The 111,860-nt window shown below is 72.5% G+C and carries 104 protein-coding genes and 1 tRNA gene; 34 read left to right on the forward strand and 71 right to left on the reverse strand.

Annotated elements, in window-relative coordinates:
* The first annotated feature begins 72 nt into the window (after positions 1–72).
* Positions 73–1,770 (forward strand): FG-GAP-like repeat-containing protein, encoded by a 1,698-nt coding sequence (locus tag ACZ4VK_RS24585; protein WP_468355735.1) that lies wholly within the window; start codon positions 73–75, stop codon positions 1,768–1,770.
* Between the two features lie 64 nt (positions 1,771–1,834).
* On the opposite strand, the gene ACZ4VK_RS24590 is transcribed toward ACZ4VK_RS24585, so the two are convergent.
* Entirely contained in the window at positions 1,835–2,668 is an 834-nt protein-coding gene (locus tag ACZ4VK_RS24590) for a trans-aconitate 2-methyltransferase (protein ID WP_468355738.1), read from the reverse strand.
* Positions 2,669–2,831: 163 nt separating this feature from the next.
* On the opposite strand from ACZ4VK_RS24590, the gene ACZ4VK_RS24595 reads away from it, so the two are divergent.
* A complete protein-coding gene (locus ACZ4VK_RS24595) occupies positions 2,832–3,329 on the forward strand; it encodes a MarR family winged helix-turn-helix transcriptional regulator (protein ID WP_389682236.1) in 498 nt (165 codons plus the stop codon).
* On the opposite strand, the gene ACZ4VK_RS24600 is transcribed toward ACZ4VK_RS24595, so the two are convergent.
* The 8 genes from ACZ4VK_RS24600 to ACZ4VK_RS24635 form a co-directional block, all read right to left on the reverse strand.
* A complete protein-coding gene (locus ACZ4VK_RS24600; RefSeq protein ID WP_468355741.1) occupies positions 3,288–4,067 on the reverse strand; it encodes a LuxR C-terminal-related transcriptional regulator in 780 nt (259 codons plus the stop codon). The genes ACZ4VK_RS24595 and ACZ4VK_RS24600 overlap by 42 nt on opposite strands.
* 244 nt (positions 4,068–4,311) lie before the next feature.
* A complete protein-coding gene (gene galK / locus ACZ4VK_RS24605; protein ID WP_468355744.1) occupies positions 4,312–5,451 on the reverse strand; it encodes a galactokinase in 1,140 nt (379 codons plus the stop codon).
* Entirely contained in the window at positions 5,448–6,488 is a 1,041-nt protein-coding gene (gene galE / locus ACZ4VK_RS24610; RefSeq protein ID WP_468355747.1) for a UDP-glucose 4-epimerase GalE, read from the reverse strand. The genes galK and galE overlap by 4 nt, the downstream gene beginning before the upstream one ends.
* Positions 6,485–7,528: a galactose-1-phosphate uridylyltransferase gene (gene galT / locus ACZ4VK_RS24615; protein ID WP_468355750.1), complete on the reverse strand. Its 1,044-nt coding sequence runs from the start codon at positions 7,526–7,528 to the stop codon at positions 6,485–6,487. Before galT ends, galE begins: the two co-directional genes overlap by 4 nt.
* Before the next feature lie 122 nt (positions 7,529–7,650).
* A complete protein-coding gene (locus ACZ4VK_RS24620; RefSeq protein WP_468356357.1) occupies positions 7,651–8,334 on the reverse strand; it encodes a response regulator transcription factor in 684 nt (227 codons plus the stop codon).
* Positions 8,335–8,561: 227 nt separating this feature from the next.
* Positions 8,562–10,436, reverse strand: a complete 1,875-nt coding sequence (locus ACZ4VK_RS24625) for an outer membrane protein assembly factor BamB family protein (RefSeq protein WP_468355754.1) — start codon at positions 10,434–10,436, stop codon at positions 8,562–8,564.
* Positions 10,437–10,449: 13 nt separating this feature from the next.
* Complete coding sequence (locus ACZ4VK_RS24630; protein WP_468355757.1) at positions 10,450–12,297, reverse strand: outer membrane protein assembly factor BamB family protein; 1,848 nt, start codon at positions 12,295–12,297, stop codon at positions 10,450–10,452.
* Positions 12,298–12,409: 112 nt separating this feature from the next.
* Entirely contained in the window at positions 12,410–14,215 is a 1,806-nt protein-coding gene (locus ACZ4VK_RS24635; protein ID WP_468355760.1) for an ABC-F family ATP-binding cassette domain-containing protein, read from the reverse strand.
* Between the two features lie 138 nt (positions 14,216–14,353).
* Here ACZ4VK_RS24635 and ACZ4VK_RS24640 point away from each other — a divergent pair, with 138 nt between their 5' ends.
* Positions 14,354–14,965 (forward strand): Uma2 family endonuclease, encoded by a 612-nt coding sequence (locus ACZ4VK_RS24640; protein ID WP_468356360.1) that lies wholly within the window; start codon positions 14,354–14,356, stop codon positions 14,963–14,965.
* On the opposite strand, the gene ACZ4VK_RS24645 is transcribed toward ACZ4VK_RS24640, so the two are convergent.
* From ACZ4VK_RS24645 to rsmI, 7 genes are all read right to left on the reverse strand, one after another.
* Positions 14,943–16,238: an acyltransferase family protein gene (locus ACZ4VK_RS24645; RefSeq protein WP_468355763.1), complete on the reverse strand. Its 1,296-nt coding sequence runs from the start codon at positions 16,236–16,238 to the stop codon at positions 14,943–14,945. The two genes, ACZ4VK_RS24640 and ACZ4VK_RS24645, sit on opposite strands and share 23 nt — an antisense overlap.
* Before the next feature lie 367 nt (positions 16,239–16,605).
* Positions 16,606–17,514 carry a 4-(cytidine 5'-diphospho)-2-C-methyl-D-erythritol kinase gene (locus tag ACZ4VK_RS24650; protein WP_468355766.1) on the reverse strand — a complete coding sequence of 303 codons (909 nt, stop codon included), beginning with the start codon at positions 17,512–17,514 and terminating at the stop codon, positions 16,606–16,608.
* On the reverse strand, positions 17,511–18,383 hold the full coding sequence (rsmA, locus tag ACZ4VK_RS24655) for a 16S rRNA (adenine(1518)-N(6)/adenine(1519)-N(6))-dimethyltransferase RsmA (RefSeq protein WP_468355769.1): 873 nt from the start codon (positions 18,381–18,383) through the stop codon (positions 17,511–17,513). The genes ACZ4VK_RS24650 and rsmA overlap by 4 nt, the downstream gene beginning before the upstream one ends.
* 16 nt (positions 18,384–18,399) lie before the next feature.
* Complete coding sequence (locus ACZ4VK_RS24660) at positions 18,400–19,710, reverse strand: ubiquitin-like domain-containing protein (protein ID WP_468355771.1); 1,311 nt, start codon at positions 19,708–19,710, stop codon at positions 18,400–18,402.
* Between the two features lie 72 nt (positions 19,711–19,782).
* Positions 19,783–20,652, reverse strand: coding sequence for a TatD family hydrolase (locus ACZ4VK_RS24665; protein WP_468355774.1), 870 nt, complete (start codon positions 20,650–20,652; stop codon positions 19,783–19,785).
* Positions 20,653–20,763: 111 nt separating this feature from the next.
* Complete coding sequence (locus ACZ4VK_RS24670) at positions 20,764–21,255, reverse strand: hypothetical protein (RefSeq protein ID WP_468355777.1); 492 nt, start codon at positions 21,253–21,255, stop codon at positions 20,764–20,766.
* Positions 21,256–21,495: 240 nt separating this feature from the next.
* Complete coding sequence (gene rsmI, locus ACZ4VK_RS24675; RefSeq protein ID WP_468355780.1) at positions 21,496–22,386, reverse strand: 16S rRNA (cytidine(1402)-2'-O)-methyltransferase; 891 nt, start codon at positions 22,384–22,386, stop codon at positions 21,496–21,498.
* 52 nt (positions 22,387–22,438) lie between these two features.
* Between rsmI and ACZ4VK_RS24680 the strand changes: the two genes are divergently transcribed.
* Positions 22,439–24,181, forward strand: coding sequence for a dolichyl-phosphate-mannose--protein mannosyltransferase (locus ACZ4VK_RS24680; protein ID WP_468355783.1), 1,743 nt, complete (start codon positions 22,439–22,441; stop codon positions 24,179–24,181).
* Positions 24,182–24,259: 78 nt separating this feature from the next.
* Here ACZ4VK_RS24680 and ACZ4VK_RS24685 read toward each other — a convergent pair whose 3' ends face one another.
* Positions 24,260–25,156, reverse strand: a complete 897-nt coding sequence (locus ACZ4VK_RS24685; protein WP_468355785.1) for an NAD(P)-dependent oxidoreductase — start codon at positions 25,154–25,156, stop codon at positions 24,260–24,262.
* Between the two features lie 49 nt (positions 25,157–25,205).
* Between ACZ4VK_RS24685 and ACZ4VK_RS24690 the strand changes: the two genes are divergently transcribed.
* From ACZ4VK_RS24690 to ACZ4VK_RS24700, 3 genes are all read left to right on the forward strand, one after another.
* Complete coding sequence (locus tag ACZ4VK_RS24690) at positions 25,206–25,613, forward strand: MerR family transcriptional regulator (protein ID WP_468355788.1); 408 nt, start codon at positions 25,206–25,208, stop codon at positions 25,611–25,613.
* A gap of 111 nt (positions 25,614–25,724) precedes the next feature.
* Positions 25,725–27,368, forward strand: a complete 1,644-nt coding sequence (locus ACZ4VK_RS24695; protein WP_468355791.1) for a penicillin-binding transpeptidase domain-containing protein — start codon at positions 25,725–25,727, stop codon at positions 27,366–27,368.
* Between the two features lie 42 nt (positions 27,369–27,410).
* Entirely contained in the window at positions 27,411–27,932 is a 522-nt protein-coding gene (locus tag ACZ4VK_RS24700) for a YbaK/EbsC family protein (protein WP_468355794.1), read from the forward strand.
* A 9-nt stretch (positions 27,933–27,941) separates the two neighbouring features.
* Here ACZ4VK_RS24700 and ACZ4VK_RS24705 read toward each other — a convergent pair whose 3' ends face one another.
* On the reverse strand, positions 27,942–28,415 hold the full coding sequence (locus ACZ4VK_RS24705; RefSeq protein ID WP_468355797.1) for a DUF6194 family protein: 474 nt from the start codon (positions 28,413–28,415) through the stop codon (positions 27,942–27,944).
* Between the two features lie 63 nt (positions 28,416–28,478).
* Between ACZ4VK_RS24705 and ACZ4VK_RS24710 the strand changes: the two genes are divergently transcribed.
* Positions 28,479–29,204, forward strand: a complete 726-nt coding sequence (locus tag ACZ4VK_RS24710; protein ID WP_468355800.1) for a MerR family transcriptional regulator — start codon at positions 28,479–28,481, stop codon at positions 29,202–29,204.
* Between the two features lie 70 nt (positions 29,205–29,274).
* Here ACZ4VK_RS24710 and ACZ4VK_RS24715 read toward each other — a convergent pair whose 3' ends face one another.
* Entirely contained in the window at positions 29,275–29,874 is a 600-nt protein-coding gene (locus ACZ4VK_RS24715) for a dihydrofolate reductase family protein (protein ID WP_468355803.1), read from the reverse strand.
* A gap of 136 nt (positions 29,875–30,010) precedes the next feature.
* A complete protein-coding gene (locus ACZ4VK_RS24720; RefSeq protein ID WP_468356363.1) occupies positions 30,011–30,763 on the reverse strand; it encodes an SDR family NAD(P)-dependent oxidoreductase in 753 nt (250 codons plus the stop codon).
* A gap of 131 nt (positions 30,764–30,894) precedes the next feature.
* Between ACZ4VK_RS24720 and ACZ4VK_RS24725 the strand changes: the two genes are divergently transcribed.
* Positions 30,895–31,644: a 2OG-Fe dioxygenase family protein gene (locus ACZ4VK_RS24725; protein WP_468355806.1), complete on the forward strand. Its 750-nt coding sequence runs from the start codon at positions 30,895–30,897 to the stop codon at positions 31,642–31,644.
* A 95-nt stretch (positions 31,645–31,739) separates the two neighbouring features.
* Entirely contained in the window at positions 31,740–32,357 is a 618-nt protein-coding gene (locus tag ACZ4VK_RS24730; RefSeq protein WP_468355809.1) for a LysE family translocator, read from the forward strand.
* A 16-nt stretch (positions 32,358–32,373) separates the two neighbouring features.
* On the opposite strand, the gene ACZ4VK_RS24735 is transcribed toward ACZ4VK_RS24730, so the two are convergent.
* The 6 genes from ACZ4VK_RS24735 to ACZ4VK_RS24760 all read right to left on the reverse strand — a co-directional run bounded on the left by ACZ4VK_RS24735 (position 32,374) and on the right by ACZ4VK_RS24760 (position 37,889).
* On the reverse strand, positions 32,374–32,868 hold the full coding sequence (locus ACZ4VK_RS24735; RefSeq protein ID WP_468355812.1) for a YbaK/EbsC family protein: 495 nt from the start codon (positions 32,866–32,868) through the stop codon (positions 32,374–32,376).
* 26 nt (positions 32,869–32,894) lie between these two features.
* Complete coding sequence (locus ACZ4VK_RS24740; RefSeq protein ID WP_468355815.1) at positions 32,895–33,962, reverse strand: ArsR family transcriptional regulator; 1,068 nt, start codon at positions 33,960–33,962, stop codon at positions 32,895–32,897.
* A 130-nt stretch (positions 33,963–34,092) separates the two neighbouring features.
* The gene (locus ACZ4VK_RS24745) at positions 34,093–35,301 is read right to left on the reverse strand and encodes a serine hydrolase domain-containing protein (RefSeq protein ID WP_468355818.1); all 1,209 of its coding nucleotides are present in this window, start codon (positions 35,299–35,301) and stop codon (positions 34,093–34,095) included.
* A gap of 35 nt (positions 35,302–35,336) precedes the next feature.
* Complete coding sequence (locus tag ACZ4VK_RS24750; RefSeq protein WP_468355821.1) at positions 35,337–36,083, reverse strand: energy-coupling factor ABC transporter ATP-binding protein; 747 nt, start codon at positions 36,081–36,083, stop codon at positions 35,337–35,339.
* Positions 36,080–36,844 carry a cobalt ECF transporter T component CbiQ gene (gene cbiQ, locus ACZ4VK_RS24755; RefSeq protein ID WP_468355824.1) on the reverse strand — a complete coding sequence of 255 codons (765 nt, stop codon included), beginning with the start codon at positions 36,842–36,844 and terminating at the stop codon, positions 36,080–36,082. The genes ACZ4VK_RS24750 and cbiQ overlap by 4 nt, the downstream gene beginning before the upstream one ends.
* Before the next feature lies 1 nt (position 36,845).
* Positions 36,846–37,889, reverse strand: coding sequence for an energy-coupling factor ABC transporter permease (locus tag ACZ4VK_RS24760; protein ID WP_468355827.1), 1,044 nt, complete (start codon positions 37,887–37,889; stop codon positions 36,846–36,848).
* A 190-nt stretch (positions 37,890–38,079) separates the two neighbouring features.
* Between ACZ4VK_RS24760 and ACZ4VK_RS24765 the strand changes: the two genes are divergently transcribed.
* Positions 38,080–38,439: an SsgA family sporulation/cell division regulator gene (locus ACZ4VK_RS24765; protein ID WP_468355829.1), complete on the forward strand. Its 360-nt coding sequence runs from the start codon at positions 38,080–38,082 to the stop codon at positions 38,437–38,439.
* A gap of 38 nt (positions 38,440–38,477) precedes the next feature.
* On the opposite strand, the gene ACZ4VK_RS24770 is transcribed toward ACZ4VK_RS24765, so the two are convergent.
* Positions 38,478–40,670 carry an MMPL family transporter gene (locus tag ACZ4VK_RS24770; RefSeq protein WP_468355832.1) on the reverse strand — a complete coding sequence of 731 codons (2,193 nt, stop codon included), beginning with the start codon at positions 40,668–40,670 and terminating at the stop codon, positions 38,478–38,480.
* Positions 40,671–40,777: 107 nt separating this feature from the next.
* Complete coding sequence (locus ACZ4VK_RS24775) at positions 40,778–41,350, reverse strand: TetR/AcrR family transcriptional regulator (protein ID WP_468355835.1); 573 nt, start codon at positions 41,348–41,350, stop codon at positions 40,778–40,780.
* 183 nt (positions 41,351–41,533) lie between these two features.
* On the opposite strand from ACZ4VK_RS24775, the gene ACZ4VK_RS24780 reads away from it, so the two are divergent.
* Positions 41,534–44,824: a S41 family peptidase gene (locus ACZ4VK_RS24780; protein ID WP_468355837.1), complete on the forward strand. Its 3,291-nt coding sequence runs from the start codon at positions 41,534–41,536 to the stop codon at positions 44,822–44,824.
* Here the strand turns inward: ACZ4VK_RS24780 and ACZ4VK_RS24785 are convergent.
* The 5 genes from ACZ4VK_RS24785 to ACZ4VK_RS24805 form a co-directional block, all read right to left on the reverse strand.
* Positions 44,821–45,312: a GNAT family N-acetyltransferase gene (locus ACZ4VK_RS24785; RefSeq protein WP_468355840.1), complete on the reverse strand. Its 492-nt coding sequence runs from the start codon at positions 45,310–45,312 to the stop codon at positions 44,821–44,823. The genes ACZ4VK_RS24780 and ACZ4VK_RS24785 overlap by 4 nt on opposite strands.
* A 107-nt stretch (positions 45,313–45,419) precedes the next feature.
* A complete protein-coding gene (locus ACZ4VK_RS24790; protein ID WP_468355843.1) occupies positions 45,420–45,650 on the reverse strand; it encodes a hypothetical protein in 231 nt (76 codons plus the stop codon).
* Between the two features lie 161 nt (positions 45,651–45,811).
* On the reverse strand, positions 45,812–46,693 hold the full coding sequence (locus tag ACZ4VK_RS24795; protein WP_468355846.1) for an SDR family oxidoreductase: 882 nt from the start codon (positions 46,691–46,693) through the stop codon (positions 45,812–45,814).
* Positions 46,690–47,640 (reverse strand): alpha/beta fold hydrolase, encoded by a 951-nt coding sequence (locus ACZ4VK_RS24800; protein ID WP_468355849.1) that lies wholly within the window; start codon positions 47,638–47,640, stop codon positions 46,690–46,692. The genes ACZ4VK_RS24795 and ACZ4VK_RS24800 overlap by 4 nt, the downstream gene beginning before the upstream one ends.
* Complete coding sequence (locus ACZ4VK_RS24805) at positions 47,637–49,175, reverse strand: flavin-containing monooxygenase (RefSeq protein WP_468355852.1); 1,539 nt, start codon at positions 49,173–49,175, stop codon at positions 47,637–47,639. Before ACZ4VK_RS24805 ends, ACZ4VK_RS24800 begins: the two co-directional genes overlap by 4 nt.
* Positions 49,176–49,375: 200 nt before the next feature.
* Between ACZ4VK_RS24805 and ACZ4VK_RS24810 the strand changes: the two genes are divergently transcribed.
* The 5 genes from ACZ4VK_RS24810 (at position 49,376) to ACZ4VK_RS24830 (ending at position 53,976) form a co-directional block, all read left to right on the forward strand.
* A complete protein-coding gene (locus ACZ4VK_RS24810) occupies positions 49,376–50,014 on the forward strand; it encodes a MerR family transcriptional regulator (RefSeq protein ID WP_468356366.1) in 639 nt (212 codons plus the stop codon).
* Between the two features lie 79 nt (positions 50,015–50,093).
* Positions 50,094–50,705, forward strand: a complete 612-nt coding sequence (locus tag ACZ4VK_RS24815) for a hypothetical protein (RefSeq protein ID WP_468355855.1) — start codon at positions 50,094–50,096, stop codon at positions 50,703–50,705.
* Positions 50,706–50,708: 3 nt separating this feature from the next.
* Positions 50,709–52,037: a peptidoglycan-binding protein gene (locus ACZ4VK_RS24820; protein WP_468355858.1), complete on the forward strand. Its 1,329-nt coding sequence runs from the start codon at positions 50,709–50,711 to the stop codon at positions 52,035–52,037.
* A complete protein-coding gene (locus ACZ4VK_RS24825; protein ID WP_468355861.1) occupies positions 52,034–52,750 on the forward strand; it encodes an ABC transporter ATP-binding protein in 717 nt (238 codons plus the stop codon). The genes ACZ4VK_RS24820 and ACZ4VK_RS24825 overlap by 4 nt, the downstream gene beginning before the upstream one ends.
* Positions 52,747–53,976 (forward strand): ABC transporter permease, encoded by a 1,230-nt coding sequence (locus ACZ4VK_RS24830; RefSeq protein WP_468355864.1) that lies wholly within the window; start codon positions 52,747–52,749, stop codon positions 53,974–53,976. Before ACZ4VK_RS24825 ends, ACZ4VK_RS24830 begins: the two co-directional genes overlap by 4 nt.
* 486 nt (positions 53,977–54,462) lie before the next feature.
* Here the strand turns inward: ACZ4VK_RS24830 and ACZ4VK_RS24835 are convergent, their stop codons facing one another.
* The 3 genes from ACZ4VK_RS24835 to ACZ4VK_RS24845 are packed head-to-tail and all read right to left on the reverse strand — an operon-like array spanning position 54,463 to position 57,729.
* Positions 54,463–56,154, reverse strand: coding sequence for a sensor histidine kinase (locus ACZ4VK_RS24835; protein ID WP_468355867.1), 1,692 nt, complete (start codon positions 56,152–56,154; stop codon positions 54,463–54,465).
* Positions 56,151–56,867, reverse strand: a complete 717-nt coding sequence (locus ACZ4VK_RS24840; protein ID WP_468355870.1) for a response regulator transcription factor — start codon at positions 56,865–56,867, stop codon at positions 56,151–56,153. Before ACZ4VK_RS24840 ends, ACZ4VK_RS24835 begins: the two co-directional genes overlap by 4 nt.
* A 58-nt stretch (positions 56,868–56,925) precedes the next feature.
* Entirely contained in the window at positions 56,926–57,729 is an 804-nt protein-coding gene (locus ACZ4VK_RS24845; protein WP_468355873.1) for an exodeoxyribonuclease III, read from the reverse strand.
* A gap of 50 nt (positions 57,730–57,779) precedes the next feature.
* On the opposite strand from ACZ4VK_RS24845, the gene ACZ4VK_RS24850 reads away from it, so the two are divergent.
* Entirely contained in the window at positions 57,780–58,259 is a 480-nt protein-coding gene (locus tag ACZ4VK_RS24850) for a GNAT family N-acetyltransferase (protein WP_468355876.1), read from the forward strand.
* Positions 58,260–58,583: 324 nt separating this feature from the next.
* Here the strand turns inward: ACZ4VK_RS24850 and ACZ4VK_RS24855 are convergent.
* The 7 genes from ACZ4VK_RS24855 to galU all read right to left on the reverse strand — a co-directional run bounded on the left by ACZ4VK_RS24855 (position 58,584) and on the right by galU (position 63,950).
* Positions 58,584–58,657 (reverse strand) — tRNA-Ala (locus tag ACZ4VK_RS24855).
* Between the two features lie 95 nt (positions 58,658–58,752).
* Entirely contained in the window at positions 58,753–59,799 is a 1,047-nt protein-coding gene (sepX, locus tag ACZ4VK_RS24860; protein WP_468355879.1) for a divisome protein SepX/GlpR, read from the reverse strand.
* Between the two features lie 137 nt (positions 59,800–59,936).
* A complete protein-coding gene (locus ACZ4VK_RS24865; protein WP_468355882.1) occupies positions 59,937–60,548 on the reverse strand; it encodes a GNAT family N-acetyltransferase in 612 nt (203 codons plus the stop codon).
* Complete coding sequence (locus ACZ4VK_RS24870; protein ID WP_468356369.1) at positions 60,545–61,105, reverse strand: MogA/MoaB family molybdenum cofactor biosynthesis protein; 561 nt, start codon at positions 61,103–61,105, stop codon at positions 60,545–60,547. Before ACZ4VK_RS24870 ends, ACZ4VK_RS24865 begins: the two co-directional genes overlap by 4 nt.
* 23 nt (positions 61,106–61,128) lie before the next feature.
* On the reverse strand, positions 61,129–61,614 hold the full coding sequence (gene moaC / locus ACZ4VK_RS24875) for a cyclic pyranopterin monophosphate synthase MoaC (protein ID WP_468355885.1): 486 nt from the start codon (positions 61,612–61,614) through the stop codon (positions 61,129–61,131).
* Between the two features lie 58 nt (positions 61,615–61,672).
* Positions 61,673–63,034, reverse strand: coding sequence for a molybdotransferase-like divisome protein Glp (glp, locus tag ACZ4VK_RS24880; RefSeq protein ID WP_468355888.1), 1,362 nt, complete (start codon positions 63,032–63,034; stop codon positions 61,673–61,675).
* Between the two features lie 4 nt (positions 63,035–63,038).
* The gene (galU, locus tag ACZ4VK_RS24885) at positions 63,039–63,950 is read right to left on the reverse strand and encodes a UTP--glucose-1-phosphate uridylyltransferase GalU (protein ID WP_468355891.1); all 912 of its coding nucleotides are present in this window, start codon (positions 63,948–63,950) and stop codon (positions 63,039–63,041) included.
* A gap of 103 nt (positions 63,951–64,053) precedes the next feature.
* Here galU and ACZ4VK_RS24890 point away from each other — a divergent pair, with 103 nt between their 5' ends.
* Positions 64,054–64,659, forward strand: coding sequence for a 5-formyltetrahydrofolate cyclo-ligase (locus tag ACZ4VK_RS24890; RefSeq protein WP_468355894.1), 606 nt, complete (start codon positions 64,054–64,056; stop codon positions 64,657–64,659).
* Positions 64,660–64,689: 30 nt separating this feature from the next.
* Here ACZ4VK_RS24890 and ACZ4VK_RS24895 read toward each other — a convergent pair whose 3' ends face one another.
* Entirely contained in the window at positions 64,690–67,497 is a 2,808-nt protein-coding gene (locus ACZ4VK_RS24895) for a penicillin acylase family protein (protein ID WP_468355897.1), read from the reverse strand.
* Between the two features lie 259 nt (positions 67,498–67,756).
* Between ACZ4VK_RS24895 and ACZ4VK_RS24900 the strand changes: the two genes are divergently transcribed.
* From ACZ4VK_RS24900 to mscL, 6 genes are all read left to right on the forward strand, one after another.
* On the forward strand, positions 67,757–69,286 hold the full coding sequence (locus ACZ4VK_RS24900; RefSeq protein WP_468355900.1) for a potassium/proton antiporter: 1,530 nt from the start codon (positions 67,757–67,759) through the stop codon (positions 69,284–69,286).
* A gap of 266 nt (positions 69,287–69,552) precedes the next feature.
* Positions 69,553–70,833 carry an MFS transporter gene (locus ACZ4VK_RS24905; protein ID WP_468355903.1) on the forward strand — a complete coding sequence of 427 codons (1,281 nt, stop codon included), beginning with the start codon at positions 69,553–69,555 and terminating at the stop codon, positions 70,831–70,833.
* Positions 70,834–70,901: 68 nt separating this feature from the next.
* A complete protein-coding gene (locus tag ACZ4VK_RS24910) occupies positions 70,902–71,240 on the forward strand; it encodes an FmdB family zinc ribbon protein (RefSeq protein WP_468355906.1) in 339 nt (112 codons plus the stop codon).
* A gap of 81 nt (positions 71,241–71,321) precedes the next feature.
* A complete protein-coding gene (locus ACZ4VK_RS24915; protein ID WP_468355909.1) occupies positions 71,322–72,167 on the forward strand; it encodes an S-methyl-5'-thioadenosine phosphorylase in 846 nt (281 codons plus the stop codon).
* Between the two features lie 299 nt (positions 72,168–72,466).
* Complete coding sequence (locus tag ACZ4VK_RS24920; RefSeq protein ID WP_468355912.1) at positions 72,467–72,871, forward strand: hypothetical protein; 405 nt, start codon at positions 72,467–72,469, stop codon at positions 72,869–72,871.
* A gap of 114 nt (positions 72,872–72,985) precedes the next feature.
* Complete coding sequence (gene mscL, locus ACZ4VK_RS24925) at positions 72,986–73,522, forward strand: large conductance mechanosensitive channel protein MscL (RefSeq protein ID WP_468355915.1); 537 nt, start codon at positions 72,986–72,988, stop codon at positions 73,520–73,522.
* Between the two features lie 19 nt (positions 73,523–73,541).
* Here mscL and ACZ4VK_RS24930 read toward each other — a convergent pair whose 3' ends face one another.
* The 6 genes from ACZ4VK_RS24930 to ACZ4VK_RS24955 form a co-directional block, all read right to left on the reverse strand.
* Complete coding sequence (locus ACZ4VK_RS24930) at positions 73,542–73,757, reverse strand: hypothetical protein (protein ID WP_468355918.1); 216 nt, start codon at positions 73,755–73,757, stop codon at positions 73,542–73,544.
* Positions 73,758–73,835: 78 nt separating this feature from the next.
* Entirely contained in the window at positions 73,836–74,222 is a 387-nt protein-coding gene (locus tag ACZ4VK_RS24935) for a hypothetical protein (protein ID WP_468355921.1), read from the reverse strand.
* On the reverse strand, positions 74,219–74,866 hold the full coding sequence (locus tag ACZ4VK_RS24940; RefSeq protein WP_468355924.1) for a QcrA and Rieske domain-containing protein: 648 nt from the start codon (positions 74,864–74,866) through the stop codon (positions 74,219–74,221). Before ACZ4VK_RS24940 ends, ACZ4VK_RS24935 begins: the two co-directional genes overlap by 4 nt.
* A complete protein-coding gene (locus ACZ4VK_RS24945; RefSeq protein WP_030315529.1) occupies positions 74,863–75,462 on the reverse strand; it encodes a 4Fe-4S dicluster domain-containing protein in 600 nt (199 codons plus the stop codon). Before ACZ4VK_RS24945 ends, ACZ4VK_RS24940 begins: the two co-directional genes overlap by 4 nt.
* Before the next feature lie 7 nt (positions 75,463–75,469).
* Positions 75,470–77,794 (reverse strand): molybdopterin oxidoreductase family protein, encoded by a 2,325-nt coding sequence (locus ACZ4VK_RS24950; protein WP_468355928.1) that lies wholly within the window; start codon positions 77,792–77,794, stop codon positions 75,470–75,472.
* The gene (locus tag ACZ4VK_RS24955; RefSeq protein WP_468355931.1) at positions 77,791–78,915 is read right to left on the reverse strand and encodes an MFS transporter; all 1,125 of its coding nucleotides are present in this window, start codon (positions 78,913–78,915) and stop codon (positions 77,791–77,793) included. The genes ACZ4VK_RS24950 and ACZ4VK_RS24955 overlap by 4 nt, the downstream gene beginning before the upstream one ends.
* 79 nt (positions 78,916–78,994) lie before the next feature.
* Between ACZ4VK_RS24955 and ACZ4VK_RS24960 the strand changes: the two genes are divergently transcribed.
* The 3 genes from ACZ4VK_RS24960 to ACZ4VK_RS24970 all read left to right on the forward strand — a co-directional run bounded on the left by ACZ4VK_RS24960 (position 78,995) and on the right by ACZ4VK_RS24970 (position 82,193).
* The gene (locus tag ACZ4VK_RS24960) at positions 78,995–80,182 is read left to right on the forward strand and encodes a low temperature requirement protein A (RefSeq protein ID WP_468355934.1); all 1,188 of its coding nucleotides are present in this window, start codon (positions 78,995–78,997) and stop codon (positions 80,180–80,182) included.
* Entirely contained in the window at positions 80,179–81,258 is a 1,080-nt protein-coding gene (locus tag ACZ4VK_RS24965) for a P1 family peptidase (protein ID WP_468355937.1), read from the forward strand. The genes ACZ4VK_RS24960 and ACZ4VK_RS24965 overlap by 4 nt, the downstream gene beginning before the upstream one ends.
* Before the next feature lie 83 nt (positions 81,259–81,341).
* Positions 81,342–82,193 (forward strand): DUF6227 family protein, encoded by an 852-nt coding sequence (locus tag ACZ4VK_RS24970; protein ID WP_468355940.1) that lies wholly within the window; start codon positions 81,342–81,344, stop codon positions 82,191–82,193.
* Between the two features lie 52 nt (positions 82,194–82,245).
* Here the strand turns inward: ACZ4VK_RS24970 and ACZ4VK_RS24975 are convergent, their stop codons facing one another.
* On the reverse strand, positions 82,246–83,334 hold the full coding sequence (locus tag ACZ4VK_RS24975; protein WP_468355943.1) for a glycosyltransferase: 1,089 nt from the start codon (positions 83,332–83,334) through the stop codon (positions 82,246–82,248).
* A gap of 291 nt (positions 83,335–83,625) precedes the next feature.
* Here ACZ4VK_RS24975 and ACZ4VK_RS24980 point away from each other — a divergent pair, with 291 nt between their 5' ends.
* Positions 83,626–84,660: a hypothetical protein gene (locus tag ACZ4VK_RS24980; RefSeq protein ID WP_468355946.1), complete on the forward strand. Its 1,035-nt coding sequence runs from the start codon at positions 83,626–83,628 to the stop codon at positions 84,658–84,660.
* A gap of 95 nt (positions 84,661–84,755) precedes the next feature.
* Here ACZ4VK_RS24980 and ACZ4VK_RS24985 read toward each other — a convergent pair whose 3' ends face one another.
* The 4 genes from ACZ4VK_RS24985 to ACZ4VK_RS25000 form a co-directional block, all read right to left on the reverse strand.
* Positions 84,756–86,777 carry a PTS fructose transporter subunit IIABC gene (locus ACZ4VK_RS24985; RefSeq protein ID WP_468355949.1) on the reverse strand — a complete coding sequence of 674 codons (2,022 nt, stop codon included), beginning with the start codon at positions 86,775–86,777 and terminating at the stop codon, positions 84,756–84,758.
* Entirely contained in the window at positions 86,774–87,727 is a 954-nt protein-coding gene (gene pfkB / locus ACZ4VK_RS24990; RefSeq protein ID WP_468355952.1) for a 1-phosphofructokinase, read from the reverse strand. Before pfkB ends, ACZ4VK_RS24985 begins: the two co-directional genes overlap by 4 nt.
* Positions 87,724–88,485, reverse strand: coding sequence for a DeoR/GlpR family DNA-binding transcription regulator (locus ACZ4VK_RS24995; protein WP_468355955.1), 762 nt, complete (start codon positions 88,483–88,485; stop codon positions 87,724–87,726). The genes pfkB and ACZ4VK_RS24995 overlap by 4 nt, the downstream gene beginning before the upstream one ends.
* 198 nt (positions 88,486–88,683) lie before the next feature.
* The gene (locus ACZ4VK_RS25000) at positions 88,684–90,228 is read right to left on the reverse strand and encodes an MFS transporter (protein ID WP_468355958.1); all 1,545 of its coding nucleotides are present in this window, start codon (positions 90,226–90,228) and stop codon (positions 88,684–88,686) included.
* Between the two features lie 62 nt (positions 90,229–90,290).
* Between ACZ4VK_RS25000 and ACZ4VK_RS25005 the strand changes: the two genes are divergently transcribed.
* On the forward strand, positions 90,291–91,250 hold the full coding sequence (locus ACZ4VK_RS25005; protein WP_468355960.1) for a helix-turn-helix transcriptional regulator: 960 nt from the start codon (positions 90,291–90,293) through the stop codon (positions 91,248–91,250).
* Between the two features lie 49 nt (positions 91,251–91,299).
* On the opposite strand, the gene ACZ4VK_RS25010 is transcribed toward ACZ4VK_RS25005, so the two are convergent.
* Positions 91,300–92,301, reverse strand: a complete 1,002-nt coding sequence (locus ACZ4VK_RS25010) for a sigma-70 family RNA polymerase sigma factor (RefSeq protein WP_468355963.1) — start codon at positions 92,299–92,301, stop codon at positions 91,300–91,302.
* Between the two features lie 422 nt (positions 92,302–92,723).
* Between ACZ4VK_RS25010 and ACZ4VK_RS25015 the strand changes: the two genes are divergently transcribed.
* A complete protein-coding gene (locus ACZ4VK_RS25015) occupies positions 92,724–93,782 on the forward strand; it encodes a questin oxidase family protein (RefSeq protein ID WP_468355966.1) in 1,059 nt (352 codons plus the stop codon).
* Between the two features lie 37 nt (positions 93,783–93,819).
* Here ACZ4VK_RS25015 and ACZ4VK_RS25020 read toward each other — a convergent pair whose 3' ends face one another.
* The gene (locus ACZ4VK_RS25020; protein ID WP_468356372.1) at positions 93,820–94,608 is read right to left on the reverse strand and encodes a dioxygenase family protein; all 789 of its coding nucleotides are present in this window, start codon (positions 94,606–94,608) and stop codon (positions 93,820–93,822) included.
* A 108-nt stretch (positions 94,609–94,716) separates the two neighbouring features.
* On the opposite strand from ACZ4VK_RS25020, the gene ACZ4VK_RS25025 reads away from it, so the two are divergent.
* Complete coding sequence (locus tag ACZ4VK_RS25025; RefSeq protein ID WP_468355969.1) at positions 94,717–95,223, forward strand: MarR family winged helix-turn-helix transcriptional regulator; 507 nt, start codon at positions 94,717–94,719, stop codon at positions 95,221–95,223.
* A gap of 103 nt (positions 95,224–95,326) precedes the next feature.
* On the opposite strand, the gene ACZ4VK_RS25030 is transcribed toward ACZ4VK_RS25025, so the two are convergent.
* Together ACZ4VK_RS25030 and ACZ4VK_RS25035 are read right to left on the reverse strand one after the other, a co-directional pair.
* Complete coding sequence (locus tag ACZ4VK_RS25030; RefSeq protein WP_468355972.1) at positions 95,327–96,856, reverse strand: MFS transporter; 1,530 nt, start codon at positions 96,854–96,856, stop codon at positions 95,327–95,329.
* 78 nt (positions 96,857–96,934) lie between these two features.
* Positions 96,935–97,606: a TetR/AcrR family transcriptional regulator gene (locus tag ACZ4VK_RS25035; protein WP_468355975.1), complete on the reverse strand. Its 672-nt coding sequence runs from the start codon at positions 97,604–97,606 to the stop codon at positions 96,935–96,937.
* A gap of 272 nt (positions 97,607–97,878) precedes the next feature.
* On the opposite strand from ACZ4VK_RS25035, the gene ACZ4VK_RS25040 reads away from it, so the two are divergent.
* Complete coding sequence (locus ACZ4VK_RS25040; RefSeq protein WP_468355978.1) at positions 97,879–99,150, forward strand: M6 family metalloprotease domain-containing protein; 1,272 nt, start codon at positions 97,879–97,881, stop codon at positions 99,148–99,150.
* A gap of 111 nt (positions 99,151–99,261) precedes the next feature.
* Here the strand turns inward: ACZ4VK_RS25040 and ACZ4VK_RS25045 are convergent, their stop codons facing one another.
* Positions 99,262–100,956 (reverse strand): class I adenylate-forming enzyme family protein, encoded by a 1,695-nt coding sequence (locus ACZ4VK_RS25045; protein ID WP_468356375.1) that lies wholly within the window; start codon positions 100,954–100,956, stop codon positions 99,262–99,264.
* 278 nt (positions 100,957–101,234) lie between these two features.
* On the opposite strand from ACZ4VK_RS25045, the gene ACZ4VK_RS25050 reads away from it, so the two are divergent.
* A complete protein-coding gene (locus tag ACZ4VK_RS25050) occupies positions 101,235–102,227 on the forward strand; it encodes a helix-turn-helix transcriptional regulator (protein WP_468355981.1) in 993 nt (330 codons plus the stop codon).
* Between the two features lie 110 nt (positions 102,228–102,337).
* Here the strand turns inward: ACZ4VK_RS25050 and ACZ4VK_RS25055 are convergent, their stop codons facing one another.
* The 11 genes from ACZ4VK_RS25055 to ACZ4VK_RS25105 all read right to left on the reverse strand — a co-directional run bounded on the left by ACZ4VK_RS25055 (position 102,338) and on the right by ACZ4VK_RS25105 (position 111,825).
* Positions 102,338–102,970, reverse strand: coding sequence for a GOLPH3/VPS74 family protein (locus tag ACZ4VK_RS25055; protein ID WP_468355984.1), 633 nt, complete (start codon positions 102,968–102,970; stop codon positions 102,338–102,340).
* Entirely contained in the window at positions 102,967–103,860 is an 894-nt protein-coding gene (locus tag ACZ4VK_RS25060; RefSeq protein ID WP_468355987.1) for a lantibiotic dehydratase C-terminal domain-containing protein, read from the reverse strand. Before ACZ4VK_RS25060 ends, ACZ4VK_RS25055 begins: the two co-directional genes overlap by 4 nt.
* Positions 103,857–106,418, reverse strand: a complete 2,562-nt coding sequence (locus tag ACZ4VK_RS25065; RefSeq protein WP_468355990.1) for a lantibiotic dehydratase — start codon at positions 106,416–106,418, stop codon at positions 103,857–103,859. Before ACZ4VK_RS25065 ends, ACZ4VK_RS25060 begins: the two co-directional genes overlap by 4 nt.
* Complete coding sequence (locus ACZ4VK_RS25070; protein ID WP_468355993.1) at positions 106,415–107,521, reverse strand: PqqD family peptide modification chaperone; 1,107 nt, start codon at positions 107,519–107,521, stop codon at positions 106,415–106,417. Before ACZ4VK_RS25070 ends, ACZ4VK_RS25065 begins: the two co-directional genes overlap by 4 nt.
* 168 nt (positions 107,522–107,689) lie before the next feature.
* Positions 107,690–107,869, reverse strand: a complete 180-nt coding sequence (locus tag ACZ4VK_RS25075) for a thiocillin family RiPP (protein WP_055642953.1) — start codon at positions 107,867–107,869, stop codon at positions 107,690–107,692.
* Positions 107,870–107,924: 55 nt separating this feature from the next.
* Positions 107,925–108,110: a thiocillin family RiPP gene (locus ACZ4VK_RS25080; RefSeq protein WP_260615470.1), complete on the reverse strand. Its 186-nt coding sequence runs from the start codon at positions 108,108–108,110 to the stop codon at positions 107,925–107,927.
* 89 nt (positions 108,111–108,199) lie between these two features.
* Positions 108,200–108,367: a thiocillin family RiPP gene (locus ACZ4VK_RS25085; RefSeq protein WP_384101963.1), complete on the reverse strand. Its 168-nt coding sequence runs from the start codon at positions 108,365–108,367 to the stop codon at positions 108,200–108,202.
* Positions 108,368–108,429: 62 nt separating this feature from the next.
* Complete coding sequence (locus tag ACZ4VK_RS25090) at positions 108,430–108,594, reverse strand: thiocillin family RiPP (RefSeq protein WP_107105427.1); 165 nt, start codon at positions 108,592–108,594, stop codon at positions 108,430–108,432.
* 66 nt (positions 108,595–108,660) lie between these two features.
* On the reverse strand, positions 108,661–109,428 hold the full coding sequence (locus ACZ4VK_RS25095; RefSeq protein WP_468355998.1) for a nitroreductase family protein: 768 nt from the start codon (positions 109,426–109,428) through the stop codon (positions 108,661–108,663).
* Entirely contained in the window at positions 109,425–111,044 is a 1,620-nt protein-coding gene (locus ACZ4VK_RS25100) for a nitroreductase family protein (RefSeq protein ID WP_468356001.1), read from the reverse strand. The genes ACZ4VK_RS25095 and ACZ4VK_RS25100 overlap by 4 nt, the downstream gene beginning before the upstream one ends.
* A gap of 103 nt (positions 111,045–111,147) precedes the next feature.
* On the reverse strand, positions 111,148–111,825 hold the full coding sequence (locus ACZ4VK_RS25105) for a TOMM precursor leader peptide-binding protein (protein WP_468356004.1): 678 nt from the start codon (positions 111,823–111,825) through the stop codon (positions 111,148–111,150).
* Positions 111,826–111,860: the final 35 nt, after the last annotated feature.

A 111,860-nucleotide genomic window follows, 5' to 3' on the forward strand; every position in this document is an offset into this window, starting at 1 on the left:
CGCTGACGCCGTTCGATGCTGTGCGAACCCCCTGTTCGGTCCTGCCGAATCTCTGGTCCCTGGGGGGATCTCTTGCTCTTCACGCACTCCAAGCGTGCTCGCCGCGTCGCCGCCTGCACCGCGCTCGCCCTCGCCACGGGCATGCTGCTCTCGGGCACGGCGTCCGCCGACTCGCCGGCGCCCCTTCCGAAGATCGAGAAGGAAGCGCCCTCCTTCACCGTCCCGAAGCTCGACCTCCCGCGGCAGGGAGCCGCCCGCGCCGACGCCACCGCGGCCGAGGCCACCTCGCCGCTCCTGTCCGACCTGGACGGCGACGGTTTCGAGGACGTCATCGTCCGCGACACCATGGGGGAGCTCTACTCGAGCACCTCCAGTGACACCGTCGACTACTTCGACCTCGGTCGCGACGACGTCGCGAAGGACATCATCCCGATCGGTAACCAGGGCGGCGCCACGATCGCGCCCGAGGTGCTCGTCCTCTCCGAGAACGGCACGCTCACGCTGTACCGCGACGCCGCTCCGACCGGCACCACGTCCCGCTCGGTGGTGGGCGGCGGCTGGCAGATCTACAACAAGCTCACCTCGCCCGGCGACGTGAACGCCGACGGGCGGGCCGACGTGGTCGCCCGTGACCAGAACGGCCAGCTGTACCTGTACCTGGCCACCGGCGACCTGACCAAGCCGCTCGGCACCCGCATCGCCGTCGGCGGCGGCTGGCACATCTACGACCAGCTCGTGGGCCTCGGCGACGGCAACGGCGACGGCAGGGCCGACCTGTACGCCCGCGACACCGCCGGCACGATGTGGTTCTACGCCGGCACGGGCGACAATGCCAAGCCGTTCGGCATCCGCAAGTCCATCGGCGGCGGCTGGAACACCTACAACTACAACCAGATCATGCCCGCGGGCGATGGCGACCTGGTCGGCCGGGACAACAACGGCACCCTGTTCTTCCACCCCGGCAACGGTGACGGCACCCTGGCCGTGCGCCAGCAGGCCGGCGCCGTGGGCGACTGGGCGGGCATCGCGCAGTTCGCCGGCTCGGGCAGCTACCCGTACACCGGCAAGGAGGGCGTCTACGCGACGACCTCCGGCGGGGCGCTGTACTGGTACTCCAACAGCACCACCGGCAAGCTGGACCCCCGCGTCGAGATCGAGGGCCCGGGCGGCCTGGGCGGCCTGATCCCCGTCCACCTGTCGTCGATGAACTCCGACGCCCTGTCCGACATCGCTCTGGTGCTCTCCGGCGACCTGTACATCGAGGGCAACGAGATCGGCAGCGGCTGGGGCGTCTACAACACCCTCGTCGGCCCCGGCGACCTGTCCGGCGACGGCAAGGGCGACCTGCTGGCCCGGGACCGCTCCGGCGTCCTGTACCTCTACCGCGGCAACGGCGCGGGCACCGCCCTCTCCGCCCGGACCAAGGTCGGCACCGGCTGGGGCGGGTACAACAAGATCATCGGCGCGGGTGACTACACCGGCGACGGCCGCACGGACATCCTGGGCCGCACCACGACCGGCGATCTGTACCTGCACGCGGGCACGGGTGTCACGGCGACGCCGTTCAAGCCGCGCGTGAGGATCGGCGGCGGCTGGAACACGTACAAGCAGCTGGTGGCCCCCGGCGACCTGAACGCCGACGGCAAGGCCGACCTGCTCGGCGTGGCGTCCAACGGCGACCTGTACCGCTACCTGGGCACGAGCCCGTCGAAGTTCTCGGCGGCGCTCAGGGTCGGCCCTGGCTACCAGATCTACAACACCATGTCCTGACCCCTCGGTCGGACGTGAGGCGGGCGCCCCGCATCGGATCCTCCGGTGCGGGGCGTCCGCGCGTTCACGCGCGTGTGCGGGCCACCGCGAAGATCCGGCGGAACGGGAAGACCGTGCCGTGACGGCCCGGTGGATAGGCCTCCCGGAGGAGGGCGCGGTACTGGGCGAGGAAGGCGTCGATCGCCTCCTGGTCGTCGCCGAGGGCGGTGAGGACGGGGCGCAGGGCGGTGCCCTTGACCCAGTCGAGGACCGGGTCCTCGCCCTGGAGCAGTTGGCAGTACGTGGTCTCCCAGACGTCCGTCTCGCAGCCGAGGTCGGTGAGGCGGGTGAGGTAGTCGGCGGCGCCGAGGATGTGGACGAAGCGGCGGCCCTGGTCGCCGACGCGGCCGCGCCATTCGGGGGTCTCGCAGAGTTCGCCGAGCAGGGCGTGGCTGGGCGAGGTGAAGTTGCCGGGGACCTGGAAGGCGAGGGTGCCGCCGGGGTGGAGTCCGTCGATCCAGCCGGCGAAGGACTCGGGGTGGTTGGGCACCCACTGGAGGGCCGCGTTGGAGACGATCAGGTCGTAGGGCTCGGTGGGGGTCCAGTGGGCGGCGTCGGCGGGGCGGAAGTCCAGCCATCCGCCGCCCCGGGTGGTGCCGGACCAGTCCTTCTCCGCCCGCTCCAGCATGTCGGGCGAGAGGTCGAATCCGGTGATGTGGGCGTCGGGCCAGCGGTCGGCGAGGAGGGCCGTCACGTTCCCGGGGCCGCAGCCGAGGTCGGCGATCCTGGCGGGCCGGTCATGGGCGGGGAGGCGCGGTATTCGGGCGAGCAGGTCGAGGAAGGGACGGGTGCGGTGGGTGGAGTGGCGGAGGTACTGCTGCGGGTCCCATGTCGGTGCGGCGGTGTCCACGGAATGCATGTTCGAAGCCCCCTTGCTGGAACGAATGGCCGAAACGGAACGGAGTTCCGGCCGGGTCCCTTCCCCATAGTCCAGCGGAATATATCTTGAGGGCAAGATACTTGATATCGATAAACTTGAACCCAAGAGACTTTATGTCAACAGACCCTCTACACTGATCGTCATGGAGGACGAGGTCGACCGACTGGTCGCAGCATGGCGCCGAGAGCGCCCCGACCTCGACGTGGAACCGCTCGAGGTGCTCAGCCGCGTCTCCCGGCTCGCCCGGCACCTCGACCGCGCCCGTCGGCTCGCCTTCTCCGAGCACCAGCTGGAGCCCTGGGAGTTCGACGTCCTCACCTCGCTGCGCCGGGCCGGCGCGCCCTACCAGCTCTCCCCCGGGCAGCTCCTGACGCAGACCCTGGTCACCTCCGGCACCATGACCAACCGCATCGACCGGCTCACCAAGAAGGGCCTCGTCGAGCGGCTCCCCGACCCCAGCGACCGGCGCGGTGTCCTCGTCCGGCTCACGCCCGAGGGCCGCGACCGCGCCGACGAGGCGCTCGCCGGGCTCCTCGCACAGGAGCGGGCCATCCTGTCCCAGCTATCCCGCGCCCAGCGCGGCGAACTGGCCGGACTGCTACGCCGGCTGACCGCCCCGTTCGACAACATCCCCGGCTAGCGGGACCTCGTCCAGCTGCGCGGGGCCGACGCCCGCGCGGCGGGCAAGAGCCACCGCCGCGAGGGTCGAGTGCACGCCCAGCTTCCCCAGCACGTTCTGCATGTGCGTACGGACGGTGTGCGGGGAGAGGAAGAGGCGCTCGGCGACCGCCTTGCGGCCCAGGCCCGCGACCATGCAGCACAGCACCTCCCGCTCGCGCGGGGTCAGCGACTCCACGAGCCGCTCGCTGTCCGTCCGGTGCTTGCGGGCCGCCGTCAGCTCCCGCAGGACGCCCGTGAGCAGCGCCGGCGGCAGATGCGTCTCGTCCCGCAGCACCCCGCGGACCACCGCGAGGAGCCGCTGGAGCGAGCAGTCCTTCGCCACCCAGCCCGAGGCCCCCGACTGGAGGGCGAGCGCCGCCCGCCGCGGGTCGTCCTTCTCCGCGAGGACCACCATCCGTACGGCGGGGTGGATCCGGCGCACCCCGCCCACCAGCGAGATCCCGTCGACGGCGCCCTCGGCGTCGTCCGGCACGGCCCGGGCCACGGCCGCTCCCGGGGGTGACGCGCCCAGCTCGGCGTCGACGAGCAGCACGTCGAACCTGCGCCCCTCCGCCGCACCGCGCTCCAGGCAGCGCAGGGCGGCCGGGCCGCTTCCCGCGGCGGCGACGTCGACGTCGGGCTCCGCGGCGAGCGCGGCGGCCAGCGATTCGGCGAAGACGCGGTGGTCGTCCACCACCAGGACACGGATACGTGCCACGGACACCCCCAAGTGTCGAGGAACGGACCGACGCGGGCACGGCGCCGGGGGCGGGTCCGTCGCTCGCGCGGCCGCCGCCGTGCGATGAGAGTTACCCCGCTGCCGGCGCCGTACCCGACCGGGTCTCGCACCCTGAAACAGCACCGGCCCCCACCGGCGCTGCCCCACACAGTAGGGGCGGGGCGTCACGGTGGGGGCCGATTCGCGGAACTGTCCGAAGTCGTGCGGCCCTGGGGGCCGGTTCTCAGAGGCGGCGGGCGCCCGCCGAGGGCACGGCGGTGAAGACGCCGGGGGCCGCGTATCCGGCGTCGGCGAAGGCCTTCCCGACGGCGGCGGCGACCGCTTCGGCCCGGTCGGTGTCGACGAGGACGAGGGCCGAGCCGCCGAAACCGCCGCCCGTCATGCGGGCTCCGAGGGCCCCCGCGGCGTTCGCCGCCTCGACGACCAGGTCCAGTTCGGGGCAGGAGACGCCCAGGTCGTCCCGGAGCGAGGCGTGGCCCTCGGTGAGGACGGGGCCGACCGCCCGGGTGTCCCCCGCGTCGAGGAGTTCGAGGGTCCGCTCCACGCGCGCGTTGTCGGTGACGACGTGCCGGACGTACCGCAGAATCGTCTCGTCGCTCAGTCGTGCGAGGGATGCGGGGAGATGCGCGGCGCTGACGTCACGCAGGGCCCGCACTCCGAGCGCCCGCGCGCCGGCTTCACAACCGGCGCGCCGTACCGCGTACGCGCCGTCCCCGAGCGCGTGCTTCACGCGGGTGTCGACGACGAGCAGCCGCAGCCCCTCGCGAGCCAGGTCGAAGGGGACCTGACGGTACGAGAGGTCCCGGGTGTCCAGATGGAGGGCGTGGCCCTCCTCGGCGCAGGCGGAGGCCATCTGGTCCATGACGCCGCAGGGGACGCCGACGAAGGCGTTCTCGGCGCGCTGGGCGAGCCTGGCGAGTTCGGGCCGGGAGAGCCCGAGCGCGAACAGGTCGTTCAGGGCGAGGGCCGTGACGACCTCGAGGGCCGCCGACGAGGAGAGCCCGGCCCCCGTCGGCACCGTCGAGGTGAGGTGGATGTCCGCGCCGGTGACGGGGTGTCCGGCCTCCCGCAGGGCCCAGACGACACCGGCCGGGTAGGCCGCCCAGCCGCCGCCGGAGAGCGGTTCGAGGGCGTCGGTCTCCAGCTGGACGATGCCGCCGTCGATGTCGGCGGAGTGCAGGCGCAGCACGTTGTCGTCACGGCGGGAGACGGCGGCGACGGTGGTGTGCGGCAGCGCGAGCGGCAGCACGAAGCCGTCGTTGAAGTCGGTGTACTCGCCGATCAGGTTGACCCGTCCGGGGGCGGCCCAGACACCGTCGGGCGCGGCGCCGTACAGCGCCTCGAAGTGGGCGGCGACGCTCACGAACCGTTCTCCTCTTCACGACGGGCGAAGGCCTCACGACCTGCGAAGTCCTCACGACCTGCGACGCCTTCACGACGTGCGAAGGCCCAGGCGTCGGCGACGACGTCCGCCAGGTCGGGGCGCGACGGCGTCCAGCCGAGCCGTTCGCGGGCGGCCTCGGCGGAGGCGACGAGGACCGCGGGGTCTCCGGCGCGCCGCGGGGCGGTGATCTCCGGGACCGGATGGCCGGTGACCTTCCGTACGGTCTCGACGACCTCGCGGACGGAGAAGCCGTTGCCGTTGCCGAGGTTGCAGATCAGGTGCTCGCCGGCCGGCACGGTGTCCGCTGTCATGGCGTCGAGCGCCAGGAGGTGGGCCTCGGCGAGGTCGGCGACGTGGATGTAGTCGCGGACGCAGGTGCCGTCGGGGGTCGGGTAGTCGTCGCCGTACACGGAGATCGCCTCGCGCCGGCCCTGGGCGACCTGGAGGACGAGCGGGATCAGGTGCGACTCGGGCTCGTGGCGCTCGCCGAGGGTGCCGTGGGCCCCGGCCACGTTGAAGTAGCGCAGGGAGACGGCGGCCAGGCCGTGGGCGGCGCACTCGCCGCCGATCATGTGGTCGACGGCCAGCTTGCTCGCCCCGTAGGGGCTGGTGGGGGCGGTCGGCGCGGACTCGGTGATCGGCACGGTCTCCGGTTCGCCGTAGGTGGCGGCGGTGGAGGAGAAGACGAGCTTGCGGACCCCGGCGGCGCGCATCGCGGCGAGCAGGGCCATGGTGCCGCCGACGTTGTTCTCCCAGTACTTCTCGGGCCTGGCGACGGACTCGCCGACCTGGGAGAAGGCGGCGAAGTGCAGGACGCCCTCGTAGGAGCCGTCCAGCCACCGCGCGGCGTCCTGGATCCGGCCCTCGATGAACGCGGCGCCCTCGGGGACGGCTTCGGCGAAGCCGGTGGAGAGGTCGTCGAGGACGGTGACCCGGTGGCCCCGTCCCAGGAGGTGGGCGGCGACGACGCTGCCCACGTATCCGGCCCCGCCGGTCACCAGATACCTCTGTGTCATGCGCTTGCCACCTCTCGGAGTCGACGGGCCGCGTCCTCCGGCCGTACGTCGTTCATGAACGCGCCCATGCCGGACTCGGTGCCCGCGAGGTACTTCAGCTTGCCGGAGGCCCGTCGGACGGTGAAGAGCTCCAGGTGCAGCCCGAAGTCCTCCCGCCGCGCGTCCGTGAACGGCGCCTGGTGCCAGGCGGCGATGTAGGGCGTCGGCGGCTCGTCCGGGCCGAAGATCCGGTCGAAGCGCCTCAAGAGTTCCAGGTAGACCTGTGCGCACTCGGTGCGCGCCGCGCCGTCGAGGGCGAGCAGGTCGGGCACCCGGCGCTTGGGGTGGAGGTGGACCTCGTACGGCCAGTGGGCGGCGTACGGGACGAAGGCGATCCAGTGCTCGGTCTCCAGGACCACCCGCTCGCCGTCGGCGCGCTCGCGCGCGACGACGTCGTCGAAGAGGTTCCGGCCGGTCTCGGCCCGGTGCTCGTCGACGCGGCGGCGCATGGCGGCCGTGCGGGGGGCGACGTACGGGAAGGCGTAGATCTGGCCGTGGGCGTGCGGGAGGGTGACGCCGATCTCGGCGCCCCGGTTCTCGAAGCAGTAGACCTGCTCGACGCCGGGGAGGGTGGAGAGGGCGGCGGTGCGGTCGGTCCAGGCGTCGAGGACGAGGGCGACGCGCTCCTCGGAGAGGTCGGCGAAGGACGCGGTGTGGTCGTCGGTGAAGCAGACGACCTCGCAGCGGCCGACGCCGCCGGAGAGGGAGGGGAAGCGGTTCTCGAAGACCGCCACCTCGTAGCTCTCCTCGGGGATCTCGCTCTCCCGTCCGTCGCGGGCGGGGCAGAGCGGGCAGGCGTCGGCCGGCGGGTGGTAGGTGCGGGCCTGCCGGTGCGAGGCGATGGCGACGGGGTCGCCGGTGAGGGCGTCGTGCCGGATCTCGGAGCGGGAGACGACCTGGGTGAGGGGGCGGGGGTCGACGGCGGCTCGGACGGTGTCGTCCTGGGCGTCGTAGTAGATCAGCTCGCGCCCGTCGGCGAGTGTGGTGACGGTCTTCTTCACGGCGGTGCCCTCCGGGCGGGATCAAACAGAACCACGCACAAGGAATCACATTCCAACATCGCCGTCAACGGCGGAGCACCGGTCCCGCGCACCCGGCAGGACCGGACCTCGAACACCTCGGGTCAGCAGGGCCCCCGCGGCCCCGGCACGGCACGGTCGAGCAGCCCCGTACGGGCGGCCAGAGCCGCCGCCTCGAGACGGGACCCGACGCCCAGCTTCATCAGGACCCGCTGCACATGCGTCCGCGCCGTGCTCGGCGCGATCCCCATCCCCGCCGCGATCAGCCGGGTGTCCTCCCCCTCCGCCACCCGGACGAGGACCTCCACCTCCCGCCGCGTCAGGAGCCGCAGCAGCCGCTGCCCCTCGTCGTCGGGCTGCGCCGAGGGGTGCAGAAGCTCCGCGAAGGCCGCCCTGAGCAGCTGCGGAGCCACCGCCGACTCCCCCGCCCTCGCCTTCACCAGGGCACGCTCGACGCCCTCGATGCGCTCGTCGTGCCGGACGTAGCCCGAGGCCCCGGCCGCGAACGCCGCCGCGATCCCGCGCGGCGAGGGCACCGGACCGAGGACCACCACCGCCACCTGTGGCCGCTCCCGCTTGATCCGTACGACCGGGTCGAAGACCCCCGGCTCGGCCGGCGCGGCCGTGCCGAGCAGACAGACCTCCGGCGCCCGGCTCACCACGAGCTCCGCCGCGCCCGCCACCGGCGCGGCCGCCGCGAGCACCCGGTGCCCGCGCAGCTTCAGCGCCGAGGCGAGCGCCTCCGCGAGCAGGCGGTGGTCGTCCACCACCACGAGGCGTACGCCCATCCCGGTCATCCCCCATCCTCCGCGCCGTCCCCCGGCACGCCTGACCCGGCAAGGTACACGCTCCCCCGCACCGTGACGCGCCAACCGTGTCCCGGGCCGACGGGACGTCACCTCACCCTTCCCGGTGACACGGTGGCGGCGCGGGACTCCTCCGGGGCGGCCGGGACCGACGGAAAGGGCCCCTCCGGCATCGCCGGAGGGGCCCTTCCCGTCTCTGCCGGCGGCCGTCAGCCTCCGGTGCCGTACGAGACGGCGAGGTGCTCCCGGCCGGCCGTGGTGCCGCCGTCGCGGGTCTTGCTCACGTACGTGCGCGACACGAAGAAGCGGCCGCCGCCGTAGAGGTACTCGCTGCCGGTCACGCCGAAGCTCCGCTCCGTCTCCCGGACCGACTTCTCCGACGGGTTCTCCATCAGGAGGGTCTCCTTCATCGTGCCCCCGTTGATGGACACGATCCGGCCGCCCTTGTCGTACGGGGGCACCTTGTACGCGATCAGGTCGCCGCCGTCCATGCGCAGCGGGACCAGCGTGTACGTGTCGCCCGCGTCGGCCTTCTCGGGCACCGTCCTGCCGGTCGCCAGGTCGAAGGCGATGATCTCGTTCGTCTCGTCGCCGTACTCGCCGGTGGAGCCCTCGTGCTCCTCGGTCGGCACGTAGAGACGGCCGTTCCCGACGAGCACCTGCGTGCAGGACTCGACCTTGGTCGAGCGGCAGCGCGCCCCGTACTGGTCGGCGTCCGCCGTGATCTTCGCCTTCAGCTTCCCGGTCTTCTCGTCGATGGAGAAGAAGTCCGAGATGCCGCTGCCGTCACCGGCGCTGTCGCCGACGTCGGCCGCGACGACCAGCGGCTTGGCGGAGACCACCGACGCGTACTTCACGCCGGTCGGCATCCTGAACTGCGAGACCGGGGCGCCCGTCATCGGGTCGAGGTTCTGGATCAGCACGTACTGGCTGTCGTACTGACCGCACTTGCGGACCGCGACGAGTCCCTCGCCGCCGCCGTACCCGAGGTCGTAGCAGCTCTGCGCGTCGGCCTGCGGCTTCCAGCGCGGGTTGCCGCTGGCGATGTCGAAGGCCGCGCCTCCGTCGGTGCCGCCGGCCGCGACGGTCTTCCCGCTGAGCGTGACCTCGCTGAACCGGGCCTTCTGGTCGCCGGCGTTGCCCCCGGTGACCGAGGTGGACCAGAGCAGCTTGCCGGTGTTCAGGTCGACGAGGCCGACCTCGGTGCACTGCTGGTAGTAGCGCGGCGCGACGCGCTTCTTGGCCTCGAAGAGGATCGGCACCTTGTGGTCCGCGGTCATGTGGCGCGAGGCGCCGCAGACCTGGCCCGTGAGCGGCAGGGTCCACAGGACCGTGCCCTTGGCGAGGTCGTAGCCGACGACGGAGTTCACGCCCGTCTTCACGAACGCCTTGTCGGTGAGCCAGGAGCCGGAGACGTCCGTGCTGTCGGGCACCTTGGGCAGTTCGATGCGGAAGGTCTGCTTCGACTGGGTGACCGCCGGGGCCTTCTCCTTGCCGTCGCCCCCCAGACCGTTCGAGGCGCCGGACCCGCCGTCAGCGCCCTGCGAGGTGCCGGCCGTGCCCTTGGCCTCGTGGCCCGGGTCCTCGCCGCTGTCGGAACCGGCGTACCAGATGCCGAAACCGACGATGAGGGCGACGGCGACGGCCGCCGCGATGATGATCTGCAGCTGCGCCGACAGCTTCCCGCCGCCGCCGGCCGCGGGGGCCGGGGCGGGCTGCTGGTGGCCGTCGTAGGACTGCTGCGGCTGGGTCGGATAGCCGTACGGGGGCTGGACCGGCTGCTGGTAGCCGCCGCCGTAGGACTGCTGCGGCTGCTGGGGCGCCGTCGGGTAGCCGTACGGCTGCTGCGGGGGCGCGGGCGGCTGCTGCGGGGCCGCCGGCGGCTGCTGCGGCTGTCCGTAGCCCTGGTCGGGCTGCTGCGGATAGCCGTAGCCCTGTTCCGGCTGCTGCGGATAGCCGTAGCCCGGCTGCTCCTTGGCGTAGCCGTAACCCGGTTCGGGCTGCTGCGGCGGGGGCGTCGGCGCGCCGAAGCCGCCCTGGGGGTCGGGGGGCTGGTTCGGCGGGGGCGGGGGTGGCTGCGTCATCGGTCCGTGTACCTCACTTGGTGAAGGCCATCATCGTCTTGACCTGCTTCTCGGCCTCGTCGTTGGTGGCGGACACGCGCCCGCTCGCCACCACGAAGGTGCCGCCGCCGTAGGCGTAGCCCGCGCTGTAGAAGCTGCTCTCGACCTGGGCCGTGGACGCCGGGTGCTGGAGCAGGATCTTCGGCGCGCCGCCGGTCGGGGCGATGGTCGCGACGGCGCCGCCCGTGTCGTACGTCGGGTCGACGTAGACCAGGACCTGGCCGCTCTCCATGCGCAGCGGGATCATGGACTGCTTCTCGGGCGCCTTGGAGCGCCACTTGGCCTTGCCGGTCTTCAGGTCGAAGGCGATGACCTCGTTGGACGTGCCGTACGAGGACTCCGTGGCCATGTAGAAGGTGTTCGCGTCGGCCGCGACACCGGTGCAGCCTTCGAGGTTCTTGCCGAAGATGACGAAGCCGCCGCCGCACGACGGGGCGAACTTGTCCTTGCCGCCCTGGATCTGCGAGCGCAGCTTGCCGTTGGCGTCGAGCGCGAAGACGGTCCACTTCTTCTGCTCGCGCTGGGTGGCGGAGACGACCAGCGGGTCGACCGAGTAGACCTTGTCGACCTCCCAGTCGGTATCCAGCTTGAAGGTGTACTTGGGCTTGCCGGTGGCCGGGTTGACCTCGCCGACCGCCTGGAGCTTCTTGCCCGTGCTGCCCGAGGGGCAGTCCATGGCGGCGATCAGCTTGCTGCCGCCCGCGTAGGCGAAGGGCTTGCAGCCGGTGGTGGGGCCGGTGAACAGCTGCCTGCCGTCGGCGAGCGAGAAGCCGTAGGCGCTGCTGGTGCCCGCGACTGTCACCGTGTTGCCGCTGATGGACAGGGTGTTGTCCGAGAAGGCGAAGAGGCCCTTCGGCTTGGGCACGGCCTTCTTCCAGCCCGCCTTGCCGGTCTTCAGGTCGACCATCTGCAGCTGGTTGCACTTGGCGCCGTCCTTGGCGCTCTCGGCGTAGCCGAAGACCATGACGCCGTTCGCCGACGGGTTGGCGGGCGCCGCGCACAGCTCGAACGGCACGTCGACCTGCCACTTCGAGGAGCCGTCGCTGAGGCTGAAACCGGCGATGCTCTTGTACATGGCCTTGACGACCGTGTCGCCGACGATCCAGGGGCCGTAGACGTCGGCGCCGTTGCGGGGCAGGTCGACGTTGTTCTTGAGCAGCCAGCCGATCTTGGCCTCGCCGTCCTTGCGGCCGGCGTTGAGGTCCTCCTCGCCGTTGGAGCCGTCGCCCGAGCCGTCGCCCTTGTCGACGGACTCGGTGGGCTCGGGCGCGCCGGTGGAGGAGGGGGCGGTGGCGGTCGGACCCGCGACGGGGTCCTTCTCGTCGTCACCGCCGACGACGGCCCACGTGGTGACGGCGGCCACCAGGACGGCAGCGGCGGCCACGGCCGCGACGATCCCGGTACGGCCCTTGAGGGGGCCGCCGCCGGACGGGGGCGGGGTGGGGGCGCCCGGGTACCCCGGCTGGGCGGGGTACCCGCCGTAGGGGTTCTGCTGCTGGCCGTACGGGCCGGGCTGCTGCGGATAGCCGGGCTGGCCCTGCTGCGGGTAGCCGTACGGCTGCTGCGGAGGCTGCTGGCCGTACGGGCCGGGGGCCTGCTGCGGGTAGCCGTAACCGGGCTGCGGCTGCTGCCCGTACGGTCCGGGCGCGGCCGGCGGGGTGTGCGGCGGGGTCTGCGGTGCCTGGGGCGGGACGGGCGGTACGGGCGGCGTGCCCTGGGGCTGGCCTTGCGGCTGGCCCTGGGGCTGGCCGTACGGGCCCTGGTTCGGGTCCTGGGGGACTCCGAAGCCCCCCGGCGGCTGGTTGCTGGGCGGCTGGGTCATCAGCGGTTCCCCCTTGACGTGAACGGGTTTTCTTTCTACCACTCACGCCGTGGCGCAAAAGCGACCGGTCCGTCCCTTGTACCCAAGGGAGGACCGGCCTGTGATGCCCTCGTTATGCGTCCTCGGCCAGTTCGAGCCAGCGCATCTCCAGTTCCTCGCGCTCTCCGGCGAGTTCCCGGAGCTCCGCGTCGAGCTTGGCGACCTTCTCGAAGTCGGTGGCGTTGTCGGCGATCTGCGCGTGCAGCCTGGCCTCCTTCTCGGAGACCTTGTCGAGCTGCCGCTCGACCTTCTGCAGCTCCTTCTTGGCGGCGCGGGAGTCAGCGGCGGAGACGCCCGCCTTCTGCGGCGCGGGCGCGGCGGCGGGCGTCGGGACGGACGCCTCGATCATCCTCCGGCGCCGCTCCAGGTACTCGTCGATGCCGCGCGGCAGCATCCGCAGGGTCCTGTCGCCGAGCAGCGCGAGCGTCTTGTCCGTCGTCCGCTCGATGAAGAACCGGTCGTGGGAGATGACGACCATGGAGCCCGGCCAGCCGTCGAGGAGGTCCTCCAGCTGGGTGAGGGTCTCGATGTCGAGGTCGTTGGTGGGCTCGTCGAGGAAGAGGACGTTCGGCTCGTCCATGAGCAGGCGAAGCAGCTGGAGGCGGCGGCGCTCACCGCCGGAGAGGTCGCCGACCGGCGTCCACTGCTTCTCCTTGGTGAAGCCGAACTGCTCGCAGAGCTGACCGGCCGTCATCTCGCGGCCCTTGCCGAGGTCGACCCGGTCGCGGATCTGCTGGACGGCCTCGAGGACCCGCAGGGCGGCGGGGAGTTCGGTGACGTCCTGGGAGAGGTAGGCGAGCCGGACGGTCTTGCCGACGTTGATCCGGCCGGCCGCGGGCTGGATCTCGCCCTGGCTGACGGCCGCGTCCGCGAGTGCGCGCAGGAGTGAGGTCTTGCCCGCGCCGTTGACGCCGACGAGGCCGATGCGGTCGCCGGGGCCGAGCTGCCAGGTGAGGTGCTGGAGAAGGGTCTTGGGACCGGCGGTGACGGTCACGTCCTCGAGCTCGAAGACCGTCTTGCCGAGGCGGGCGTTGGCGAACTTCATCAGCTCGGACGTGTCGCGCGGCGGCGGCACGTCGGCGATCAGCTCGTTGGCCGCCTCGATGCGGTAGCGCGGCTTGGACGTACGGGCGGGGGCGCCGCGCCGCAGCCAGGCCAGCTCCTTGCGCATCAGGTTCTGCCGCTTGGACTCCTCGGTGGCGGCGATGCGCTCGCGCTCGGCCCGCGCGAAGACGTAGTCGGAGTAACCGCCCTCGTACTCGTGCACGTCACCGCGCTGCACGTCCCACATGCGGGTGCAGACCTGGTCGAGGAACCAGCGGTCGTGGGTGACGCAGACGAGGGCCGAGCGGCGGTTCTGGAGGTGCTGGGCGAGCCAGGCGATGCCCTCGACGTCGAGGTGGTTGGTGGGCTCGTCGAGGACGATCAGGTCCTGGTCGTCGATGAGGAGCTTCGCGAGCGCGATGCGCCGCCGCTCGCCGCCGGAGAGCGGGCCGATGATCGTGTCGAGACCGTGCTCGAAGCCGGGCAGGTCGAGCCCGCCGAAGAGGCCGGTGAGCACGTCACGGATCTTGGCGCTGCCGGCCCACTCGTGATCGGCCATGACGCCGATGACCTCGTGCCGGACGGTGGCCTTCGGGTCGAGCGAGTCGTGCTGGGTGAGCACCCCGAGGCGCAGCCCGCCACTGTGCGTGACGCGGCCGGTGTCGGCCTCCTCCAGCTTGGCGAGCATCCGGATGAGGGTGGTCTTGCCGTCGCCGTTGCGGCCCACGACCCCGATCCGGTCCCCCTCGGACACACCGAGCGAGACGCCGTCGAGGAGGGCACGGGTGCCGTACACCTTGCTGACGGCCTCGACGTTGACGAGGTTGACGGCCACGTTGACTCCTGTACGGGGGGACGATCGACGTCCAAGAGTAGACGGTGGGCGACCTGGTCACTCTTTGTGATGACGTGATCGACTTTCTGCCGTTACCGTGGACTGGCAGGCCGAAGAATCCCGCCCATGGGAGGAACCATGACCGCCGAGCCGACGACCAGGCCCCAGGCCGAGGGCGGAGCAAAGCAATGGCCGCAGCCCCCGCAGGACGGCTGGACGGTGGACGACCTGCACACCCTGCCCGACCTCCCGCCGCACACAGAGATGATCGACGGGAGCCTGGTTTTCGTGAGTCCGCAGCGCCGATTCCACAGCGCGATGATCTTTCTGCTCCGTATGGGGCTCCGGGCAAGTGCGCCGCCCGACCTGAGGGTCGACAGCGAGATGGCCGTGGTGATCGATCGCCGCAACTGCCCGGAACCGGATGTCCTGGTCGTCCGCACGAGTGCCGTGCACAGCCGGACCCAGACCTCGTACCCGGTCGCCGACGTCCTGCTGGCCGTCGAAGTCGTCTCGCCCGACTCGGAGTCGCGGGACCACGACACCAAGCCGCACAAGTACGCCGCCGCCGGCATCGAGCACTTCTGGCTCGTGGAGATGGAGGGCGAGGACGACCACGCGGTCGTACGGGTCTACGAGCGCGACCCGGTCACCAAGACGTACACCTGCACGGGTGTCCACCGCGACCGGCTCAAGCTCACCGTTCCGTTCGACATCGACATCGACCTCACCGCGATCGACGAGATGTAGGGCGCTCGACGAGCAGCCAGCCCACGAGGGCCATCGCCACCGCCGCCGGGGCGGTGACCTCGAAGGCGATCAGGGTCGCGGTGTGGCCCTCCAGGAGGCCGCCGAGGCCGGTCGCCGAGAGGCCGAGGATCCCGAGGAGCGCCAGGGTGATGCCGAGGGCCGCGAGAGGTGCCGAACCGCCGTCCCGGCGGGTGGGTGCCGGGGCCTCGAAGCGGCGGAACGCGGCGACGAGTACGGCGGTCAGGACACCCGCCGCCAGGAACCGGACCGGCACCTGCGCCCACCAGGCGCCCGAGGCGGGGGCGGGGAGCCCCGCGCCGAAGCCGAGCATCGCGCCGTACACCCCGAGCATCGCCGTCAGGTGCCACAGGAACGCCGTCATCGCGATCCCGTTGGCGGCCACCACCGTCCGCCACACCCCGGCGCGGGCGACGAACCGCGTCCCCGGGCCCTTCAGCAGCTCGACCGCGCCGACCAGCCACAGGCCGTGGCAGAGGAGGGCGAGGGTCGGCGGGGCCATGTTGGAGACCTTCTCGCCGGGCATCCCCACCATGGAGAGCGGATACGGGCCGAGAGCCACGAGCGCGGTCGCGCCGACGAGGCCGGCCCCGGCGAGCAGGGCCGGGCGGCGGATCATGCCGTCGGCGCGCAGGAAGCCGAGCTGGTGGACCGCCAGCCACACGAACGCGAAGTTCAGGAACTCGACGAAGGGGGCGTGCGCCGCGAACCGGAGGACGTCGACGGCGACCGCGCCTCCCGCGAGCACCGCGAACGCGCCCCAGCCCCACCGCTCATGCAGCCGCAGCAGCGGCGGGGTGAAGGCGACCATCGCCAGGTAGATCCCGATGAACCAGAGCGGCTGGGTGACGAGCCGCAGCGCGACCCCGGTGAGCCCTCCGTCCGCGCCCGACATCTGGAGCAGGAGCGCGGCGGCGCCCCACACCCCCACGAAGACCATCGTCGGCCGCAGCAGCCGCTGGAGACGGGCCCGCAGGAAGGCCGCGTACCGGGGCCGGGAGCGGTGGGCGAGGGCGTGCGAGAAGCCGCCGACGAAGAAGAACACCGGCATCACCTGGAACACCCAGGTGACGAGCTGGAGTTCCGGCACGACGGCGAGGAGGTTGCCGACCTGCCCGTCGGCGGTGACGGCCGCCATCAGCCAGTGCCCGAGCACCACGACGGCGAGCGAGACGACCCGGAGCAGATCGACGTACCGGTCCCGGGAGGCGGGGGTGGCGGCGGCGAGGTCGCGGGCGCGGAGACGGTTTGCCATGGGGGTACGGTCCCGCGGGGCCCTTGCGGGCGACAGGGCGGTGATACTCATCGCGGCCTGAGTATCCGCCCGCCCGCGCCTGTTGCGGGCAGCCGTTCCGCCACATACGCCGCCGGACCGTTGTGGACATCTGTTCCGCAAGGGCGGAAGGGGTGGGCACAACCCACGACGGCGCCGCACCTTCGGCGCACCGTTCAGGCCCGGAAGCCTGGGCCCGGCAGGGGCGCCGTCCCGTGTGCCCACCCGTCCCGCCCTGCGGGACGATTGCCCACACGGGGGGGGGTGGCGGGTGGGGCAGCGGGCCCGGGCGGGCCCAAGCGGCTGGCCCGCAGGGCGCGGCACGCGCCGCCCCCGGGCGCGTGGCGCGTCAGGGGCCGACGGTCGTCGCGCCCCGCGCGGGGGACGTCGCCACGTGGGTCGTGCGGCACGTGCCCGAGGCCGTCAGGGCGGCGGCCACGCTCCTCGCCGACTCCGCGTCCTTCACCAGGAACGCCGTCGTCGGCCCCGAGCCCGAGACCAGCGCGGCCAGCGCCCCCGCCTCCGTACCCGCCGTCAGCGTCGACGCGAGCGACGGGCGCAGGGAGAGCGCCGGGGCCTGGAGGTCGTTGGTGAGGGCGGACGCGAGGGCGGTGGTGTCACCCGTGCGCAGGGCGTCCAGGAGGGCCGGGGAGGCGGTCGGCTCGGGGATCTCGACACCCGACGTGAGACGGTCGAACTCGCCGAACACCGTCGGCGTCGAAAGCCCGCCGTCGGCGACGGCGAACACCCAGTGGAAGACGCCCCCGACCGGCAGCTCCGTCAGCTTCTCGCCACGACCCGTGCCGAGCGCCGCCCCGCCCACCAGACTGAAGGGCACGTCGGAGCCCAGTTCCGCACAGATCTCGAGAAGCGACTCGCGCGAGGAACCCAGGCCCCACAGTGCATCGCACGCGAGCAGCGCGCCCGCGCCGTCCGCGCTGCCGCCCGCCATGCCGCCGGCGACCGGGATGTCCTTGGCGATGTGCAGGTGCACGTCCGGGGCGATGCCGTGCCGGGCGGCGAGCAGTTCGGCGGCGCGCGCGGCGAGGTTGGTGCGGTCGAGCGGCACCTTGTCGGCGTCCGGGCCCTCGCAGGTGACGGTCAGTTCCCCGGCCGGCGTCGCCGTGACCTCGTCGTACAACGACACCGCGAGGAAGACGTTGGCCAGGTCGTGGAAGCCGTCGGGCCGGGCCGCGCCGACCGCGAGCTGGACGTTGACCTTGGCCGGGACGCGGACGGTGACGCCGGAGGTGGTCACGCCTTCGCCTCCGCGATCCTCGCGAACTCCTCCACCGTCAGCGCCTCGCCGCGCGCCTGAGGCGAGATCCCGGCCTTCACCAGGGCCTCCTCCGCCGCCGCCGGTGAGCCCGCCCACGTCGCGAGGGCCGCGCGCAGCGTCTTGCGGCGCTGGGCGAAGGCCGCGTCGACGACGGCGAAGACCTCCTGCCGGGTGGCGGTGGTCGCGAGGGGCTCGGTGCGGCGGACCAGGGAGACGAGGCCGGAGTCGACGTTCGGCGCGGGCCAGAAGACGTTGCGGCCGATGGACCCGGCGCGCTTGACCTCGGCGTACCAGTTGGCCTTGACCGACGGCACGCCGTACACCTTGTTGCCCGGCTTGGCGGCGAGCCGGTCGGCGACCTCCGCCTGGACCATGACGAGCGTCCGCTCGATGCTCGGGAAGCGCTCCAGCATGTGGAGGAGCACCGGCACGGCGACGTTGTACGGGAGGTTGGCGACGAGCGCGGTCGGTGCCGGGCCCGGCAGCTCCTGGACCTGCATGGCGTCGGAGTGCACGAGCGCGAAGCGGTCGGCGCGCGCGGGCATGCGGGCGGTGATCGTGGCGGGCAGCGCGGCGGCGAGGACGTCGTCGATCTCGACGGCCGTCACCCGGTCCGCGGCCTCCAGGAGGGCCAGGGTGAGGGAGCCGAGTCCCGGCCCCACCTCCACGACCACGTCGTCGGGGCGCACCCCGGCCGTGCGGACGATCCGACGGACGGTGTTGGCGTCGATGACGAAGTTCTGGCCCTTCTGCTTCGTGGGGCGCACGCCGAGGGCGGCGGCCAGCTCACGGATGTCGGCGGGGCCGAGGAGGGCGTCGGGGCTTTCGGGGCCGGTGGTGGTGCTCACCGGTACAGCCTACGGCTCACCGGTACAGCCTCCGGCCGCAGTGGGGCCAGGGACTCGCGCCCCGCTGGACGTACAGCTTCTTGGCCCGGAAGGTCTGCTCGGCGGCGGGCGCGTTCTGGGCGGTGCCGGTGCCGCCGAGGGAGCGCCAGGTGCCGGGGTCGAACTGGTAGAGCCCGCCGTACGTCCCTGAGGGGTCGACGGCGTTCGGGCGGCCGCCGGACTCGCAGGCGGCGAGCGCGCCCCAGTCGAGGCCGTCGGCGCCGGCGACGGAGGTGGGCAGCGGCCGGGTGCCGACCCGCACCTTGCGGGTGACGGGTTCGCGGACGATCTCCTCGGCGATCCTGCGGGGCTTCTGCCGGACGCCGTTGACGGTGCGCAGGCTGTACGTGACGCGGCGGACGCCCTGGGCGCCCTGGCGTTCGACGGTCTCGGTGCCGGCGAACAGGTCGGGGTCGCGGGTCCGCTCGACGGCGTACGGGATGACCTCCTCCCGGACCTGCCGGGAGCCGGTGATGCGCAGCACGGTGACGGTCTGGCCGTCGCGGGGGAAGGAGTCGGGGGTGACGGAGGTGGCGTCCTGCCCGGAGAGGGTGATCCCGGCCTCGGTGAGGGCCTCGCGGACGGTGGCGGCGTTCGTGCGGACGGTCCGCTCGCGTCCGTCGGCGAGGAAGGTGACCGTCCGTTCGGTGCGGACGTCGAGTGAGAGGCCCTGGCGGGAGATGGGGGCGCCGCGGGAGACCGAGAGGTACGCGCCCTCGGCGCGGACCCCGAGCTGGCGCAGGGCGCCCTCGACGGTGCGGGCGGTCGTCCACACCTGGCGGCGCCGGCCGTCGAGGGTGAGGGAGACGGGACGGCCGTAGCGGACGACGATCTCGTCGCCGCTGGTCAGCGCCTCGGCGGGGGCGGGCGCGACGATGTCGTGGTCGCCGACGGTCAGCCCTTCGTCGGCGAGGAGTTCCTGGACGTCGTCGGCGAAGGTGTGGAGGGTGCGCGGCACGCCGTCGACGGAGAGCCGGACCGCCTTGTCGTCGGCGACGAAGGCGCTGGTGCCGCCGGCGAGGAAGGCGACGACGAGGGCCTGCGGGACGAGCCGCCGCAGTCCTTCCCCGGCGGATCCCGAGGCCTTGCGGCGGCGGGCGGCACGCCGGGATCCGGCGCGGGAGCCCTGCCCGGGGACGGCGCCCGGGGCCGGGCCGGGAGCAGAGCCGGGGAGCGGGCCGGTGGGGGGAAGGACGAGCGGCGCGGCCTGGGTCTGCTGCTCGTGGAGGGGCAGGGTGGCTGCGGCGCCCCGCCGTCCGGCTCGGTGACTGCCCTGGGAAGTGCTCACGAGGCCGGGACCCTAGCCCCGGCCCCGGTGACTCTCCCGGACGACCCGACTACGACACGTAACCGTTATGCATCAGTAATCGAAGGCACGGGCGGTGTTCACGGCGATCGCCTCGGCCATCTCGTTCTCCCCGATGCCCCGGACCTCCGCCATCGCCCGGAGGGTGACCGGGATCAGGTACGGGGCGTTCGGGCGGCCCCGGTAGGGCGCCGGGGTGAGGAAGGGGGCGTCCGTCTCGACGAGGACGAGTTCCAGCGGGGCGACGGCGAGCGCGTCCCGCAGGTGCTGGGCGTTCTTGAAGGTGACGTTGCCCGCGAAGGACATGTAGTAGCCCTTGGCGGCGCAGATCTCGGCCATGGCGGCGTCGCCGGAGTAGCAGTGGAAGACGGTCCGCTCGGGGGCGCCCTCCTCGTCGAGGACGCGCAGCACGTCGGCGTGGGCCTCGCGGTCGTGGATGACGAGCGCCTTGCCGTGGCGCTTGGCGATCTCGATGTGGGCGCGGAAGGAACGCTCCTGCGCGGCGATGCCCTCGGGGCCCGTACGGAAGAAGTCGAGGCCGGTCTCGCCGACGCCGCGGACGTACGGGAGGGCGGCGAGCCGGTCGATCTCGGTGAGGGCGTCGTCGAGGGCCGCGTCACCGCCGCCGTCGCGGGCGCCCTGCCGGGACCACCCGTCGGGGTCCCCCAGGACGATCCGGGGCGCTTCGTTGGGGTGCAGGGCGACGGCCGCGTGGACGTGCTCGTGGGCGGCGGCGGTCTCCGCGGCCCACCGGGAGCCCTTCACGTCGCAGCCGACCTGCACGACCGTGGTCACCCCGACGGCGGCGGCCTTGACGAGGGCCTCCTCGACGGTCCCGGACTGCAGGTCCAGGTGGGTGTGCGAGTCCGCGACCTCCACGAGGAGGGGTTCGGGCAGCGGGGGCGGGGCGTCCTTGGCACTCATGCCCCCGATCGTACGAGGGCCGTGAGTGCCCGCGCGCGGGGTTACCCGCGGCGCGGACACCCCGCGGCACACATGGCCCGTGCGCGGGTCACCTCGGCGCCGGGGAACCGGTCAGTGCTGGCGGCGGAAGGGGTGCAGGAGGTCGGACAGGTGCCAGTGGTGCGGTACCGGCGGGCTCTCGGGGGTCTCCTCGCCGAGTTCGCGCCCCCGGGGCCGGGAGGTGTCCTCGACGCGTTCCCGCCGGCCCGGCCGGGAGGGGTTCTCGGTGAGTTCCTGTCCGATGGGTCCGGACGGCGAGACGGGCTTGGTCGCCCTCGCACCGTGCTGGTGCTTCTCCGTCGCCGCGATCAGGTCGAGCACCGACGACACCTGCCCCGCGCGCATGATGCGGACGACGTGGCCGCCGCAGTTCATGCAGGTGGGGCTGGAGAGCGGGGACGGGACCCGCTCGCCTTCGGCCTTGTAGACGACGAATTCATGGCCGGCGGCGTCGACGTGGTGCTCGATGTCGTACGCCTGCTCCCAGCCGTATCCACAGCGCATGCAGGCGAAGGCGTACGCCTCGTGGGCGACGGATATGCCGGTGCCGGTGATCTCGCTCATGCCAGCTCCTCTCCACTGATCAGTGGACGCCTTTTCGGGCCGGAGCGCATCAGCGGGGATCGAACCATGGAAGGCTCTTGGCTCTTCCCTTGCCAAACGCCCCTGGGAAATGTCCCGGCGCCGGGTTCGGCTTTACCTTTCAGAATAAATCAGCACAGGACGCACTGACCGCCCCTCCGTGTGGATCTCGGCCCGGCCCGTACGCGATCATGTCCGGGCGTCCGTCGTAGTCGACGGGTGTCAGCCCTTCGCCGGTCCCGCCGCGCCCTTCCCCGCTCCCTCCGCGTTCTTCGCCGCCACCACGGCGTCGAACACCTCCCGCTTCGGCAGGCCCGCGTCGGCGGCGACCGCGGCGATCGCCTCCTTGCGCCGCTCCCCCGCCTCCTCGCGCACCCGGACCCTGCGCACCAGTTCCTCGGCGTCGAGTTCGGCCGGGCCGGTCTCCGGGGCGCCCTCGACGACGACGGTGATCTCGCCCCGTACGCCCTCGGCCGCCCAGGCCGCGAGCTCGGCGAGCGGGCCGCGCTTGACCTCCTCGTACGTCTTGGTCAGCTCGCGGCAGACGGCGGCGCGGCGCTCGGCGCCGAAGACCTCGGCCATCGCGGCGAGCGTGTCGTCGAGCCGGTGCGGGGCCTCGAAGTAGACGAGGGTCCGCCGCTCGTCCGCGACCTCCCGCAGCCGTCCGAGCCGCTCGCCGGCCTTGCGCGGCAGGAAGCCCTCGAAGCAGAAACGGTCCACGGGCAGCCCGGAGAGGGCGAGCGCGGTGAGCACGGCCGACGGGCCGGGGACGGCCGTGACCTTGATGTCCTGCTCGACGGCGGCGGCGACGAGCCGGTAGCCGGGGTCGGAGACGGACGGCATGCCCGCGTCGGTCACGAGCAGCACCCGGGCGCCGCCGGCCAGGGCCTCGACGAGCTCCGGCGTACGGGCGGACTCGTTGCCCTCGAAGTACGAGACGACCCGTCCCGTGGTGTGGATGCCGAGCGCCCGCGTCAGACCCCGCAGCCTCCGGGTGTCCTCGGCGGCCACGATGTCCGCGCGCTCCAGCTCGGTGGCGAGTCGGGGCGGAGCGTCCGCGATGTCACCGATGGGGGTCCCTGCGAGTACCAGCGTTCCTGTCACAGGGGTCATCCTCCCAGCCCGGACAGGCGACGCGCACAGGCGCGTTCCCTACGATGGCGCGGTGACCAGTACCGCACCCGAGACCCTGGAGGGCCGGCACGCCGTGGCAGAGCCCTCTTCGTGGCAACAGCGGCTGCGGCGTTTCGGCTATTCGCCGCCCGCCGGAAGCGCCGCACCCATCGGGCTGCGGGAGCGGCTCGTCCCCGCGTACACCCGCCCCTCCGAGCGCGTGTGGTCGCTCCTCGGCCTCGGCCCCGGGCCTGCCGAGCGGCTCTGGCGGCTGATGGCCTGGGGCGGTCCGCTCCTGGTCACGGCGGTCGCGGGGCTGCTGAGGTTCTGGAACCTGGGCAAGCCGCGCGCGGTGATATTCGACGAGACGTACTACGCCAAGGACTCCTGGGCCCTGATCAACCAGGGGTACGAGGGGGCGTGGCCGAAGGACATCGACAAGACGATCCTGGCGGACCCCGGCTCGGTGCTGGTGCCGACGGACCCCGGCTATGTCGTCCATCCCCCGATGGGCAAGTGGGTCATCGGCGTCGGCGAGAAGATCTTCGGCTTCGAGCCGTTCGGCTGGCGCTTCATGGTGGCGCTGCTCGGCACGCTGTCCGTGCTGATGCTCTGCCGGATCGGCCGACGGCTGTTCCGTTCGACGTTCCTGGGCTGTCTCGCGGGTCTGCTGCTGGCGGTCGACGGGCTGCACTTCGTGATGAGCCGGACCGCGCTCCTCGACCAGGTGCTGATGTTCTTCGTGCTCGCCGCGTTCGGCTGCCTGGTCCTCGACCGCGACCGGGCCCGGAAACGGCTCGCGGGCGCGCTGCCGGAGGACGAGGAGGGGGTCCTTCGACCCGACGCGGAGGTCGCGGAGTCCGTACGCCTCGGGTGGCGGCCGTGGCGGATCGCGGCGGGCGTGATGCTGGGTCTCGCGGCGGCGACCAAGTGGAACGGCCTGTACGTCATGGTGGGCTTCGGCCTGATGACGGTCCTGTGGGACGTCGGCGGCCGACGCACGGCGGGCGCGGTCCGCCCGTACCTCGCGGTGATCAGGAAGGACCTCGTCCCGGCGTTCGTGTCGGTGGTGCCGGTGGCGATCGTCACGTACATCGCGACGTGGACGGGGTGGATCGTCAGCGACAAGGGGTACTTCCGCGGCTGGGCCGCCCAGCAGGACAAGCTCGACGGCGGCGGGACGTGGAGCTGGCTGCCGGACTGGCTGCGCAGCCTCTGGCACTACGAGACCGAGGTGTACACCTTCCACGTCGGCCTGACGTCGCCGCACACGTACGAGTCGAACCCCTGGTCGTGGATCGTCCTCGGCCGCCCGGTCTCCTACTTCTACGAGTCCCCCGCCCCTGGTACCGCGGGCTGCCCGGCCACCACGAAGGAGAAGTGCGCCCAGGAGGTCCTGGCCCTCGGCACCCCGCTCCTGTGGTGGGCCGCCTGCTTCGCGATCCTGTACGTCCTGTGGCGCTGGGCGTTCCGCCGCGACTGGCGCGCGGGCGCGGTCGCCTGCGGCATCGCGGCCGGCTGGGTCCCCTGGTTCCTCTACCAGGAACGCACGATCTTCCTCTTCTACGCGGTCGTCTTCGTGCCCTTCCTGTGCCTGGCGGTGGCGATGATGCTGGGCGCGATCATCGGCCCGGCGGGCTCCTCGGAGAGGCGCCGCACGTTCGGCGCGGTGGCGGCGGGCTGCCTGGTCCTGCTGATCGTCTGGAACTTCATCTACTTCTGGCCGATCTACACGGGCACGCCGATCCCGATAGACGAGTGGCGCGGGCGGATGTGGCTGGACACCTGGGTCTAGGGCCTGGGAATCACAGCAGGAGGGCGCGGCCGGGGCGCGACACACGCGCCCCGGCCGTCGGCCGTCAGGCTTCGGCCGTCAGACGTCGGCCGGCTTCGTGAACTCCTCGATGAGGACCGGATACTGCTCGCCTCCGTGGCCGGCCGCGATCGCGCGGTCGGCCATCGCCTTGAACAGCTTCGGCAGCTCCGCGTTGACGCCGAGCGCCTCGCTCTCCTCGATGAGGTGGGCCATCGCCCGGGCGTCGGTCTCCAGGGCCGACACCTCCGCCGGGTACGAGCCGCGGTCGATCTGCTCGGCGTACCCCGGCAGCCATTCGGCGACCCCGGCGGCGATCTGCCGGGCGAACGGCGCGTACGTCACCGCGTCGACGCCGGCCGTCCTGAGCAGGGCGGTGCCCTGGAGCCAGGCGTTGAGGACGCTCCACATCATGGCGAGGCCCGCCATGTCGTACAGGGACGCCAGTCCGTGGTCCTCGCCGAGGTGGGTGACGGTGCCGAGCGCGCCGAGCGCCGACTCGTACTCCTCGAAGGCCTGGCGCGGTCCGCTGTGCAGGATCACCGCGTCGGCGGTTCCGATCACCGGCGGTACGGCCATGATGGCGCCGTCCAGGTAGCGGGCGCCGCGCTCCCCGGCCCAGCGGGCGGTCTCCCGGGCCTGGGCGGAGTCGCCCGAGGTCAGGTTCACAAGGGTCGTACCGTCCAGGTCGACGTCGCTCGCGCCGAGCAGCTCGCGCACGGCCCGGTAGTCGGTGAGGCAGACGATCGTCAGGGAGCCGGCCCTGACCGCGTCGCCGACGGTCGGCGCCAGGAGGGCGCCCTCGGCGACCAGGTGGTCGGCCTTGGCGGCCGTGCGGTTCCACATGGTCGTGGGGTGGCCGGCCCTCAGGAAGGCGCCGGCGAGCGACCGGCCCATCAGGCCAAGTCCGATGACGGTCACGGGAGTAGGGGATGCGGGGGCGTTGTTGTCGGTCATGGCAGCATCGTCGACGTTGAGACCGGTGTGAAGGTCAAGGGAGGCTTCGATGCGGATCGGAGAGCTGAGCCGCCGGACGGGCGTCCACACGCATCAGCTGCGCTACTACGAGGCCCAGGGCCTGCTCGATGCCGAGCGCGGCGCGAACGGCTACCGCGACTACGACGAGAGTGCCGTACTGCGGGTGCGGCAGATCCGGCACCTGCTCGGCGCGGGGCTGTCCTCCGAGGACATCGCGTACCTGCTGCCCTGCGCGGTCGGGGAGACCCCGGAGCTGCTCGGCTGCCCCGAGCTGCTGACCGCGATGCGGTCGCGGATGCGGCGGATCGACGACCGGATGGAGCAGCTGGCCCGGTCGCGCGCCGCTCTCGCCGTCTACATCGACGCGGCCGAACGCGTGAGCGACGAGAACTACCCGCCCTTCGACGGTTCCGGCCAGGAGCGGGTCACCGCCTGACCGTTCCCCTCGGAGCTCCGTCGTCCATGTGACGGATGTGCCGTTAGTTGCTCGACACACCGAAGGGGCGCTGCTTGACTGGACGGCCACCTGGGGAGGGGAACCGCAGTCATGCGCAGTGGAGCCAAGGTCGCGATGGTCGGGGGAGTGTTCGCCGTCGTGGCGGGCGGGGTCGGGTACGGGGGCTACAACCTGTGGAACGGGGTCACGGGCGGCGACATGTCGTCCGTGGGGACCCGGTCCGAGGCGGCGCCGAAGACAGGACCCGTCACCCCCGACGAGGTCACCACCACCGCACGGGAGTTCCTGGCGGCCTGGGCGGCCGGGGAGCCGGAGAAGGCCGGGCAGCTGACGAACGACCCGGTCACGGCGGGCCCCGCCGTGGCGGCCTACCGGGAGGGCGCGAGCGTCTCGGAGGCCGTCATCACGCCGGGGACGCCGGTCGGGACGAAGGTCCCGTTCACGGTGAAGGCGACCGTCACCTACGAGGGCGTGTCGAAGCCCTGGTCGTACGCCTCCGCCCTGACCGTGGTGCGCGGCGATTCCACGGGCCGGCCGCTGGTGAAGTGGGCGCCGTCCGTGCTCCACCCGAAGCTGCTCACCACCGAGGCGACGCTGCACACGGGCGAGGCGAAGACGGCGACCGTGAAGGCGGTCGACCGGAACGGCGAGGAGCTGACGGCGGAGAAGTACCCCTCGCTCGCGCCGATCGTCGCCGAACTGCGCACCCGGTACGGGGCGAAGACCGGCGGCACGGCCGGCATCGAGACATGGATCGACTCGGGCAGCGAGACCGTCCCCGACACCACGGTCCTGGTCCTGCAGAAGGGGAAGCCCGGCACCCTGAAGACCACCATCGACCCGGACGTCCAGGCGGCGGCCGAGAAGGCGGTCAAGGCGTACGGGACGGCGGCGGTGGCGGCGATCGAGCCGTCGACGGGCGCGATTCGGGCGGTCGCGAACAGCCCGGCGGGCGGCTACAACACGGCGTTCCTGGGCAAGCAGGCGCCGGGCTCCACGATGAAGATCGTGACCGCGACCATGATGATGCAGAACGGTCTGGCGACGCCCGGCGGCCGGGTCGAGTGTCCCGCCGACGTCTCCTGGAAGGGCGTCCCCTTCCACAACCTGGACCACTTCAAGATCGACGGCGGTACGTTCACCGAATCCTTCAGCCGCTCCTGCAACACCGCCTTCCTCAAGTCGCTCGGCCCTCTCAGTGAGAAGGACGTCGAGGACACCATCCTCGGCGAGACCGCCCGCCGCTCCTTCGGCATCGGCCTCACCTGGAAGGTCGGCGTCCAGACGGAGGACGGCGACGTGCCCGAGTCGTCCGGGGGAGAGACGGCCGCCTCGTACATCGGCCAGGGCAGGATCACGATGAACGCCCTCAACGTCGCCTCGCTCTCCGCGACCGCGAAGAACGGCGGCTTCCTCCAGCCGTACCTGGTGGCGAAGAGCCTCGACGACCGGGAGTTCGCCGAGGCCGAGCCGCTCTCCGACGAGGTCGCCACGGGGCTGCGCCGGATGATGAGAGAGACGGCGACGAACGGCACCGCGGCCGAGGCGATGGCCGGCGTCTCCTCCCCGAAGGGCGCCAAGACCGGCTCCGCCGAGGTCGACAACCAGTCCACGTCCAACAGCTGGTTCACCGGCTACTCGGGCGACCTCGCGGCGGCGGCGGTCGTGGAGGAGGGCGGCCATGGCGGCGACTCGGCGGGCAAGGTGGTGGCGACGGTCCTGAAGGCGGGCTGAGCACCCGGCCACGGGCGTGCCCGAGGGCCGGAACCCGGTCGCATGGCCCGTACAGCTACCGCTACCGTGCGGGCCATGACTTCCGACATCTCCCCCGCGCACCCCCAGTTCGCCGCGGCCCTCAAGGAGCTGGGTCTTGACGTCGAGATCCGCCGCTTCCCGGACGAGACCCGGACCGCCCAGCAGGCCGCCGAGGCCATCGGCTGCGAGGTCGCGGAGATCGTGAAGTCGCTGATCTTCGCCGCCGACGGGGTGCCCGTCCTCGTCCTGATGGACGGCGCCTCGCGGGTGGACGTCGAGCGGGTACGGCAGGAGCTGGGCGCCGGGAAGGTGACCCGGGCGGACGCGAAGGCGGTCCGGGAGACCACCGGGTACGCGATCGGCGGCGTCCCGCCGTTCGGGCACCGGACGCGGACCCGGGTCCTCGCCGACCGGGGCATCCTCGACCACGACGTGGTGTGGGCGGCGGCGGGCACCCCGCACACGGTCTTCGCGATGGACCCGAAGTCGCTGGTGACGCACGCCGGCGGCACCGTGGTGGACGTCCGCGAGCCCTCGGTGTGACGCCGCTCGTCACCCTCGCGGTCCGGCGCGCCGCTCATGGCGCGCGCGGGCGAGGTGATGGGCCGTCCGCAGCAGGTCCCGTGTGGGTGCGTCGGTGCGCTCGCCCGGGTTCACCACGGCCAGCCAGCCGGCGGTGCCGTAGACGGGGTGCGCGATCACGGTGTCGGTGGCGCTGGGGTCGACGTCAGGGGAGGCCGGTTCGCGCGGGGCGTGACCGGTCCACTGGATGAATGCCTCCTTCCCGGCGGCGATGTTCACGCGGAAGGTGTCGGGCCGGTCCAGACGCGAGGCCTCGTCGCCGGGGTAGTCCTTGGTCACGACGGTCGCGAACGGTTGCGCCGTCGTCGGAGTGACGCCGTCGGGCGCGTAGAAGAAGAACGTGTCGCCCCAGCTGATCTCCGGCGTACCGTCGCCGGGTGCGGGCCTGAGGGTCAGGACGCCGTCGAGGCCGCCCACGAAGCTGATGATCTCGTCGAGGGTCATGTGCTCCAGCGTGGCATTCACGTGCTTGTGGAGACTTCGAGGCCGAAATCGCTGGAGGACGGGATGCCAGGTCTCAAATCGGCGGATCTGCGTACCGCTGATGTCGCGCGGCGCGCCGGGTACTCCGTGCAGCAGATTCGCAACCTGGAGCGCGACGGCGTGCTTCCGTCGGTGACGCGTACGGCCACGGGTTACCGGGTCTACGGGGAAGTGCATCTGCAGTCCGCGCTGGCCTACCGGGCCCTCGCCGCGGGCGTGGGGCCGGTCGAGGCCAAGAAGATCGTCCGGGCCTTCCACCGGGTCCCCGTCTCGCAGGCGCTCGCCCTGCTCGACACGGCGCACGCCCGGCTCGACGCGGAGCGCGCGGAACTGAGGCGGGCCCAGGAGGCCGCGCACGCGATCTCGACCGAGCCGATCGAGGACGTACGCACGTCGGACTCGATGAGCGTCTCCGAACTCGCCGCCGCGCTCGGGGTACGCGCGTCGACCTTGCGGCACTGGCACGCGGAGGCGCTCGTCGTCCCGGACCGCGACCCCGTACGCGGAACGCGCCGCTACACACCGGCTCAGGTTCGGGACGCCCGGATCGTCCACCAACTGCGGAAGGCCGGCTACCGCATCCCGCCCCTGCGCTCCCTCATGCCGGAGTTGCGGCGCAACCGCCGCTCGGAGGACGTCACCGCGGCCCTGACGGCCAGGGAGACCAGCATCACCGCTCGGTCGAGGGCCCTCCTGGACGGCGCCACGGCACTCAGCGCGGTGCTCACCCTGCGGGGGAAGGCGGTCTGAACCGGGGGATGCCCCTGCGTTCCCGGGGAACCCCCTGTCAGGAGTCGGCGCCGCACGAGGCGCGGTGCGATTACGCGGGGCCGGCGGAGCCTGATCCTCTGGCCTCCTCGCGCACCACGCCGTAGCGGAGGCCCACAACGTGCGAGCTGAAGGTGCGGGATGCGAGGAGTTCGAGGTCCATCCGCTGCTCGCTCCGGGGGTAGTACGGAATGCCGCCGCCGACGAACACCGGGTGCACCCTGGGCCGGTACTCGTCGATCAGGTCCTGTGCGGCCGCCTCGGCGGCGAGCGTGGCGCCACCGATCGCGATCTCGCCTTCCCCGGGCTCGGCCCGGAGCCGCTCGATCTCCTCGGCCACGCTGCCGGTGGCCAGGCGGGCGTTGCCCTGTACCTCCGACAGCGTGGTGGAGAACACGACCTTGGGGAGCGGCTTCCAGAGCGCGGCCCATTCGAGCATGGAGTCGTCGAGCGAGGGGTCCTGGTCGGCGGTCTCCCAGTACAGCATCGTCTCGTACAGCCGCCGCCCCATCAGATGGACGCCGATCTGCCGCAGCTCGTCGATGTAGAAGCGGAAGACCTCCTCGTCGGGCTCCGTCCAGTCGAAGCGGCCGTCCGGGCCGACGATGTAGCCGTCGAGCGAGACGCCCATCGAATAGGTCACGCTGCGCATCAGAAGTCCTCTCGGTGGGGAGTTCCGACCGTACGACCGCCGGAGGGGCGGGAGCCGTCGCGGCTCGCTGGAATCCTGGGATCACCCGGGAGGAGACGCCCACCCGTACCTGCCGGGACGCTGGAAGGGCCCTCGGTCAGTCGGTCGACGAGCGTCCTTCGCCCAGTACCTCCGCGAAGTGGGTGTTGACCGCGAGCAGTCCGCCGTCCACCCGCAGGACCGTGCCCGTGATCCACGAGGCGTCCGCCGAGGCGAGGAAGGCCACGGCGGCGGCCACGTCCTCGGGGGTGCCGACGCGGCCCAGGGGGTAGACGCGGTCGGCGAGGGCGGCGAGTTGGGGTTCTCGGCCCGCCCAGGCCGTCGTCGCGATCGTGCCCGGGTCGATCTGGTTCACGCGGACCCCGCGCGGCGCCGCGTCGCCCGCCAGGGTGCGGGTGAGGGAGGCCAGGGCCGCCTTCGCCGCGCTGTAGGCGTGGCCGCCGAAGTCCGCCTCGGCGTTGACCGAGCCGATGGTGACGATCGCCCCGCGTCCGCCGGCCGCCGCCAGGTGCGGAAGGGCCGCCCGTGAGCAGCGGACCGCACCCATGAACGTCACGTCGTGCTGGAGACTCCAGACCTCGTCCGGCTCGTCCTCGAAGCGGTCCCGGTCGGGGGCCACCGGGCCGAGGGCGTTGTTGACGAGGACGTCCAGGCCGCCGAAGGCCTGAACCGCGTACGCCACGGCCGCGTCCACCGAGGCCTGGTCCGCCACGTCGCAGTGCCGGTGCTCCGCCCCGGGAATCTCCGCCGCCGTCTTCCGTGCCGCCTTCTCGTCCACGTCCGTGACCAGGACCCTCGCGCCCTCCGCCGCGAGGCGTCGCGGGGCACCTGTAACCTTCCGTTCATCAATTACCCCCGGTCAAAAGCGAAGAGAAGCCCCTGCGCGGGCAATTCGGCTGCGACCGAAAGGCTTTGACACACCCCTGGCGCGAACACCACGATCTACCTCGCCGACGACCACGTGTTCGACCAGGGGGAATCATGTCTTCGTTGTCTTCTTCATATCTGTCCGGCGTCGAGGAAATCGCCGAGTCCCTTTCCTCCCGGAGTTACGACCTGATCTCCGGCGACAAGGTGAAACAGCTTCTCGTCCAGCGGTCCGAGAACGCGCTCGACGACCTGGAGCCGTTCCGCGACAGCTGGACGCGGATGCCGCTCGACAGCTACATGGCGGACGGCGGTCGCTACCGCCGTCGACGGCACGCCACGCTGAGCGCGCCGCGGGCGAGCGCCGACTACCGCGTCGAGGAGCACCAGCCGCACTACCAGGGGCTCGACTACAACAACCTCAACGGTGGTGTGGCCCGGCACTACGAGCCGTTCGAGGACGGGATCCTGCGCGGCCGCACGATGGACAGCCTGCTCACCCTCGGCTGCGACGTCTTCGGCCGCCTCGCCCCGTACTCGGGCTGGCACATCGAGGCCCACCAGTTCCGTATCGAGGTCAACGGCGAGGAAGTGGGTCTGCCCACGCCGGAGGGCGTGCACCGCGACGGTGTCACGTTCGTCCTGATGGCGATGATCGGGCGCAGCAACGCCACCGGCGGCGAGAGCACCGTCTTCAACCTGGACAAGCAGCCGGTCGAGAAGTTCTCCCTGACCGACCCGCTCGACCTGGCTCTCGTCAACGACGAGCGGGTCTACCACGGCGTCTCGCCGATCGAGCAGATCGATCCCGCCGCCCCGGCCTCGCGTGACGTCCTGGTCATCACCTACCGTCACAAGCCCTGATGTCAGGTGCGGGGGCGGGGGCGGCGGCGTCTGCGAAGGCACGCCTCCCCCGCACCCGCCCACCCCTTGAGTGAGAAAGACGGGAAGACGGGTACATGGGTCAGCTCATCGCCGTGGCGGTCATCACCATTCTGGCTGTCATCAGCCCCGGCGCGGATTTCGCGATGACCGTCCGCAACAGTTATCTGTACGGAAGGACCGCCGGCGTTCTCGCGGCGGTGGGAATCGCCCTGGGTGTTCTCGTCCACGTCACGTACACGATGCTGGGTGTGGGACTCCTGGTGTCCCGTACCCCGATGCTTTTCACGGCGATGAAGCTGATCGGCGCGGCCTATCTGATCTACATCGGGTACAAGACGTTCGTCACCAAGGCCCAGGTGGACATCGACCTTTCGGAGGGCGGCGGGCTTTCGAAGGCCGGTGCGCTGCGCACCGGATTCCTGACGAACGCCCTCAACCCGAAGACGATGCTGTTCGTGCTCAGCACGTACACGCAGGTCGTCAGCGCCGACACCCCCGTCTTCCAGCAGGTGGGCTACGGACTCTTCATGTCGTTCGCCCACCTCGTCTGGTTCGCCCTCGCCGCGCTCCTCTTCTCCAACCAGAGCCTGCGGTCCCGGCTGTTGAAGCGGCAGACCGTGCTCAACAAGGTCATCGGGACCGTGCTCGTCGGCCTGGGGATGATGCTCGCGCTCGCGCCCTCCATGGCGTGATCCCGAACCGGAGAGGTCAGTCGGTCGAGACCCGCTCCACACGCGGCTCGGCGATCGCGCGGAAGTCCTCCGCCGACAGGGCGATCGAGCGGTCGAGCCTGGCCGCGTTGAAGTAGAACTCCTGGTGCGTCAACAGGCCGGGATCGACGAGGAGTTCCAGTCGCTCGTCGAAGGCGAACGGCAGGATCGTGCCGCTCGGCGAACCCGCGAGGTCCTCCGCGATCTCCGGGGAGGCGAACGAGACGTACGTGCCGCCGTACAGCGCCTTCACCGCACCCAGGTCGATCCGGCGGTCACCGGGCACGACGACCAGCGCGAAGCGCTTCTCCTTCTTGCCGATCTTCACCATGGCGATGATGCACTTGGCCGCCTCGGCGAGCGTGTGGCCCCGCAGCGCGCTGACCGCCTCGGTGCCGCCTTCGGGGGCGTGCTCGATCACCCGGTAGGCCGCCCCGCGCTCGTCGAGCAGGGCGATCAGCTTCTCGTACGTCTCATGTCCGGTGTCGGTCATGTGGTTCCTCCTCGTTGCGGCGCTTTTCAAGTGGTTTCGTACGACGGCGTGTTGACCCTACGCTCGCTGTCCAGGTGTCCGAGCAGCGCGACACCCGAGCCGTCCAGTTCGTACAGCACGCGTACGCCCGCCCGGCGCCGTCGCACCACGCCCGCGGCCATCAGGAGCGTGAGGTGTTCGGAGACGGTGCTGGGGGCGAGCCCGAGCCTCGTCGCCAGGTCCGATGTCGTGGTCGGCGCGACGAGACCGCGGACGACACCGGCCCGGCTGCGGCCGAGCAGGATCTCCAGCCGGTCGCCGCGCGCGGGTTCGTCGGTCCGGCCGCCGCCCCGTCCGCCGCCCCGGCCGCCGGGCCGGCTCTCACCGGCGAGTACGGCGGCCCCCTCGACCTGGTACGACACGGCCGTCACCCCGTTCGGAGCGGAGTGGAAGAGGGACACTCCCCGGCCGAACACCAGGGGGACGAGGACGATGCGGGAGACGTCGGCCGCGGCCGCGACCCTGCCGGCGGGCGCCCCGGCGTACAGCCGCAGGACGTCACCGCGCCGCGAGAGGCCCCCGTGCAGGGTGCCCAGGAGACGGTCCGGGCCCTGGGTGGCGAGCACCCGGGCCCGGAGCAGGATGTCGTCCTCCGTGACGGCCCGCAGGGATGCCTCGTACGGGGCGAGGGCGGCCCGGTGGTAGCGGGGGAGGAAGGAGCGGAGTTCGGCGATCCGCGCGGCCGGATCCGCGTACAGCGGGCGTACTTCGACGGGGACGCCCTGCGGGAACCACTGCTCCAGTTCCTCGCGCACCCGGGCCGGGGACACGGCCCGGAGCAGCGCGATCTCCTCCGCCAGGCCGGCCTGCCCGGCCGAGGACGGGACGGGGAGGAGGAAGGACGGCAGGGTTCCTCCGCCGGCCCGGTAGAGCCGGACGAGCCACCCCGGGATGGTCACTTCGGCCCTCGTCAGCGAGCGTCGCGCGGCCCGGCCCCAGTGGGTGTACGGCCATGGCGCGGGTCCCCGGCGCGAGGACAGCATCCCGATGCTGCCGAACGTCTCCCAGAGCCGGCTGTCGGCGATCCGAATCGTGCCGTGTTCGGAAGTCGTCAACGGAATCTCGATCACATGCGCCCCCGTGCGCCTGATCCACCGAACGGTGGAGCGGGCACACCGTACCGGCCGGTAGATCACGTATCCGCGCCTCGGACGCTCAGAATGTCAGGTCGCGGGCGGAGGAACGTCAGGCCCGCGGAGGAGACTCAGGTCCGTCCGCCACCGTCCGCACCGCCCTCACGAGCGACTGGGCGCGCGGGTCCGCCGTCACCGTCCTGCGCATGCCGTTCGTGACGTACCCGAAGGCGATCCCGGCGTCGGGGTCGGCGAAGCCCAGCGAGCCGCCGCGGCCCGGGTGGCCGAACGAGGACGGGCCGAGGAGCGGGGAGGCCGGGCCGTGCAGCATGTGGCCGAGGCCGAAGCGGGTGCCGACGAGCAGCACCTTGTCCAGGCCCGCGGACTCCTCGGTGCGCGCGAGGGCGAGGGTGTCGGCGGTGAGAAGCCCGCCGAGGGTCGCCGCGTAGAAGGCGGCGAGGGCGCGGGCCGTCGCCACCCCGGCCGAGCCGGGCAGTTCGGCGGCCCGGTAGACGGGGTCGTTCTCGTCGGGCTTGGGGTCGATGACTCCGAAGGCCCGCCGGGTGAGGGATTCCGGGTCCTTGTAGGCCTCGGAGACGGACCGCTTGGGGCGGAGCTTGAGCGCGCCGCTTCCGGCCGGTTCGATCTCCTCGACGGGGCCGATCCTGCCGACCCGGTGGGTCTCCGCCCCGGGCAGTCCGATCCACAGGTCGAGGCCGAGGGGGCCGGTGATCTCGTCGGCGACCCAGCGTCCGATGGTGCGGCCGGTGACGTGGTGGACCAGGCCGGAGAGCAGCCAGCTGAAGGTGTGGGCGTGGTAGCCGTGGGCGGTGCCGGGCTCCCAGACGGGGGCCTGGGCGGCGATGGCGGCGGTCGCCGTCGGCAGGTCGGTCGCCTCCGCGAGCGTGAGGGGGCGGTCGAGGACGGGGACGCCCGCCTTGTGCGCGAGGAGCTCGCGCACGGTCACCCGGTCCTTCCCGGCCGCCTTGAAGTCGGGCCAGTACGCGGCGACCGGGGCGTCCAGGTCGAGCAGGCCGCGCTGGTGGAGCAGCAGGGGCACGGCGGCGGCGACGCCCTTGGTGGCCGAGCGGACGACCTGGGCGGTGTCCTCGGTCCACGGGTCGCCGCCGTCGACGTCACGGCTGCCCGCCCACAGGTCGACGACCTTCACTCCGTCGCGGTGGACGGCGACGGCAGCCCCGCGCTCGCCGCGCTGCTCGAAGTTGCGCAGGAACGCGTCCCTGACCGGCTCCCAGCCCGCCGCCACCGTGCCCTGGACGTCCACGCGACCCACTCTCTCCTTCGTACGACCGGCTCCCATGGTGCAACGTGAACGGAGACGGCCGGATTCCGGGGTCAGACCACCGACGCCGGTACGAAGCCGAAGGGCAGCTCCAGGCGGTGCCGGGCCATCAGCTCCTCGTCGGCGAGGATCTCGCCGGTCCGCCCGTCGGCGGCGATGACGCCCTCGCTGAGGATCACCGCGCGCGGGCAGAGCTCCAGGGCGTACGGCAGGTCGTGGGTGACCATGAGGACGGTGACGTCGAGGGAGCGGAGGACGTCGGCGAGTTCGCGGCGCGAGGCCGGGTCCAGGTTGGAGGACGGCTCGTCGAGGACGAGGATCTCCGGCTCCATGGCGAGGACCGTCGCGACGGCGACCCGGCGCCGCTGCCCGAAGGACAGGTGGTGCGGCGGCCGGTCCGCGTACTCCGCCATGCCGACCCGCTCAAGGGCGCGGTTCACGACCGCCTCCAGGTCGGCGCCCCTGAGGCCCGCCGCGGCCGGGCCGAAGGCCACGTCCTCGCGGACGGTCGGCATGAACAGCTGGTCGTCGGGGTCCTGGAAGACGATGCCGACCTTGCGGCGGATCTCCGCCATGTGCTTCCTGCCGACGGGCAGCCCGGCGACGGTGACACCGCCCGCGCCGCCGGTGAGGATGCCGTTGAGATGGAGGACCAGGGTGGTCTTCCCCGCGCCGTTGGGGCCGAGGAGCGCGACCCGCTCGCCGCGCCCGACGGTCAGGTCGACGCCGAACAGGGCCTGGTGGCCGTCGGGGTACGCGTACGCGAGACCGCGTACCTCGAGAGACGGAGTGAGGGTCATCGGAGCGTCCATCCCAGGAGGCAGATCAGGAGTGCGGTGAGGGGCAGCGCGGCGGCGTACGTCCATTGCGCGCGGGTCGCGGTCACCTCGTCGATGACCGGCATGGTGCCCGTGTAGCCCCGGCTGATCATGGCGAGGTGGACCCGCTCCCCGCGTTCGTACGAGCGGATGAAGAGCGCGCCCGCCGACTTGGCGAGGACGCCCCAGTGCCGTACGCCCCGGGCCTCGAAGCCGCGTGAGCGGCGGGCGACGGACATGCGGCGCATCTCGTCGGTGATGACGTCGCCGTACCGGATCATGAACGAGGCGATCTGGACGAGCATCGGCGGCAGCCTCAGCCGCTGGAGGCCGAGGAGCAGGGCGCGCAGTTCGGTGGTGGAGGCGAGGAGCACGGAGGCGGCGACGCCGAGGGTCCCCTTGGCGAGGACGTTCCACGCGCCCCAGAGGCCGGGGACGCTCAGCGACACACCGAGGAAGGTCGTCTGCTCCCCTGGGACGACGAAGGGCATGAGCAGCGCGAACGCGACGAACGGCACCTCGATGAGGAGCCGCTTGAGCAGGAAGCCGGCCGGGATCCGGGCCTTCGCCGCGACGGCCGCGAGGAGCAGGGCGTAGCAGGCGAAGGCCCAGACGGCCTCGCGGGGCGTCGAGACGACGACCACGACGAAGCCGAGGACGGCGGCGAGCTTGGTGTGCGGGGGCAGCTCGTGGACCGGCGACGTCGCGTGCCGGTAGAGCTGGTGGGCGTGGCCCGCTCCCATGTCAGACCTGCGCCCCGGTCTCGTTCCTGCGGCGCCGGACCGCCCAGAACGCACCGGTGCCGACGGCGAGGGTCGCGCCCACGCCGATGACTCCGGCGAGGCCGCCGGAGAGGCGGGCGGTCTCGACGCCCTCGACGCCGTAGTCGGCGAGCGGCGAGCCGGCGGCGGCGTGCTCCTCGGCCTTGCTGTCGAAGCCCTTGTCGGCGGCGACCTTCTCCAGGCCGTCGGGGCTCGCGGAGGCGTAGAAGGAGACGAAGCCGGCGAGGACGAGGGCGGTGACGACACCGCCGATCCACAGCTTCTTCGGTGAGCCGCTGTGCACGGAGGGGGCCGCGGGGGCCGCGTCGACCAGCTCGCCGTCGACGCGGAGCTTGAGCGGCGCGGTCAGGCCGCGTGCGCCGTACACGAGGTCGGGGCGGACGGCGATGACCGCGCCGACGGTCAGCATGGTGATGACGGCCTCGCCGACGCCGATGAGGACGTGGACGCCGACCATGGCCGTGAGGACCTTGCCCAGCGGGACGTCGGTGGTGCCGCCGATCGCGTAGAGCAGGGTGAAGGCGGCGGCCGACGCCGGTACGGAGACGAGCGCGGCGACGAAGGAGGCCGCGGTCACCGAGGCGCGGGTGCGGGGCAGCAGGAGGACGAGGCCGCGGAAGAGCGCGTAGGCGACGACGACGGTGACGACGCCCATGACGGTGATGTTGACGCCGAGGGCGGTGAGGCCGCCGTCGGCGAAGAGGATGCCCTGCATGAGCAGGACGACGGCGATGCACAGGACGCCGGTCCAGGGCCCGACGAGGATCGCGGCGAGCGCGCCGCCGAGCAGGTGTCCGCTGGTTCCGGCGGCGACCGGGAAGTTCAGCATCTGCACGGCGAAGACGAAGGCGGCGACGAGCCCGGCGAGCGGGGCCGTGCGGTCTCCCCCGTGGCCGTCGTCCAGTTCGCGGCGGGCGCCCCGCAGGCTCACGGCGACGGCGCCGGCGGCGACGACACCGGCGGCGACCGACACGGGGGCGTTGATGAATCCGTCAGGTACATGCACGTACTGAATGATGAGCGCTTCTGCGAAGCACTTGCAAGAGCGCACGGGTCACAGAACAGCGGCGCGCACGCCCGGCGCGCCCGCGCACGTGAGCCCGCACACACCCGGAGCCCTCCACGCATGCGCCGCGCGCCCGAAGGGAAGGAGTGGAACATTAGTCGATAAGAGGACAAACCGTGAGGAGCCCCCGATGGCCGCCGCGCACGACCGCGAAGTCGACGACCACGCCAAGGGCCGGATCATCAGCGACGCACCGCTCTCCCGACCCGTCCCGGTGGCCCTCCGCTACGACCCGGACTTCTCCCCGGCGACCGTACGGTTCGTCTTCCCCCACGACGTCGAGTGGTCCTTCCCCCGCACCCTCCTGGAGCACGGGCTCCGCGTCCCGTCCCGCCGCGGCGACATCGAGGTGTGGCCCTGCGGGCGGGTGCAGACGGTCGTCGAGTTCCACGCGGACGACGGGGTCGCCGTCGTCCAGTTCGACACCGCCGCCCTGCTGCGCTTCCTCCGGCACACGTACGCCGCCGGTGCGTCGATGACGACACACTGACGGCGTACGCGCGGAGCGAGGACGGCGGAGGCGCGTGATCAGACCTTCACGAGGTCCGGCTTCGCGCCGGCGTCCTCCCCGATGTGCTTCGCGAGGGCCTCACCCTCGACGTCGACGTTCGGCAGGATCCGGTCCAGCCACTTCGGCAGCCACCAGGCCTTGTGCCCGAGGAGCGCGAGCACGGCCGGGACGATCGCCATGCGGACCACGAAGGCGTCGAAGAGGACCGCGACCGCCAGGCCGAAGCCGATCATCTTGATCATCTGGTCCGTCATGCCGATGAAGCCGGCGAAGACCGCGATCATGATCACCGCGGCGGCGGTGACCACCCGGGCGCTGTGCCGGAAGCCGGTCACGATCGCCTCGCCGGGCCGCTCCCCGTGGACGTACGCCTCGCGCATCCGGGTGACGAGGAAGACCTCGTAGTCCATCGCGAGACCGAAGACGACACCCACCATGAAGATCGGCATCATCGACATGATCGGGCCGGTCTGCTCGACCCCGAAGAGGCTTCCGAGCCAGCCCCACTGGAAGACCGCGACGACCGCGCCGAGGGCCGCGACCACCGAGAGCAGGAAGCCGAGGGCCGCCTTCAGGGGGACGAGGACCGAGCGGAAGACCAGGGTCAGGAGCAGGAAGGCCAGGCCGACGACGAGGGCCAGGTACGGCACCAGGGCGTCGTTCATCTTCTGCGAGAAGTCGATGTTCATCGCGGTGGCGCCGGTGACGAGCACGTCGTCGCCGGTGGCGTCACGGATGTCGTGGACCAGGCTCTCGGTGGCGGCCGAGGACGGCCGGTCCTTCGGGACCACCGTGATCATCGCGGCGTCGCCGGCCTTGTTCGGGGTCGCCGGGGTGACCGCGGCCCAGCCGTCGAGGCCCTTGATCGTGGAGACCGCCCGGTCGGCGGTCGCCTTGTCGCCGTCGACGACGACGAGCAGAGGCCCGTTGAAGCCGGGGCCGAAGCCGTCCGAGAGGGCGTCGTACGCCCGGCGCTCGCTGGTGGAGGTCGGCTTGACGCCGTCGTCCGGGAGGCCCATCTCCAGGGAGGCGGCGGGCAGCGCGATCGCACCGAGGCCGAGGACGCCGACGACGAGCACCATCACGGGGCGGCGGATGACGAAGCGGGCCCAGCGGGTGCCGCCGTTGGGCTTGCCCTCGGCCTTCTTCGCGTCGCCGTCGGCCTTCTTCGCGCCGCCGTGGGCCTGCTTGCGCTGCTTGCGGCCGATGACCTTGTCGCCGGCGAAGCCCAGCAGGGCGGGGATCAGGGTGAGCGCGATCAGTACGGCGATCACGACCGTGCCGGCCGCGGCGAAGCCCATCTTCGTCAGCATCGGGATGTTGACGACGGCCAGGCCGACCAGGGCGATGACGACGGTGAGTCCGGCGAAGACGACGGCGGAGCCGGCCGTGCCGACCGCGCGGCCCGCGGCCTCCTCCTTCTCGCGGCCCTCGGCGAGCTCCGCGCGGTAGCGGGAGACGATGAAGAGGGCGTAGTCGATGCCGACCGCGAGGCCGATCATCATCGCGAGGGTCGAGGTGGAGTTGCCGAGGTCGAGGAGGTTCGCGAGCGCAGCGATCGACGAGACGCCGATGCCGACGCCGATGATCGCCGTGAGCAGCGGGAGTCCGGCGGCGACGAGCGAGCCGAAGGTCAGGACGAGCACGATGCCGGCGATGACCACGCCGATCGCCTCGCTCGCGCCCTGCTCGGGCATGGTCTGGAGGGCGTCACCGCCGACCTCGACGGTGAGTCCCTTGCCCTGGGCGTTGTGACCGGCCTGGGTGAGGGCCTCGCGGGTCTCGTCGGTGAGCTCCATCGCGTTGACCTTGTAGGCGACGGAGACGTAGGCGGTGGAGCCGTCGCGGGACACGGCCTGCGCGGCGTACGGGTCGGCGACCGAGACGATCTGGTCCGAGCCGGACTTCAGCGCGGCGACGGTCTCCTCGACGACGGCCTTGTGGGCCGGGTCGGTCATCTTCTGGCCCTCGGGGGCCTTGAAGACGACTCGGGCGGTGGCACCGTCGGCGCCGGCGCCCGGGAAGCGCTCTTCGAGCAGGTCGAAGGCGCGCTGGGCCTCGGTGCCCGGGATCGAGAAGGAGCTGGAGGTCGCGACGGGTGCGGTGGCGGCGCCGATCCCGGCGACCGCCAGGAGGGCCACCCAGAGGAGGGCGACGAGCCGTCGGCGCCGGAAGGCGGAACGGCCCAGGTTATAGAGAAACGTGGCCACGGGGGCGTACTCCCATTGTGGGGTGGGACAGGGCATGGGGAGCCGGCCCGACGGCGTGAGCGGTTCGACGTCAGGTGGAGCGAAGGGTCGATCGGTACGGGTGGGGCTCAGACGCCGAGTGAGGGGAGCACGACGGCGTCGACGTACACGGTGAGGAACGCGCGGTCGACCGGCTGATCGTCGATCAGCGGCCGGGCGACGAACGCACCGATCAGCATGTGGGGAACGAGCTTCAGCGCCGGGTTGGCGGCGTCGACCTCTCCCCTGCGGACCGCTCGGCGCAGCACTTCGTCGAGGCCGTTCATCTCGGGTTCGATGAGCAGCTCGCGCAGCGCCCGGTGCAGTTCGGGGTTGGTGTGGACGGCATGGGCCAGACCCCGCATCAGCGCGGAGTCCTTCTCCATCTGGCAGTCGTCGGTCCGTGACATCAGCTCGTGGAAGTCGCCGCGCAGCGAGCCGGTGTCGATCTCGGAGAGATCGGCCGGCTTGTTGTCGCGCAGCGCCCTGGCGACCAGCTCGGGCTTGCTCCCCCACTGGCGGTAGAGGGTGGCCTTGCTGGAGTGGGTGCGGGAGGCGACGGCGTCCATGGTGAGGGCGTCGTAGCCGACTTCGCGGAGGAGGTCGAGCACGGCCGCGTACAGCTCGGACTCCCGCTCGGGAGTGAGTCTGCTGCGTGCCATGGCCGGTGCCTCCGGTCGAGTACTCGAACGAAACGGTTTCGTACAGTACGAAGATACCCCCGCCCTCAGCGAAACGAAACCGTTTCGTACGTGTCCTGGGCCACACGCGAAGTCCACACAGGACAGGACGCCCGCATACACGTACGAGTTGCCTGACCCCCTCCGCGCGGAAAGCATGAGGAGGTGAGCCACGACGTCGCGTACCTCCGTTTTCCGCACCTCCACGACGACCTGCTGTGCTTCGCCGCCGAGGACGATCTGTGGATCGCCCCGCTCGTCCCCGAGGGCCGGCGCCCCGGCCGGGCGTGGCGGCTGACCGTCGACAGGACACGGGTCGGCCACCCGCGCTTCTCGCCGGACGGACGCCGGATCGCGTACACGAACTGGCGCAGCCTCGACCCCGAGATCCATCTCGTCCCCATCGAGGGCGGACCCGCCCGGCGGCTCAGCTACTGGGGCTCCACCGACACCCGGGTCTGCGGCTGGACGCCCCCCGACAAGGACGGCCGCTCCGAGATCCTCGCCGTCTCCTCGCACGGGCAGCCCTTCTCGTACTACTCCTGGGCCTACACCGTCCCCACCGACGGCTCGCCCGGCAGGCGCCTCCCCTGGGGCCCGGTCTCCGACATCGGCGTCATCGACGACCACGAGGGGGAGCGGCGAACCCTCCTCCTCACCGGGAAGCCGCCGCACGAGCCGGCCGCCTGGAAGCGGTACCTCGGCGGCGCCACCGGCCGCCTCTGGCTGCACGGCGAACGGCTGTTGCCCGACATCGGCGGCCACCTCGACTGCCCCATGGCCGTCGACGGGCGGATCGCGTTCCTCTCCGACCACGAGGGCATCGGCAACCTGTACTCCTGCCTGCCCGACGGCACCGATCTGCGCCGCCACACCGACCACGACGAGTTCTACGCCCGGCACGCCTCCAGCGACGGACGCCGGGTCGTCTACCAGTGCGCCGGCGACCTGTGGATCGTCGACGACCTCACCCCCGGCTCCCGCCCCCGGAAGCTGGAGGTGCGGCTCGGCGGCCAGCGCGTCGGCCGACGCCCCTACCAGGTGCCCGCCGCCCTCCACATCGACGCGCTCTCCGTCGACGAGACCGGCCGCGCCAGCGCCGTCTCCGTGCGCGGCAGCCTGTACTGGCTGACGCACCGCGACGGCCCGGCCCGCACGATCATCGACGAGCCGGGCGTCCGGGTCCGGCTCCCCGAGATGCTCGGCAGCGGCGGCCAGGTCGCGTACGTCACGGACGCCGAGGGCGAGGACGCCGTCGAGGTCGGCTATCTGCCGCGCGCCAGCGGCGACCGGCCGCCGCGCCGGCTCGCCTCGGGCGACCTCGGCCGGGTCGAGGAACTCGTCGCCGACCCCGACGGCGAACGCCTCGCCATCGCCTCCCACGACGGACGCCTCCTCCTCCTGGACGCGACGGAGGACTCCAACGGCGAGGTCACCGAACTGATCAGGTCCGTCAACGGCCCCGTCCGCGACCTCGCCTTCTCCCCCGACGGCGACTGGATCACCTGGTCCCACCCCGGCATCGGCCGCTCCCTGCGCTCCATCAAGATGGCCCGGATCGCGGGGCCAGGCGCCCGGACCGTCGTCGACGTCACCAACGGGCGTTTCGAGGACGAGAACCCCGTCTTCACCCGCGACGGCCGCTACCTCGCCTTCCTCTCCTGGCGGGGCTTCGACCCGGTGTACGACGTCCACACCGGCGACCTGTCGTTCCCGCTCGGCTGCCGCCCCTACCTCGTCCCGCTCTCCTCCGCCACGCCCTCCCCGTTCGCGCTGCTCCCCGACGGGCGCCCGGCGGCCGGCGGCCTCGACCCCGCCGACGACGACACGGACACCGGCGACGGCACCGTCACCGTCGAGATCGAGGGGCTGCCCGAGCGGGTCACCCCCATCCCCGTCGCCGCCTCCAAGTACTCCGCCCTGCACCCGGTCAGCGGCGGCGGCCTGGTCTGGCTGCGCTGGCCCATCTCCGGCGCCCTCGGCGAGACCTTCGCCAACCCGGCCGACACCTCGGGCCGCCCCACCCTGGAGCACTTCTCCATCGTGAAGGCCCGCAAGAGCGAACTCGCCAAGGACCTCGACTGGTTCTCGGTCAGCGGCGACGGCACCCGCCTCGTCGTCGCCGACGAGGGCGAGCTTCGGGCCGTGCCCGCCACCGAGCCCGGGGACGGCGACTCCACCGTCTACCTGGACCTGCGGCGCATCCTGCACGAGGTCGACCCGGGCGCCGAATGGCGGCAGGCCTTCGACGAGGCCGGCCGGATCGTCCGCGCCTACTTCTGGGAACCGGGCATGGGCGGGGTCGACTGGACGGCCGTCCTCGACCAGTACCGGCCGCTCGTCGAACGGGTCGCTTCCCCCGACGAGTTCGCCGACCTGCTCCGCGAGGTTATGGGCGAACTGGGCACCTCCCACGCGTACGTCACCCCCGCCCGCCGCAACGAGGGACCGCCGCACTACCAGCGGCCCATGGGGCTCCTCGGCGCCAACCTCGTCCCGCGCGAGGCCGGCTGGACGGTGAAGCGGATCCTGCCCGGCGAATCCTCCGACTCCAAGGCCCGCTCGCCGCTCGCCGGCACCGGCATCCGCGAGGGCGCCGTCCTCACCCATGTCGACGGTCGGCCCGTCGACCCGGTCACCGGCCCGTACCCGCTGCTCTCCGGCACCGGCGGCACCACCGTCGAGCTCACCTTCACCCCAGCCGAGGGCGAGGGCCGCGCCCGCCGCGTCGCCGTCGTCCCCCTCGTCGACGAACGCCCGCTGCGCTACCAGGACTGGGTCGCCAAACGCCGTGCGGTGGTACGGGAGGTCAGCGGCGGCCGCTGCGGCTACCTCCACATCCCCGACATGGGCGGCTCCGGCTGGGCCCAGTTCAACCGCGACCTGCGCATGGAGGTCTCCCGGCCCGCGCTCATCGTCGACGTACGCGGCAACGCCGGCGGCAACATCAGCGAACTCGTCATCGAGAAGCTCACCCGCCGGATCCTCGGCTGGGACCTCACCCGGAACGCCCAGCCCGTCGCCTACGCCTCGAACGCCCCGCGCGGCCCCGTCGTCGCCCTGGCCGACGAGGCCACGTCATCGGACGGCGACATGATCACCGCCGCCTTCAAGCTCCTGGGCCTCGGCCCCGTCGTCGGACAGCGCACCTGGGGCGGTGTCGTCGGCATGACGGGCCGCCACCGGCTCGGCGACGGCACGCAGATCACGGTCCCGATGAACGCGGCCTGGTTCCCCGAGTACGGCTGGTCCCTGGAGAACCACGGCGTCGAACCCGACCTCGCGATCCTCCGCACCCCCCTGGACTGGGCGGAGGGCCGCCACGCCCAGCTGGACGACGCGGTCCACGTGGCCCTCGCCCTCCTGACGGAGACCCCGGCGGCGAGCCCTCCGGGCTACGAGAACCTCCCGGACCGCTCCCGCCCGAAGCTCCCCCCGAGGCCGGACACTCCCTAAGAATTCAGCCCGAGGTCCAACTCGTACGACGTCCCCGCCCGCCCGTCGATCGTCACGCTCCCGACCGCACCGAAGCCGACCCGCCCGAGCACGGCCCTCGACCCCTCGTTGTCGAGGGTCGTGACGGCGGTCAGCCGGCTGAGCCCGTACTCCTCACGCGCCAGCCGGCACACCTCCCGCACTCCGGCCGTCGCCACCCCGCGCCCGGTCGCCCGCTCGGCCACCCGGTACCCGAGCTCCGCGCCCCCGTCGGCGACGTCGACCAGATTGAACCGCCCGAGGATCTCCCCGCCCTCCCCCACCAGCACATGGAAGTGGATCGCCCCGGTCTCCTGCTCGTCGAGCAGCGCCCGGTGCCGCTCCTCGAAATCGCTGAAGTACGCGTCCCCCCGGTCGGGCACGGACGCGGCGAAGTACCCCCGGTTCTCCCACTCGAAGACGAGCAGGGCGGGGGCGTGATCGGTGCGCAGTCGCTCAAGTACGGCCATGGACGACACCGTACGAAGATCCGGCGCGGTACACGTACAACTTTTCGGCCCACACGCGCGAAGGCGCACCCGGTGTCGCGGGTGCGCCTCGCTGGTGGAACGCCGGGTCAGACGCCGGACTCCCGGTCCATGCGCTCCCGGTCCTTGCGCTCCTGGTCCAGGCGGTCCTGCTCCAGGCGGTCCGGGGTCCCCTGCTGGCCCCTGCGGGTCCCTTCTTCGGCGCGCTCGCGGCCCTGGGAGGCGCGGGAGGACGCTTCGTCCTTCGCCTTGCCCATGGCCTCCTTGGCCTGCTGCTTCGCCTGCGCCGCCTTGTCCTTGAACTGGTCCTGCATGCCCATGGAATTTCACTCCTAGAAGGCTGTGTGGGGAGGGGACTTCATGCCCCTCGGGCCACGACCAGCGTTGCACGAGCGAACACCCTGCGCATGTCGATCAGTCACGGAACGTGAGCACCGGCCGTTTCAGCCCGACTGCCAGGCCCGGCCGCCCGGTCCGGCCGTCAGGCCCGCTCCGACCGTGCCTGCTCGTCGGCTGCGCCGCCCGCGCCCACCAGTCCCTTGGACACCGAACCGAGCCGGGGCTCGAAGCGCTTCATCTCGCGCTGCCCGACCGTGGCGATGATGCCCGGCAGATAACCCCGGACCGACTGCATCCCGCGCAGCCACCACTGCGCGTACACATGGGGGGAGCGCCGCTCGATGCCCGCCACGATCCGGTCGACGGCCGGGCCGAGGGGGTACGTGCGGTTCGAGGGCCACGGCAGCCGCTGCCGCAGCTCCTTCATCACGTCATCCTGGTCGGCGCCCCGCACCATGTCCGTGTCGGTCCAGGAGAGATAGCCGACGCCGACCTTCACCCCCTTGTACGCGACCTCGGCGCGCAGGCTGTGCGCGAAGGCCTCGACGCCCGACTTGGAGGCGCAGTACGCCGTCATCATCGGCGCCGGGGTGAGAGCGGCGAGCGAGGCGATCTGGAGGAAGTACCCGCGGGACTCCATGAGGACCGGCAGGAACGCCCGGCCGGTGACCGCGCCGCCGATCAGGTTGACCTCGATGACCCGCCGCCAGGCGTCCGGATCGGAGTCGACGAACGGTCCGCCCGCGGCCACACCGGCGTTGGCGACGACGATGTCGACCTTGCCGAACCGCTCCTTCACCTCGGCCGCGACCTTCGCCATCGCCTCGTGGTCGGTGACGTCGGCGTGCCACCAGTCGGCCTCGGTGTGCAGCCGCCCGGCGACGTCCTTGAGCTGCTCCGGCTCCAGGCCGACGAGCGCGATCTTCGCGCCGCGCGCGGAGAGCTTGCGGGCGAGGAGTTCACCGACCCCGCGCGCGCCTCCGGTGACGACCGCGACCTGTCCTTCCAGGCTCACCCTGCTCATGCCTGCTCCCTCTCCTTCTCCTGATCCTGCTCCTGATCCTGCTCCCCGTCCCCGGCCGTCACGCCCAGGTAGGTGAGGGTCAGTTCGCGGATCTGCGCGGTGACGGCCTCGGGGGCCTCCACCGGTGTCATGTGGCCCATGCCGGCCAGTTCGACGAGGCCCGTGCAGTGCGGCAGCGCCTCCGCCATCGCGCGGGAGTGGACGGCCGGGGTGAGCCGGTCGGCGGTGCCGACGATCACGGCCACGGGCAGCCGCAGCCCCCGCAGTCCCGCGCCGAGATCGAGTCCGGCGAGGACCTGTGACCAGCCGTACCGGGAGGCGCGGGGGCAGGCGTGCACGATCCGCGCGCAGGCGTCGACCCGCTCGGGCGCCGAACCGGGGCCCATCGTCGCGTACTTGAGGATCTTCTTCGAGACGGCGTTGACCGGCCCGAGCGGTGCCTTCGCGCCCAGGACGGCCCGCGTGAGCCGGGTGCGCAGACCGCCCGGCCGCAGGGGCACCACGGTGGCCTCGGCCGTCAGCCGGGAGGGCCCGGTGGAGCAGAGCAGGACGGCGGCGGCGTGCTGTCGGAAGCGGGGGCGACCGGAGGCCGCCATGATCGTCATGCCGCCCATGGAGTGACCGGCGAGGACGGCCCGTTCGCCGGGGCCGAGGGTGGCGGCGAGCACGGCCTCCAGGTCGTCGGCGAGCGCCGTCGTCGAGTACCCGCCGGGGCCGGGCACCGGGGAGCGGCCGTGGCCGCGCTGGTCGTAGGCGATGACCCGGTGGTCGGCGGCGAGCGCCCGTATCTGCTCGGCCCAGAAGGTGGTCGAGCAGGTCCAGCCGTGGGCCAGGACGACGGCGGGGGCGCCCTCGGGGCCGTACACCTCGACGTGGACCGGGGAGCCGTCGGCGGAGACGGCGGTGAGTTCGCGGGACACGGGCAGTGAGGTCAGGTGCCGGCTCACTTCGCGGCCTCCTTCGTGCGGGCCTTCGCGGCGGCGGGCTCCGTGACGACCGGCTTCGCCGGCCCGGGCGCGCGGAGCACCTCGTACTCGGAGAGGTCGACCCGCCGGGTCTCGCGGCGGAACTCGCCCGTGGTGCCCGGCCAGAGCGTGGTGTTGCGGCCGTTGGCGTCGAGGTACCAGCTCTCGCAGCCGCCCGCCTTCCACACGGTCCGCTCCATCCGGGCCTGCACCTTGCGGTTCCAGGCGCCGACGGCGGAGGGCCGGACGGCGAGGGCGGTACGGCCGCCGAGTACGTTCAACTGGCACAGGTAGTCGGCCATGTAGTTCAGCTGGGACTCGATCATCAGGATCATCGAGGAGTTCCCGAGGCCCGTGTTGGGGCCGATGACCGTCATGAAGTTGGGGAAGCCGGCGGCGGTGGCGCCGCGCAGCGCCTCCATGCCGCCCTTCCAGCTCTCGGCGAGGGTCCTGCCCTCGGCGCCGACGATCCGTTCGGCGATCGGCATGTCGGTGACGTGGAAGCCGGTGCCGAAGACGATCGCGTCGACCTCGGTCTCGGTGCCGTCGGCGGCGACCACGGTCGAGCCGCGGACCTCGCGCAGACCGGAGGCGACGACGTCGACGTTGGGCTGCGCGACCGCCGGGTAGTACGTGCTGGAGAGCAGGATCCGCTTGCAGCCGATGCGGTACGAGGGGGTCAGCTTGGCCCGAAGGACCGGGTCCTTGATGGACTTGGCGATGTTGGCCTTGGCGAGCTTCTCGACGAGCCCGAGTTCGTTCGGGTGCTTGGTGAAGGCGCCGACCTGGAGTTCGCGGATGCCCCAGAGCAGGCCGCGGCGGAGGGTGCCGGTGACGGGCAGGGTGCGGTGGAGCCAGCGCTCGGGGCCGCTGATGGCCCGGTCCATGCGGCGCATGACCCACGGGGGCGTGCGCTGGAAGAGGGTCAGCCTGCCGACCTGGGGCTGGATCGCGGGCACGATCTGGATGGCGGAGGCGCCGGTGCCGATCATGGCGACGCGCTTGCCGGTGAGGTCGTAGTCGTGGTCCCAGCGGGCGGAGTGGAAGACCTTGCCGGGGAAGTCGGCGAGACCCGGGATGTCGGGGATCTTGGGGTCGGAGAGCGGTCCGGTCGCGGAGACGACGACCTCGGCGCTGAAGGAGCCCGCGCTGGTCTCGATCTCCCAGCGGAGCGTCTCGGCGTCCCACTCCATCCGCAGCACCTCGTGGTCGAGGCGGAGGTGGGGGCGGAGCCCGAAGGTGTCCGTGACATGCTCCAGGTAGGCGCGGATGTGGCGCTGTCCCGAGAAGGTCCGCGGCCAGTCGGGGTTGGGCGCGAAGGAGAAGGAGTAGAGGTGGGAGGGGACGTCGCAGGCGCAGCCGGGGTAGCTGTTGTCCCGCCAGGTGCCGCCCACGGAGTCGGCCCGCTCCAGGACCACGAAGTCGGTGATGCCCTCGCGGCGCAGCCGGACCGCGGCGCCGAGGCCACCGAATCCCGATCCGATCACCGCCACCCGTACGTGCTCGTGCTTCGCCATGCCGCCTCCCGTACACCCGACCAATCACGCCAGCAATCACTGGCACAGTCGGGACTGTAGAGCAGCGCCCTACCGAGCGGTAGGGGTCAGGCGAGGGAAAGTTACCGGCGGTACAACATAGGCTGGCGTGCGTGGCTGAAGGATCAGACGGAGAACAGGCAGCGGCAACGGGCGCGCACCCGGGCGTACGCGAGTACCGCATGGAGGAGCTGGCGGCCGTCGCCGGGATCACCGTGCGCACCCTGCGCTTCTACCGCGAGCGCGGCCTGATCCCCCCACCCCGCCGCGAGGGCCGGATCGCCTGGTACGACGACCAGCACCTGGCCCGGCTCCGCACCATCGCCGCCCTCCTGGAGCGCGGCCACACCCTCAACGGCATCGCCGACCTCACCACCGCCTTCGAGAGCGGCCGCAACGTCCGCGAGGTCCTCGCCCTCGACGCCCCCAGCGAGGAGGAGCCCGTCCGGCTCACCCCCGAGGAACTCGCCGACCACTTCGCCGGGGAGGTCACCCCGGAGAACCTCGCGGCCGCCCTCGACCTCGGCTACCTCGTCACCGACGGCGAGGAGATCATCCACATCAGCCGCCGACTGCTCGACGTCTCCGCCGCCCTCGTCCGCGAGGGCGTCCCGCTCGCCGAGGTCCTCAAGGCGGGCGCCCGCGTCCGCGAGCACGCCGAGGCCCTCGCGGAGCTCTTCACCGACCTGCTGCGCACCCACGCCGCCGAGGACGACCTGGGGCGGCTGCGGCCGCTCGCCAAGAGCGTGGTGGAGGCCGAGCTGTCGATGGCGCTCGACCGGCGGCTGCGCCCCGCGTCCCCCGGCGAACCGGCCTCATGATCGCCTGACAGGTTCTTCAACAGTTCTTCATCACCCCCGTCCTACGGTCGGCCCCACCCACCGAGGAACGGGAGAACCGATGAGAACCAAGCGGGTGCTGCCGGCCGTGGCGGTCTCGGTCATGGCGTTCACGCTGACCGGCTGCGGCGGCGGGAGCGACGAGGCGGGGAAGATCCCGACGGCCGCGGAGGGCGGCGCGGTCGCCGGTACGGGCAGGGGGACGGGCACCGGCGGAGACGGCAGCGGCTCCGGCTCCGGCTCCGGCAAGGACGAGGTCGCCGCGTACGTCGAGGCCCGGCGCGCCTGGGTGTCCTGCCTGCGCGAGAACGGCATCGACGCCCCCGACCCGGACGCGAACGGCCAGGTCGACCTCGGCGACAACGTGGCCCTGAAGAAGAACCCGACCTTCCTCAAGGCCTCGGAGAAGTGCGCGCCGCTCAACCAGACGGTCCCCAGGGAGGTCGAGCGCAGGCTGGCGCCCAAGCTCACCCCCGAACAGATCAAGACCCAGTTCGCGTTCGCCGACTGCATGCAGAAGAACGGCGCCCCCGACTTCCCCGACCCGGAGCCCGACGGCAACGTGTACGGGGACATTCAGTGGGACTCGACGACGGCCGCGGCCAAGCAGGCCGCCCGCACCTGCGCCCCGATCATCGGAGAGCCCGTCGAGCAGGGCCCGGGCAAGGGCTGAGCGATGAGCGGGATGTTCACGGACAGGGACGACGAGGACACGGCCGGGTTCGGGGAGTTCGGGGAGGCGGAGCCGATGCGGGAGGGGACGGCTCCCTCGGGCACCCCCGGACGCCGGAGGCGCCGTACCGTCCTCATCACCGCCGCCTTCGTCGTGGTCACGGCGGTCGCCGTGGTCGGCGCGCTCGGCCTCGGGGGTGGCGGCGGCGAGGGCCCGGAGGCCCCGCCGCGAGCGGGTGCCACGGTCGCCGTCACCCGCACCACCCTGGTCGAACGGACCAAGGTCGAGGGCACGTTGGGGTACGGGACGGAGATTCCGCTGCCGGTCAAGGCGACCGGCACGGTCACCTGGCTCCCGGAGGCGGGCGCGACCGCCGAGCGCGGGGACACCCTGCTGCGGGTCGACGACCGGCCGGTGGTGCTGCTCTACGGGACGCTGCCGATGTACCGCGAACTGGGCCTTACGACGGCCACGCCGGCACCGGAGTCCGGCGCCTCCACGCCACCGGCGCCGGGGGGCGCCGGAGGCAAGGGCTCCACCCCGGACACGGACGGGGGTACGGGCTCCGCCCCGGACGCGGGCGGGGGTACGGACTCCGGGAAGCGCACCGACACGACCACCCCGCCCCCTGCGGCGCCGCCCCAGCCGCTCCGCGGCATGGACGTCCTCCAGTTCGAGTCCAACCTCGCCGCCCTCGGCTACGACGGCTTCACCGTCGACGAGAAGTTCACCTCCGCCACCGAACGGGCCGTCAAGGACTGGCAGAAGGCGCTCGGCCTGCCCAGGACCGGCCGGATCGGCCTCGGCGACATCGTGTACGCCGCCGGCCGGGTGCGCCTCGGCCAGGCGGGCGTACGGCTCGGCGCGGCGGCCGGCGAGGACGTCCTCACCTACACCGGCACGACCCGCAAGGTCGTCGTCAACGCCTCGGCCCTCGAAGCCTCCTGGGCCGTACGCGGCGCCCACGTCACCGTCGGCCTGCCCGACGGGACCCCGGTGAAGGGCGAGGTCGCGTCCATCGGCAGGCAGGCGACCGCGCCCGAGGGAGACGGCGGGCCCCCGACCGTGCCCATCACGATCACCGTCCCCGACCAGCGGGCCCTGGGCCGCCTGGAGAGCGGCCCGGTCAGCGTCGAGTACGTGGGCCGCGAGCGCGCGAACGTGCTGACCGTCCCGGTGGCCGCCCTGGTGGCGCTCGCCGAAGGAGGGCACGGCCTGGAGACCGAGGACGGCCGCTTCGTCGCGGCCAGGACGGGCCTCTTCGCCGACGGCATGGTCGAGGTCAGCGGCCCGAAGCTCCGCGAGGGCCTGAAAGTGAGGATCCCGCAGTGAGCGCCGGCACGGACCCGGCCCCCGTGGTGGAGTTCCGCACGGTCTCGAAGACGTACCCCGGCGGAGTCACCGCGGTCCGGGACGTCAGCCTGCGGATCCGCCGGGGCGAACTCGTCGCGATCGTGGGCCCGTCGGGCTCGGGCAAATCCAGCATGCTGAACCTGATGGGCAGCCTCGACCGCCCCTCGGCCGGCCACGTCCTGGTCGACGGGCACGACGTCGCCGCCCTCACGGACCGGGAGGTCTCCGCGCTGCGGGCCACCCGGATCGGCTTCGTCTTCCAGCAGTTCCACCTGGCGGTCGGCGTCCCGGTCCTGGACTCGGTCGCCGACGGCCTCCTCTACGCCGGTGTCCCGGCCCGCCGCCGCCGGTCCCGCGCGGCCGCCGCCCTCGCCAGGGTCGGCCTGAGCCACCGCGTCCACCACCTGCCGCACCAGCTGTCCGGCGGCGAACGCCAGCGCGTCGCGGTGGCACGGGCGGTGGTCGGCGGACCCGCGGTGCTGCTCGCGGACGAACCGACCGGGAACCTGGACTCCGCGTCGGGGGCGGCGGTGCTCACGCTCCTGCGCGAGCTGCACACGGCCGGTACGACCGTCGTGGTCATCACCCACGACCGGGAGATCGCGGCCGCCCTCCCCCGCCGTATCGAGATGCGGGACGGCCGGGTGGTCGCCGACACCACCACGGAACCCAGGAGAGGAGCGCACGGATGATCCCCGCTCCCCGAGGCAGACGCGCAGGACGCCCCGGCCCCGCTCTCCGCCCGGCCCGGCTGCGCCCCGCCGATGTGATCCGCCTCGGCGGCACCGGTCTGCGCACCCGCCCGCTGCGGGTGTTCCTCTCCGCGCTCGGCATCGCGATCGGCGTCGCCGCCATGATCGCGGTGGTCGGCATCTCCGGCTCGGGCCAGGCGGAGGTGGACCGCAGGCTCGACGCGCTCGGCACCAACCTGCTGCGGGTCGCCCCCGGTGCCACCCTCAGCGGGCAGCGGACGAAGCTCCCTGCCGAGGCCGTGGCGATGATCGGCCGCATCCCCCCGGTCGACGAGGTCGCAGCCACCGGCACGACCGAGGCGAAGATCTACCGCAACGACCGGATCGCCGTCGGACGCACCGGCTCCCTCACCGTCCTCGCCGCCGACGACGGACTCCTCCCGGCGGTCGGCGGCGAACTCCGCAGGGGCCGCTGGCTGGACGCGGCGACCGCGCGCTACCCGGCGGTGGTGCTCGGCGCGACCGCCGCCCAGCGGCTCGACATGTACACCCCGGGGACCCGGGTCTGGCTGGGCGGCCGCTGGTTCTCCCTGGTCGGCGTCCTCGACCCCGTACCCCTCGCTCCGGAGCTGGACGCGGCGGCGCTCGTCGGCTGGCCGGCGGCCCGGACGTATCTGCGCTTCGACGGGCATCCGTCGACGGTGTACGTCCGGACCGAGGACAGCGCGATCACGGCGGTACGGGCGGTGCTCCCGGCCACCGCGAACCCGGCGAAACCCGCCGAGGTGCAGGTGTCCCGTCCCTCGGACGCGCTCGCGGCCCGCGAGGCCACCGAGTCGGCGCTCACCGGACTGCTCCTGGGGCTCGGCGGGGTCGCGCTGCTCGTCGGCGGGGTCGGCGTCGGCAACACCATGGTCATCTCCGTCCTGGAGCGCCGGCCGGAGATCGGCCTCCGCCGGGCGCTCGGGGCCACCCGGGGCCAGATCCGGGGCCAGTTCGTCACCGAGTCCCTGCTGCTCTCGGTGATCGGCGGGCTCGGCGGCACCGTCCTGGGGACGGCGATCACGGCGGCGTACGCCCTGAGCAGAGGGTGGCCGACGGTGGTCCCGGTGTGGGCGACGGCGGCGGGCGTGGGGGCCACCCTGGTGATCGGCGTGCTCGCGGGCCTCTATCCGGCGGTACGGGCCAGCCGCCTGGCCCCGACGGTGGCCCTGTCGGGAACGTGACCGCGTCGGTTTTCCGTCCGCCCCCGAGAAGCGGCCAATCCGGTCCCGTACCGCACGGACCGGATTGGCCTTTTCCCTCCGGTCCTGAATTCATGACTCCGAAGGACCGGAACGCATTCCGCCGCCCCGTCCGGCGACCACCACCCCGCACAAAGGCATCGGAAAAGGCTCGGGAACCGGAAGAGGAAGACGATCTCCCATCCTCTCCCCCTCCCCCGGACGCGTCCTAAACCGCCTCCCGGCCCCACCCCCCGAAAAACAGCCGACCACCCCATTCCCCATTGAAAGCGATCGGTCCCCCCGGCAATTCTTTCTCCGCACTCGAACGAACCGGCCCGAGACCGACTGCACGTCGGTGGGCCAGGCGCAGGCGAGTCACAGCCTCACCCTGCACTGTTACGTGTCCGGCCAGAACGGCACGTGGTCGCACGTCCGTGACAACACCACCGGTGTCTCCGGCTGGATCAAGGACAGCCTGCTGAACGGTTACGGCTCCAACGCCCAGTGCTGATCCCGCACCGCGCTGCCGGCCCCGCACCGCGGGGCCGGCAGCACCACCGTGAACACCGACCCCACGCCCACCTCGGACGCCACCTCGACCGCCCCGTGGTGGTCCGCCACGATCTGCCGGGCGATGGAGAGACCGAGACCGCTGCCGCCGGTGGCCCGCCCGCGGGCCGCGTCCGCCCGCCAGAACCGGTCGAAGAGGTGCGGCAGATCGGCGGCCGGGATGCCGCTGCCGGTGTCCCTGACCGCGATCCGCACCATCTCGTCCCGCTCCGCGAGTTCGAGCCGCACCCCGCCGCCTGCGGCCGTGTGCCGGATCGCGTTGCCGACGAGGTTGCCGAGGGCCTGGCGCAGCCGGTCCGGATCCCCGTGCAGCCGTACGGTGCCGGGCCCCGCGCCCACCACCTCCAGGGCGACCCCGGCCGCCGCGGCCCGAGCGCTGTGCGCGGTCCGGCAGGCCTCGACCAACTCCCGCGCGTCCAGCGTCCTGCGGTGGTACGTGAGGGCTCCCGCCTCGGCGAGCGCCAGGTCCTGGAGGTCGTCGACGATCCGCTGCTGGAGCAGGACCTCCTCGTGGAGCGAGTCGAACAGATCGGCGTCGGCCTCGACGACCCCGTCCTGGAGGGCCTCCAGATAGCCGCGCAGGTTGGCGAGCGGGGTGCGCAGCTCGTGGGCGATGTCCCCGACGAGCCGGCGCTGCCGCTCCTCGCTGTCCTGGAGGGAGTCGGCCATCCGGTTGAAGGACCGCCCGAGCTCCCCGATCTCGTCCTTGCCCGAGGAGGGCACCCTGCGGCCGAGGTCACCCTCGCCGAGCCCCCGGGAGGCCGCCGTCAGGGCGCGTACGGGACGCAGGACGGCCCGGCTGAGGAGCAGCGCGCTGGCGAGCGCGGCGGCGCCGACCCCGCCGGCGACGAGCGCGGTCGGGCCGACGGCCAGGGCCTGCCCGGCGTCGTCCACGGCACCGAGCCGGACGGAGAGCGGCTGGGGGCCGACGGCGGCGGTCCGCTCGATGAAGACCCGGCGAAGGCAGGCGGTCGCCTCCGCGGCCCGCGGCGCGCGACAGGCGTCGGCGGCGGCCGTGTCGGCGGGCCTGATCCGGCCGGCGTCGGGCCGGGCGCAGGGGGCGCTGCCCGGCAGGCCGCCGGGGGCCTTCCCGCCGTCCTCGAAGACCGGGATCCCGAACTTGCCGGGCAGGACGTCGATCGTGTGCCCGGCCCGGGTCAGACAGGCCGCGTACGTCACACCGGCGTCGTAGACCGCGATCATGGCGGCGGTGACCTTGCGCATCGAGCCGGGGTCGAAGCTCGCGGGGATCTCCAGCCGGGGCCTCGGGTCGACGAGCAGCGGGGCCGTGGTGCCGCCGGGGCGCGGGTCCCGGCCGAGGAGCGTGTCGGAGTCGGCGATCTGCCCCTGGCTTCCTGTGCTGATCCGGATGCGCTGCCCGGTCTCCTCGCTGAGGGCCCGCACGGTGGCGGCGACGCCCTCCCAGGTGCCGTGGTTCACCCCGTACGAGTGGAGCGCCCCGGTGATCCGGGTGACGGACTGCCGGTCGGCGGCGGCGGACTCGCGGAGCTGTCCCGCGGCCTGGCGGAGGGTCAGCCAGGCGGTGGCGGCGGTGGCCGCGAGGGCGACGAGCAGCACGAGCGAGAAGACCCGCAACCGGAAACTCACGCGCCCGCACCTTCCCCGGCCGGCCCCTCGGAGAGCCGGTATCCCCGCCCGTACACGGTCTCCAGGTGGCGGGGGCGGGCCGGGTCGGGCTCCAGTTTCAGCCGCAGGTTGCGCACGTGGACGTCGACGGTGCGTTCCAGGACGTCACTGTCGAAGCCGAAGACCCGCTCGATGATCTGCGCGCGGGTGAAGACCCGTCCCGGCTCGCGGGCCAGGGCTTCGAGGAGGGAGAACTCCTTCGAGGTGAGGGCGACCGGGCGGCCGGCGACCCGGACCTCGAAGCGGGCGGTGTCGAGCTCGACGTCGCCCACCCGCAGCAGCTCGTCAGGGGCGGCCGCGCCGCGCGCCCGGGACCGGCGGAGGAGGGCGCGGACGCGGGCGGTGAGCTCGCGGGGGCTGTACGGCTTGGTGAGGTAGTCGTCGGCGCCGAGGTCGAGGCCGAGGAGCATGTCCTCCTCGGTGCTGCGCGCGGTGAGCAGCAGGATCGGGACGTCGGATCCCTCGGAACGCAGAATGCGGCACACGTCGAGTCCGTCGACGAACGGCAGCATCACATCGAGGACGACGAGATCAGGCCGTACGCTCCGAACCCGTTCCAATGCGGAACGTCCGTCCGCGACGACCTGGACGGTATTTCCCTCCCGCTCCAGATAGATCCGAATAAGCCGCGACTGCTTTTCGTCGTCCTCGGCGATCAGAATGCGCGCGCTCAACGATGCCCCCCCACCCGGTTCCGCCAATGCGTGGAGAACGGTACCGCGCGGGATTCGCCTACACGTCGTAGACGGCGGTGACGGGGGCGTGGTCGCTCCACCGCTCCTCATGGGTCGCGGCCCGCTCGACGTACGCCTTCACGGCCTTGGCGGCGAGACGGGGAGTGGCGATCTGGTAGTCGATGCGCCAGCCGCTGTCGTTGTCGAAGGCCCGCCCGCGGTAGGACCACCAGGAGTAGGGGCCCTCCTGCTCGGGGTGGAGCGCGCGCACGACGTCGACGTAACCGCCGTCGCCCTCGTCGAGCACCCGCCCGAGCCACTCCCGCTCCTCGGGGAGGAACCCGGCGTTCTTCCTGTTGGCCCGCCAGTTCTTGAGGTCGGCCTCGCGGTGGGCGATGTTCCAGTCGCCGCAGACGACGACGTCCCGGCCGTCGGCGGCGGCGCGGGCCCTGAGCTCCTTCAGATAGGGAAGGAACTCCCCCATGAACCGCATCTTCTCGTCCTGGCGCTCGGTGCCGACCTCGCCGGAGGGCAGGTAGAGGCTGGCGACGGTGACGCCGGGCAGGTCGGCCTCGACGTACCGGCCGCTGCCGTCGAACTCGCTGGACCCGAAGCCGACGCGCACCCGGTCGGGCTCGCGCCGCGTGTAGAGGGAGACCCCGGCGCGGCCCTTGGCGGCGGCGGGCGCGTGGACGGTGAACCAGCCCTCGGGCGCCCGCACCTCCACGGGCAGCTGCGCCTCCTCGGCGCGCACCTCCTGGAGGCAGACGGCATCGGCGGAGGTCCCGGCCAGCCACTCCACGAAGCCCTTCTTGGCGGCGGCGCGGAGACCATTGACATTCACGGACGTCACAGTGAGCATCCGGGGAGGATACCGACACCAAACGACCGCATACATGTACGATACTCCGCATGAACATCCAGCCGACGCCCTATGACCACCCCGACGCCGTCAAACTCGACGACGCCGTCCAGGCGGAGTACGCCGTCCGCTACGACGACGAGGGCGATGTCACACCGCTGGACGCCGGGATGTTCGTCCCTCCGCGCGGCCTCTACCTCCTCGCGTACACCCCCGAGGGCGACCCGGTGGCCACCGGCGGCTGGCGCACCCAGGACAAGAACGACGAGGGCTACGAGGACGGCGACGCCGAGCTCAAGCGCATGTACGTGATCCCCGAGGCCCGCGGCCTCGGCCTGGCCCGCCGCATCCTGGCCGCCCTGGAATCCGACGCCCGCGCGGCCGGCCGCACCCGCATGGTCCTCGAAACGGGCATAGCCCAGCCGGAGGCGATAGCCCTCTACACCTCCAGCGGCTACGCCCCCTGCCCCAAGTTCGGCCACTACCGCGACTACCCCACCAGCCGCTGCTACGCGAAGCCGCTGACCTGAGCTGTCACGTCCGGGCCAGGACCGCCCGCCAGACATCGAGCCGTTCGACCTCGCCCGTGTAGCGCGACTTGCCCCCGAGCTCCGCGTGCACCAGCGCGTACCGCCGGACGAGGTGCCTCGTCCTCGCGGAGGACGGATCGGCGGGGCGCTCCCGAATGCCACCGCGAGCCGCGTCACGCGGTACGCGGTACGCGGAGCGGTCACGCCGCCATCCACGCCCCGAACAGGCGTCGAACGACCCCCGGAACGACGAAGATCCCGCCCGATCTTACGATCGGACGGGATCTCGTCACCTTCCTGAGCTAACCCAGGAACAGTCGTCTGTGGACCTGTGGGGATTTGAACCCCAGACCCCCTCGATGCGAACGAGGTGCGCTACCAGACTGCGCCACAGGCCCTTGCGACGTGTGAAACATTAGCATCCCCGCCGGGGAGAACAAAAATCGCTTCCGCCGCAGGTCAGCCGGGGGCGGTCGCGACCCCCGGCCGGGGGTCATTCGTTGGCAGCCCGGGGGCGGTCGTCGTCCGCGTACTGGTCGAAGAGCGGGGTGCGGCCGTGGTCGCGGCCGCGGCGGGGCGGGTTCGTGCGCGGGCGTGGGGCCGGCGCGGGGGGCGGGGCCGGGTCGGCCGCCGTGGAGGAGCGGGCCGCGCTCCAGGTGTCCGGGTCCGTGATGTCGATGCCGCTGGTGGCGCGCGGGGCGACCGGGGCGGTGACGTACGTGGGGAGCGGGACCGGGACCGGGTCCCAGCTGTCGCCCCGGGCCGGGCCGCGCTCGCGCTGCTGGTCGACCCACTCCGCGTGGTCGGTCTGCTCGACCAGGGCACGGCGGTCCGCCTCCTGCGGGGAGGGGGCCTGGGAGGCGTCGGGCGCCAGTTCGGGCGTGGGGGCGGGGCGCCTGCTCTCGCGGAGCCGGGCCGCCGCCGCCTCGGCGCGCCGACGGTCCATCACGTACACGAAGCGGCGTCGCTCCTGGACCCGCAGATGCACGATGTACGCGCTGAGGAGCAGCGCGGGGACTGCCGGCGCCCACAGGAAGGGGACGCCGCCGACGGCCGCGACGACGGCGCCGAGGGTGAAGGCCGCGAAGAGGAGCGTCGTGGTGCGGCGGCGGCGCGCCAGGACCTTGCCGCGGCGGGCGCGTTCGGCGGCGGCTCCCGTGGCGGGGCGGGCCGGCGAGGGCGCGGGGTTCGGGGTGGGGTTCGGCGCGGGTTCCGGTTCGGGTTCCGGGAGTTCCAGGCGCGCTTCGGTCCTGGCCGCGGGCGCGGAGAAGGCCCGGACGTCGACCGAGCTCAGATGCTCGGTCTCCGCGTCCGGGTCCACGTCGGGCGTCGGACCCTCCGCCGTACGGTCCCGCTCCCTGAGCTCCCTGGCGTACCGGCGCTCCATGCCCGCCCGTCCGGAAAGCAGCCGGATGGCGGTGCTGAAGCGTTCCGTCGGACGGGCTTCGTTCAGCTCGTCCTGCCTGCGGAGCCACATCGGCACCAAGTAGGCGGCCCAGGCCCCGACGATGACTGCGTAGATGAGGCCGCTGCTGCTCACGCTTCACACGGTAGAGGGGTTCGCGTGACGGCATCGGCCAATTGGCCCGGTGTGTCGCACGATCTGGCTGATATCACTGAAGTTTTTTGTGATTGTTCAGATCGATTGACTGTCAACGGCCGATCGAATTCGAACACTTATCTTATTCTTGCCTGATGCCAGCGGCGCAGCAGCCCCTCCGGCACCTCTTCCACCGTCAGCGCGAAGACCAGATGATCCCGCCAGGCGCCGTCGATATGGAGATAGCGGGGCCGCAGCCCCTCCTCGCGGAATCCCAGTTTCTCCACGACCCGGCGCGAAGGCCCGTTCTCCGGACGGATGCACACCTCCATGCGGTGCAGCCCGACCGAGCGGAAGCAGTGGTCGACGGCGAGCGCGACCGCCGTCGGCATCACCCCGCGCCCGGCCACCTCGCTGTCCACCCAGTAGCCCACGTGCCCCGAGCACATCGAGCCCCAGGTGATCCCGGCGACCGTCAACTGGCCGACGAGCCGCCCCCGGTACTCGATGACGAACGGCAGCATCCGGCCCGCGTTCGCCTCGGACCGCAGATGGCGGACCATCTGACGGTACGTCGGCCGCCGCGCGACCGGGCCGCCCGGCGGAGGCGGCGGAACCGTCGCCTCCCAGGGCCGCAGCCACTCGCGGTTGCGCCGGTTCACCTCCCGCCAGGCCGCGTGGTCGCGCATCCTTATCGGACGGAGCACCACATCGCCGTCCACGAGGACGACCGGCCAGGACGGAATCACGACGGTCTCGGGTGGTCGCCGCCACGGATCTGGTCGACGGCGTGCCGGAGGATCGGCTCCAGGACGGTCAGCCCGTCCCGCACCCCGCCGGAGGACCCCGGCAGGTTGACGATCAGGGTGCCTCCGGCGACCCCCGCGAGGCCCCGCGAGAGCGCCGCCGTCGGCACCTTCTCCCGGCCGAACGCCCGGATCGCCTCGGGGATGCCCGGGATCTCCCGCTCCAGGACCCGGCGGGTCACCTCGGGGGTCGCGTCGGTGGGCGAGATGCCCGTACCGCCGGTGGTGACGATGACGTCGTACCCGGCGGCGACCCCGGCACGCAGGGCCGCCTCGACCGGCTCCCCGTCCGGGACGACCTGCGGGCCGTCCACGGCGAACCGCATCCGGGTCAGGCCCTCGGCGATCAGCGGACCGCCCTTGTCCTCGTAGACCCCGGCCGAGGCCCGGTTGGAGGCGGTGACCACCAGGGCGGAGTACGGGGCGAGGAGCGCGCCGCCGATGCCGTCGCCGAGCGCTGCCGGGGGATGCTCCTCGTGCTCGTGCTCGTGCTCGTGCACGCCCGACACCCGGCCCCCGCGCGTCACGACTCGCTCCGCGTCCAGTGGCCCGACTTGCCGCCCGTCTTCTCCTCCACCCGTACGTCGGAGATGACCGCGCCCTTGTCGACCGCCTTGATCATGTCGACGACCGTCAGGGCGGCCACGGAGACCGCCGTCAGGGCCTCCATCTCGACGCCGGTGCGGTCCGTGGTCTTCACCGTCGCCAGGATCTCGACCGCGTCGTCCGTGACCGCCAGGTCCAGGGTCACGCCGGAGACGGCGAGCGGGTGGCAGAGCGGGATGAGGTCCGGGGTCTTCTTGGCGCCCATGATCCCGGCGATCCGCGCGGTGGCGAGCGCGTCGCCCTTCGGGACGCCCTCGCCGCGCAGCAGCTCGATCACGCGCGGCGAGACGAGGACCCGCCCGCTGGCGCGCGCCGTGCGGGACGTGACGTCCTTCGCCGATACGTCGACCATGCGGGCCGCGCCCGCCTCGTCGATGTGGGTGAGACCTTGCTGCGTGCTCATCGCCGTGACACTCCCGGTCGCTGTATGGGGACGACACCGTACCCCCACCCTCGCCCCCTCAGCCGAGGAGGACCACTTCCAGGGGCGTGCCCGGCTCCACGGTCTCGGTGTCCTCCGGGACCACGAGCAGGCAGTCCGCGTGGGCGAGGGCCGCGATCAGGTGGGAGCCGGCGCCGCCCACCGGGGTGACCGTGCCCGCCTGCGGGTCGTACGTCCCCCGGAGGAACTGCCGGCGCCCTGCGGGTGACGACAGCGCCTTGTCGGCGACGAGCTCCGCGCGCACCCGGGGCCGGTGCAGGTCCTCGACGCCCATCAGGGCGCGGATCGCGGGGCGGACGAACAGCTCGAAGGAGACGTACGAGGAGACGGGGTTGCCCGGGAGTGCGAGGAGCGGGATCTGCTCGGCGCCGATCGCGCCGAAGCCCTGCGGCTTGCCCGGCTGCATGGCCAGCTTGCGGAAGTCGACCTGGCCGTCGGCGGTCAGCGCCTCCTTCACCACGTCGTACGCGCCGACGCTCACCCCGCCCGTGGTCACGATCAGGTCGGCCCGGATGAGCTGGTCCTCGATGGTGGCGCGCAGCGACTCCGCGTCGTCGGCGACGGCGCCCACCCGGTAGGCGAGGGCGCCCGCGTCCCGCGCGGCCGCGGCGAGGGCGAAGCTGTTGGAGTCGTGGATCTGGCCCTCGCCCAGCGGCTCGCCGGGCTGGACCAGCTCACTGCCGGTGGACATGACGACCACGCGGGGGCGGGGCCGCACCCGGACCGTGCCCCGGCCGATCGCCGCGAGCAGGCCGATCTGCGGCGGGCCGAGGACCGTGCCGGCCGCCAGGGCCAGCTCCCCCGCCCGTACGTCGCTGCCGCGCGCGCGGACGTGGGCGCGGGCCTCGGCGGCGCGGTGTACCCGGACCTCGCCGGCCGCGCCCTCGGGGGCGGCGCTCGCGGCGGCCATGCCGGTGGCCGCGCCCCCGCCCGTGCCGCCGTCGGTCCACTCGACGGGGACGACGGCCTCGGCGCCGGGCGGCAGCGGGGCGCCGGTCATGATGCGGGCGGCCTGACCGGGGCCGACCTCGGGCAGTCCTTCCGCGCCCGCGGCGACGTCCCCGATGACGGTGAGGACGGCGGGGTACTCCTCGGTGGCACCGGCGATGTCGGCGACCCGGACCGCGTACCCGTCCATGGAGCTGTTGTCGAAGGGGGGCAGCGCGACCGGCACCGTCACGTCCTCGACGAGGACGCAGCCCTGCGCGTCGAGGAGTTGCAGTTCGATGGGTTCGAGCGGGCCGACGGTCGCGAGGATGTCGGCCAGGTGCTCGTCCACCGACCACAGACCGCGGGCAGGGCCCGCGCAGGGGTCGGGCGCGCCCTTCTCCCGGTCGTCGTGGTCGTCGTGGGACGGCGACGGTGCCGTGCTGCTGCTCAAGGTTCTACATCTCCTCGCTGACGTATCTCCGGAGCCAGGACCGGAAGTCCGGCCCCAGATCTTCACGTTCGCACGCGAGTCTGACAATGGCACGCAGATAGTCACCGCGGTCACCGGTGTCATAGCGGCGGCCCTTGAACACGACTCCGTGCACCGGGCCGCCGATCTTCTCGTCCGAGGCGAGCGTCTGCAGGGCGTCGGTCAGCTGGATCTCCCCGCCGCGGCCCGGCTCGGTCTCCCGCAGCGTCCCGAAGACGGCCGGGTCCAGTACGTAGCGGCCGATGATGGCGTAGTTGCTGGGCGCCTCGTCCGCGTCCGGCTTCTCGACCAGGTCCGTCACCTTCACGACGTCCGAGTCGGCGGTCGGCTCGACGGCCGCGCAGCCGTACAGATGGATCTGGGAGGGCTCGACCTCCATGAGGGCGATCACGCTGCCGCCCTCCCGCTCCTGGATCTCCACCATCCGCGCGAGCAGCGGGTCGCGCGGGTCGATCAGGTCGTCGCCGAGGAGGACCGCGAAGGGCTGGTCACCGACGTGCGGGGCGGCGCAGAGCACGGCGTGGCCGAGGCCGCGCGGGGCGCCCTGGCGGACGTAGTGCATGGTGGCGAGGTCGCTCGACTCCTGGACCTTGGAGAGGCGTTCGTCGTCGCCCTTCCGGCTCAGGGCCTCCTCCAGCTCGTAGTTCCGGTCGAAGTGGTCCTCCAGGGGACGCTTGTTCCGGCCGGTGATCATCAGGACGTCGGAGAGACCGGCCGCGACGGCCTCCTCGACGACGTACTGGATGGCCGGCTTGTCGACGACCGGCAGCATCTCCTTCGGCGTCGCCTTGGTCGCCGGGAGGAAGCGGGTGCCGAGGCCGGCGGCCGGGATGACAGCCTTGCTGATCCGGCCGAGCCTGGGGAGCGACTGATTCATACGAGCACCTTAGTCGTTGGGAATGAGAGGAAGATGTGGGTTCGGTTAACTTCCTCCGCATAAAGACAGTTGCAAGCGTTTTGCGTATACACACGAGGCCGTCATGACCCCTGAGATGTCCGAAAAGACCCTGCTGCGCAGTCGACTTCTGGGCGTCCGCGCCGCCCTGGACGCCGCCACCCTGACGCGGACGGCCGAGGCCCTCGCCCGACACGGAGTGGAGTTGTCCGAGCTCACCGAGGCGTCCACCGTCGCCGCCTATGTGTCGGTGGGCCGCGAGCCGGGCACGCGCGCGCTGCTCGACGCGCTCCACGCGCGCGGGGTGCGGGTCCTGCTGCCCGTCCTGCTCCCCGACAACGACCTGGACTGGGCCGCGTACGAGGGTCCCGAGCGGCTCGCGAAGGCCCGCAGGGGCCTCCTCGAACCGATGGGGCCCCGGCTCGGTCCGGACGCCGTGTGCGCCGCGGACGCCGTCCTGCTGCCGGGGCTCGCGGTCGACGCGCGCGGGATGCGACTCGGGCGGGGCGGCGGCTCGTACGACCGGGTGCTCGCCCGGCTCGCACGCGCGCGCAAGGACCCCGCCCTGGTGGTGCTCCTCTACGCGGACGAGGTGGTCGCCCGGGTCCCGGAGGAACCGCACGACCACCCCGTGCACGCGGTGGTGACCCCGGAGGGGGTCACCCGCTTCTCCGCGGCGCCCACGGCTTGAGGACCGGCGTGGCCCTCGTGGCCGCGGCGCCTACGGCTTGAGGACCAGCGTGTCCTTCGTGGCCGCGTCGACCGCCGCCTTGCCGTAGGGCCAGTCGTAGAGATCGCCCCTCGCCCAGGCGTCCGTCTGGTCGGTGTAGTGGGAGTGGAAGGCGTGGCCGGAGGCCCCGGTCAGGTTGATCCACCGGGACCTGTCCCAGTCGCCGACGTTGACCACCATCCGCATCGACGGCACCCAGATGACCTCGTAGCCGCCGGCCGCGTTCCAGCCGGTGGCGTCGACGGCCGCCTCGCCGCCGCCCAGGTTCCACGGACCGCGGTTGAGCATCCGCCGTACGGCGTCGGGTCCGGCGGTGCCGAGGGTCTGGTTCTCGAGGGTCAGCTGGTGCAGCCGGCCCCAGCTCCAGGTGGAGACGTCCTTGCCGAGCTTGGCGGTCAGCTCCCAGCGCGCGTCCTTCATGGCGCGGGCGAGCAGCTGGTCACGGGTCTCGGTGGCCTGGTCGGTGCGGTTGCCGGGGGTGACCCACCACTCGCTCTTCTCCTGCTTGAGGAGCGGCCGGACCACCTCGTACCAGCGGTCGCCGCCGTCCGGCTGCGCCGAGTCGGGGTCGCGCTGGCCGCACTCGCGGACGAGCTTGTTCTGCTCGTCGACCGGGCCGGTGGCGTCGGCCGGGCGCACGTTGATGCAGTCGCCCTCGGCGCGCAGTTCCTTGGGCAGCTTGTCGCCGAAGGACAGCTTGAGGACGTTGCGCCAGACCGCGTTGAAGTAGGCGGCGGCGGCCGAGTCGGGTTCCTGGGTGTAGTCCCAGCCCTCCAGGAGCTTCTGCGCCTCGCGGACGTACGGGTCGGCGATGTCGATCTTCAGCAGGAGCGGGTTGAGCAGGGTCGCGATCTCGCTGCGGTTGTCCGTCTGCATGGTCCGCATGTCGTCCGGCGAGATCTTTCCGCCGTCCTTGGTCTTCGACTCGATGAGGTCGTTGATCCGCTGGCTGCGGGAGCCGTAGCCCCAGTCCTTGGTGAGCAGGTCGGGGTAGGTCTTCGGGTCGATGACGGCCTGGTTGGCGGTGACGATGTAGCCGCGCTCCGGGTCGTACTCGTAGGGCAGCTTCTCGAAGGGGATGTACCCCTTCCACTGGTACGAGGAGTCCCAGCCGGGCGCCGGGACGGTGCCGTCGAAGCCCTTGGAGCGCTGCGGGATCTTGCCCGGGGACTGGTAGCCGATGTGGCCCTCGGTGTCGGCGTAGACCAGGTTCTGCGAGGGGACCTCGAAGTTCTTGGCGGCGGCCCGGAAGGTGGCGAAGTCCTTGGCGCGGTCGATCGCGAAGATCGCGTCCATCGACCTGCCCGGCTGGAGGGCGGTCCACTGGAGGGAGACGCCGTAGCCGGTGCTGCGGTCGGGGGCCGAGTTGCCGACGGGGGCCTTCTGGCCGACCTTCTCCAGCTCGGCGGAGCGGTCGGAGACGAGCGGGCCGTGGCCGGTGGAGCGGACGGTGATCTTCCGGTCGCTGCCGCCGGCGACCTTGATGGTCTCCTCGCGGGTGATGAAGGGCTTGGTCTTGCCGTCGACGAGGTAGCCGTCGGGGCCGATCTTCTCCAGGAAGAGGTCGGTGACGTCGGCGCCGAGGTTGGTGAGCCCCCAGGCGATCTTGTCGTTGTGTCCGATGATCACACCGGGCATGCCGGAGAAGGTGTAGCCCGAGACGTCGTAACGGCAGGTCGCCGAGACCGAGCGGCAGTGCAGACCCATCTGGTACCAGAGGGACGGCAGCTGGGGCGCGAGGTGCGGGTCGTTGGCGAGCAGCGGCTTGCCGGAGGTCGTGTAGTCGCCCGAGACGACCCAGGAGTTCGAGCCGATGCCGTTGCCGTTGGGGCCGAGGAGGGCGGGGATGCCGTCGAGGACCTCGGAGAGCGCCCCGAGCTGGGACTCGATGCCCTGCGAGGAACCGGAGGAGTCAGAGGAGCCGGAGCCGGAGGAGTCACCGGAGCCGGAGGAGCCGGAGGAGCCGGAGGAGTCCGGGCCGGTGCCCGGGGTCTCGCCGGTGGTCGCCCCGTCGCCCTCGTCGCCCTTCGCCTTCGGGTCGAACTTCCCGCTGTCCTCGTCGACCGCGCCCTGACCGACGATCGGCTGGTGGAGCGCGTACGGGTACTCCGGGTACAGCTGCTTGATCTGGCTCGCGCTCAGCCGGCTCGTCATCAGCGAGCGGTCGATCTCGTCCTGCATGTTGCCGCGCAGGTCCCAGGCCATCGCCTTGAGCCAGGCCACCGAGTCGACCGGCGTCCACGGCTCGATCGCGTAGTCGTTGGTGAAGGCCAGGGCCGCGTACTCGACGGAGACGTCGGCGGGGTCCCGGTCCTTCAGATAGGCGTTGACGCCCTCCGCGTACGCCTGGAGGTACTTCTTCGTCTCGGCCGACAGGACCGTGTCGTACTCCTGCTGCGCGACCCGGCGCCAGCCGAGCGTGCGCAGGAAGGAGTCGGTCTCGACCTGGCTCTCGCCGAACATCTCGGAGAGCCGGCCCGCGGTCACGTGCCGCCGGACGTCCATCTCGTAGAAGCGGTCCTGCGCCTGGACGTAGCCCTGGGCGCGGAAGAGGTCCGTCTCGTTGTCCGCGTAGATCTGCGGGACGCCGTTCGCGTCGCGCTTGACCTCGACCTCGCCCGAGAGCCTGTCGAGCCGGATCTCGCCCGTGGTCTGCGGGAACGAGGCCCGGACGGTGCTCACACCCCAGTACCCGCCGTATGCGACGCCCGCGACCAGGGCGAGGACCAGGACGAGGAGGATCAGGCGGGCGCGCCGCCCTTTCTTCTTGGCGGGAGGCGCGGTCGTGTTGGAGGGCATCGCTGTCCTTCGAGGGGCAGGGTGGTCCTGGAGTACGGGAGCAACCTTAGGCGCAGCGTCCGAACGGCCCGGACGCGGTGTCAGGAAGAGAACCGTACGGATGATCGAGGGGACGCAAAGAAGGCGTCAAGAAAACGTTAAAGATTAGGTAAGGTAACGAAGTGTCGGCCGCTGGAGGAACGATCCAGCTGCATGTGAGGGGAAGGAACGGCCACTGACTGTCCACCAGCTCAACGAACTCCTGCTCATCAGCTCCCTCGTGCTGCTGATCGCAGTCGCGGCCGTACGGATCTCGTCCCGGAGCGGGCTCCCCAGCCTGCTGCTCTACCTCGGCATCGGCATCGCCATCGGCCAGGACGGCATCGGCAACGTCGCCTTCGACAACGCCGAGCTGACGCAGGTCATCGGCTACGCCGCCCTCGTCGTGATCCTCGCCGAGGGTGGCCTCGGCACGAAGTGGAAGGAGATCAAGCCGGCGCTGCCCGCCGCGGTCGTCCTCTCCACCGTGGGCGTCGCCGTCAGCGTGGGCATCACGGCCGCCGCCGCCCACTACCTCGTCGGCCTCGACTGGCGGCAGGCGCTGATCATCGGCGCCGTCGTCTCCTCCACCGACGCCGCCGCCGTCTTCTCCGTACTGCGCAAGGTGCCCCTGCCGTCACGGGTCACCGGCGTCCTGGAGGCCGAGTCCGGCTTCAACGACGCCCCCGTCGTCATCCTCGTCGTCGCCTTCTCCACCGCGGGGCCCGTCGACCACTGGTACGTCCTCGTCGGCACGATCGCCCTCGAACTCGCCATCGGCGTCGCCGTCGGCCTCACCGTCGGCTTCCTCGGCGCCTACGGCCTCCGGCACGTCGCGCTGCCCGCCTCCGGCCTCTACCCGATCGCCGTCATGGCCATCGCCGTCGTCGCGTACGCCGCCGGTGCCATGGCCCACGGCTCCGGCTTCCTCGCCGTCTACCTCGCCTCGATGATCCTCGGCAACGCCAAGCTGCCGCACGCGCCCGCGAACCGCGGTTTCGCCGAGGGACTCGGCTGGATCGCCCAGATCGGCATGTTCGTCCTGCTCGGCCTGCTCGTCACCCCGAGCGAGCTCATCCACGACTTCTGGCCCGCCGTCGTCATCGGCCTGGTCCTGACCGTGGTCGCGCGGCCCATGGAGATCCTGGTCAGCCTGCTGCCCTTCCGCATCCCCTGGCAGGAACAGGCGCTCATGTCCTGGGCGGGACTCCGCGGAGCCGTCCCCATCATTCTCGCCACCATCCCGATGGTGACGGAGATCGAGGGCAGCGAGCGGGTCTTCAACATCGTCTTCGTCCTCGTCGTCGTCTACACCCTCGTCCAGGGGCCGACGCTTCCCTGGCTCGCGAAGGCCCTCAGGCTCGGCGACTCCGACGGAGCCTCCGACCTCGGCGTCGAGTCCGCCCCCCTGGAGCGGCTCCGCGGCCACCTGCTCTCCGTCGCCATCCCGGAGGGATCCCGGATGCACGGCGTCGAGGTCGCCGAGCTGCGCCTCCCGGCCGGAGCTGCCGTCACCCTCGTCGTACGCGAGGAGAAGAGCTTCGTACCGGGGCCCGCCACCGTCCTGCGGCGCGGCGACGAACTCCTGGTCGTCGCCACCGACCCCGTACGGGACGCCACCGAGCGGCGGCTGCGCGCGGTCGGCCAGGGCGGCAAGCTCGCCGGCTGGCTGGGCACGGGCGGCGCCACGGCGGCCTCGGCCCCCGACGGGGCGGCACTGCGCTTCCACCGACACGGCCACGGTCACCACGAGAAAAAGCCCTCCGGCTGAGCGAACATCCGGTTGATCGGAGGCATCGATTCGGGGGCGGGAGCGTTTCCCAGGCAGGAAGGCGCTCTTCCCTGTACCATGAAGGCACACCTGATCGAACCAACTCTGCCTGACGCAGAGCTGGCGCGACCGTATGGCGGCCGTGGCGCCCCTCCACAGTGGGGCCGGCCCGGTATCTACCGCAGTAACGCGCATGAGGACAGCTCTCGGCGACACCCGCACCACCGTGCAGGGGCGCGCTACCAGGCGGCAGAAAGGCCAGGACCGTGGCGTCCACGGTCAACTCGGACAAGCGGCCCGGCTATGGCCGGCTGCTGCGCACACCCGGTGCGCTGTCCTTCCTGCTCCCCGGCTTCGCCGCACGGCAGCCCTTCGCGATGCTGACCATCGGCATCGTCCTGCTCGTCCAGCACACCACCGGCTCCTTCGGCAGCGCCGGCGCGGTCGCCGCCGTCACCGGCGTCTCCATGGCGCTGTTCGCGCCGCAGAGCGGCAAGCTCGCCGACCGCTTCGGCCAGCGCGCCGTCCTCATCCCCGGCGTCCTCGTCCACACCGCGTCCGTCTCCCTGCTCGTGGTGCTCGCCCTGGCCGGCGCCCCGCTCTGGGCGCTGTTCCTGGCCGCCGTGCCCGCCGGTGCCTCCGTGCCCCAGGTCGGTCCGATGGTCAGGGCCCGCTGGGCCGCCAAGCTGGACGGCACCCCGCTGATGCCGACGGCCGCGGCCTTCGAGTCGGTCACGGACGAGTTCACGTTCGTCGTCGGACCGGTCCTCGCCACCGCCCTGTGCACCGGCGTCCACCCGGCCGCCGGCCTGATCGCCGAGGCCGCCCTCACCCTCGTCGGCGGACTCTTCTTCGCCGCCCAGCGCGCCACCCAGCCCGCGTTCGGCATCGCCGCGGCCGCCTCCGCCGAGCCCCGCCGCTCGGCCCTCTCCATCCCCGGCGTCCGCGTCCTGATCGTCGCCTTCCTCGGCATCGGCTCCGTCTTCGGCGGCATGCAGGTCTCCCTGACCGCCTTCACCGAGGAGATCGGCAACCCCGGCGCCAACGGCCTCCTGTACGGGGTCTTCGCCGCCGGCAACATGCTCGCCGGGCTCGCCATGGGCGCCGTCGCCTGGAAGACCGGCCCCCGCCGCCGCCTGATCCTCGGGTACGCGGGCCTCACCGTCGCCGCCTCCCTGCTGTGGACGACGCACTCGGTGCTGCTGCTCGGCGCCCTCGGCCTGGTCGTGGGTCTGTGCATCGCCCCCGCCCTGATCACCGGCTACACCATCGTCGAGACCCTGATCCCGGCGTCCGCCCGTACCGAGGCGTTCACCTGGCTCACCGGCGCCGTCGCGCTCGGCCAGGCCGCCGCCGTCACGGTCGCCGGCCGCCTCGCCGACGCCCATGGCGCGAGCACCGGGTTCCTGGTGCCGATGGCGGGCACGGCGCTCGCCCTGGCCACGCTCCTCGCCCTGCGGTCGCGGCTCAAGCCGCGTCCCCAGGCCGAGGCGAGCCGGGTCGCGGCACGTGGTATCGGTCACCGCGTGCCGGTGGCGGTGGACTGAACCCACGGAATACGTCACTATGGATTGTCGTTAGCACTCGATGAGTGTGAGTGCCAGGAGGAAGACACGTGCCGACCTACCAGTACCAGTGCACCGAGTGCGGCGAAGGCCTCGAGGCGGTGCAGAAGTTCACCGATGACGCGCTGACCGAGTGCCCCAGCTGCAAGGGCCGCCTGAAGAAGGTGTTCTCGGCCGTCGGCATCGTCTTCAAGGGATCCGGCTTCTACCGGAACGACAGCCGCGGCTCGTCGTCCAGCAGCTCGCCGGCCTCGGCGAAGCCGTCGACCCCCGCGGCCTCCTCTTCGACGTCCTCGACGTCGGACGCGAAGCCCGCCGCGTCGACCGCGTCGGCCTCCTCTTCCGCCTCCTCGACGTCCTCGTCGGGCACCGGAAGCTCGGCCGCCTGATCACCGCTCTTCCCGAGGGCCCTCTCGCCGTGTGCGAGGGGGCCCTCGGCGTTTCCGGGACCCGCGCATAGGGTGATCCGCATGGCGACCCACGACGCGTACGCGGACATCGGTGTGATCGGCGGATCCGGCTTCTACTCGTTCCTGGAGGACGTCACGGAGGTGTCCGTCGACACCCCCTACGGCAGCCCCAGCGACTCCCTCTTCCTCGGCGAGATCGCCGGCCGGCGGGTCGCCTTCCTCCCCCGGCACGGCCGGAGCCACAGCGTCCCGCCCCACCGCATCAACTACCGCGCCAACCTGTGGGCGCTGCGTTCCGTGGGCGTACGGCAGATCCTCGGGCCCTGCGCCGTCGGCGGGCTGCGCGAGGAGTACGGGCCGGGCACGCTCGTCGTCCCCGACCAGCTCGTCGACCGTACGAAGGCCCGCGCGCAGACCTACTTCGACGGGGAGCGGCGGGCGGACGGGGCCGTGCCCCGCGTCGTCCACGTGACCTTCGCCGACCCCTACTGCCCCGACGGGCGGCGGGTCGCCGTCAAGGCCGCGAGGGGGCGGGGCTGGGAGCCGGTCGACGGCGGCACGATGGTCGTGGTCGAGGGGCCCCGCTTCTCCACCCGGGCGGAATCCCGCTGGCACGCGGCCGCCGGCTGGTCGGTCGTCGGCATGACCGGACACCCCGAGGCCGTCCTCGCCCGCGAACTGGGCCTCTGCTACACCTCCCTCGCGCTCGTCACCGACCTGGACGCGGGCGCCGAGACCGGCGAGGGCGTCTCCCACACGGAGGTGCTGCGGGTGTTCGGCGAGAACGTGGGGCGGCTGCGCGAGGTGCTGTTCGACGCGGTGGGCGCGCTGCCGGCGACCGTGGACCGGGACTGCCTGTGCACGCGGGCGCACGACGGCTGGGACCTGGGGATCGAGCTGCCGTGAATCGCCCTGAGGGGTGAGGGAGTTGTCCACAGGCGCCGGGTGATACCCAGGCCGGAGCGGGGACGCGGCGGGGCCGGGAGAGTGGGAGCGCATCCCACTCCCGACCAGGACGGGCGGTACCCGCGATGACGTCTCCTTTTCCCTCTCCCAGCCCCGCTGTCCCCTCTGTCCCTTCCGGCAGCTCCCCTCACCCCTCCGTTCCGGCGCCGTGTGCGGTGCCGGTCTTCGAACCCCTTCGGGTACGGGGTGCCCGGCGCCGGCTGCGGCGGGCGCTGCGGCGGGGGCGGTGGGCTCCGGCGGTGCTCCTCGCGCTCGCGGCGGCCGCCCTCGCCGTGGCGAGCGGCGCCCCGGCGGCGCCACCGCCCGACGCCGGAGGGCCGCAGGCCGCCACCGTCGCCGCCCGCGCGCGGCCGTCCGTCGCCGTCCGCCTGGTGTCCGCTCCGGTACGGATCGCCGACGCCGCGACCGTACGGCTGCTCCGCCCCGGTGACCGGGTCGATGTGATCGCCGCGCCCAACTCGGCGCTGGGCGCGGGGGGTGAGGCCCGGGTGGTGGCCTCGGGCGCCCGAGTGGCCGAAGTACCGCACCCGGGCGAGACTCGTTCGGACGGAGGGGCGCTCGTCGTCCTGTCCGTGCCGCGGTCGACGGCGACGGCCCTCGCGGGTGCCGGTGTCACCTCACAACTGGCGGTGACGGTGTGCTGATTCGCACGGACACCCTGTCAAGTCACCGTTCCGAGTGTACGGATTGGACGCCTCTGCGTCGTTCGCGGCCTAATGGCTGCGCACACAGCAGCACACACAACGAAAGGCGCCTTGGTGGCCGAGAAGAAGGAAAGCGTGATGGCGGGCTTCAAAGCCTTCCTGATGCGTGGCAACGTGATCGATCTCGCGGTGGCGGTCGTCATCGGTGCCGCGTTCACCAACATCGTGAACTCGGTGGTCAAGGGAGTCATCAACCCGCTCGTGGGTGCCTTCGGTACGAAGGACCTGGAGAGCTACCAGTCCTGCCTCAAGGGCCCCTGCCAGGTCGACGACGCGGGCAACGCGGTCTCCGGCATCCCGATCATGTGGGGCACGGTCCTCAGCTCGGTCCTGAGCTTCCTGATCACCGCGGCGGTCGTCTACTTTCTGATGGTCCTGCCGATGGCCAAGATCCTCGCCAAGCGTGCCGCGCACGACAAGGCGAAGGAGGGCGTCGCCGAGACCATGGAGATCAGCGAGCTGGAGGTGCTCAAGGAGATCCGCGACCACCTCGTCGCGCAGCGCGGCCCGTCCTCGGGAACGGGAACGGGAGCCGGCACGGGCGGTGGCTCGGGGACGGGCGGCGGTTCGGGGGCGCACCCCACCTCCTGACCTGCACGACGTGCCGGGCTCAGAGGTGGTGCGGCGGCTTCTCGTCGAGGAAGCGCGCGAGGTCGGTGGCGCTGTCGCCGCCGGCCGGAGGCCGCTCGCCCCACCCACGGTCCGTGTCGTCCGCGGACTGCTGGTCCAGCGGATCGTCGAAGACGAGTACCGGCTTCGTCTCGGTCGTGGGATGCGGGCCGGGCCGCTTCGCGTCTCGCGGTCCGTGGGCGGGGGCGGTGCTCATACCTTCAGGGTACGCCCGCCTTCCCGCCCCGCACCTCTCTGATCTGCGGACTTCCGGAACTCGTCCGCGCCCTTCGGTTCAACGGTCCTTCGGGTCCGCCAGCCAGAGGCCGAGCACCACCAGGAACGACAGGACGAGGAAGCCCGCGCCCCACCACGCGGTGCCGGTGTCGCCCGTCATCCACTCGTCCACCACGGTCGTCAGCGCCCAGAGCTGGCCGATGACGACCGTGAGGGCCAGCGCCAGACGGGCGGACAGCTTCGAGGAGCGTTCCGGCTCCTGCTCCGTACCGGCTCCCGGCCCCGGCCCGGTGTGCCGGACGCGGGGATCGCCGTATCCGCTGGTGGGGCGGATCTGCGGATACCTCTCGCGCACGGGCCGGTTCAGCCGTGGCTGCGCGCTGCCGGGGGTGTACGCGGGCGGGCGCGGGGCCTCCGGGTCGTGGGGGGACGGGGTGTCCGTCATGGCCGGTCACTCCTCTCCGGCGCCGTCCGGGCCGGGCCTCCGGCGGCGCCGGGGCAGCCGGGGCGGTCCTCGCCGTTCTGGCGGCAGAAGCCCTCGACGGCGCTCTCGCCCGAGCGGGCGGTGCCGACGGCCCAGACGCTGCCGTCGGCCTGCTCGACGAGCAGCACCTTCGGCAGGCCTCTCGGCGGCGGGCCCGCGGTGACCTCTCCCGTACGGGCATCGAAGACGCCTTCGTGGCAGGGGCAGTACAGCTCGCCCTCGCTGCCCCGCTCCCTGCGCCACAGCACGGCGCAGGCGAGGTGGGTGCAGACGGCGGAGTAGCCGGTGAGGGTGCCGTCGTCCATGCGGACGGCGATCGCCCGGTCCTCGGCGCCCGGATAGCGGAAGGCGAGCGACTCCCCCGGCTCGATCCGGTCGGCGATCTTCCTGACCTCGGGCGCCCCTTCGCTGTCTCCGTGCCGGTGGAGGATGCCGGAGGCGACGGCGACACCGCCGACGGCGAGGCCACCGGAGACGGTGGCGACGATCCGCAGGTAGTCGCGGCGGGTGGTGAGGGAGTCGGCGGCGATCCGGTCGTGGAGCGCCTCCCTGGCCGCGTCCGCTCCGGGGTCCGCGGCGGGCGGCTGGGGGTCGGTGACGCTCAACGGACGTCCCTTCCATTGATCTCGACGACGGGAAGGCCGCCGGGCACCGGCCACTGGACCTTGTCGGCGGGGACGACCATCGCCACGCCGGTGGAGACGGTGGTGGAGCCGAAGGTGAAGGAGTCGGCCACCTGGACGCCGGGGCGTTCCGCCTGGAGCTCTTCGAGGGTTCCGTAGAAGAGGGCGCCGGTGGGGCAGACGGTGGCGCACATCGGGGCGAGGCCGTAGGCGGTGCGGTCGTAACAGAGGTTGCACTTCATCTGGAGCTTCGCCTGGAGGTCGATCTTGGGGACGCCGAAGGGGCAGGCGTTGACGCAGTTGGCGCAGCCGATGCAGCGGGTGGTGTCGGCCTGCTGCACCACGCCGTCGGCGGTCACGAGGATCGCGTCGGCGGGGCAGACCTCGGCGCAGGGGGCGACGGGGTCCTCGCAGTGCATGCAGACGGTCGGGAGGGAGGCGACGGAGTGGCCCTCGTCGGGGTAGTCGAGGTGGATCATCGACTTGCCGCGGTGGGAGTCGCATTCGCGGCAGGCGGAGACGCAGGCCTGACAGCCGATGCAGCGGCCCGGGTCGATGAAGATCGTGCGGCCCATCATGTGCGGGTCAGCTCCTCTCCGAGGTGCCGCGGCCCTGGGGGGAGGTGGGGGGCAGCGGGTCGGTGCGGGAGACCTGGGTCTCCGGGTAGGCCCGGTGTCCGGGGGCGGTGGGCGGGGCCGGGACCTCGTCGACGTGCGGGGCGGGCTCGATGCGGGCGGCGCAGACCTTGTACTCCGGGATCTTGGAGCGCGGGTCGAGGGCGTCGACGGTGAGGGCGTTGGCCGCGGTGGGGACGGGCCAGTGGTACGGGATGAAGACGGTGTCGGGGCGGATGGCCTCGGTGACGAGGGCGGGGAAGACCTCGCTGCCGCGGCGGGTGACGACCCGGACGGGGTCGCCGTTGCGGAAGCCGTGGGAGGGGTGGACCTCGACCCAGGGGCGGGGGGTCTGTTCGACGAGGGCGCCGAGGCGGCGGGTCTGGTTGCCGGAGAGGAAGTGGGCGACGGTCCGGCCGGTGGTCAGCGACAGCGGGAACTCCTCGCTGTACGGGTCCATCGGCGGGTGCCATTCGACGACCTGCAGATGGATCATGCCGTCGGGGTGGTAGGTGCGGCCGTCCTCGAAGAGGCGGGGGGTGCCGGGGTGGTCGGTGGCGGGGCACGGCCAGGAGATGCCGCCGGTCTCCTCCAGGCGTTCGTAGGTGATGCCGTAGTAGTCGTTGACGGTTCCGGCGGAGGCGATCCGGAGTTCCTCGAAGACGGAGCGGGAGTCGGGGAAGTCGAACTTGTCGCCGGCGCCGAGCCGCCGGGCGATCTCGCACATGACCCAGGTGTCGGTGCGGACGCCGGCGGGGGGTTCCTGGGCCTTGTTGTGCTTGACGACCCTGGCCTCGGCGTTGGCCATGACGCCCTCGTCCTCGGCCCACACGGTGACGGGGAAGACCACGTGCGCGTTGGCCGCGGTCTCGGAGAGGAAGAAGTCGAACTGGGCGTGGAAATCGAGGGTGTCGTAGCCGTCCTTGACGGTGGCGTAGTGGGGGAGCGAGACGAAGGGGTTGTTGCAGATGCCGATGAGACCGCGGATCTCCTTGCGCCGCATCTGCCGGACCATCTCCATCATGGAGGTTCCGGCGGGTGGCAGTTCGGTCTCGTCGATGCCCCAGATCTCGCAGATCTGACGGCGGTGCTCGGGGTTGGTGATGGACCGGCCGCCGGGGAGGAGGTCGGACTTCTGACCGTGCTCGCGGCCGCCCTGGCCGTTGCCCTGGCCGGTGATGGTGCCGTATCCGGCGCCGGGCCTGCCGATGTTCCCGGTGGCGGCGCAGAGGTTGATGATCGTGAGGCAGTTCTCGACGCCCTGGGAGTGGTGCTCGACGCCGCGGGCGTGCCAGGCCATGGCCTTGCCCGCGCCGGCGAACATGCGGGCGACCTGGACGATCTGCTCCTCGGGGACGCCGCAGATCCCGGCGGCGCGGGAGGGCGGGTAGTCGGCGACGGTCTTCTTCACCTCCTCCCAGCCGGTGGTGTGGGCGGCGAGGTAGGTCTCGTCGGTGAGGCCCTCCTCGACGACGACGTGGAGGACGGCGTTGAAGAAGGCGGAGTCGGTGCCGGGCTTGAGGGCGACGTGGATGTCGGCGGTGCGCGCGACGGCGGTCTCGCGGGGGTCGACGACGATCAGGGTGGCGCCCCGGTCGCGGGCTCCCCACAGGTACTGGGTCATGACGGGGAAGCACTCGCCGACGTTGGAGCCGGCGATGAGGAGGCAGTCGGTGAGGAGGATGTCGGAGAACGGGTTGCCGGCGCGGTCGATGCCGAAGGCGAGTTTGTTGGCGCCGGCGGCGGAGACCATGCAGAGGCGTCCGTTGTAGTCGACGTGCCGCGTCTTGAGGGCGACCCGGGCGAGCTTGCCGACGAGGTAGGTCTTCTCGGAGTAGAGGCTGGCGCCGCCGAGGAGGCCGAAGGCGTCGTTGCCGTACTCGCCCTGGATGCGGCGGATCTCGGCGACGGTGTGGTCGAGGGCCTCGTCCCAGCCGACCTCCCGGAACTCCTCGTCGCGGTTCCGGCGCATGAGTGGTGCGGTGAGCCGGTCGGGGTGGTTGACCTGCTGGTAGGCGTTGATGCCCTTGGGGCAGAGCCGCATCCGGTTGATGTCGTGGTTGCGGGGTTCGACGCCGAAGACCTTGCCGCCGCAGTCGACCCGGAGGTACATGCCGCACTGGACGCCGCAGAAGCAGCAGTGGGTGGGGACGAGGGTCTCGCCGTTCTGGTCGGCGTGCCAGCGGTCGGCGGGGATGCCGCCGGCGTCGCGGAAGGCGCGGGTGCCGGGCGGGGCGAGGGAGGGGTCGAGCGGCACCGGCTGCCCGGGGGTGGTCGCGGGGTCGGTCGCCGTCATCGGAAACCCTTCTTGACGTGGTCGAGGTAGGCGTTGCCGCGGAGGACGCGCTTGCAGCGGGGGCAGTACTCGGCCCACTCGTCGAAGCCCAGGTCGAGGTCGCGCATGGTGCCCTTGAGGTTCTCCACGTACGGGGCGGTGTCGATGGGCTCGTGGCAGCGGCGGCAGGTGAGCACCTGCTCGTCGGTGCGGCGGGAGGTGTACTTGAAGAGCTGCATGCCGACGGCGGCGGGCCGCTGCACGATGTGGAAGAACTTCCCGAAGGGGATGTAGATGAGGGTGAAGACGACGGACACCATGTGGAGGATCGCGAGGAACTCGTAGCCGCCGCCGTGCAGGAAGACCGACGAGAAGGTGAGCAGGAGCCCGGTCACCGAGATGACGACGAGGGCGATCAGCGGTACGAAGTCATAGGCGAAGCGCTGGCCGGTGACGGCTCCCCGGTCCTTCATGCGGCGCCGGAGGAAGTAGGCGGCGCCCGCGATGACGAGGACGGCGGCGATGTCGAGGCCGTGGAACATGAGCCATCCGAGGACGCCGAGGGCGTCGAAGCCGACGATCTCGAAGCCCCAGATCCGCATCTCGTAGCCGGGGCCCGAGCCGGTGGCGGAGGTGAAGGTGAACCAGCCCCAGGTGAGCGGGAAGGTGATCGCGGCGGCGAGCAGGCAGCCCCAGAAGATGAGCTGGTGGGCGGCCCAGCGGGCGTGGGAGCGGGCGCCGAGGAACTTCTGGAAGCCGAGGTAGGTGGCGATCATCCTCGGGAGGGCGGTGGGTGCCCTGCGGAAGTTCGCGGCGGAGAAGAAGGAGCGCCGGCCCTGCGTGAAGAGGCGGCGGGCGCCGGGGGCGGAGACCCAGACGGTGTAGCGGTAGGCGACGCCGAAGGCGAGGAAGACGGTGGCGACGGCGTAGGGCAGGAGGGCCGAGTCGAAGTCGCGGAGCAGTCGGCTGCCGAAGACGATCGCGAGGATCAGCAGGACGGAGACGGCGGTGCCGGCGAGGGCGGCGCGGCGGCGTACGGCGGCCGGAGACTGCGGCGCGGGGATGTCGGCGGCCGTGCTGCCGGGCGCGGGGCCCGGGGCGGGTGCGGGGGGCGGCTCGGCTGTCTTCGGTGGCTCGGTCACGCGGTCACGGTAAGTCCGTACGGTCACTTTCGTCCTGTTTTGCGCGCGCGAGAGTCTCCGATTCTGATGTGCTGGGGTCATGACACAACCGTTCCTTCCCCTCACCGCACGCTCCCGTGAGGAGTCCCACCGGGCGGCCACACCGCTGGAGCTCTTCTTCGACCTGTGCTTCGTCGTCGCCGTCGCCCAGGCGGGCGCGCAGCTCGTGCACGCGGTGGCCGAGGGGCACGCCGGCGAGGGGATCACCACCTACGCGATGATCTTCTTCGCCATCTGGTGGGCGTGGATGAACTTCTCGTGGTTCGCCTCCGCGTACGACAACGACGACGTCCTCTACCGGGTCGTCACCCTCGTCCAGATCGCCGGCGTCCTCGTCCTCGCGGCCGGCGTCTCACGGGCCGCCGAGCAGCACGACTTCCTCGTCGTCTACCTCGGCTACCTCGTCATGCGGCTCGCGCTCGCCACCCAGTGGCTGCGCGCGGCCCACCACGCCACGGAGCCCGCCGAGCGGACCATGTGCCGGCGGTACGCGGGCGGGGTCATCGCCTGTCAGATCGGCTGGCTCGCACTGATCCTCGTGCCGGAGCCGGCCCGCCCCTGGGTCTTCCTCGTCATGGCGCTGGCCGAGTTGGCCGTACCCCTGTACGCGGAGAAGGCCAAGCCGAGCACCTGGCATCCGCACCACATCGCCGAGCGGTACGGCCTGTTCACCATCATCGTGCTCGGTGAGACCGTCGCCGCCGCGACCGTCGCCGTGAAGTCCGGCATCGTCGAGAACGACGCCCTCGGCGAGCTGCTGCCGATCGCCGCCGGCGGTCTGCTGCTGGTCTTCGCCGCCTGGTGGATCTACTTCGTCGTCCCCGCGCACGACCGCCTGAACTCCAGCCGCCAGGGCTTCCTGTGGGGCTACGGCCACTACGTGATCTTCGCGTCCGCCGCCGCCGTCGGCGCGGGCCTGGAGATCGCCGTGGAGCAGGCCGTGGGCAAGGCGCACATCTCCACCCTGGCCGCCTCGGCGTCGGTGACGATCCCGTCGGCCGTGTTCCTGCTGTCGGTCTGGCTGCTGCACGCCCGCTACTTCAAGGTCGGCATCGCGCAGCAGCTCGTCCTGCCCGTCTCCGCGCTCCTGATCCTGCTGTGCTCGTTCGCGGGCCGCTGGGCGGTCCTGGCCGCGGGCCTCGTCGCGGCGACCACGGTCGCGGTCGGTGTGACCCTGACGGCCCGGAACCCGGCGACGCGCGATCCCCGTGGTAGGCAGGGGGCATGACACAGCCCGAGGGAACCTACCGCCGGGACGGCATCACCGATGTCGGTGGGCTGCGCGTGGGGCACGCGCGCGTGGAAGGGGACGGGGCGCTCAGCGGCACCACGGTGGTGCTGGCGCCGCAGGGCGGGGTCGTCGCCGCCGTGGACGTACGGGGCGGGGGCCCTGGTACGCGGGAGACGGACGCGCTCGACCCCCGGAACGTCGTCCAGCGGATCGACGCCGTCGTGCTCACCGGCGGCAGCGCGTACGGGCTCGACTCCGCCGCCGGGGTGATGGCCTGGCTCGAGGAACGGCACCGGGGCGTGCGGGTGGGGCCCGACCCCTCCCACGTGGTGCCGGTGGTGCCCGCCGCATGCGTCTTCGACCTGGGCAGGGGCGGCGACTTCACGGCCCGCCCGGTCGCGGCGACGGGACGGGCGGCGGTCGAGGCGGCCGACGCGAGCGGCGACCACGCGCGCGTGGAGACGGGCGCGGTCGGCGCGGGCACCGGCGCGGTGGTCGGCGGCCTCAGGGGCGGCGTGGGCACGGCGAGCACGGTCCTTGAGTCCGGGATCACGGTCGGCGCGCTGGTCGTCGTGAACGCCGTGGGCTCGGCCGTCGATCCGGCCACGGGCGCGCTGTACGGGAGTTACCACGCCGAGGGCGGCCCGCCGCCCCTCCCCGCGCCGGCCGTCCACGAGGCGGCCGTGCGGCGCCTCGCGGAGGCGCGGGCCGCGAGCGCCCCTCCCCCGCTGAACACCACGCTCGCCGTCGTCGCGACGGACGCCGTGCTGACCCGGGCCCAGGCGCAGAAGGTCGCGGGCACGGCGCACGACGGCATCGCGCGGGCCCTGCGCCCGGTGCACCTCATGAACGACGGGGACACCGTCTTCGCGCTGGCCACCGGCGCCCGGGAGCTGCCGGAGGGCCCCGGTCCGCTCGCCCTGAACGAGGTCCTCGCGGCGGGCGCGGACCTGGTGACCCGGGCGATCGTGCGGGCGGTGCTCGCCGCCCCCGGTGGCCGGCGCGGGTCCGGCGGGGACTTCCCCTCCTACGGCGAGCTGTACGGAACGGAACTGGGCCCGTACTCCCGGTAAGCTCAAGGGAGTTGACCCGGAGCGGCCCGCCCGGGGCGGGAACTTCCCCCTGGCGCCCTTCGTTTTCCGGAACCCCGGACACGATGTCAGACCCAGGGACTACGTTAAGCAAGCACCAAGTGACATGCGGCGACGGCCTGGAGACCCTCTTGAACGATCCGCAGGATCCTCACGATCCCTACGAGACGACCGAGACGCACATTGAGCGGCTCCTCGGCCGGGCGCTCAACTCCTTCGACCTGCCCGACTCGACCGTCGAGCGCCTCGGCACGGCGCTCGCCCACTCCAGCGCGCTGTACTCCTCGCACCACAGCGCGTCGCTGCACCGCTCCACCTACCGCCACACGTATCTGCTCGGCGACGGCAGCGCGCTCTCGCTCTGGGAGCTCACGCACAACGCCGGCCGGGACGGCACCGAGCAGCACGAGCTGTACGCCGAGGAGTCCGAGGCGCGGCTCGCCGCCTCGCGTCTTCCGTCCGAGTCCCTGCCGGGCTGGAGCGCGGAGCGCTCCGACGGCCGCGCCCTCGGCGAGGACGAGGACGACGAGGCCATGGCGCTCCTGAGCGCCCTGCTCGCCCGCCCGATACCCGCTCAGCCCCGGATGTACGAGCCGGACAACTCCGCCGACCACGCGCGCCGCGTCCTGCGGCGCGCGGAGAACGCGGACCGGCCGGGCGAGCGGACGGCCCGCCGGCTCCGGCTGGCCTTCGCCCACCACATCACCCAGGCGTTCGGGCGCCACTCCCCCGTGGAAGGGGGCCGGGACGCCGGCTTCACCCTCTACGAGCACCAGTTCCTGCTGCTCGACGGAAGCGAGGTCAGCCTCTGGGAGGTCGAGCACACGTCGACGCCGGACGGCCGGCACATGTGCGAGGTGTACGAGTCCGAGGGCGCGGCCCGCGAGGCGATGGAGTCGCGCTCCCGGGTCCGCTGACGCTCGCGCGTCCAGCCGTGGCATACCACACGGCTGCCGTTCCCCGCGCCGGTCAGACCTGCGCGGGGATGGCCGCCTCGGCCAGGCGGTCGAGGGCGAAGGCCCGGTTGCGGCGGGTCTGTTCGCGGTAGGTGGCGGGCAGCTCGGGGAGGGCGAGCAGCCGGTCGCAGGCGGCGAGGGAGGCGGCGTGGTCGCCGACCCAGTACGCGGTGATCGAGTACTCGAAGAGCAGCCCCCACCGGTACACCCACGGCTGGGTGAAGAGCAGGTCGTCGGGCGGCTCCCGGTCGAGGACGGCGGAGACGACGGCGTGCGCGGCCTGGTAGCGGCTCATCTTGCGCAGCCGCGCCGTCAGCTCGTAACAGGCTTCGAGGCGTCCCGGCCGCGCCTCCCAGGCCCGGGTGAGGGCGTCCATCGCGGCCGGCCAGTCGCCGGACTCGGCGCGGAGGACGCCGGACTGGAGCAGGGAGTAGTAGACCTCCTCACCCCAGCCGCCCATGGCCGCACGCCGTTCGTAGAGTGCGACGGCCTCGTCGGGGCGGCCCATGTCGCGGAGCGTCTGCGCGAGGTAGAAGACGGTACGGGGGTTGCCCGGGTCGCGGTCGAGCTCGGCGCTCAGGAGCCGGGCGTCCCGCTCGAACTTGTCGTGGCGTGAGCCCCCGTCGGCGTAGTCCTCGATGACGAGGGCGTCCAGGTTCTCCTGGACGTGGTCCCGGTCGGCCGTCAGGTACTCATGGGTGACGCCCTCGTACCGCCAGGGGAGATCGCCCCTGACCAGGCGTTTGATGCGGTACTCCAGGGCGCCCTCGTGGCGGATCATGTACGCGTCGGCGGTGAGCGCGGGCAGCGGGCCCTCCTGCCGGAGGACATGGTCGGCGTCGAGGAGCAGCAGGTGGTCGGCCCGGCCGCGGGCGTGCGCGATGTTCAGGCTGCGGTTGTGGCCGAAGTTCACCCACGGCTCCTCGCGCAGCTCGCCGGGAACGCCGGCGAGGGCGGTCCTGATCAGCTCCTGGGTGCCGTCGGTGGACCCGGTGTCCGAGATGACCCAGCTGTCGACGATCCCGCGGACGGAGGCGAGGCAGCGCTCGATGACGGCGGCCTCGTTCTTGACGATCATGCACAGGCAGATGGACGGCTTCACGGCAACACCACTTCCGGTGGGGGCGGAGGGAGCGGGTGGGGGAGCGATCGGGTGGGCGACCTTAGGGAGGGCACTCCAGGGGACCTCGGAGGCGCGCCGAGGGGCCGTTCCGAGTTCGCCGTCGTGTACGCATCCATTCGGCTGTCCGCGCTAGGCCATGGCGTGGAGAGTGGCGCGAGACCATCAAGAACGGGCCGTCACGTTCCGATGATCCGATTAACGGAAGCGAGAATTCCGCTTCCTTGGATCTCACTCGCACCGGCTCGGATCCGGTGGAGGAAGGAGCACTGCATGCGTCCTGATGCCAGGACCAGGTCCCCTCTCGGCCCGCTCCCCCGTCGACGCCCCTGGCTCGCCGGCGGGGCCATCGCCTCGGTCGCACTCGTTCTCACGGGCTTCGCCTCACCGGCGACGGCCGCCGTCCTGCCCGAACCGGGCACGGCGGGCGCGTCGCTGACGGGCCCTGCCACGGGCGACCACTGCGAGGAGCGTCCCCCGCACCACGAGGACGGCCCGCCGCCGCACCACGAGGACGGTCCGCCGCCGTGGGAGCAGAGCGGCCCTCCGCCGTGGGAGCAGAACGGCCCGCGCCATGCCGCCCAGGGCGGATCGTCGCCGGCCGACGACCTCCAGGCGTTCCTGGACCGGCAGATCCGGCCGCTCCTCGAGGGCCAGGAGCCCGGCGCCCAGCGCGCGGCCACGGGCGGCGGCTCCGAGTGCAAGGTGGGCCCGACGGGGCCGCCGGGGCCGACGGGAGCGACGGGGCCCACGGGAGCGACGGGTGCCACAGGTGCGACCGGCGCGACCGGCCCCACGGGGCCCACCGGACCCACAGGCCCCACGGGCGCCACAGGAGCAACCGGTGCGACCGGTGCCACGGGTGCGACCGGCGCCACAGGAGCCACCGGCCCCTGTTCCGACATCGACACGTACAGCCCCTCGGCCACCGAGGACTTCCAGGCGGTGCTCACCGGCGGCAAGTCCTTCGTCGGGAAGGCGAGCGTGCCGGGCGGGACGATCGTCTGGCAGGACCTCACCAACGCCGTCGCCACCATGACGGACCCCGCGAACGCCAACTACCCGACGGGCGTCTGCGGCATCGCCATCGAGGCCCAGGGCAACGACGCGTTCGTCAAGGTCGTCACCACGGGCGGCCAGGTCTGGCAGACGCACGGCGACATCATGGGCAACGCCTTCGTCTGGGACGAGGGCTGGTTCCAGCAGTCGACACCGACCCCGCTGGCGCTCCGCGCGAACAAGTTCACGCGCGCGTTGCCCTCCGGGACGGCACGGAACCTCGCCGTGCCGAACCTGACCCGCCCCTGACGGGCCGGTAACGACCCAGGGCACGACAGAGGGGCGGTGCGCTCACGATGCGCACCGCCCCTCCGGTCCGGCCCCTCCTGTCCAGGGGCCGGGGGTCAGGCCGCCACGGTCACCCTCGTGTCGACGGCCCGGGCGGGCTCCCCCTCCGGGGCGGTCCCGCGCATCCCCTTGAGGAGGATGACGAGACCGGCGCTCACCACCGTGCCCGCGACGATCGCGAGCAGGTAGAGGAACGGGTTGCCGATCAGCGGGATCACGAACAGGCCGCCGTGCGGGGCCCGCAGGGTGCATTCGAAGGCCATCGACAGGGCGCCCGTGACCGCGCCGCCGGCCATCGCCGCCGGAATGACCCGCAACGGGTCGGCTGCGGCGAAGGGGATCGCGCCCTCGGAGATGAACGAGGCGCCGAGCACCCAGGCCGCCTTGCCGTTCTCACGTTCCGTCCGGGTGAAGAGCCTGCCCCGCACGACCGTGGCGAGGGCCATCGCGAGCGGCGGCACCATGCCCGCCGCCATCACCGCGGCCATGACCTTGAGGGAGCCCTCGTTGGGGTTCGCGAGGCCGCCGACGGCGAAGGCGTACGCGACCTTGTTGACCGGGCCGCCGAGGTCGAAGCACATCATCAGGCCGAGGATGACGCCCAGGATGACCGCGTTGGCGCCGGAGAGCCCGGACAGCCAGTCGGTGAGCGCCTTCTGCAGCGAGGCGATGGGCTTGCCGACGACGAGGAACATCAGGAAGCCGACGGCGATCGAGGACACCAGCGGGATCACGACCACCGGCATGACGCCCCTGAGGACGGTGGGGATCCTCACCCGCTGGATGGCGAGGACGGTGGCGCCCGCGAGCAGACCGGCGACGAGGCCGCCGAGGAAGCCCGCGTTGACGGTGAGCGCGATGGCGCCGCCGACGAAGCCGGGGACGAGTCCCGGGCGGTCGGCCATCCCGTACGCGATGTATCCCGCGAGGACCGGTACGAGGAAGCTGAACGCGAGACCGCCGATCTGGAACATCAGGGCGGCCCAGCTGTCGGCCTGGCCCCAGGCGAAGTACTCGGTGACGGACGGGGCCTTGTCGATGTCCCAGCCGCCGATGGCGAAGCCGAGGGCGATGAGCAGACCGCCGGCGGCGACGAACGGGACCATGTAACTGACGCCGGACATCAGCCACTTGCGGAGCTTGGTGCCGTACCCCTCGTGCGGTTCGCCCGCGTTCTCGACGGGCGTGGGCCTCGCGGCGGATCCGGCGGAGACCTCGCCGCGCTCGGCCCTGCCCCGGACCTCGGCGATCAGTTCGGCGGGCCGGTTGATGCCGGCCTTGACGCCGACGTCGACGGTCGGCTTCCCGGCGAACCGTTCCTTCTCCCGTACGGGCACGTCGTGGGCGAAGATCACGCCGTCCGCGGCGGCGACGACGGCCGGGTCGAGCCGGGTGAACCCGGCGGATCCCTGTGTCTCGACGACCACCTCGACACCGGCGACCTGCCCGGCCTTCTCCAGGGACTCGGCGGCCATGTAGGTGTGGGCGATGCCGGTGGGGCAGGAGGTGACGGCGACGATGCGGAACGGCTCCTCGGCCACGGGAGCGGCCGGCGCCGCCGTCGGCTCCCCGGGCGCGGGTGCGGCCGGCACGCCCGTCGGCTCCTCAGGTCCCCTCTCCGTCTCCGTCTCAGGAGCTTCCTCCCCCGCGATCAGCGCCGCCGCCCCCGCCGGGGAGGTCGCCGTACGCAGGGCGCTCGTGAACTCCTCGTCCATGAGGTGGCGGGCAAGGGCGGAGAGGATCGTCAGGTGGGCGTCGTCCGCGCCCGCCGGGGCGGCGATCAGGAAGATCAGGTCCGCCGGGCCGTCCAGGGCGCCGAAGTCGACACCGGCGGCCGAGCGGCCGAAGGCGAGGGTCGGCTCGGTGACATGGGCGCTGCGGCAGTGCGGGATGCCGATGCCCCCGTCGAGGCCGGTCGGCATCTGCGCCTCCCGGGCCGCGACGTCCGCGAGGAAGCCGTCCAGGTCGGTCACCCGCCCGAGGGCGACCATGCGCTCGGCGAGCGAACGGGCCGCCGCTTCCTTGCTGTCGGCGGACAGGTCGAGGTCGACCAGGTCCGCGGTGATCATCCTGCTCATCGCGGGCTCCCTTGCTCACTGAGTACTCGGTCGAGGGGTACGTCGGAGGTCACCGTGACCGCCGACGGGTCCAGGTCGCCCGGCGTGGGCATCTCGCTGCCCGGCAGCTGGACGGCGGCGGCGCCGTGGGCGACGGCCGCGGCCAGGGCCTCGGGGCCCTCGCCGCCCGCCGCGAGGAAGCCGGCGAGCGAGGCGTCGCCCGCACCGACGTCGGAGCGGACCGCGGAGACGGTGGCGTGGCCGTACCAGACGCCGGCCGCCGAGACGAGGAGCTGTCCGTCGGCGCCGAGGCTGGCGAGGACGGCGCCCGCGCCGAGTCCGCGGAGTTCCTCGGCGGCCTTGACGGCGTCGCCGACGGTGAGGAGAGGACGGCCGACGGCCTCCGCCAGTTCGTCGGCGTTGGGCTTGACGACGTCAGGGCGGGCGGTGAGTGCCGCGAGCAGGGACGGGCCCGAGGTGTCGAGGGCGATCCGGGCGCCGGCGCCGTGCGCGCGGGTGACGAGCCGGGCGTACCACTCGGCGGTGAGACCGCGCGGGAGGCTGCCGCAGCAGGCGATCCAATCGGCGGCGGGCGAGTACGCGCCGACGGTGGTCAGGAGGGTCTCCGACTCCTCCTCCGTCAGCCGCGGGCCCGGTGCGTTGACCTTGGTGAGGGTGCCGTCGGACTCGGCGAGCGCGATGTTGGAGCGGGTGTGTCCGGCGACGGGGACGGGGGCGACCTCGATGCCCTGTCCGGCGAGGAGCTGGGCGACGAGTGCGCCGGGGGCTCCGCCGAGCGGGACGACGGCGACGGTGCGGTGTCCGGCGGCGGCGACGGCCCGGGAGACGTTGACGCCCTTGCCGCCGGGGTCCATGCGTTCGGCGCCGGCGCGCAGTACCTCACCGCGGGCCAGAGCGGGGATCTCGTACGTCCGGTCCAGGGAGGGGTTCGGAGTGACGGTGAGGATCATGCGCGGACGACTTCCGTTCCCGCCGCCTCGATGGCGGCGGCGTCCTCGGGGCTGAGGCCGCTGTCGGTGATGAGCAGGTCGACGTCGGTCAGGTCGCCGAAGCGGGCGAAGTGCTCCTGGCCGTGCTTGCCCGAGTCGGCGAGGAGGACGACACGGCGGGCGGCGGCGACGACCGCGCGCTTGACGGCCGCCTCGGCGAGGTCGGGGGTGGTGAGTCCGTGCCCGGCCGAGAAGCCGTTGGCGCCGAGGAAGGCGACGTCGGCGCGGATCTCCCCGTACGCCCGGAGCGCCCAGGCGTCGACGGCCGCGCGGGTCCGGTGGCGTACGCGTCCGCCGACGAGGTGGAGGTCGATGCCGGGGTGGTCGGCGAGGCGGGCGGCGGCGGGGAGGGCGTGGGTGACGACGGTCAGCGCGCGGTCGAGGGGGATCTCGGCGGCGAGGCGGGCGACGGTCGAACCGGCGTCGAGGACGACGCTGCCCTCCTCGGGCAGTTCGGCGAGGGCGGCCCGGGCGATCCGGTCCTTCTCGTCGGCGGCGGTGGACTCGCGTTCGGTGAGGTCGGGCTCGAAGTCGAGCGAACCGGCGGGGATGGCGCCGCCGTGCACCCGGCGGACGAGGCCGGCCCGGTCGAGGGCCTTGAGGTCGCGCCGCACGGTCTCGGCGGTGACCTGGAACTCCTCGGCGAGGGAGAGGACGTCGACGCGTCCGCCCTCGCGGGCGAGCCGCAGGATCTGTTGCTGACGCTCGGGTGCGTACATAGGGGGTTTACGTCCGTTTCGATGCCCGAACCTGTGGTTTCAGGGTCAGGCTACGCCCGAGTTTCCGCAAAGTAAACGGACTCGGGCACGGAAACGGGCACGAACGGACATGTGCCGTGGGGTGCGTACGCCGAAGGGCCCCGGGTCCGGGAGGATTCCCGGGGCCCAGGGCCCTTCAGGGGCGGCGATCGCGGCCGCTCAGTGCGTCAGCACCGGCTCCTTCTCGAACCCCACGGCGTCGGTGTCGTCATCGCCGCCCTCCAGGTGCTGCTTCGGCTTCGCCGGCAGGGCGAACATCACCAGGAAGATCACCGCGAGGACGCCCGCCGCCCAGCCCAGCGAGTTCTGGAAGGCGTCGGTGAAGGCAGGCCCCACCTCGGACGGCAGCCGGACGTTCCAGTCGTCGATCACGCCGAAGAAGAAGACCGACACCAGGCCGAGCCCCAGCGCGTTGCCCATCTGGCCCGTCGTGTTGATGAGGCCCGAGGCCGAACCCGCGTGCTCCCTCGGCACCTCGGAGAGGACCGCGTCCGTCAGCGGCGCCACGATGAGGCCCATGCCCAGACCCATGACCACCAGCGGCGGGACCATCTGCCAGGGCCCGATCCCGGTCCCGTACCGGCCCGCCTCGAAGAAGTAGAGGAGGACGCCCGCGATCATCGTCAGCGCTCCCGCCTGGAGCACCTTCCGGCCGAAGCGCGGCACCAGCTTCTGCACCGAGAGCCCGGCCGCCACGGAGACCGCCACCGAGAACGGCACCCCCGTGAGACCCGCCTTCAGCGCGCTCCAGCCGAGGCCGACCTGCATGTACAGCGTCCAGACCAGGAAGAAGATGCCAAGGACGACGCCGAAGGTCAGCTGCACCGCGATGCCGGCCGCGAAGCTCTTCACCCTGAACAGCGACAGCTCGACGAGCGGCGAACCGTCCTTCTTCGTCTTGTGCTTCTCGTACGCGACGAACGCGGCGAAGACGAACACGCTGCCGATCATCATCAGATGGCCCCACAGCGGCCAGTCCAGCTCACGGCCACGCGTCAGCGGGTAGATCAGCATCAGGAGCGCCGCCGCCACCAGGAGCATGCCGACGATGTCCAGCCGGAGCGCCTTCGGCGCCTTCGACTCGGTGATGAACTTCCTCCCCAGGAGCAGGCCCGCGATGCCGACCGGCAGGTTGATGAGGAAGATCGGGCGCCACTCGAGACCCGCGATGTTCCACTCCGTGAGCAGCGCGCCGAGCAGCGGGCCCGAGACCGCGCCGAGACCGATGATCGCGCCGAACATCCCGAAGACCTTGCCGCGCTCGTGCGCGGGGAAGGTGACGTGGATGATCGAGAGGACCTGCGGCACCATCATCGCCGCCGCCGCGCCCTGGAGCAGGCGGGAGGCGACCAGCATCTCCGAGTTGGCGGCGAAGCCGCAGAGCGCGGAGGCGAGCGTGAAGGCGGCGGTGCCGAGGAGGAAGAGCCGCTTGCGGCCGTAGATGTCCCCGAGCCGGCCGCCGGTGATCAGCCCGGTCGCGAAGGCGAGGGCGTAGCCGGCGGTGATCCACTGGATGGCCCCGGAGGAGGCGCCGAGGTCCTGCTCGATGCTGGGGATCGCGATGTTGACGATCGTGGCGTCGACCAGATCCATGAAGGCGGCCGTCATGACGATGGCGAGGGCGATCCAGCGCCTCTTGTCGCTCGGGCCGGCGGGAACCTCGTCGACGGGGGCCGCTTCCGTGACGGCGTCGTGTGAACTCATACGAAGAAGATAGAAGTCATCTAGGTCAGCTCGTGTCCTAGATCGGCCTCATCCTGGAGGGCATGACGGACACTCCGGCACGACTCCTGAATCTGCTCTCGCTCCTCCAGACCCCGCGCGAGTGGCCCGGAAGCGAGCTCGCCGAACGGCTCTCGGTCTCCCCGCGCACCATCAGGCGGGACATCGACCGGCTCCGTGACCTCGGCTATCCCGTCGAGGCGACGCTCGGCGCGGTCGGCGGCTACCGGCTCGTCGCCGGTACGGCCATGCCGCCGCTCCTCCTCGACGACGAGGAGGCCGTCGCCATCGCGGTCGGCCTGCGGGCGGGGGCCGGACACGCGATCGAGGGCGTGGAGGAGGCCTCCGTGCGGGCTCTCGCGAAGCTGGAACAGGTGCTGCCCGCACGCCTCAGGCACCGGGTCTCCACCCTTCAGAACGCCACGATCCCGCTCACCCGGGGCGACGGGGCCACGGTCGCACCGGCCACGCTCACCGCCCTCGCGGGCACGGTCACCGGCCGGGAGAAGCTGCGCTTCGGCTACCGGGCGGGGGACGGCGCCGAGACGAAACGCCTGGTCGAGCCCTACCGGCTCGTCTCCACCGGGCACCGGTGGTACCTCGTGGCGTACGACCTGGGGCGCGAGGACTGGCGCACCTTCCGGGTGGACCGGGTGAGCGAACCGCTCGCCACCGGCGCCCGCTTCACGCCGCGCGAGCTGCCGGCCGGCGACGCGGCGCAGCTCCTGCTCCGCTCCATGTCCCGCGCCCAGCCCGAGATGGACCTGGACGTCAGCTTCGAGGCCCCCGCCGACTTCGTCACCGCGCGCCTCCCGTCGCATCTGGTCCCGACGGAGACGGGGCCCGCCAGCTGCCGGCTGCGCGCCCGCGCGACGGACTCCGTGGAATGGCTGGCACTGCGCCTGGCCCTGGTGGACGCGCCCTTCACGATCCACGGCCCGCCCGCCCTCCACGCGTATGTGGAGGACCTGGCGGGCCGTCTGTCGGCATCGACGCGAGGTTAGGACTCGGGGCCGGGCCCGGGCCATGGCGGCCCCGGGTCCAGGTCCGGGCTCAGGCCGCCGCATCGAAGCCCGTGTCGCGGGCCATCTTCTTGAGTTCGATCAGGGCGTGCTTCTCGATCTGACGGATCCGCTCCCTCGTCAGGCCGTGCTCCTTGCCGACCTCGGTCAGCGTCCGCTCGCGGCCGTCCTCGATCCCGTACCGCATCCGGATGATCGACGCCGTGCGGTGGTCGAGCTTGTCGATGAGGTCGTCGAGCTCCTCGCTGCGCAGCAGCGTGAGCACCGACTGCTCCGGCGAGATCGCCGACGTGTCCTCCAGGAGGTCGCCGAACTGCGTCTCGCCCTCGTCGTCCACCGACATGTTCAGCGAGACCGGGTCGCGCGACCAGTCCAGGACGTCGACGACCCGCTCGGGCGTCGAGCCCAGCTCGGCGGCGATCTCGGCGGGCTCGGGCTCCCGCCCGTTCTCCCGGTTGAACTCGCGCTGCACCCGGCGGATCCGGCCGAGCTCCTCCACCAGGTGGACGGGGAGCCGGATCGTGCGGGACTGGTCGGCGATGGACCGGGTGATGGCCTGGCGGATCCACCAGGTCGCGTACGTCGAGAACTTGAAGCCCTTCGCGTAGTCGAACTTCTCGACCGCGCGCACCAGGCCCGCGTTCCCCTCCTGGATCAGGTCGAGCAGCGGCAGCCCACTGCGCGGGTAGCGCCGGGCGACGGCCACCACGAGCCGCAGGTTGGACTTGATGAAGAGGTCCTTGGCACGCTCGCCCTCCGCGACCAGCGCTTCGAGCTCCTCGCGGGACGCGCCGCCCGCCTCGCTCCGGACCTCACCGTCGAGGATCTGCTGGGCGTAGACCCCCGCCTCGATCGTCTGCGAGAGCTCGACCTCCTTGGCGGCGTCGAGCAGGGGCGTGCGCGCGATCTCGTCGAGGTACATGCCGACCAGGTCGCGGTCGGCGATCTCCCCGCCCACGGCGCGAACGCTGCTTGCCCGTGCGGCCCCGCTCTTGGCGGAGGTCTGACGACGGGCGACGGCACGGGTTGCCATGCGTGCTCCCTTGCTGAGTAGGTCGCGACACCCTTGCGAGTGCCCTGCATCCGACGGAAACAACGACTGGAATCAGGACAGAATTCCCACGCGGCACATGGATTTTCGCGATCATGCAGTATCCTGCGCGGCCGTCGCCCACGGCGGGCATGCCGCCGACACCCACGGAGGTGCAGGTCAGACCGGGCACGGAGGGTGATCCAGCGTCGCTCGCGGGGCCCCCGACCACACCGTCGGTGAGACCGCGATCACATGCGGCGTCGCCTTTCAAGACGCCGGAAGGGGGGAGGAGGTTGCCCCTCCGGACGCCCCCTCCGGGACGCCCCCTCGGGGGGCGCCTGCCGGGCTGAGGCGGCCTCGGACTCGCGGACTAGGTCGCCAGCCCGTTACGCCGCGCCCGCCCCCGCCCTAGCGTCGCCCCCATGAGCAATGCGAGCGGCATGACCGAGACGAGAGGCATGACCGAGATGAGCGACGACACCACCGGCACCCTCGACGAAGCCCTCGAACGCCTCCACACCACCGGCCCCGAGCGCAACGGCTGGCTCAGCAATCACGCCCCGATGGCCGTCGAGGCCCTGGTCCGCCACGGCCGGGCCCCGGCCGTGCACCGCTGGCTCGACCGGTACGCGCACAAGCTGGAGGAGCTGCCTCCCCCGTCCCTCCCCGTCACGGCGGACAACTGGCGGGAGGCGCTCGGCGACCCCGCCCGGATCACCGACTGGACCCGCTTCTTCGGGCACGAGCTCGACGGACGCCCCTGGCGCGAGGTCCTCGCCACCTGGTGGCCCCGGCTGCTGCCGGGCATCGCGGGCGGGGCGACGCATCCCGTGATCCGTACCGGGCATGCCGTACGGACCCTCCTGTCGTCCGGCGAGGAGACGGCCCCGCGCCGCGCCGAGCTGGCGCACGCGCTCGGCTACTGGGCGGCCCGCCACCAGCCGCTGCCCCCGCTCAGCCCGCTGGCCGCGGCGCCCTCGGCGGCGGCCGCCCTGGACGCCGTACCGCCGGTTCCCGCGCAGGACGGCGGGATCCGGGAGCGGCTCGGACAGCTGACGGGGTTCCCGGTGTGGGGCGCGGCCCCGGATCCGGAGACCGCGAGGGCGCTCCTTGTGGAGCTGGTGGCGGCGACGACGCACCGGTACGCGACCCACGGTCACGGCGAGCCGATCATGCTGGTCCACGCGGCGACGGCGCCGAACGCGGTCCTGCGCGCCCTCCCGGCGCTCCCCCGCGAGCTGTGGGCGCCGAGCCTGGCGGCGGCGTGGACGGCGGCGGCCGCGGTGACGGCCGCGTACACGCCGGGCGAGGCGGTGTCCGCCGCGCCCACGTCGCTGACCGCCGAGGAGGTCTTCGCGCGGGCGGCCGCGCACGGCGACGACCACACGATCAAGTTCACCGACACGGCGCTCGACGTGGGCGACCCGCTCGCGCTCGCCGCCGCCGTCCGTTCGGTGGAGCTGAACCCACCGGTGTTCTGAGGAGCCCGCCGACGACCGAGCCCGCCGGCGACCGGCCTCAGCCGAACTGCACGGACCGCTTGGCGAGGCCCATCCAGAACCCGTCGATCACCGACCGCTCCGCGTCGAGGTCGCCCGCCGCGTCCGCCGCCCCCATGGTGACGAAGAGGGGGGCGAAGTGCTCCGTACGCGGGTGGGCGAGGCGGCCGGCGGGCGACTTGTGCGCGAAGTCGAGGAGGGCGTCGACGTCGTGCGCGGCGAGGGCCTCGCGCCCCCAGGCGTCGAACTCGGCGGACCATCCGGGCACGCCGCCGCCGGTGTGGCGGAGGGCGGCGAGGTTGTGGGTGAAGAAGCCGCTGCCGACGATGAGGACGCCCTCGTCACGGAGGGGCGCGAGCCTGCGCCCGATGTCCATCAGGCGGCGCGGGTCGAGGGTGGGCATGGAGATCTGCAGTACGGGGATGTCGGCGCCCGGGAACATCTCGACGAGCGGCACGTAGGCGCCGTGGTCGAGGCCCCGGTCGGGGATGTCCTGGACGGGCGTGCCGGGCGCGCGGAGCAGCTTGCGGACCGCCTCCGCGAGGGCGGGCGCACCGGGGGCCTCGTACCGGACCTGGTAATAGTGCTCGGGGAAGCCCCAGAAGTCGTGGACGAGGGGGACGGTCTCGGTGGCGCCGAGCGCGAGCGGGGCCTCCTCCCAGTGGGCGGAGACCATGAGGATCGCCGTGGGGCGGGGGAGGTCGGCGGACCAGGCGGCGAGTTCGCCGGGCCAGACGGGATCGTCGGCGAGCGGCGGGGCGCCGTGGGACAGGTAGAGGGCGGGCATCCGCTCCGGCGTGGCGTCCATGGTGACGTCCTCCGACATCCTCGTGGGTCCTTCACATGCTTGAAACTTCAAGCTCAGTTACCCGCAGAGTAAACCCACATAGTTCAACTTTCAAGGACGAGTCGTACGATGGGACCCATGGGAGACATGACCGAACCGCGCTGGCTCAGCGACGAGGAACAGCGCACCTGGCGCGCCTACCTGCATGCCACCACGCTCCTGGAGGATCACCTCGACCGCCAGTTGCAGCGCGACGCCGGGATGCCGCACGTCTACTACGGGCTGCTCGTCCAGCTCTCCCAGGCCCCCCGCCGCCGCCTCCGGATGACCGAGCTCGCCCGGAAGGCCAAGATCACCCGCTCCCGCCTCTCCCACGCGATCGCCCGACTGGAGAAGAACGGCTGGGTGCGGCGCGAGGACTGCCCCTCCGACAAGCGCGGCCAGTTCGCCCAGCTGACGGACGAGGGCATGGAGGTGCTGCGCCGCACCGCGCCCGGCCATGTGACGGCCGTACGTCAGGCGTTGTTCGACCGGCTCTCCCCCGAACAGACGAGCCAGCTCGGCGAGATCATGCGGGTGATGGCCGAGGGCCTCGAACCGGCGGGCCCCGACGCGGACCTGCCCTGGCTCCGCTGAGCACACGGCTCGCGGAACCAGGGCAGGTCCGGGGCGTACGGGGCGTACGGGGCGTACGACGCCAGGGCGGGCCCGGGGCGTACAAGAGGTGGGTCCGGCGGGGTCAGTGGGCGATGACCGGCACCTTCACCTCGTCGTCCGCGTCCGCACCGGACCCGGCGACGGCCCCCATGTCCGGCTTCCCGGTGGTGATCAGGGTGAAGGCGATCGCGGCCGAGACGACCAGGATGCCGACGGCCCACCAGATGGCGGACGTGTAGCCCTCGACCATGCCCTGGAGCTGGAGCAGGCGCTGCCCGGCCGGGGTGGTCGCGCCCGCCGCGTGGCCGGCCAGGTACGCGGTGGTGGCCGAGGCGGCGATCGTGTTCAGCAGGGCCGTACCGATGGCGCCGCCGACCTGCTGCGAGGTGTTGACCATCGCGGAGGCCACACCGGCGTCCCGCGGGTCCACGCCGAGCGTCGCGAGCGACATGGCCGGCATGAACGCCGTACCCATGCCGAGGCCGAGCAGCAGCTGCGCGGGCAGGATCAGACCGGCGTACGAGGTACCGATCTCCAGCTGGGTGAGCAGCAGCATGCCGACGCCGGCGGTCAGGAAGCCGGGGGCCATGAGCAGCCGCGGCGGGACCCGGGTCATCAGGCGCGTACCGATCTGGGTCGAGCCGACGATCATGCCCACGATCATGGGCAGGAACGCGAAGCCCGTCATGACGGGCGAGTAGCCCTTCACGATCTGGAGGTAGTACGTCAGGAAGAGGAAGAGGCCGAACATCGAGATGACCGCGAGACCGAGCGACAGGTAGACACCGCCGCGGTTGCGGTCGGTCAGGACGCGCAGCGGCAGCAGCGGGGACTTCACCAGGGACTCGGTGACGACGAACGCGATGAGCAGCAGACCGGAGCCGATGAACAGGCCGATCGTGCCGGCGTCGCTCCAGCCCTCGGACTCGGCACGGGTGAAGCCGTAGACGAGCGCGACCAGACCCAGGGTCGAGAGGATCACGCCGGGGATGTCGAGCGTGGAGCGGTTGCGGCCGCCCGCCGGCTCACGGACGACGAGGTACGCGCCCACGGCGGCGACGACGGCGAACGGGATGTTGACGAAGAACGTCCAGCGCCAGTTCAGGTACTCGGTGAGGAAGCCGCCGAGGATCAGGCCCACGGCGCCGCCGCCACCGGCGATCGCGCCGTAGATGCCGAAGGCCTTGGCGCGCTCCTTGGCGTCGGTGAAGGTGACGGCGAGCAGCGAGAGCGCGGCGGGCGCGAGGAGCGCGCCGAACGCGCCCTGGAGCGCGCGGGCGCCGAGCATCATGCCCTCGCCGGTCGCCGCCCCGCCGAGGGCGGAGGCGGCGGCGAAGCCGATCAGGCCGACGACGAAGGTGCGCTTACGGCCCCACAGGTCGGCTATGCGTCCGCCGAACAGGAGCAGACCGCCGAAGGCGAGGGCGTAGGCGGTGATGACCCACTGCCGGTTGCCGTCCGAGATCCCGAGGTCCTGCTGGGCGGAGGGCAGCGCGATGTTCACGATCGTCGCGTCGAGCACGACCATCAGCTGGGCCAGGGCGATGAAGACGAGCGCTTTCCAGCGGCCCGGGTCGGGGTGGGTCACGGAGCTGTCGGGGACTTTCGGCATGGGGGTAGCCACCTATTGGCGCGTACGGGTGAAAAAGGGACGGAAAGGCTTACGTAAAGGGGTGCGGGGCCCTGGCTGTCACGACGGGCAGGAGTCGCGCCTCAGGTCCTCCAGGGTCACGGCCGTCCCGGGCAGTTCGGAGCGCGCGGGCGCTTCGAGGCCGTCGAGGAACAGCTGCAGATGGCGGTGGACGAACTGGTCGAAGTGGGCGCCGGAGACCGTTCCGGGCAGCGGGCGGGTCAGCTGGGACACGGCGACCATCAGGTCCCCGACCCCGACGTCGAGGCGGAGCCGGCCGGCCCGCTGGGCGCGGCCGACGAGCGACTGGACGACGCCCTCCAGGCGGTCGCGCTCGGCGATCAGGTCGGGGTGGTCCTTGTCGAAGGCGCCGTCGAGCATCGGGCACAGGGCGCCGATGCGCTCCTCGACGGCGGCGTGGGTGAAGCGCCGGAGGGCGGCGAAGGTGTCGTCCTCCTCCTCGGCGGCCCGTTCGGCGACCTCGGTGACGCGGGCCATGATCGAGAGGACGACCTCGCGGACGAGGTCGGGGCGCTCCGGGAAGTTGCGGTAGAGGGTGGCGTTCCCGACGCCGGCCCGGCGCGCGACCTCGTCGTACGGCACCTGGGCGCCGAACTCGACGAACATCTCGCGGGCCGCCGTCACGATCCGCTCGCGGTTGCGCAGGGCGTCGGCCCGCGGGCGGGGTACACGGCGGGCGGGCGCGGTTGCGGTGTCGGCACTGGCGGTCACGCCACGACCTCCTCGGTCGTCTCGGGTTCGGCATCCGGGGAGTGACTCCCCACTTCGTTCCACACAGGCGTAAACGGGGACCCGGTCCCCGGTTATTTCCCGACTTCGCTGTGACCTGGGCCACAAGGGGTCGGCTTCCGCCGGGGATCCCACGATCGGGCCACCCGGCGCGCGCGGACGAACCGCTCGCCACAGGCTGATCGCACAGCGCGGGCCCCGCGGACCGGAAGGGGCCCGTGCCGCCGACCTGCCCCCACCGGAGAGGCGACCGTATGCAGCACTCCCGCCGACGGATACGCAGACCCGTCGCCCTGGCCGCGACCACGGCGCTCTCCCTCACGCTGCTCGCCTCCGCGAGCAGCACACTCCCCGGGCCCGCCCCCGCCTCGGCGGGCTCCGTGGCCACCGCGCCCGGCGGAGCCCAGCTGGGCCCGTGCCGCATCGCCACCACCCTCGGCGTGCAGATGTCGGAGGGGCTGCCCACGGCCCCCGGGTACGTCCGCTCCACGGGCCAGGTCAAGGCCCTCAACCTGATGATCGACTTCCCCGACGCCACCGGCGACGGCACGGCGATGGGCCGCTTCCGCGAGTTCTTCCCGCAGACCGCCGAATGGTTCCGCGTCAGCTCGTACGGGCGTCTGCGCTACCAGGCCGAGGTGCCCATACCCGACTGGCTGCGGATGCCCAGGGCGTTCTCCGCGTACGGGATCGAGCGCGGCTCACCGTACGAGCCGGGGTACCGCTCCCTCGTCGAGGACATCGTGACCGTGGCCGACCCCAAGGTGGACTTCAGCGCGTACGACCTGGTCAACGTCCTGGTCACCCCGAACGCCGGGCCCTCCGCCCTCGACACCGTCCTGTCCGTGACCTTCTCCGGCAACGACGACGCCCCCTACGCCGACGGCGTGCCGCTCGCCAACACGTCCTTCGTCTACAGCCGCCAGGACGACGGCTCCGGCAGCTTCGCCGAGACCGGCTACCGGGTCCTGCCCCACGAGAACGGGCACGTCTTCGGACTCCCCGACCTGTACACGTCGGACGGCGGCGGGACCGTCGGGCACTGGGACATCATGTCCGAGGACTGGGGCGCCAACAACGACCTGCTCGGCTGGCACAAGTGGAAGCTGGGCTGGCTCGACAACGACCAGGTCGGCTGCGCGTCCGCCCCCGGCACCGGCGACTGGACGCTCACCCCGCTGGCCGAATCCGGCGGCCCCAAGCTGACGTTCGTCCCGCTCTCCGACACCTCCGGTTACGCCGTCGAGGTCCGCGGCAAGGGCGGCAACGACGAGGCCGTGTGCGAGGAGGGCGTCCTCGTCTACCGGGTGGAGTCCGACGTGGACACCGGCCACGGCCCGGTGACCGTGTCGGACAGCGAGCGCGCGAGCGGCGGCTGCACCCGGCGCGCCAACGTCCACGCGGAGCTCTCGGACGCTCCGTACCGCCCCGGGGAGACGTTCACGGACCGGGCGAACGGAATACGGATCAGCGTGCTCGACGAGGACGAGAAGGGCACGTACCGGGTCCGCATCACGCGCGACTGAGCGCGCGCACGCGCCTCGGGGCGGACGCCTGGCCCACCCCACCTGGCCACCTGACCCGGCTCATCCCACCCGGCTCACCCGCCTCCGGACAGCCCGCGTCACCCACCCTCGTCACCCGCCCCCGAACAGCCCGTCCCGCAGTTCCCGCTTGAGGATCTTCCCGGTCGGGTTCCGGGGCAGCTCCTCCTCGCGTACGAGGACACGGGCGGGCACCTTGAAGGCGGCGAGGCGGGTCCCCACGTGGGCGCGCAGGCGCTCGGTGTCGCCGTCGGCCCCGGGGCGCAGCCGTACGACGGCCACGACCTCCTCGCCCAGGACGGGGTGCGGCACTCCGAGGACGGCGGCGTCGACGACGTCCGGGTGCTCGTGAAGGACGGTCTCGACCTCGACGCAGTACACGTTCTCCCCGCCGCGGATCACCATGTCGGTGAGCCGGTCGACGATGCCGACCCGCCCGTCCGCGTCGACGCGCGCGAGGTCCCCGGTCCTGAACCAGCCGTCGTCGGTGAAGGCGGCACGGGTGGCGGCCTCGTTCCCCCAGTAGCCCCGGACGAGGGACTGCCCGCGCAGCCACAGCTCCCCCACGCCCTCGGCGTCGGGCCGCTCGATCCGCACCTCGGTGACGGGCGAGGGCCGGCCGACGCTCCCGGGGTGGGCGCGGTACTCGGCGCCGACGTTCGAAAGGACGCCGCCGCAGGTCTCGGTGAGCCCGTAGCCGTTCCGCGGCTCGACGCGGTCCCCGTACCCGGCGCTGATCCCGGCGACGATGCCGGGCGGGGCGGCGGCGCCCCCGGTGCTGAGCAGGGTGAGGCTCTCCAGCGGGTCGCCGGTGGAGCGGGCGAGGTCGAGCAGCTGGAGCGCGGTGGTGGGCACGCCCGCGTAGTGGGTGACCCGGTGTTCCCGGATCAGTTCGAGAGCCCGGCCCGCGTCCCACTTCCGCATCATGACGAGCGTGCCGCCCGCGGCCATCACGGCGTAGAAGGAGGTGAAGGCGGCGACGTGGAAGAAGGGGAACGTGGTCAGCGACACGGGCGCGGGCCCCGTCCCCGGCACGTCCCCGCGCGCGAGGGCCGCGGCGGCGGCGAAGTACCGGGGGTTCATGGCGGCCCCGGCCTGCGCGAGATGGGTGGCGACGGCGCCCTTGGGGCGGCCGGTGGTGCCGGAGGTGTAGATGAGGGTGGAGTCGTGCTCGGGCAGGACGTCGACGGGCGGCGGCCCGAGGAACGGGTCGGTGTCGGCGACGTAGGGGACGAAGCCGTCGTTGTCGCCGTGCTCGGTCCGAGGGGCGACGCCCCCGTTCCCGGCCCCGTGCTCGGCCTCGGCCCGAGGATCAACACCCCCGGCCCCTTCGTGGAAGACGATCCCCGGCACCCCGTTCCGCCGTGCCCACGCCCGCACGCGTCCGACCCGCTCGCCGTCGACGAGCAGCACGCCCGGCGCGCAGTCGTCGAGCGCGTACGCGAACTCGTCCTCGGTCCACCAGGCGTTGAGGGGTACGGCGACGAGGCCGGCGAGCTGCGCGGCCCAGAAGGCGACCTGCCACTCGGGCAGGTTCCGCATGGCGACGACGGCCCGGTCGCCTGGGCGCAGCCCGTACTCCCCGGCGAGCCGCCGGGCGAGCCCGCAGGCGGCGTCGAAGAACTCCCGGTAGGTCATGGGCCCGCTCTCGGACACCAGGAACACCCGGTCCCCGTACCCCCAGACGGCCTCGACGAACTCCCGCAGCGTGCGCGGCCCGCTCGCGTACACCCCGCCCTCGACGGCGAAGGGCGCGCCTTCGGCGGTCAGCCGCTCCACACCGGACACCACCACGAGACCTCCGAGCCTTCGCTCACCCCAGCCCGGCGACGCTATGCGCCTCCCCGTTCAGGGGTCAACCCGCGGCTCGGAGAGGTGCGTACGCCACACGCCGTCCACCCCGACGACACCTCCCGCAATGTGACACCCGCCACATCGGTGATCGCTTATGTAGGCTTCCGTTTACTCGGGCAATACTCTCCAAACCACCATCCGGACGCGCAGCTACAGCCGTCTGACCAGCGGAGCGCGGCGCCGGCGTGCAGGCAGAGCTCGGGGGGCTCGTGATGGCGGTAACAGACATGCGCATATTGGGACTCTCCGAACTGGAGGAGAGCATCTATCGGCACTTCCTGAGGAATCCCGACACCACCGACGGGGACATCCACATCCTGCTACGGGCCGACCGCGAGGCCGTGGCCACCGCCCAGGACCGGCTGCGCGAACTCGGCCTGCTCTACCCGACCGACCGGCGGACCGTGCGCCCGACCGATCCGGGGATCGTGGTGGACCGGCTCACCGAGCTGCGGCTGCGCGAACTGCACCAGGAACTGCAGGAGGTCACCCGCTCCCGGCACCTGGTCGCCGCGCTGCGGGACGAGCAGAGTCCGGCGCCGGCCTCGCCGCAGTCCATCGAGCGCATGGAGAACGTGGCGCAGATCCGCAGCCGAATCGACGACCTCGCCTTCTTCGCCCGCGAGGAGATCCTGTCCATCGAGCCGTACACGGTCCTGACGCCCGAGAACATCACGCACTCGCGCCCGCTGGACCTGCGCTGTCTGAGCCGGGGCGTCCGGATCCGCAGCGTGGTGCTCCAGGAGGCCCTCGACGATCCGCCGACCGTCGGCTACCTGCGGGAACTCACCGCCAAGGGAGCGGAGATCCGGGTGGCCGACGACCTCTCGGAGCGCGTCCTCGTCTACGACCGGCGCACCGCCCTGGTCCCCATCGACCCCGAGGACACCTCGCGGGGCGCCCTGGTGGCCCAGGAGGCCGGCCTCGTCTCCGGCATCCTCGCCCTCTTCGAGAAGATCTGGTGCCAGGCCACGGACCTGTCGGCGATCGTCGCGGACGACGAGGAGTGTCCGGGCGGTCTCACCGAGATCGAACGGGACGTCCTGAAGTCCATGTGCCACGCCGGCAAGGACGAGATCGGCGCCCGGGACCTGGGCATGTCGGTACGGACCTACCGGCGGCACGTGGCCGACCTCCTGCGCGCCCTGGGCGCGTCCAGCCGCCCGCATGCCGCCCTGCTGGCTCGCGAACGCGGCTGGATCTGAAGGCCGTTCGCGACTCCCGGGAGCCGGACGTGACCTGAAGCGGACCTTGACGAGACGGCCGCACCCCGGAGCCGGTCCCCGCGAGCTCGGCCACACTCCGGAGCCGGTCCCTACGAGACGGCCGCGCCCTGGAGGTCCTGGACGGCCCGGCGGACCGCGGGCGCCACCGGGGCCGCGCCCTCGGACAGAGCAGCGAGCCGGTCCTTGAGTGCGCGGCGCCGGTCGGCGGTCAGGGTCGTGCCCAACTGACCGCCCGCGTGGGCGAGTCCGGCAAGCAGCGCGGCCCGGCCACGGTCCGCGCCGCCGCCGGGGGCCGACGGGGCCTCGACCGCGGCGGCCACCGCGGCCCGCGTCTCCCGGGCGGCGGTGAGGCCCGCCGGGGTGAGATCGGCCCGGTTCAGCGGGAAGACGCCGAAGACCCGGCCGGCGCTCCGCTCCAGGAGCCCGTCCTTCTCCAGGCCCCGCAGCACCTCGTGGATCGACGCGCGGCCGTCCTTGCGGACCCAGTGCAGCCACTTCCTGCCGGGCTCCGCCGCGATCCGCTGCCACACCTCCCGGAGCGCGGCGTCCCGCGGCGCCTCGCCCGCGGTCCTGACCGTGCCCGCGTCGTCCGTCAGGGCGCCGTCGTCGAGCAGTTCGGCGAGGAGCGCGCCGCGCACCGCCGGGGCCAAGGACTGGCGGACGGGAAGCCTGCCGCCCTCCTCGTCGAAGGCGAGCAGGATCATGTCGCCGGCCAGGGTCATCCCAGGTGTTCCTCTCGTCCGGACATCGAAGCGGCGACAGCCGCCGGTTTCCTCGCAGTCTGCCCTGCCAGCATGCCGAGCGCCGCCTCCTCGCCGGGCGGGAAACCCAGCCGGTTCATCACCATGTGCAGGTGATGGAGCACCTGGTGGTCCCGGGATCCGGGGGCCCGCAGGAGGAGTTCGGCCAGCGCGTCGGCGTGCGCGTCGACGCGTTCCCGCGCGCCGGGTGCGGGCACGCCCTGTTCCCGTACTCCGGCCGAGACGCCGCCGAGCAGGGGCCGGAGCGGCCGCCCGTCGGCGGCCAGGCGCAGTTGCCAGCCCCACCGGGTGCGGTGCCGGATCCAGAAGACGTCCCGCTCCTCCTCGGTGAGCACCCTGGCGGTGAGCGCCCGGGCGAAGTGGACGGCGTGCGCGGCCCGTTCGTAGCGGCGGGGCAGGGCGGCGAGGTCGTTCTCGGCGCAGAACACGCTGTCCAGGTGGAAGATCCGCTCGGCGATGGCGACCCCTTCCGGACCGCCGTACTTGGCCGACTCCGGCGCGTACAGCGCGGGGGTGACGCCGCGTGCCGGCGAGCCGGGCGGCAGCGCGCCGGGCAGCAGGCCGACGGAGTCCTCGGGCCGCTCCTCCAGTGTGCCGAGCAGAGCGGTGAGCTCCTCGCGGGCGACGGCGTCCAGGGCGTCCACCGCGTCGGCCCCGGCGCGCAGCCGCAGGCGCAGGTGGTGGCCGGTGGCGTCCCAGTACCGGATGAAGAACCAGTCCTCGCTGCCCAGCCGCCCGGCCTGCGCGGCCAGCCACGGCACGAGGGTGCGGGCCGCGGCGTCCATGAGCCGGGGGCCGCCCGGGTAGACCCGTACGTACCACCAGTCCCGCCGGGGAACCGTCATGCTCATGCTTCCTCCTCCGGCCGCCGCCAGCGCAGCAGCGCGATGTGCTCGGCAGCGCGCGTGCCGCCCGCCGCGTCCCGCAGCGGATGCGCGGACCTGGCCGGCAGCGCTTCGACCAGGCGCAGGTGGCCGGTGGCCGGGCCGGCCCACTGGGCGAGCACGGACAGCGAGAGGGGGGAGGCCAGCGAGACCCACAGGGGCTTGCGGTCCGTGCCCTGCCCGCCCGGCCCGAAGCCGGTCAGCCGGTGACAGAAGACCTCCTCCGGCAGACCGTGCGCCCGCCGGAACCCCTCGGCGCGCAGCGCGGTCTCGGCGTCGCTCTCGCCCGGCCTCGGCAGCGGCAGTTCGGCCGCCGGGACGACCCACGAGGCGCGGGAGACGGTGACGCGGCCGAAGGCGGTGCGCGGGGCCAGCACGACCTCGTCGGTGCGCCGTTCCTGGAGCCCGAACGGCAGGACGTAGTCCGAGTGCGGCGATCCGTTGACCCACGGGTCGGCGAGTACGGCGAGCAGCCGGGCGAACGGCGGGAAGAGGTGCGGCGGGACAAGACCGAGGTAGGCGAGGCCGACCGGGTCGCCCGTGCGGTCGCGCAGCGCGAGGGTGCCCTCGCCGGGGTCGTGCGTGAGCACGGTGTCGGTGAGGTCGAGGCCGTCGTCCGCCGGGACCTCACCGGGCAGCAGCAGGGGCGGCAGCAGGCCGGCCGACCGCGACTGGGCCGTGTTGATCTCCGTCCACAGGACGAGTTCCCGACAGGTCCTGCCGGGCCAGCAGGCCCGGACGTGCTCGCGCAGCCGGTCGCGGAAGCCTTCGCCGAGAAGCGGTCCGAAGCGGGTCACGAGCCCGCCGGTGCCGGGGTTGAACTGGTTGACCACCAGCTGGTAGTCGCCGCCGCGCACGGCCTGCCGGCCGGTCGCGGCGAGCTGGAACAGCACCGCCGCGGCAGGCGGCGCGCTGCTCGGCCCGACCGGCAGCCAGGCCCGCTCCCCCGCGGTCTCCCGCTCGGCACGATCGGCGACGGACGCCTTGTCGAGGTCGGGCTGCGCGTCGCCGTCGACGGCGACGCGCATCAGGAACCCGAGCACGTCGGTGCAGGTCCCGCCCGGCCCGTACTCGGCCGTGAAGCGGTTCACGAGCACGTCGTAGAGGTGCGAGCGGAAGACGAAGGGGCGCATGCGGCGGCCCAGTTCGGTCAGGTCGGCCCGGACCTCGGGCACGTCGAGGAGCTCCGGCAGGGCGAGGTCGCTCGCCACGTCCTCGTACAGCACCTCACCGGAGTCGAACCGGTCGAGACCGGCCCGCCGGGCCCAGCGCCGGGCGGTGCGGCGGGCCCGGGTGAGCGTCTCGGTGCGTTCGTCCTCACCGGCGGCGGCGAGGACGGCGGCCGAGTCCCTCAACTCCCTCACCTCGCCCGCGATCCCGTCCCCGTCCTCGGGGTGGTCCGCGAGCAGCTCCGCCACGGCGCCCACCGGGTCGTCGCCGCGCCGCCAGGGCGGTACGGGCGCGATCAGCCCGGTGTCGAGCAGTCGCCGGAAGCGGCGGAAGGGGTCGGGGCCGCCGAGCCCGGACAGCAGCCCGCCCAGGGAGTGCTCGGCGTCGTTCGCGAAGCCGGACAGCCAGGGCGCCGCGTGGTCGGCCTCCACCACCCGGTCGAGCCGCCAGGCGAGACCGCCGTCCGCGACGGGTTCGGGCAGCAGGACGAGGCCGCCGGGGGCGTCGGGGCCGCCGGGCCTGAGCGGCGCGAGCCGGTAGCGCAGCAGCCCGGCGGTGCCGGGCTCGCGGGCCAGGCAGCGCAGGGCCAGCTGGGCGAGGGCGGTGGCGGCGTAGCTGTGGGCGACGGGGGCCGTACGCCGGCCCTCTCCGGCGGAACCGGCGGCACTCCCGGCACCGGCGGCGCTCTCAGCACCGGCAGCACCGACGGCACCGGGTGAGCCGCCCTCGCCGACGGTGGTCAGCGTGGAGAACGGGCTGGTCTTCACGGCGGCCCGGGAGACGTAGGAGTAGAGCGTCCGCAGGTTGCGGGTCTCGGCGGGGCGGCGGCGCGGGCGGCCGTGCCGCAGCCAGTCGGGGGCGGCCAGTGCCGCGGCCCGGGCGAAGCCCGGGTCGGCGAGGTGGCCGGCGAGCGCCGCCGGGGCCGCCGCCCGGTCCTCGGTCAGCAGGGCGTCGAGCCGCCGGGCGGTCTCGTCGCGCAGCCGGACGGCGGCCTGCCAGCCGAGGAACTCGGCGGCCACCTCGGGTCCGGCCAACTCGACGATGCGGGAAGGCAGTTCGTTGCCCCACGGCAGCGCCCGCAGCCGGTGCGCGGCGCGTTTGGCGGCCAGCACCTGGCGGCGCAGCGGCACCTCGTCGTCCAGGAGGGGCACCAGCGGGAAGCAGGCGTCCTCCAGGGCGGGCCGCCGTCGCTCCAGTTCGGCATGGGCGTCGGCTGCCTCGGCGATCGCCCGTCGTGTGGCGGACCCGGTGAGGTCCAGGGCCTCGGTGGGCAGACCGCCCACCCGGGTGAGCAGCGGTCCGGAGATCTCGGGGGCGGCGGTCACGGGGGCGGCGGTCACGGGGGCGGCGGTCACGGCATCGACCGTCCGACCAGCTCGAACGACCAGAACAGTGACTGGACGACGAAGAAACCGAGCGCCACGGTGTAGACGCTGCACACGATGCCGTACGTCACGTGCAGCCGGCGGCCGCGGGCCGGCATCCGCTCCAGGAAGCCCGGCAGCGGACGGCCGAGGAGGCGGTGCTTCAGCAGGGTGAAGGCGCGGCCCCGTGCGTCGACGAGACCGAAGCCGGCCTCGAGGGCCGCGTAACCGTCGCTCGGGAGCATCGGGTTGATGTTGGTGACCAGGTTGAGCATCTGGAAGATCAGCAGCGCTCCGGCCACCTGTGCGACCGGCCCGTCCGTGGTGAGTACGAGCAGGGCGGCGGCGCCGGTGAACCAGCCGTCGCTGAGCGGTCCGGCGACGGCGAGCAGGACCCGGCCGCCCCGGGAGCGGACGCGGTAGGCGTCGGTGCGGTCGACGTAGGCGAGCGGCATGAAGTAGAAGAGCAGCGCCACTCCCAGGCCCCGCACAGGCACCTTGAGCACCTGGCAGACCATGGCGTGCGCGCTCTCGTGCACGAGGATCTGGAGGAACATCAGGCCGATGGCGACGAGGGTGCCCGTGCCCAGCAGGTCCTTGGCCGGCGGGGCCGAGGTCAGGACCGCGTAGAGGCCGAGCAGGATGCCGAGGATGCCGCCGCCCGCGAAGACGCCGACCGACAGCCGGGCCGGGACCCGGCGCAGCAGCCGGGCGGCCGGCTCCAGGACCGTCGGGAGCGAGCGGGTGATGACGAAGCGGGGCATGAGCATGGTGGTGCCGAAACGGCCGCCGACGCGCTTCTTCGGCGCCTGCTCGGCTTCGGTTCCGACGAGGAGGCCGCTGCGGCTCAACTCGTCGACGAAGGCGGTGAGCTCCCCGCGTACGCCCTCGGCGGGGACGCCCCGGCGCTCGGCCATCAGGGCCGAGAGCTCGTCCAGCGAGTGCGCTCCGTCGAACTGACGGAGCAGCGCCGCCGCCGACTTGGTCAGCCGGTGGTAGGTCCCGCCCTTCGGATCGAACATCAGGGGGTGGTCGTCCATCCCCCGGATGATCTCCAGATCCTCCCGGAGCTTGGGTGCGGTGCACGTGTCCACGGCGCGGTTCCTCCCTCCGCAGCGGCGGCCGGCCCGCTGTCGCGCCGGGCCGCCTGGCTCTAATCTGGTCTGGTCTGACGCAGTCCGGTCCGGGAAAAGCGGACCGGGCTGGGGGCCTGGGCCCCGGGGTACTAGGACCACCCCGGGGCCCAGGATCCGCAGGGCTGATCAGCCGCCCTGGCTGGAGACGCTGCTCATCGAACCGACGCAGCCGACGGGGCAGCTGGCCGAGCCGGCGCAGGCGCCGCAGAAGGCGGTGGTGAAACCGGGGCTCACAGCGTCCTGGAGGACCTCCAGGTCGAGGGACTCCGACCACAGTTCGAGTTCGTTGTCGAGGTTCTCGTTCATGGCGTTCACTTCCTTTCGGGTGGGTGTGGTGGTGCGGCGGGTACCGCGGGCGGGCTCAGCCGAAGCTGGAGGCGCTCGCGGAGGAGGAGGCGGTGCTCGTCGGGCACGAGGCCGTCGAAGCGGTGCCGGCGGTCGCCCAGGTGCCGAGGGCGACGCCCTCCTTCAGGGGCTCGAGGCCGAGCGCGTCCGAGGCCAGCTCGTCGGCGGACAGGTCCAGTTCGAGGTCGTCGAAGTCCTGCATCGAGAAATCCTTTCTGCGTGTCCGTGTGTCTGTGTGCTGCCGTGTGGAGGTACTGCGCACCGGCCGGAGGGAACCGGGATGACCGGGGGTCAGCCGACGGTCGACGCGGACGACGCGGTGGCCGCGGACGAGCCGGGGCAGGACGCGGTCGAAGCGGATCCGGCGCAGAAGAAGCAGCCGAGGGCGTTGCCCTCCGGAAGCTCCTCGATCGCCAGCTCGTCACCGTCGATGACGTAGAGCTCGATGTTGTTCTCCATGGTGTTCACCTCCTTCCGGTGTGCGGTACGGACGGCCGGACGGACCGGCCGGGGGCTGCGGATCACCCGTAGGTGGACGCGCTGCTGACGGACGACGCGGACGTCGCCGGGCAGGAAGCGGTCGAGGCGGATCCGGCGGACGCCCAGCTCGCGAGGGCGTTGCCCTCGGGCAGCTCCTCGATCGCCAGTTCCTCGGCGTCGACGGCGTACAGTTCGATGTCCTCCATGTGAGGCACCTCCTCAGGTGTCGTGCGGTGGGTGACGGCTCCCGCACCCGGTCGGGGCGGGAAGTCTCAGGGGGCCGGCGGCAGGCCCAGGGCCAGCGCGAAGATCTGCTGGCGGCTCGTTCCGTCGCTGAGCAGGGGGCCGCGGACGGCCGCCGGTATGAAGCCGGCGAAGACGCTGCCGACAAGCCCGTGGGCGACGCCGTCCAGCCACATCGCGTACGCGGCGGAGCCGGCGCGGGTGAGCAGCAGCCGGTAGCCGTGCCCGCCGTGACGGTGGACCGCGGCGTCCAGCGGCACCCCGATCGAGACGATCGCGGCGGCGTCGGAGAACTCCGGCTGCAGCGTCAGTCCGTAGCGGGCCGCTCCGGTGGGCAGCTCCATCACCGGGGTGAAGGAGGACGTCGCGGCGTCGAAGCGGTGGACGGCGGGAGCGATCCCGGTCAACCGACCGGCGACGACGGTGAGTTCAAGCGGGAAGTCCGCGTCGATCCCGTCGGCCCCGGCGGTCCCGGTCGTTCCGGTGGCCTCGTCCTGCGCCAGGGCCCGGGTCATGATGCCGGCCAGCAGTCCGGCGGGCAGGGGCGCCGGGGAGAAGCCGCGCAGTGAGCGCCGGTTCTCCAAGGTGGTCAGAAGGTCGTGGGGCACGGCCCCGTGCGTGTACGGATCGGCCCTGACGGCCGGTCCGAGCGCCACCGGGTCCGGTGCGGGCAGGACGGGCGCGGGCTCGGCCCGTACGTGCGTCCGGCGTTCGGCGAGTGCTGTGGCGGCGCCGCCGCCGCGCTGCTCCCGGAAGGACGCCAGCATGTCCATGGCCAGTTCGTGCGGGGCGCTCACGGGGCTCCTCCCAGGTCGACGAGGGTGGTGATCGGTTCCAGGTCGGGGTCGATCCCCAGGGCCGCGGCCACCGCGAGGTCGTCCCAGCGGGTGCGGACCGCGAACGGCAGGCGCAGCGCGGTCGCCGCGGCGCGGAGCGTGGCGGTGGCGCAGCCGGCGTCGAGCAGGACGATCCGCAGGGCGAACGCCGCGTACTTCTTGGCGACCTTGGTGAAGTCGCCGGTGAGGACGACCGTCAGAGGTGCCTCTCCGGGGACGGCGCCGGGGTCGGCCGCGAGCCTGGCCAGCCGGTGCTCGGACGCCACGTAGCCGTAGACGCCGGGCTTCAGACCGGGGACGTCGCGGACCACGAGATGGGCGACGACGGAGCCGATGTTGCCGCCGCTCGCCGTCCACCGCTGCACGCGACCGGGCAGCAGGCCCCTGCGGCCCGCGGTGACGGCGAGGAGCAGGGCGGCGGTCCCGTCGTCGAGGGCGGCGGGCGACGGGGCGCGCAGCGACTCGAACGGTGGCTCGGGGAGGGGCACGGCCGCCGCGACGGGCCAGGTCTTCTCGTCGTTCTGCAGGGCGATGTTCGAGGGCTTGTAGTGGGCCTGGTGGGCCTTGCCGTCGGCGTACTCCCGGGGCGGGAAGGCGATGGCGGCCTCGTAGCGCGCGGCGAGCGGCGGTGCGACCGGGTCGCCCGGCGCCGCCGAGCAGTGCGGGCAGCCGGGCCGGGTGGCGGCCGAGCGGCGCTCCTGCGAGAGGTCGGACAGGTCGACGGTGCGCCACTGGGACGGCAGCGGTCCTGGCGTGCTCCGCGAGAGCAGCGCGAACAGGTCCCGGGCGAAGAGTGCGGCGGCCAGTCCGGCGTCGCCGGGCAGCGGCGGGCGGTCGTCCGGCGGGTCCTCCGCGGTGCGGCAGGCGAGACAGGGGGTGAACGCGAGGTCGACGTACGGCCCGAGGTGGGCGGTGCGACCGGTGAGCGCGAGGCGGATCAGCGGGACGCCGGCCAGGGCGCAGGAGGCGGCGAGCGCCGCCGAGGCGGTCGGGTCGAGTCCGGCGGCGACCACGAGGGTGCTGCCCGGTGCCGGCTCGGTGCCGGTGCCGGATCCGGTCTCCACGAGGGAGTCGGCGAGGTGGCGGCGGGCGGCGTCGGCCAGGGGGCCGGTGCCGAAGACCTCGACCCGGGCCCGGGCCAGCCGGTCCAGGGCCTCCTCCCAGGCGTGGTTGGCCCCGGTGGAGTCGCCGATGCGGGAGAGGAAGTCGGCGAGGGCGTCGGGCACCGCCGCCGCCCGGGAGGCCGCCGCCGGGGACGCGGCCTCCTCGATCAGGCCGCAGGTCCACAGCAGGGAGAGGGCCTTGAAGACGGTGCCGACCGGGATTCCCAGGGCGTCGGCCACGTCCTCGTGGCCGCGGCCGCCGTCGAGCAGCGGGAGCATGCGGGGCAGCAGTTCCCGGGCGGCGGCACCGCGCAGCAGCTGCTTCTTGGGGGTCCCTTCGACGACCAGGGCCTCGGGCGTGTGGTGCAGGGAGAGGCCGCGCCGGAGCCTGGGCCGCGCCGGGACGTGGAACTGCGGGTCGTTCAGGGCGGCCGAGGCCATGGCTTCGGCGGTGATCACAGAGTGGTCCGGCATCGAGGCCTCCTTTCCGGTTCGGAACGTACGAGCGGGACGCGCCGGTCGTGCGAGACGCACGGGTCGTACGGGGTGCGGTGCGGGTTCGTGCGCGGGGTCGGAGTCACTGGCCCGGGAGGGCCGCGAGAGCCGGAAGAGCGGGGAGGGCCGCGAGCTCCGCCGCGATCGCCTCGAACCGCGCCAGGCGGCTCTCGGGGGTACGGGCCGGCCGGCAGCGGGCGCACCGGTCGACGGCGACGACCGCCGAGCTGGAGGTGGCGCCCTCCACGATCCCGAAGATCCGCACGGTGGCGCCGATGCCCTCCGCCGCGCCCGGCTCACCGGGTACGGCCAGGGCCTCGCGCACCGCCTGGTCCGCGAGTCCCACGGCGATGGCGACGTGGTGCGGGGCATGTCCGGAGACCGGGGGCGCGGTGGCCCCGCCGTCCCGGGTCCGGTCCGCCGTCGGGGCGGTGTGCTGTGCACGGCGACGGGTGTAGCAGCGGTGGCACGCGGTGCGGCCGGGCACGACCACCGGTCCGCATCGCAGGTCGAGGGGGCCCGCCTGGACGGGGAACCAGGGCCGGCTCCAGGAGTGGGCGCTGGCGTCGACCATGTCGGCCAGCACTTCCCGTCCCTGCCCGGTGGCCAGCACGATCAGGTCGCTGTCGGGCCACAGGCTGGGGTGGGTGCCCTGGTTCACGTCGAGCACGGTGGACCCGGCGTAACGTGCGGCCAGCCCTTCGGCGACGGCCGCGCCGAACGCTCCCGCGGTGAGGATCAGCAGGCGCGGATCGGTCATCTTCGGACTCCTCGTCGGACGTTCACGGCGGGTGG

The sequence above is a fragment of the Streptomyces sp. NPDC028711 genome, from assembly GCF_055565415.1.

Coding starts and splice junctions, on each gene's coding strand:
- ACZ4VK_RS24890 (WP_468355894.1), top strand. CDS start 64,054: ATGACCCCTGAGATGTCCGAAAAGACCCTGCTGCGCAGTCGACTTCTG.
- ACZ4VK_RS24695 (WP_468355791.1), top strand. CDS start 25,725: ATGCGCAGTGGAGCCAAGGTCGCGATGGTCGGGGGAGTGTTCGCCGTC.
- ACZ4VK_RS24735 (WP_468355812.1), bottom strand. CDS start 32,868: ATGACCGACACCGGACATGAGACGTACGAGAAGCTGATCGCCCTGCTC.
- ACZ4VK_RS25000 (WP_468355958.1), bottom strand. CDS start 90,228: ATGAGTTCACACGACGCCGTCACGGAAGCGGCCCCCGTCGACGAGGTT.
- ACZ4VK_RS24985 (WP_468355949.1), bottom strand. CDS start 86,777: ATGAGCAGGATGATCACCGCGGACCTGGTCGACCTCGACCTGTCCGCC.
- ACZ4VK_RS24765 (WP_468355829.1), top strand. CDS start 38,080: ATGGCCGCCGCGCACGACCGCGAAGTCGACGACCACGCCAAGGGCCGG.
- ACZ4VK_RS24950 (WP_468355928.1), bottom strand. CDS start 77,794: ATGACGGCGACCGACCCCGCGACCACCCCCGGGCAGCCGGTGCCGCTC.
- ACZ4VK_RS24845 (WP_468355873.1), bottom strand. CDS start 57,729: ATGCTCACTGTGACGTCCGTGAATGTCAATGGTCTCCGCGCCGCCGCC.
- ACZ4VK_RS25085 (WP_384101963.1), bottom strand. CDS start 108,367: ATGGAGAACAACATCGAGCTCTACGTCATCGACGGTGACGAGCTGGCG.
- rsmI (WP_468355780.1), bottom strand. CDS start 22,386: ATGACCCCTGTGACAGGAACGCTGGTACTCGCAGGGACCCCCATCGGT.
- ACZ4VK_RS24745 (WP_468355818.1), bottom strand. CDS start 35,301: ATGGGAGCCGGTCGTACGAAGGAGAGAGTGGGTCGCGTGGACGTCCAG.
- ACZ4VK_RS25075 (WP_055642953.1), bottom strand. CDS start 107,869: ATGAACGAGAACCTCGACAACGAACTCGAACTGTGGTCGGAGTCCCTC.
- ACZ4VK_RS25020 (WP_468356372.1), bottom strand. CDS start 94,608: ATGGACGCCACGCCGGAGCGGATGCCCGCCCTCTACCTGTCCCACGGC.
- ACZ4VK_RS25100 (WP_468356001.1), bottom strand. CDS start 111,044: ATGCCGGACCACTCTGTGATCACCGCCGAAGCCATGGCCTCGGCCGCC.
- ACZ4VK_RS24965 (WP_468355937.1), top strand. CDS start 80,179: ATGACACAGCCCGAGGGAACCTACCGCCGGGACGGCATCACCGATGTC.
- ACZ4VK_RS24715 (WP_468355803.1), bottom strand. CDS start 29,874: ATGCGCAGCGTGACCTATTCGATGGGCGTCTCGCTCGACGGCTACATC.
- ACZ4VK_RS24980 (WP_468355946.1), top strand. CDS start 83,626: ATGCGTCCTGATGCCAGGACCAGGTCCCCTCTCGGCCCGCTCCCCCGT.
- ACZ4VK_RS25050 (WP_468355981.1), top strand. CDS start 101,235: ATGGCGGTAACAGACATGCGCATATTGGGACTCTCCGAACTGGAGGAG.
- ACZ4VK_RS24620 (WP_468356357.1), bottom strand. CDS start 8,334: ATGGGCGTACGCCTCGTGGTGGTGGACGACCACCGCCTGCTCGCGGAG.
- ACZ4VK_RS25040 (WP_468355978.1), top strand. CDS start 97,879: ATGCAGCACTCCCGCCGACGGATACGCAGACCCGTCGCCCTGGCCGCG.
- ACZ4VK_RS24790 (WP_468355843.1), bottom strand. CDS start 45,650: ATGGGCATGCAGGACCAGTTCAAGGACAAGGCGGCGCAGGCGAAGCAG.
- ACZ4VK_RS25105 (WP_468356004.1), bottom strand. CDS start 111,825: ATGACCGATCCGCGCCTGCTGATCCTCACCGCGGGAGCGTTCGGCGCG.
- galU (WP_468355891.1), bottom strand. CDS start 63,950: ATGAATCAGTCGCTCCCCAGGCTCGGCCGGATCAGCAAGGCTGTCATC.
- ACZ4VK_RS24935 (WP_468355921.1), bottom strand. CDS start 74,222: ATGACGGACACCCCGTCCCCCCACGACCCGGAGGCCCCGCGCCCGCCC.
- ACZ4VK_RS24705 (WP_468355797.1), bottom strand. CDS start 28,415: ATGACCCTCGACGAGATCATCAGCTTCGTGGGCGGCCTCGACGGCGTC.
- ACZ4VK_RS24700 (WP_468355794.1), top strand. CDS start 27,411: ATGGCCCGTACAGCTACCGCTACCGTGCGGGCCATGACTTCCGACATC.
- ACZ4VK_RS24805 (WP_468355852.1), bottom strand. CDS start 49,175: ATGGCGAAGCACGAGCACGTACGGGTGGCGGTGATCGGATCGGGATTC.
- ACZ4VK_RS25055 (WP_468355984.1), bottom strand. CDS start 102,970: ATGACCCTGGCCGGCGACATGATCCTGCTCGCCTTCGACGAGGAGGGC.
- ACZ4VK_RS25005 (WP_468355960.1), top strand. CDS start 90,291: ATGACGGACACTCCGGCACGACTCCTGAATCTGCTCTCGCTCCTCCAG.
- ACZ4VK_RS24945 (WP_030315529.1), bottom strand. CDS start 75,462: ATGATGGGCCGCACGATCTTCATCGACCCGGGCCGCTGCATCGGCTGT.
- ACZ4VK_RS24970 (WP_468355940.1), top strand. CDS start 81,342: ATGTCAGACCCAGGGACTACGTTAAGCAAGCACCAAGTGACATGCGGC.
- ACZ4VK_RS24640 (WP_468356360.1), top strand. CDS start 14,354: ATGACCGCCGAGCCGACGACCAGGCCCCAGGCCGAGGGCGGAGCAAAG.
- ACZ4VK_RS24595 (WP_389682236.1), top strand. CDS start 2,832: ATGGAGGACGAGGTCGACCGACTGGTCGCAGCATGGCGCCGAGAGCGC.
- ACZ4VK_RS24995 (WP_468355955.1), bottom strand. CDS start 88,485: ATGTACGCACCCGAGCGTCAGCAACAGATCCTGCGGCTCGCCCGCGAG.
- ACZ4VK_RS24725 (WP_468355806.1), top strand. CDS start 30,895: ATGTCTTCGTTGTCTTCTTCATATCTGTCCGGCGTCGAGGAAATCGCC.
- galE (WP_468355747.1), bottom strand. CDS start 6,488: ATGACACAGAGGTATCTGGTGACCGGCGGGGCCGGATACGTGGGCAGC.
- ACZ4VK_RS24710 (WP_468355800.1), top strand. CDS start 28,479: ATGCCAGGTCTCAAATCGGCGGATCTGCGTACCGCTGATGTCGCGCGG.
- ACZ4VK_RS24810 (WP_468356366.1), top strand. CDS start 49,376: ATGGAGGAGCTGGCGGCCGTCGCCGGGATCACCGTGCGCACCCTGCGC.
- ACZ4VK_RS24795 (WP_468355846.1), bottom strand. CDS start 46,693: ATGAGCAGGGTGAGCCTGGAAGGACAGGTCGCGGTCGTCACCGGAGGC.
- ACZ4VK_RS24785 (WP_468355840.1), bottom strand. CDS start 45,312: ATGGCCGTACTTGAGCGACTGCGCACCGATCACGCCCCCGCCCTGCTC.
- ACZ4VK_RS24630 (WP_468355757.1), bottom strand. CDS start 12,297: ATGACCCAGCCGCCCAGCAACCAGCCGCCGGGGGGCTTCGGAGTCCCC.
- ACZ4VK_RS24665 (WP_468355774.1), bottom strand. CDS start 20,652: ATGAGTGCCAAGGACGCCCCGCCCCCGCTGCCCGAACCCCTCCTCGTG.
- moaC (WP_468355885.1), bottom strand. CDS start 61,614: ATGAGCACGCAGCAAGGTCTCACCCACATCGACGAGGCGGGCGCGGCC.
- ACZ4VK_RS24690 (WP_468355788.1), top strand. CDS start 25,206: ATGCGGATCGGAGAGCTGAGCCGCCGGACGGGCGTCCACACGCATCAG.
- pfkB (WP_468355952.1), bottom strand. CDS start 87,727: ATGATCCTCACCGTCACTCCGAACCCCTCCCTGGACCGGACGTACGAG.
- ACZ4VK_RS25015 (WP_468355966.1), top strand. CDS start 92,724: ATGAGCAATGCGAGCGGCATGACCGAGACGAGAGGCATGACCGAGATG.
- ACZ4VK_RS24670 (WP_468355777.1), bottom strand. CDS start 21,255: ATGAGCGAGATCACCGGCACCGGCATATCCGTCGCCCACGAGGCGTAC.
- ACZ4VK_RS24915 (WP_468355909.1), top strand. CDS start 71,322: ATGGCGACCCACGACGCGTACGCGGACATCGGTGTGATCGGCGGATCC.
- ACZ4VK_RS25025 (WP_468355969.1), top strand. CDS start 94,717: ATGGGACCCATGGGAGACATGACCGAACCGCGCTGGCTCAGCGACGAG.
- ACZ4VK_RS24645 (WP_468355763.1), bottom strand. CDS start 16,238: ATGGCAAACCGTCTCCGCGCCCGCGACCTCGCCGCCGCCACCCCCGCC.
- ACZ4VK_RS25030 (WP_468355972.1), bottom strand. CDS start 96,856: ATGCCGAAAGTCCCCGACAGCTCCGTGACCCACCCCGACCCGGGCCGC.
- ACZ4VK_RS25090 (WP_107105427.1), bottom strand. CDS start 108,594: ATGGAGGACATCGAACTGTACGCCGTCGACGCCGAGGAACTGGCGATC.
- ACZ4VK_RS24930 (WP_468355918.1), bottom strand. CDS start 73,757: ATGAGCACCGCCCCCGCCCACGGACCGCGAGACGCGAAGCGGCCCGGC.
- ACZ4VK_RS24750 (WP_468355821.1), bottom strand. CDS start 36,083: ATGACCCTCACTCCGTCTCTCGAGGTACGCGGTCTCGCGTACGCGTAC.
- ACZ4VK_RS25080 (WP_260615470.1), bottom strand. CDS start 108,110: ATGCAGGACTTCGACGACCTCGAACTGGACCTGTCCGCCGACGAGCTG.
- ACZ4VK_RS24775 (WP_468355835.1), bottom strand. CDS start 41,350: ATGGCACGCAGCAGACTCACTCCCGAGCGGGAGTCCGAGCTGTACGCG.
- ACZ4VK_RS24590 (WP_468355738.1), bottom strand. CDS start 2,668: ATGCATTCCGTGGACACCGCCGCACCGACATGGGACCCGCAGCAGTAC.
- ACZ4VK_RS24730 (WP_468355809.1), top strand. CDS start 31,740: ATGGGTCAGCTCATCGCCGTGGCGGTCATCACCATTCTGGCTGTCATC.
- ACZ4VK_RS24815 (WP_468355855.1), top strand. CDS start 50,094: ATGAGAACCAAGCGGGTGCTGCCGGCCGTGGCGGTCTCGGTCATGGCG.
- ACZ4VK_RS24685 (WP_468355785.1), bottom strand. CDS start 25,156: ATGACCGACAACAACGCCCCCGCATCCCCTACTCCCGTGACCGTCATC.
- cbiQ (WP_468355824.1), bottom strand. CDS start 36,844: ATGGGAGCGGGCCACGCCCACCAGCTCTACCGGCACGCGACGTCGCCG.
- ACZ4VK_RS24820 (WP_468355858.1), top strand. CDS start 50,709: ATGAGCGGGATGTTCACGGACAGGGACGACGAGGACACGGCCGGGTTC.
- ACZ4VK_RS25010 (WP_468355963.1), bottom strand. CDS start 92,301: ATGGCAACCCGTGCCGTCGCCCGTCGTCAGACCTCCGCCAAGAGCGGG.
- ACZ4VK_RS24850 (WP_468355876.1), top strand. CDS start 57,780: ATGAACATCCAGCCGACGCCCTATGACCACCCCGACGCCGTCAAACTC.
- ACZ4VK_RS24625 (WP_468355754.1), bottom strand. CDS start 10,436: ATGACGCAGCCACCCCCGCCCCCGCCGAACCAGCCCCCCGACCCCCAG.
- ACZ4VK_RS25060 (WP_468355987.1), bottom strand. CDS start 103,860: ATGAGCATGACGGTTCCCCGGCGGGACTGGTGGTACGTACGGGTCTAC.
- ACZ4VK_RS24960 (WP_468355934.1), top strand. CDS start 78,995: ATGACACAACCGTTCCTTCCCCTCACCGCACGCTCCCGTGAGGAGTCC.
- ACZ4VK_RS24895 (WP_468355897.1), bottom strand. CDS start 67,497: ATGCCCTCCAACACGACCGCGCCTCCCGCCAAGAAGAAAGGGCGGCGC.
- ACZ4VK_RS24830 (WP_468355864.1), top strand. CDS start 52,747: ATGATCCCCGCTCCCCGAGGCAGACGCGCAGGACGCCCCGGCCCCGCT.